General features: G+C 41.3%; 98 protein-coding genes and 2 other annotated features (2 of these 100 only partly in view). Of the genes, 53 read left to right on the top strand and 45 right to left on the bottom strand.

Going from position 1 to position 115343, the window contains the following annotated elements; translation table 11 throughout:
* Positions 1 to 1159, bottom strand: partial view of a multifunctional CCA addition/repair protein gene (locus EGC86_RS01490; protein ID WP_123776410.1) — the 5' portion only. It extends 77 nt beyond the left edge of the window; 1159 of the gene's 1236 nt are visible here — the first part of the coding sequence; its start codon is at positions 1157 to 1159; the stop codon falls past the left edge of the window.
* Between the two features lie 130 nt (positions 1160 to 1289).
* Between EGC86_RS01490 and EGC86_RS01485 the strand changes: the two genes are divergently transcribed.
* Positions 1290 to 2963, top strand: coding sequence for an ExeA family protein (locus tag EGC86_RS01485; RefSeq protein ID WP_123776409.1), 1674 nt, complete (start codon positions 1290 to 1292; stop codon positions 2961 to 2963).
* Positions 2963 to 4117, top strand: coding sequence for a general secretion pathway protein GspB (locus EGC86_RS01480; protein WP_245423083.1), 1155 nt, complete (start codon positions 2963 to 2965; stop codon positions 4115 to 4117). Before EGC86_RS01485 ends, EGC86_RS01480 begins: the two co-directional genes overlap by 1 nt.
* Before the next feature lie 88 nt (positions 4118 to 4205).
* Here EGC86_RS01480 and nhaD read toward each other — a convergent pair whose 3' ends face one another.
* From nhaD to EGC86_RS01460, 4 genes are all read right to left on the bottom strand, one after another.
* Positions 4206 to 5453, bottom strand: coding sequence for a sodium:proton antiporter NhaD (gene nhaD / locus EGC86_RS01475; protein ID WP_123776408.1), 1248 nt, complete (start codon positions 5451 to 5453; stop codon positions 4206 to 4208).
* 324 nt (positions 5454 to 5777) lie between these two features.
* Positions 5778 to 7064, bottom strand: a complete 1287-nt coding sequence (hemL, locus tag EGC86_RS01470; RefSeq protein WP_011638428.1) for a glutamate-1-semialdehyde 2,1-aminomutase — start codon at positions 7062 to 7064, stop codon at positions 5778 to 5780.
* 26 nt (positions 7065 to 7090) lie between these two features.
* Positions 7091 to 8110: an aspartate carbamoyltransferase gene (locus EGC86_RS01465; protein WP_011638427.1), complete on the bottom strand. Its 1020-nt coding sequence runs from the start codon at positions 8108 to 8110 to the stop codon at positions 7091 to 7093.
* A 507-nt stretch (positions 8111 to 8617) separates the two neighbouring features.
* On the bottom strand, positions 8618 to 10342 hold the full coding sequence (locus EGC86_RS01460) for a chloride channel protein (RefSeq protein ID WP_123776407.1): 1725 nt from the start codon (positions 10340 to 10342) through the stop codon (positions 8618 to 8620).
* A 322-nt stretch (positions 10343 to 10664) separates the two neighbouring features.
* On the opposite strand from EGC86_RS01460, the gene EGC86_RS01455 reads away from it, so the two are divergent.
* Complete coding sequence (locus tag EGC86_RS01455; RefSeq protein ID WP_123776406.1) at positions 10665 to 11438, top strand: DUF6776 family protein; 774 nt, start codon at positions 10665 to 10667, stop codon at positions 11436 to 11438.
* 21 nt (positions 11439 to 11459) lie between these two features.
* Entirely contained in the window at positions 11460 to 11810 is a 351-nt protein-coding gene (erpA, locus tag EGC86_RS01450) for an iron-sulfur cluster insertion protein ErpA (RefSeq protein ID WP_011638424.1), read from the top strand.
* A gap of 391 nt (positions 11811 to 12201) precedes the next feature.
* On the opposite strand, the gene EGC86_RS01445 is transcribed toward erpA, so the two are convergent.
* The 4 genes from EGC86_RS01445 to EGC86_RS01430 form a co-directional block, all read right to left on the bottom strand.
* On the bottom strand, positions 12202 to 12666 hold the full coding sequence (locus tag EGC86_RS01445) for a hypothetical protein (protein WP_011638423.1): 465 nt from the start codon (positions 12664 to 12666) through the stop codon (positions 12202 to 12204).
* Between the two features lie 6 nt (positions 12667 to 12672).
* Positions 12673 to 13059, bottom strand: coding sequence for a DUF2750 domain-containing protein (locus EGC86_RS01440; protein ID WP_041413166.1), 387 nt, complete (start codon positions 13057 to 13059; stop codon positions 12673 to 12675).
* A 114-nt stretch (positions 13060 to 13173) separates the two neighbouring features.
* Entirely contained in the window at positions 13174 to 14286 is a 1113-nt protein-coding gene (locus tag EGC86_RS01435) for an anhydro-N-acetylmuramic acid kinase (RefSeq protein WP_011638421.1), read from the bottom strand.
* Positions 14287 to 14321: 35 nt separating this feature from the next.
* Entirely contained in the window at positions 14322 to 15860 is a 1539-nt protein-coding gene (locus EGC86_RS01430; protein WP_123776405.1) for a peptidoglycan DD-metalloendopeptidase family protein, read from the bottom strand.
* Between the two features lie 125 nt (positions 15861 to 15985).
* Between EGC86_RS01430 and tyrS the strand changes: the two genes are divergently transcribed.
* A complete protein-coding gene (gene tyrS / locus EGC86_RS01425) occupies positions 15986 to 17182 on the top strand; it encodes a tyrosine--tRNA ligase (protein WP_102035989.1) in 1197 nt (398 codons plus the stop codon).
* A gap of 95 nt (positions 17183 to 17277) precedes the next feature.
* Here tyrS and EGC86_RS01420 read toward each other — a convergent pair whose 3' ends face one another.
* The 15 genes from EGC86_RS01420 to EGC86_RS01350 form a co-directional block, all read right to left on the bottom strand.
* Entirely contained in the window at positions 17278 to 17688 is a 411-nt protein-coding gene (locus EGC86_RS01420; RefSeq protein WP_081430168.1) for a nuclear transport factor 2 family protein, read from the bottom strand.
* Positions 17689 to 17755: 67 nt separating this feature from the next.
* A complete protein-coding gene (locus EGC86_RS01415) occupies positions 17756 to 18382 on the bottom strand; it encodes a trimeric intracellular cation channel family protein (protein WP_011638417.1) in 627 nt (208 codons plus the stop codon).
* Positions 18379 to 18768 carry a DUF2721 domain-containing protein gene (locus EGC86_RS01410; RefSeq protein ID WP_011638416.1) on the bottom strand — a complete coding sequence of 130 codons (390 nt, stop codon included), beginning with the start codon at positions 18766 to 18768 and terminating at the stop codon, positions 18379 to 18381. Before EGC86_RS01410 ends, EGC86_RS01415 begins: the two co-directional genes overlap by 4 nt.
* 198 nt (positions 18769 to 18966) lie before the next feature.
* Positions 18967 to 19974: a cobalamin biosynthesis protein CobD/CbiB gene (locus EGC86_RS01405; RefSeq protein ID WP_123776404.1), complete on the bottom strand. Its 1008-nt coding sequence runs from the start codon at positions 19972 to 19974 to the stop codon at positions 18967 to 18969.
* An 83-nt stretch (positions 19975 to 20057) separates the two neighbouring features.
* A complete protein-coding gene (locus tag EGC86_RS01400; RefSeq protein ID WP_123776403.1) occupies positions 20058 to 20750 on the bottom strand; it encodes a 5'-methylthioadenosine/adenosylhomocysteine nucleosidase in 693 nt (230 codons plus the stop codon).
* A 144-nt stretch (positions 20751 to 20894) separates the two neighbouring features.
* Entirely contained in the window at positions 20895 to 23159 is a 2265-nt protein-coding gene (locus tag EGC86_RS20960) for a putative bifunctional diguanylate cyclase/phosphodiesterase (RefSeq protein ID WP_207893026.1), read from the bottom strand.
* A 187-nt stretch (positions 23160 to 23346) separates the two neighbouring features.
* Positions 23347 to 24432, bottom strand: a complete 1086-nt coding sequence (locus EGC86_RS01390) for a methyl-accepting chemotaxis protein (protein ID WP_123776402.1) — start codon at positions 24430 to 24432, stop codon at positions 23347 to 23349.
* A gap of 219 nt (positions 24433 to 24651) precedes the next feature.
* The gene (locus EGC86_RS01385) at positions 24652 to 25464 is read right to left on the bottom strand and encodes a sterol desaturase family protein (protein WP_123776401.1); all 813 of its coding nucleotides are present in this window, start codon (positions 25462 to 25464) and stop codon (positions 24652 to 24654) included.
* Positions 25461 to 26126 (bottom strand): CDP-alcohol phosphatidyltransferase family protein, encoded by a 666-nt coding sequence (locus EGC86_RS01380; protein WP_123776400.1) that lies wholly within the window; start codon positions 26124 to 26126, stop codon positions 25461 to 25463. Before EGC86_RS01380 ends, EGC86_RS01385 begins: the two co-directional genes overlap by 4 nt.
* Before the next feature lie 33 nt (positions 26127 to 26159).
* Complete coding sequence (locus tag EGC86_RS01375; protein WP_245423082.1) at positions 26160 to 26840, bottom strand: ATP-binding cassette domain-containing protein; 681 nt, start codon at positions 26838 to 26840, stop codon at positions 26160 to 26162.
* A gap of 52 nt (positions 26841 to 26892) precedes the next feature.
* Complete coding sequence (locus EGC86_RS01370; RefSeq protein ID WP_123776399.1) at positions 26893 to 28605, bottom strand: ABC transporter permease; 1713 nt, start codon at positions 28603 to 28605, stop codon at positions 26893 to 26895.
* Positions 28602 to 29825, bottom strand: a complete 1224-nt coding sequence (locus EGC86_RS01365) for an ABC transporter substrate-binding protein (protein WP_123776823.1) — start codon at positions 29823 to 29825, stop codon at positions 28602 to 28604. The genes EGC86_RS01370 and EGC86_RS01365 overlap by 4 nt, the downstream gene beginning before the upstream one ends.
* A gap of 115 nt (positions 29826 to 29940) precedes the next feature.
* Positions 29941 to 30834 (bottom strand): DUF547 domain-containing protein, encoded by an 894-nt coding sequence (locus EGC86_RS01360; protein ID WP_123776398.1) that lies wholly within the window; start codon positions 30832 to 30834, stop codon positions 29941 to 29943.
* 147 nt (positions 30835 to 30981) lie between these two features.
* Positions 30982 to 33135 carry an FAD-dependent oxidoreductase gene (locus EGC86_RS01355; RefSeq protein WP_123776397.1) on the bottom strand — a complete coding sequence of 718 codons (2154 nt, stop codon included), beginning with the start codon at positions 33133 to 33135 and terminating at the stop codon, positions 30982 to 30984.
* Between the two features lie 11 nt (positions 33136 to 33146).
* Positions 33147 to 35519 (bottom strand): TonB-dependent receptor, encoded by a 2373-nt coding sequence (locus EGC86_RS01350; protein WP_123776396.1) that lies wholly within the window; start codon positions 35517 to 35519, stop codon positions 33147 to 33149.
* 240 nt (positions 35520 to 35759) lie between these two features.
* On the opposite strand from EGC86_RS01350, the gene EGC86_RS01345 reads away from it, so the two are divergent.
* Positions 35760 to 36173, top strand: a complete 414-nt coding sequence (locus EGC86_RS01345) for a hypothetical protein (RefSeq protein WP_011638403.1) — start codon at positions 35760 to 35762, stop codon at positions 36171 to 36173.
* Between the two features lie 121 nt (positions 36174 to 36294).
* Here EGC86_RS01345 and EGC86_RS01340 read toward each other — a convergent pair whose 3' ends face one another.
* On the bottom strand, positions 36295 to 38295 hold the full coding sequence (locus EGC86_RS01340) for a cytochrome c/FTR1 family iron permease (protein WP_425376017.1): 2001 nt from the start codon (positions 38293 to 38295) through the stop codon (positions 36295 to 36297).
* Positions 38296 to 38928: 633 nt separating this feature from the next.
* Between EGC86_RS01340 and EGC86_RS01335 the strand changes: the two genes are divergently transcribed.
* Entirely contained in the window at positions 38929 to 39597 is a 669-nt protein-coding gene (locus EGC86_RS01335) for a flagellar brake domain-containing protein (protein WP_123776395.1), read from the top strand.
* Between the two features lie 189 nt (positions 39598 to 39786).
* Here the strand turns inward: EGC86_RS01335 and EGC86_RS01330 are convergent, their stop codons facing one another.
* Positions 39787 to 41193: an FAD-dependent oxidoreductase gene (locus EGC86_RS01330; protein ID WP_123776394.1), complete on the bottom strand. Its 1407-nt coding sequence runs from the start codon at positions 41191 to 41193 to the stop codon at positions 39787 to 39789.
* 5 nt (positions 41194 to 41198) lie between these two features.
* A complete protein-coding gene (gene gltB / locus EGC86_RS01325; RefSeq protein WP_123776393.1) occupies positions 41199 to 45647 on the bottom strand; it encodes a glutamate synthase large subunit in 4449 nt (1482 codons plus the stop codon).
* Positions 45648 to 46170: 523 nt separating this feature from the next.
* Here gltB and mnmL point away from each other — a divergent pair.
* The 3 genes from mnmL to oxyR all read left to right on the top strand — a co-directional run bounded on the left by mnmL (position 46171) and on the right by oxyR (position 48915).
* Positions 46171 to 47139, top strand: a complete 969-nt coding sequence (mnmL, locus tag EGC86_RS01320) for a tRNA modification radical SAM protein MnmL/YtqA (protein ID WP_123776392.1) — start codon at positions 46171 to 46173, stop codon at positions 47137 to 47139.
* Positions 47140 to 47424: 285 nt separating this feature from the next.
* Positions 47425 to 47790 carry an Hpt domain-containing protein gene (locus tag EGC86_RS01315; protein ID WP_011638397.1) on the top strand — a complete coding sequence of 122 codons (366 nt, stop codon included), beginning with the start codon at positions 47425 to 47427 and terminating at the stop codon, positions 47788 to 47790.
* Positions 47791 to 47997: 207 nt separating this feature from the next.
* On the top strand, positions 47998 to 48915 hold the full coding sequence (gene oxyR, locus EGC86_RS01310; RefSeq protein ID WP_011638396.1) for a hydrogen peroxide-inducible genes transcriptional activator OxyR: 918 nt from the start codon (positions 47998 to 48000) through the stop codon (positions 48913 to 48915).
* 199 nt (positions 48916 to 49114) lie between these two features.
* Here oxyR and EGC86_RS01305 read toward each other — a convergent pair whose 3' ends face one another.
* A complete protein-coding gene (locus EGC86_RS01305; RefSeq protein ID WP_220491689.1) occupies positions 49115 to 50137 on the bottom strand; it encodes an adenylate/guanylate cyclase domain-containing protein in 1023 nt (340 codons plus the stop codon).
* Between the two features lie 520 nt (positions 50138 to 50657).
* Entirely contained in the window at positions 50658 to 51326 is a 669-nt protein-coding gene (gene mutH / locus EGC86_RS01300; protein ID WP_123776390.1) for a DNA mismatch repair endonuclease MutH, read from the bottom strand.
* Positions 51327 to 52089: 763 nt separating this feature from the next.
* Between mutH and rppH the strand changes: the two genes are divergently transcribed.
* From rppH to EGC86_RS01285, 3 genes are all read left to right on the top strand, one after another.
* The gene (gene rppH / locus EGC86_RS01295) at positions 52090 to 52608 is read left to right on the top strand and encodes an RNA pyrophosphohydrolase (RefSeq protein WP_011638393.1); all 519 of its coding nucleotides are present in this window, start codon (positions 52090 to 52092) and stop codon (positions 52606 to 52608) included.
* A gap of 24 nt (positions 52609 to 52632) precedes the next feature.
* A complete protein-coding gene (gene ptsP, locus EGC86_RS01290) occupies positions 52633 to 54873 on the top strand; it encodes a phosphoenolpyruvate--protein phosphotransferase (RefSeq protein ID WP_011638392.1) in 2241 nt (746 codons plus the stop codon).
* 88 nt (positions 54874 to 54961) lie between these two features.
* Positions 54962 to 55762, top strand: coding sequence for a sulfite exporter TauE/SafE family protein (locus EGC86_RS01285; protein WP_011638391.1), 801 nt, complete (start codon positions 54962 to 54964; stop codon positions 55760 to 55762).
* A 76-nt stretch (positions 55763 to 55838) separates the two neighbouring features.
* On the opposite strand, the gene EGC86_RS01280 is transcribed toward EGC86_RS01285, so the two are convergent.
* Entirely contained in the window at positions 55839 to 56690 is an 852-nt protein-coding gene (locus tag EGC86_RS01280) for a thymidylate synthase (RefSeq protein WP_123776389.1), read from the bottom strand.
* Between the two features lie 215 nt (positions 56691 to 56905).
* On the opposite strand from EGC86_RS01280, the gene nhaA reads away from it, so the two are divergent.
* The 5 genes from nhaA to EGC86_RS01255 all read left to right on the top strand — a co-directional run bounded on the left by nhaA (position 56906) and on the right by EGC86_RS01255 (position 60289).
* Positions 56906 to 58090, top strand: a complete 1185-nt coding sequence (gene nhaA / locus EGC86_RS01275; protein WP_011638389.1) for a Na+/H+ antiporter NhaA — start codon at positions 56906 to 56908, stop codon at positions 58088 to 58090.
* A complete protein-coding gene (locus tag EGC86_RS01270; protein WP_011638388.1) occupies positions 58077 to 58463 on the top strand; it encodes a hypothetical protein in 387 nt (128 codons plus the stop codon). Before nhaA ends, EGC86_RS01270 begins: the two co-directional genes overlap by 14 nt.
* Before the next feature lie 170 nt (positions 58464 to 58633).
* Positions 58634 to 59557: a transcriptional activator NhaR gene (gene nhaR / locus EGC86_RS01265; RefSeq protein ID WP_123776388.1), complete on the top strand. Its 924-nt coding sequence runs from the start codon at positions 58634 to 58636 to the stop codon at positions 59555 to 59557.
* 29 nt (positions 59558 to 59586) lie between these two features.
* Complete coding sequence (locus tag EGC86_RS01260) at positions 59587 to 59835, top strand: FAD assembly factor SdhE (protein ID WP_086019766.1); 249 nt, start codon at positions 59587 to 59589, stop codon at positions 59833 to 59835.
* Complete coding sequence (locus EGC86_RS01255; RefSeq protein WP_123776387.1) at positions 59816 to 60289, top strand: protein YgfX; 474 nt, start codon at positions 59816 to 59818, stop codon at positions 60287 to 60289. The genes EGC86_RS01260 and EGC86_RS01255 overlap by 20 nt, the downstream gene beginning before the upstream one ends.
* Positions 60290 to 60319: 30 nt before the next feature.
* Here the strand turns inward: EGC86_RS01255 and nadB are convergent, their stop codons facing one another.
* Entirely contained in the window at positions 60320 to 61936 is a 1617-nt protein-coding gene (nadB, locus tag EGC86_RS01250) for an L-aspartate oxidase (RefSeq protein WP_011638384.1), read from the bottom strand.
* A 234-nt stretch (positions 61937 to 62170) separates the two neighbouring features.
* Between nadB and rpoE the strand changes: the two genes are divergently transcribed.
* The 12 genes from rpoE (at position 62171) to EGC86_RS01185 (ending at position 72966) form a co-directional block, all read left to right on the top strand.
* Positions 62171 to 62749, top strand: a complete 579-nt coding sequence (gene rpoE, locus EGC86_RS01245) for an RNA polymerase sigma factor RpoE (protein WP_011638383.1) — start codon at positions 62171 to 62173, stop codon at positions 62747 to 62749.
* 26 nt (positions 62750 to 62775) lie between these two features.
* Complete coding sequence (locus EGC86_RS01240) at positions 62776 to 63393, top strand: sigma-E factor negative regulatory protein (RefSeq protein ID WP_011638382.1); 618 nt, start codon at positions 62776 to 62778, stop codon at positions 63391 to 63393.
* Between the two features lie 40 nt (positions 63394 to 63433).
* Complete coding sequence (locus EGC86_RS01235; protein WP_123776386.1) at positions 63434 to 64366, top strand: MucB/RseB C-terminal domain-containing protein; 933 nt, start codon at positions 63434 to 63436, stop codon at positions 64364 to 64366.
* A 199-nt stretch (positions 64367 to 64565) separates the two neighbouring features.
* Complete coding sequence (locus EGC86_RS01230; protein WP_041413158.1) at positions 64566 to 65036, top strand: SoxR reducing system RseC family protein; 471 nt, start codon at positions 64566 to 64568, stop codon at positions 65034 to 65036.
* A gap of 225 nt (positions 65037 to 65261) precedes the next feature.
* On the top strand, positions 65262 to 67052 hold the full coding sequence (lepA, locus tag EGC86_RS01225) for a translation elongation factor 4 (RefSeq protein ID WP_011638379.1): 1791 nt from the start codon (positions 65262 to 65264) through the stop codon (positions 67050 to 67052).
* Between the two features lie 450 nt (positions 67053 to 67502).
* The gene (lepB, locus tag EGC86_RS01215) at positions 67503 to 68417 is read left to right on the top strand and encodes a signal peptidase I (RefSeq protein ID WP_123776385.1); all 915 of its coding nucleotides are present in this window, start codon (positions 67503 to 67505) and stop codon (positions 68415 to 68417) included.
* Complete coding sequence (rnc, locus tag EGC86_RS01210) at positions 68417 to 69097, top strand: ribonuclease III (RefSeq protein WP_011638377.1); 681 nt, start codon at positions 68417 to 68419, stop codon at positions 69095 to 69097. Before lepB ends, rnc begins: the two co-directional genes overlap by 1 nt.
* Complete coding sequence (era, locus tag EGC86_RS01205) at positions 69094 to 70098, top strand: GTPase Era (RefSeq protein ID WP_011638376.1); 1005 nt, start codon at positions 69094 to 69096, stop codon at positions 70096 to 70098. Before rnc ends, era begins: the two co-directional genes overlap by 4 nt.
* A 45-nt stretch (positions 70099 to 70143) precedes the next feature.
* Positions 70144 to 70857, top strand: coding sequence for a DNA repair protein RecO (gene recO, locus EGC86_RS01200; RefSeq protein WP_165872319.1), 714 nt, complete (start codon positions 70144 to 70146; stop codon positions 70855 to 70857).
* A gap of 109 nt (positions 70858 to 70966) precedes the next feature.
* Positions 70967 to 71704, top strand: coding sequence for a pyridoxine 5'-phosphate synthase (gene pdxJ, locus EGC86_RS01195; protein WP_102037721.1), 738 nt, complete (start codon positions 70967 to 70969; stop codon positions 71702 to 71704).
* Positions 71704 to 72084 (top strand): holo-ACP synthase, encoded by a 381-nt coding sequence (acpS, locus tag EGC86_RS01190; RefSeq protein WP_123776383.1) that lies wholly within the window; start codon positions 71704 to 71706, stop codon positions 72082 to 72084. The genes pdxJ and acpS overlap by 1 nt, the downstream gene beginning before the upstream one ends.
* A 357-nt stretch (positions 72085 to 72441) precedes the next feature.
* The gene (locus tag EGC86_RS01185) at positions 72442 to 72966 is read left to right on the top strand and encodes an Mpo1 family 2-hydroxy fatty acid dioxygenase (protein WP_123776382.1); all 525 of its coding nucleotides are present in this window, start codon (positions 72442 to 72444) and stop codon (positions 72964 to 72966) included.
* 61 nt (positions 72967 to 73027) lie between these two features.
* Here the strand turns inward: EGC86_RS01185 and EGC86_RS01180 are convergent, their stop codons facing one another.
* Complete coding sequence (locus tag EGC86_RS01180) at positions 73028 to 74308, bottom strand: HlyC/CorC family transporter (protein WP_011638371.1); 1281 nt, start codon at positions 74306 to 74308, stop codon at positions 73028 to 73030.
* A 152-nt stretch (positions 74309 to 74460) separates the two neighbouring features.
* Positions 74461 to 75249: a cytochrome C assembly family protein gene (locus tag EGC86_RS01175; RefSeq protein WP_011638370.1), complete on the bottom strand. Its 789-nt coding sequence runs from the start codon at positions 75247 to 75249 to the stop codon at positions 74461 to 74463.
* A gap of 282 nt (positions 75250 to 75531) precedes the next feature.
* Here EGC86_RS01175 and ffh point away from each other — a divergent pair, with 282 nt between their 5' ends.
* From ffh to EGC86_RS01135, 8 genes are all read left to right on the top strand, one after another.
* On the top strand, positions 75532 to 76905 hold the full coding sequence (gene ffh, locus EGC86_RS01170) for a signal recognition particle protein (protein ID WP_123776381.1): 1374 nt from the start codon (positions 75532 to 75534) through the stop codon (positions 76903 to 76905).
* A 229-nt stretch (positions 76906 to 77134) separates the two neighbouring features.
* Complete coding sequence (gene rpsP, locus EGC86_RS01165; RefSeq protein WP_011638368.1) at positions 77135 to 77386, top strand: 30S ribosomal protein S16; 252 nt, start codon at positions 77135 to 77137, stop codon at positions 77384 to 77386.
* Positions 77387 to 77407: 21 nt separating this feature from the next.
* Positions 77408 to 77938, top strand: a complete 531-nt coding sequence (gene rimM, locus EGC86_RS01160) for a ribosome maturation factor RimM (RefSeq protein WP_011638367.1) — start codon at positions 77408 to 77410, stop codon at positions 77936 to 77938.
* Positions 77939 to 77953: 15 nt separating this feature from the next.
* A complete protein-coding gene (gene trmD, locus EGC86_RS01155; RefSeq protein ID WP_123776380.1) occupies positions 77954 to 78700 on the top strand; it encodes a tRNA (guanosine(37)-N1)-methyltransferase TrmD in 747 nt (248 codons plus the stop codon).
* Between the two features lie 33 nt (positions 78701 to 78733).
* On the top strand, positions 78734 to 79087 hold the full coding sequence (gene rplS, locus EGC86_RS01150) for a 50S ribosomal protein L19 (RefSeq protein WP_011638365.1): 354 nt from the start codon (positions 78734 to 78736) through the stop codon (positions 79085 to 79087).
* A 454-nt stretch (positions 79088 to 79541) separates the two neighbouring features.
* Entirely contained in the window at positions 79542 to 80633 is a 1092-nt protein-coding gene (locus EGC86_RS01145) for a 3-deoxy-7-phosphoheptulonate synthase (protein WP_011638364.1), read from the top strand.
* A gap of 11 nt (positions 80634 to 80644) precedes the next feature.
* On the top strand, positions 80645 to 81784 hold the full coding sequence (gene tyrA / locus EGC86_RS01140; RefSeq protein ID WP_041413153.1) for a bifunctional chorismate mutase/prephenate dehydrogenase: 1140 nt from the start codon (positions 80645 to 80647) through the stop codon (positions 81782 to 81784).
* Positions 81785 to 81914: 130 nt separating this feature from the next.
* Positions 81915 to 82259: a hypothetical protein gene (locus EGC86_RS01135; RefSeq protein WP_011638362.1), complete on the top strand. Its 345-nt coding sequence runs from the start codon at positions 81915 to 81917 to the stop codon at positions 82257 to 82259.
* Positions 82260 to 82366: 107 nt separating this feature from the next.
* Here EGC86_RS01135 and pheA read toward each other — a convergent pair whose 3' ends face one another.
* Both pheA and hpf read right to left on the bottom strand, forming a co-directional pair.
* The gene (gene pheA / locus EGC86_RS01130) at positions 82367 to 84313 is read right to left on the bottom strand and encodes a prephenate dehydratase (protein WP_123776379.1); all 1947 of its coding nucleotides are present in this window, start codon (positions 84311 to 84313) and stop codon (positions 82367 to 82369) included.
* A gap of 58 nt (positions 84314 to 84371) precedes the next feature.
* Positions 84372 to 84493: a sequence feature (Phe leader region), on the bottom strand.
* Between the two features lie 123 nt (positions 84494 to 84616).
* A complete protein-coding gene (gene hpf, locus EGC86_RS01125; protein ID WP_101086362.1) occupies positions 84617 to 84970 on the bottom strand; it encodes a ribosome hibernation-promoting factor, HPF/YfiA family in 354 nt (117 codons plus the stop codon).
* A 495-nt stretch (positions 84971 to 85465) separates the two neighbouring features.
* On the opposite strand from hpf, the gene EGC86_RS01120 reads away from it, so the two are divergent.
* The gene (locus tag EGC86_RS01120; protein WP_123776378.1) at positions 85466 to 86131 is read left to right on the top strand and encodes a cytochrome b/b6 domain-containing protein; all 666 of its coding nucleotides are present in this window, start codon (positions 85466 to 85468) and stop codon (positions 86129 to 86131) included.
* Between the two features lie 134 nt (positions 86132 to 86265).
* Here EGC86_RS01120 and EGC86_RS01115 read toward each other — a convergent pair whose 3' ends face one another.
* A complete protein-coding gene (locus EGC86_RS01115) occupies positions 86266 to 86715 on the bottom strand; it encodes a c-type cytochrome (protein ID WP_123776377.1) in 450 nt (149 codons plus the stop codon).
* Between the two features lie 314 nt (positions 86716 to 87029).
* Here EGC86_RS01115 and trpR point away from each other — a divergent pair, with 314 nt between their 5' ends.
* The gene (gene trpR, locus EGC86_RS01110; RefSeq protein ID WP_011638357.1) at positions 87030 to 87308 is read left to right on the top strand and encodes a trp operon repressor; all 279 of its coding nucleotides are present in this window, start codon (positions 87030 to 87032) and stop codon (positions 87306 to 87308) included.
* Between the two features lie 253 nt (positions 87309 to 87561).
* Here trpR and EGC86_RS01105 read toward each other — a convergent pair whose 3' ends face one another.
* Positions 87562 to 87939: a hypothetical protein gene (locus EGC86_RS01105; protein ID WP_011638356.1), complete on the bottom strand. Its 378-nt coding sequence runs from the start codon at positions 87937 to 87939 to the stop codon at positions 87562 to 87564.
* 246 nt (positions 87940 to 88185) lie between these two features.
* Complete coding sequence (gene slyD / locus EGC86_RS01100) at positions 88186 to 88752, bottom strand: peptidylprolyl isomerase (protein WP_011638355.1); 567 nt, start codon at positions 88750 to 88752, stop codon at positions 88186 to 88188.
* 556 nt (positions 88753 to 89308) lie between these two features.
* Positions 89309 to 89431 (top strand) — a sequence feature (Thr leader region).
* Positions 89432 to 89492: 61 nt separating this feature from the next.
* Between slyD and thrA the strand changes: the two genes are divergently transcribed.
* From thrA to EGC86_RS01080, 4 genes are all read left to right on the top strand, one after another.
* Entirely contained in the window at positions 89493 to 91958 is a 2466-nt protein-coding gene (thrA, locus tag EGC86_RS01095; RefSeq protein WP_123776376.1) for a bifunctional aspartate kinase/homoserine dehydrogenase I, read from the top strand.
* Complete coding sequence (gene thrB, locus EGC86_RS01090) at positions 91955 to 92914, top strand: homoserine kinase (RefSeq protein ID WP_123776375.1); 960 nt, start codon at positions 91955 to 91957, stop codon at positions 92912 to 92914. Before thrA ends, thrB begins: the two co-directional genes overlap by 4 nt.
* A 46-nt stretch (positions 92915 to 92960) precedes the next feature.
* Entirely contained in the window at positions 92961 to 94244 is a 1284-nt protein-coding gene (gene thrC, locus EGC86_RS01085) for a threonine synthase (RefSeq protein WP_123776374.1), read from the top strand.
* Between the two features lie 184 nt (positions 94245 to 94428).
* Positions 94429 to 94971, top strand: coding sequence for a hemerythrin domain-containing protein (locus tag EGC86_RS01080; RefSeq protein ID WP_102037198.1), 543 nt, complete (start codon positions 94429 to 94431; stop codon positions 94969 to 94971).
* Positions 94972 to 95098: 127 nt separating this feature from the next.
* On the opposite strand, the gene EGC86_RS01075 is transcribed toward EGC86_RS01080, so the two are convergent.
* From EGC86_RS01075 to EGC86_RS01055, 5 genes are all read right to left on the bottom strand, one after another.
* On the bottom strand, positions 95099 to 95284 hold the full coding sequence (locus EGC86_RS01075) for a DUF3545 family protein (RefSeq protein WP_011638350.1): 186 nt from the start codon (positions 95282 to 95284) through the stop codon (positions 95099 to 95101).
* Between the two features lie 179 nt (positions 95285 to 95463).
* Positions 95464 to 97101, bottom strand: coding sequence for a glucose-6-phosphate isomerase (gene pgi, locus EGC86_RS01070; protein WP_011638349.1), 1638 nt, complete (start codon positions 97099 to 97101; stop codon positions 95464 to 95466).
* Positions 97102 to 97116: 15 nt separating this feature from the next.
* On the bottom strand, positions 97117 to 98070 hold the full coding sequence (tal, locus tag EGC86_RS01065; RefSeq protein WP_059744070.1) for a transaldolase: 954 nt from the start codon (positions 98068 to 98070) through the stop codon (positions 97117 to 97119).
* Positions 98071 to 98366: 296 nt separating this feature from the next.
* Positions 98367 to 99485, bottom strand: a complete 1119-nt coding sequence (locus EGC86_RS01060; RefSeq protein WP_165872318.1) for an OmpA family protein — start codon at positions 99483 to 99485, stop codon at positions 98367 to 98369.
* 395 nt (positions 99486 to 99880) lie between these two features.
* Positions 99881 to 102247 (bottom strand): phosphoketolase family protein, encoded by a 2367-nt coding sequence (locus tag EGC86_RS01055; protein ID WP_123776372.1) that lies wholly within the window; start codon positions 102245 to 102247, stop codon positions 99881 to 99883.
* 522 nt (positions 102248 to 102769) lie between these two features.
* Here EGC86_RS01055 and EGC86_RS01050 point away from each other — a divergent pair.
* Both EGC86_RS01050 and yaaA read left to right on the top strand, forming a co-directional pair.
* Complete coding sequence (locus EGC86_RS01050; RefSeq protein ID WP_123776821.1) at positions 102770 to 104206, top strand: alanine/glycine:cation symporter family protein; 1437 nt, start codon at positions 102770 to 102772, stop codon at positions 104204 to 104206.
* 101 nt (positions 104207 to 104307) lie between these two features.
* Positions 104308 to 105084, top strand: coding sequence for a peroxide stress protein YaaA (gene yaaA / locus EGC86_RS01045; protein ID WP_123776371.1), 777 nt, complete (start codon positions 104308 to 104310; stop codon positions 105082 to 105084).
* Between the two features lie 91 nt (positions 105085 to 105175).
* On the opposite strand, the gene EGC86_RS01040 is transcribed toward yaaA, so the two are convergent.
* Positions 105176 to 106621 (bottom strand): M20/M25/M40 family metallo-hydrolase, encoded by a 1446-nt coding sequence (locus EGC86_RS01040; protein WP_011638343.1) that lies wholly within the window; start codon positions 106619 to 106621, stop codon positions 105176 to 105178.
* A gap of 132 nt (positions 106622 to 106753) precedes the next feature.
* Here EGC86_RS01040 and EGC86_RS01035 point away from each other — a divergent pair, with 132 nt between their 5' ends.
* Complete coding sequence (locus EGC86_RS01035; protein ID WP_011638342.1) at positions 106754 to 107050, top strand: ArsR/SmtB family transcription factor; 297 nt, start codon at positions 106754 to 106756, stop codon at positions 107048 to 107050.
* Between the two features lie 662 nt (positions 107051 to 107712).
* Here EGC86_RS01035 and rpsT read toward each other — a convergent pair.
* Complete coding sequence (gene rpsT, locus EGC86_RS01030) at positions 107713 to 107979, bottom strand: 30S ribosomal protein S20 (RefSeq protein WP_011638341.1); 267 nt, start codon at positions 107977 to 107979, stop codon at positions 107713 to 107715.
* A gap of 258 nt (positions 107980 to 108237) precedes the next feature.
* On the opposite strand from rpsT, the gene murJ reads away from it, so the two are divergent.
* The 6 genes from murJ to ispH all read left to right on the top strand — a co-directional run.
* Complete coding sequence (murJ, locus tag EGC86_RS01020; RefSeq protein WP_041413149.1) at positions 108238 to 109797, top strand: murein biosynthesis integral membrane protein MurJ; 1560 nt, start codon at positions 108238 to 108240, stop codon at positions 109795 to 109797.
* A 136-nt stretch (positions 109798 to 109933) separates the two neighbouring features.
* Entirely contained in the window at positions 109934 to 110869 is a 936-nt protein-coding gene (gene ribF, locus EGC86_RS01015; protein WP_123776369.1) for a bifunctional riboflavin kinase/FAD synthetase, read from the top strand.
* 33 nt (positions 110870 to 110902) lie between these two features.
* Positions 110903 to 113725: an isoleucine--tRNA ligase gene (gene ileS, locus EGC86_RS01010; RefSeq protein WP_123776368.1), complete on the top strand. Its 2823-nt coding sequence runs from the start codon at positions 110903 to 110905 to the stop codon at positions 113723 to 113725.
* Positions 113726 to 113747: 22 nt separating this feature from the next.
* Positions 113748 to 114251 (top strand): signal peptidase II, encoded by a 504-nt coding sequence (gene lspA, locus EGC86_RS01005; RefSeq protein ID WP_123776820.1) that lies wholly within the window; start codon positions 113748 to 113750, stop codon positions 114249 to 114251.
* A gap of 2 nt (positions 114252 to 114253) precedes the next feature.
* On the top strand, positions 114254 to 114697 hold the full coding sequence (fkpB, locus tag EGC86_RS01000; protein WP_123776367.1) for an FKBP-type peptidyl-prolyl cis-trans isomerase: 444 nt from the start codon (positions 114254 to 114256) through the stop codon (positions 114695 to 114697).
* A gap of 42 nt (positions 114698 to 114739) precedes the next feature.
* On the top strand, positions 114740 to 115343 hold the 5' portion of the coding sequence (gene ispH / locus EGC86_RS00995) for a 4-hydroxy-3-methylbut-2-enyl diphosphate reductase (protein WP_182744784.1). The gene runs 326 nt beyond the window's last position; 604 of the gene's 930 nt are visible here — the first part of the coding sequence; its start codon is at positions 114740 to 114742; its stop codon lies off the right edge, out of view.

Raw genomic sequence — 115343 nt, 5'->3', positions numbered from 1 at the left:
GTGCTCCTTGATAACCCCCTGCAATAATCGATTGCACATCGACGTTACTGGCTAACGCATAGCAATGTTGTAAATATTCGACTTGTGGATAGGGTGCTTGTTCAAATCCAGTTCGCCCTCTTAAGTCACCATGACAACATAATAATAACTCTGTTAAGCGTTGTGGTTTTCGCCAAAAATCACCTTTATCAAATAGTTTGACGATGGTCTCTGCTCTTAGCTCAAACGCATTATGAATATTTTGGTGTTGGTCACTGACTAATAAAGCTAAATCACGGTATTCGTTTGGCACTCTAATTCGTGCGCAAAGCTTTTTAATAACCGGCAAGCCTTTTTGGCCGTGACCATGATGCTTAGGCCACTCTTGTTCTGGGGTTAACGCTTTCCCTAAGTCGTGAACCAGCGCGGCAAAACGTACCGCTTTATTGTCACTTAACAGACTCGTTTGCTCGAGAACCATGAGGGTGTGAATGCCAGTGTCTATTTCAGGATGCCATTTTTCAGGTTGCGGCACCCCAAACAACGCATCAACCTCAGGAAATAATACGATTAATGCTTGGCATTGCTTTAATACATCGAAGAAAACCTGCGGACTTTGGCTACTTAATGCTTTATCACATTCTTGCCATACGCGTTCTGGGGTGAGGTGATCCAATTCACCACTATTAGCTATGTCGGTCATTAACTGTAAGGTTTCAGGTGCAATAGTAAACCCTAAGTGATGAAATCGAGCTGCAAAACGAGCCACACGTAACACGCGTAAAGGATCTTCAGTAAAGGCATCTGACACATGCCGAAGTATTTTAGCGTTAATGTCTGCGATACCGTGGAACGGGTCTGTCAATGTGCCGTGCTCATCTTGTGCGATGGCATTAATGGTTAAATCACGGCGTAATAAGTCTTCGGTGAGGGTGACATCTTTGTTGGCATCACAACTAAAACCTTGATAGCCATAACCGGTTTTCCGTTCTGTTCTGGCTAGTGCGTATTCTTGCTGAGTTTTAGGGTGTAAAAAAACAGGGAAGTCTTTACCGACTTGCTGATAACCCAATGCGAGCATTTCTTCTACGCTGCTGCCAACAACCACATAATCTTTATCAACGACAGTTTGTTTAAGAAGGGTATCGCGTACGGCCCCACCTACTAAATAAATCTTCATGGCGTATCACAACGTGTAATAATAAGTAGCTTAAATCTTATCAGAGTTAGATTTTTACGGCTAACTTTTGACAAGCTGTCATACAAGCATTAACGTGAGCCGTCAGTTTCAAATAAGGATTTTTGGTCGAATGTATAAAGCCTTCTATGGATTAAACGATAACCCATTTTCTATCGCGCCTAACCCTCATTATATGTTCTTAAGTGACCGTCATCGTGAGGCGTTGGCTCATTTAACCTACGGCCTTGGTGAAACCGGTGGTTTTGTATTATTAACCGGTGAAGTTGGCACTGGAAAAACCACTGTTTCTCGCTGCTTATTACAACAAATTCCCGATAATACTGATACCGCGTTTATTCTTAACCCATCATTGACTGAGCTTGAACTCTTGGCCACGCTATGTGATGAGCTGGAAATTAAGTACGGTGATAATCCGACGTTAAAACAGCTGACAGATTTAATCAGCATGTACTTACTGAATAATCACAAAAATGGTCGAAATACGGTGCTGATTATTGATGAAGCACAGCATCTGCGTTCTGAAGTATTAGAACAGCTGCGTTTATTGACCAATTTAGAAACTAATACCAAAAAACTGCTGCAAGTGATTTTGATTGGCCAGCCCGAATTACAACAACTGCTAAAGCGCCAAGACTTACGTCAGTTAGCGCAGCGGATCACTGCTCGCTATCATTTACTGCCGCTAAATAAAGATGAAATTGCTTTATATGTGCTGCATCGTTTGCAGGTGGCTGGTAGGCATGAGCCTTTATTTACGCGTAAAGCGATAACCGCGTTGCATAAACATTCTGGCGGTATTCCGCGTTTAACCAACTTATTATGTGAACGTGCATTAATGGCTGGCTATGGGCAAGCTAAGGTTCCGATCGATCATAAAATGGTTAATCAAGCGGCTGTCGAAGTATTGGGTGATATTGATGTACCTGGCGATAAACGCTGGCCATTTATTGCCGCTACAGCGTTAGTGCTCGCTTTTGGTTTATCATTCTATCTGTTTAATCGCTCAGCCATTGAAAACAATATGAGTGCCAATGCGGCGATAGCAGATGTTCAAGCGCAATCTAGCCTAGTCAATCAAACGCCTGCATCTATGCCAAGTCAGATAAACCAAGCTGCACAAACTCAGCCTCAGCAAGTTCAAGTAGCAACTCCAGTTGCCAATGCACAACAACAAATTATGCGTCAAGCCATGCTACAAAGTAGTAGCATTGATAATGCCTTTGCCGGATTATTCGGCTTGTGGAATAAACAACCTATTATCGGCTTGTCTGCTTGTCAGGCGGCACAACAACAAGATTTAGCCTGTTACCAGCAACAAGGTAATTGGCACAGTATTATGCGCCTTAATTACCCTGCGGTTGCTTACTTGCAAGACGCACAAGCGAACGTATTTTATGGTGTAATTGTTGAGCGTCAAGCCGAGCAGATCCTACTGCAATTAGGCGAGCAACAGTTTTGGGTGAATAAAGATTGGTTTGATCGCCACTTTAGCGGCACCTTCGAAATTTTGTGGCAACCAGACAGTATCTTACCGCGAGAAATTGGCCAGTCTTCTAGTTTGGCGCAAGTACAATGGCTTGAAAATAGCTTAGCGTTAGTTAACAAACGACGTGCACGACTACTGACACAGTTTGATAGTGAATTAGAGCAACAATTAATGACTTTTCAACGTCAACATGGTTTAAAACCAGACGGTATAGCAGGCAATCAGACTTTGGTGCAACTTAACTTATATTTGAGCCAGCAAGGCCCACGTTTAATTGCCTCTGAGGTGCGCAGTTAATGTCAATTTTATTAGATGCGGTTAACCGTAAAAAGCAGCAACAAGGTGATGTTGTCGATATTATGTCGACGCAGCCGCCTCAATATACATCGCAATCTAACAGCTCAAATAAGTTGAATAAGTATAGTCTTTTGGCCGTAGCCATTGCCTTGGGTATTGGCGCTGCATGGGGTATGAGTGTGCTATTACAGTCACCATCAGGATCAGCATCGTTAACGACTGTCCAACCCAGTGGCGCTAATGCACTGCAAGCTGTCACGGCCCCTGTCACTGTTACGTCAAATAAAGCAGCTGAAGCATCGACCGTTAAAAAACATGAACCCGCAGTGCAAAGTAATGATGATATTCGTTTAGCGGGTAAGGTGGCATTGCCTATTGCCAAACCGTTCAATACGAATGTAATGAACACGCAAGCAGCAAGTTATAATAATGGTTACGCTGAGTCTTCTGGTGTGAATGAATTATACCTGCAAGAAAATGATGGGCAGCGCAGTTTTCAACAAGCTAACTCTCAACAATTCAACTCTCAGCAAACCAACACTCAACAGGCCAATTTTCAACAACCAAGCTATCAGCAACAAGCCGGTTCTGAACAGGTTAATTATCAAAGTGAGCAAGATAGCAGAGTTGATGAATATCAAACACAAGAGAACAATCGTCAACAGGCACAGCTGCGAGAAGCTATTGTATTGGGTGCTAAAGCTAATCGCCGAGGTTTAGCTGAGCTTGAAGCATTGCGCTTGCAAGTGAATGTTGCCGCAGAAGAAGTCGATTTCGCCTCTGTTAAAGCACCATCAATTAATGAACATAATAATTTGATTGCTGCATTTGAAACGGCGCTTAAAGACGTTGAATATGAACAGTCGGCTAATCAACAAGTGACGTCAGCAAAATTGGATCCTATTCCTCGACCTTCCAATCAGCAAATCCCTGAGTATGGTGACTTACCCGCGAGCGTGCAGTTACAAGTACCCGAGTTTAATATTAATGCCCATGTATATTCGACAGAACCAAGTAACCGTTGGTTAAGTGTCGATGGGGTTGAATTACAGCAGGGCGATATGATTAAGAATAAGCTGACGATTGTAGAAATTCGACCACGAGATATAGTACTAGAAATTGACGGCGAGCAATTTAGAGTGCCAGCAATTTAGAGCGGTTTAACGTTAAGTCTATGTTGGCATGTAACAGATAAAACAAAGGCGCTATTAGCGCCTTTGTTTTATTTGAAAAATCGTAATATTAGCCGTGAATGTTATTGGCTAAAAACAGCGTTAATCCATAACCTATGCAGTAGCATAATAGTAATGCTGGAACATATTTTAAGTAGCTTACAAATGTTAGTTCTTCAACTTTACTCATCGCGATGATGCCTGACGCCGAGCCGATGATTAATAACGATCCACCGACGCCAACCGAATAGGTTAAGCCTAACCATTGCGCTGTTGTCAGTACAGGATCCGCTTTTAATAACGCTGCGGTTAATGGCACGTTGTCTAATAGTGCAGAGCCTACACCGGTAAAGAAGTTAGAAATGCTTGGGTTATACATGCCATAGACTTCAGTTAATAGGTTAAGCGTACCAATCTCTTTAAGCATACCAACCAGTAACAAGATACCTAAGAAGAACAGTAGGGTGTCGAACTCAACTTGGCGAATGTATTCTAATACTTGAACTTCTTCGGTTTTACTCTTGTTAGTGCGACCCACCAAGAACATTACCGATAAGCCAAATAAGAAAGTTAATACAGGAGGAACGCCAAATAGCACGTTAAGTACCATGGTTAATACGATGGTGGTGAAGAAAATTACTCCGATGACAATATCAACGGTATTGTAATTTTGCTCAATTGGAGTCGTACTCACATGACCTTCAGCTTTGAGAGAAAACAATATTGCTAGGAGCATGACGCTAATGCCTGCAGGAATAAACAGGATTAACAACTCAGAAATATGCACTTTACCTGCAAGGAAAATCATCAAAGTCGTGACATCGCCTGTGATTAAAGCAACCCCGCCAGAGTTCACCGCAAAGATAATTAACACTGCCATACGGCGACGCATTTGTTTGTCTAAATTAAAGGTTGTTAGTAAACCTAATGACACGAGGGTGGCAGTCACGTTGTCACAAAAAGTCGACAGCACTAACGAAAACATCCCCACTTGGATCATCAACATGCGAACAGACACTTGCTGTGGAAATATTTTTTGCACCAATACTTGGATCATGCCTTTAGCATTTAGGTAAGCAACAAAGGTCATAGTTGACATTAAAAACAGCCATAACGTGGCAATTTCTAATAAGTTTTCATTAAGATTTTCACCCACGAGTTTACTTTTTTCTGGGCTACCAGAAGCAATAAACAAGGTGATCCAAGCTATACAGCCAAGGAACAAGGTAGTTTTGGCTTTATTAATATGGGTAACTTCTTCGAGCACGATACTTAACAGCGCAAGCACTGCAAGTGAGATGAGAAAGGTATGTAGCATGACTGCAATTCCAACTTTGTGTTGTAGGTAATCAACATCATTACCCTGAATTTTTGCTAACCTAATTCAGTCTTTATTTTAAGGTTGAATTAAGCTTTCCGTTTGGCGGGGCGATCAAATCACACCACGGGCATTTTCGCAATATAGATCACAGTTTTTTTCGTTAATTATCGACCAAAGTCGTGGATAAAATAATGAACTCGGAGAAAGGGGATAGAAATTTATTAACACAAATAAAAATAGGATAAACAACTTAGTTATTTATCCTATTTTTGTTACCAACAGTTTGCTTAACCTAAAATGAGGTTAAGCGATGAAGTTGATTTATTTCATTGCCGCAAAAATGCGATCAACAGCAGCTAAAGTATATTCAATTTCAGCATCACCATGAGCCATAGACATGAAGCCTGCTTCATAAGCACTTGGCGCTAAATAAATACCTTCATCTAACATGGCATGGTAGAAATGACGGAAATGCTCCATGTTGCATTTTGTGACTTGGGCAAACGAGGTCATTGGCGTGTTATCTTCAGTAAAGAAGAAACCAAACATGCCACCCACATAAGTAATATTTAATGGAATACCATGTTTGTCTGCTGCGGCTTTAAAGCCTTCTGCAACCCGCTTTGTTTTGTCAGCTAGTGCTTCATATAAACCGGGTTCACACAATGCATCCATTTGCGCTAAGCCTGCCGACATCGCAATAGGATTACCAGATAACGTACCCGCTTGATAGACAGGGCCTGTCGGTGCGATAAATTGCATAACATCTTTACGGCCACCAAATGCGCCCACAGGCATGCCGCCGCCAATCACTTTACCTAGTGTGGTTAAGTCTGGCGTTACACCGTAGTGACCTTGTGCGCCGCTCATAGATACACGGAAGCCGGTCATCACTTCATCAATAATCAGTAACGCACCGAATTCGTCACAAATTGTACGTAAACCTTGTAAAAATCCTTCCACTGGTGGAATACAGTTCATGTTGCCGGCAACAGGCTCAAGGATGATACAAGCGATACTTTCAGGATTCTGTTCAAATATAGCGCGGACAGAATCAAGGTCGTTATAGGTTGCAGTTAAGGTGTGTTTAGCAAAATCTTCAGGAATGCCAGGAGAGCTTGGTTGTCCTAACGTTAATGCACCAGAACCTGCTTTTACTAATAAGCAGTCAGCATGACCATGGTAGCAGCCTTCAAATTTTAAAATGTTGTCACGGTTAGTAAAACCACGGGCTAAACGAATTGCACTCATGGTGGCTTCAGTGCCTGAACTGACCATACGAACTTGTTCTATTGATGGCACCATAGAAATGACTTTTTCAGCCATTTTCACTTCAAGTTCAGTCGGCGCACCAAATGACAAGCCATTATCAACCGCGTCTAATACCGCTTGGCGAATTTTAGGGTGGTTATGGCCTAAAATCATCGGTCCCCATGAACCTACATAATCGATGTACTTTTTACCATCGGCATCAAAAATATAAGCGCCATCAGCTTTTTCAATGAACAAAGGTGAACCACCGACACCATTAAAGGCGCGTACAGGTGAATTAACGCCACCAGGAATGGTTTTTTTAGCCTGTTCAAATAAAACTTCGGAACGGGTCATGTCTAATCCTTAATATTATGTGCCAATTATCTATCGGCTTTACGTGAATACCAGTTTACTGGGCACTCATACTTTTCGAGTTGGTTTGCAACTCCAAGTGTTAATGCAAAAAGTGCCATACGTATAAGTAAGCCGTTGTCGGCTTGTCTAAAAATAGCCAAACTTGGATGGCTGTTTAAATCATTGTCGAGTTCATTTGCTTGCGCGCGTGAATCACGAGGTAATGGATGCATAATCACCGTATTTGATTTGCAATGCTGCGTATAAATATTGTGATTTAAGCGAAACTTACCACGGTATTTATTGGCTTCTTCCTGTGATGGAAAGCGCTCTTCTTGAATACGGGTAAGATATAAAATATCCGCATTATGTAAATTACCTTCAAGTTGTTCGGTTATTGTGATCTTATGGCCAGCATTTTCAATGTCGGCGATCACATAGTCAGGCATTGCTAGCTCACTTGGCGATATCAATGTGAACTTAATGTCCTTATGCATACAAAGTAAGCGCGAAAGTGAATGCACAGTGCGACCATATTTTAAGTCACCCACCATGGCAATATGCATACCATCGATACCCATACCTGAATGGCTTAATTCTTTTTTGATGGTAAACAAGTCCAGCAAGGCTTGAGTTGGATGTTCATTTGGCCCATCACCGCCATTGATCACTGGCACTCGACTGCCTTCAGCAAACTCTTTGACGGAGTAGGCATCTGGATGACGCATAGCAATCACATCAGAATAGGTCGAGAGCACTCGGGCGGTATCGTAAAGCGACTCGCCTTTAGATAATGACGATGATGCCATTCCTGTGGTTTCTCTTACATGTCCGCCAAGTAAATTGAAGGCACAGCCAAAGCTGACACGAGTTCGGGTGCTGGGTTCAAAAAACAGATTGCCTAAAATGGCACCTTCCAACACTTTGGTGCGTTTTTCACGCAAAGCATAAGGGGTCATTTTGTTAGCGACGTTGAAAATAGTGTTAATCGAATCCAGATCTAACTGGTTTACTGAAAGGATATGTGAACCTTCGAACTGTGTCATCAGCCTGATTTCCAAAGTTTGGGGGCAAAATATTCACCAGAACAGCATGCTATTTTACCGTATTATTATATAGAGTGTTATAGAGATTATGTGTAGGGTGGCTGAGGCAAAATTGTAGCAGAAAATAACCACCAGATAAATATAATAACCGTGCTGAACTTTGAGATTCACTTGCTGCTATGAAGAACATTCAGAGGGTTTTAGTGTCTATTTTAACTGAATTGAGTTGCTCGACTTTATGATTAATTTAGCAGCTGAATGAGCAGCATACTTACAGACCCTCTCAAACTTCATAGCGCTAATGTAGCCTCTTTTTGGGTAACTTAACGTTTGTTGAAACGCTTATTATCCCAATATTTAAGCATTCTAGTTTTCTTGTAAAATAACCTGCTATCAAGGTGTTAATGTGTCTTGCTAGCCAATAGGCCTATTCTATAAATAGATAGATTGAATTGGTTTATTCCATTCGGTATCTCAGTGAGAGGTTATACCGAGGATCGGTTGGGACTATACCTGACCTGAGCGAATTTCTTGAAGTAAATTAGTCCAACTTATTACCCCAACCACTTTTTGATTCGTGCCTCGATAGATATACACTTCGCCGGAGCGTTTCGCGACCAGTGCCTCATAGGCTTCATTTAAGGTGGCAGTGTCAGGTAACCCCGGCATAGGAAGACGTGATAGCGTGGTCGAATCTTCAAAGGACTGCATTTCAAGGCGCAGCATTTCAATTTCTCCCTCAGCATTACGCACTAGTACTGGGCGACCGGCTGCCCGTTTTAGTACTTCAAGTAGCAGTTCATCATCATCATTCACAATGACAAATCGCTTATCCATTAACACTCTAACACCTTTCTTTTGCAACCCTTGATTAAGCGGAGCGACTTTGTAACCAAGCCCCATAATATCTAGTTGTTTTAGCAAGATAGAGTTAGTGTTAAATCCTTGATACGCGACCAAAAATGCTGGAATGGTGACAAACATGGCCGGTAAAATAATCGAAGCATCGTTGGTTAATTCAAGAAGTGCAACTAATGCTGCTAGGGGGGCACTCAGGCAAACCCCCATCATCGCCGTCATCCCAATCACGGTATATAGCCCAACATAAGGCGCAATTGACGGAAATATTATGCTACTGACTAGAGCTAGAATTGCTCCGATTAATGCGCCAATACCATAGAGAGGGCCGATGAGTCCGCCTGGTACGCCAAAGCCAATAGCCGCAATGGTCGCCAACATTTTTGCTAATAACAGCGCGATTAAAAACAGTAAACTAGGATGCTCACTAATGGCTTCATTAATGGCGAAATCGCCCGAGCCTAATGCCTGTGGCATGACTAAACCAACTAGCGTTGTGACTACTGCAGCAATGAGCAGTCGATAAATTAATGGCCAGTGCTGGCCTGTCGCAGTAACTTTCATCAGTGAAAAGTTAAATAAGGCAGCGACACATCCCAGCGCAAGCCCGCCAATGAGTAAAATAGGATAATGATCGAGCGGAATATGGATCACATTGATCAAATCGTATTCGTGAATATTACCAAACACAAGTTGGCTTGATACCGCGCCGCAAATGGCAGATAGCATGATAGGGAAGAAGTAATGAATTTTGTACTCTCGTACAATGACTTCAAACACAAACAAAACCGCAGCAAGTGGTGCGTTAAAGGTGGCGGCAATACCGGCGGCAATACCGCTAGCACACATAATGCGTACGCTATTGTCTGGTAATGAAAACTTCTCAGCCATAACACTGGCGCTCACTGCGCCTAAGTGAATCGCAGGGCCTTCTTTTCCGACAGAGAAATTGGTCATCAGCGCGATTAATGCTTGGAAAAACTGTCCAGCAGCTGATTGAAGCGGTACCTTACCGTAGTGCAATTTAAATCGATGCAATACATAAGCAATGCCCATGCGCCGGTATCGCTTTGATCCCAACAATGACAGCAACCAAATAAGCAATGCGCCAATTAAAGGTAAGTAGGATCGCCAATCGCTTAAGGTTGAGCTAAAGCTCATGGAATCTGCATGTAGGTATTGTTCTGCCCACACCAAGCTTAACCGGAATAAGATGATCACTAGTGAGGCAATGATGGCAAACAACAGTGCGAGTGCACAAAGTTGCACACTAATTTTAGCCTGAGATAACTTATCTCTAAATTCGTTACGTAGATATTTGCGCGTAGCTCTTTTGGCGTGAATAATAGCGGCTTTATTTATCTTAAATTGCACGGTTTGACTCTAAGGTCTGTGGATATTTTAGGGTTGTCTTTGGCTGTTGTTTATTGATTGGCCGATAACGCGTATGTGTCATGTTATTACTCTCCATCAATTTGCACTAACGCCTTTTAACAGGCCAAAGTACTGCCTGCGCATGTTTTTTTAGCTCTTTACGTTGGCTGGCAAAGTTTTATTTGGCAAGCTAATTATTATCATTAGCACCTTATTTACAATGCATAGGATTTGAACAAGATGTTAAGCTCTACAGAAAAATAAGCACTACGCAAATAAGCTTCATCAAGCATACTGTATTTTATTAAAAGGTTGTAACGTAATGTTAAACTATCACCGCTGGTTAGACAGACTGCAAGTTTTAGAACGTAAAAACCGGACTTCAAGCATATACTTAATCGGATTAATGATCGTATGTTTTTTGTTAGGAGCTATAAGTTTTAACCTATGGCTTTCATTTGCACCAGAGGCTACACCTAATAGCGCCAGTGGTAAGCGTAAATTATTGCAAGAACTCGAGACGCAAGCGCAAGCGCTTGCAAGTCGAAATTTAGCGTTAAGTATTGCTGATAATGCCAATAAAGAAATGCAAGAAATGTTTAGTCAGCAATTATCTGAACAGAAAGCGTTAGAAAAAGAATTAGCATTTTATCGCAGTGTTATGGTTACCGATGCTGATGTTGAAGGGGTGGCAATTCATGGGGTGGAATTATCTCAAGGTGTAGCTTCCGAGCAATATCAGTTACGATTAATCTTAACCCAGTTGCAAAAACGCAAAGTGAAAGTGAAAACCAACGCCACTGTATTGTTGCTCGGCACACTAAATGGCGGGCCAGCTGAACTGTCTTTGAGCGAGTTAATTAATAAAAAGCTGGAATTTGAGTTCAATTACTTTCAAATTATGGACAGCGATTTTGTGCTGCCAAGTGGTTTTAATTTACAACGAATTATGGTCAAAGTGAAGGTCGCAGCGAGTCGTGGGGTAAAAGGCGGTGAGATTGAACAAGTGTTTAATGTGCCAGAGCTATTGATGGGTGAAAAAGAACTGCGGGTAATACTTGAACAAAATAGTCAGGTAAAGGATAATTCTCAGTAGAAACCGAAGTAAGAGGTAGTAATGACTGAACAAGTTGATGCAACAATGCCGATCCAATTTACCGATGCGGCGGCGATAAAAGTAAAAGGTCTGTTAGAAGAAGAACAGAATCCTGAATTAAAGCTTCGTGTATATGTAACCGGTGGCGGTTGCTCTGGTTTTCAGTATGGCTTTACATTCGATGAAAAAGTCAACGAAGGTGATTTCACCATTGAAAAGCAAGGTGTGCAGTTGGTTGTTGATCCAATGAGTCTTCAGTACCTTGTTGGTGGTGAAGTGGATTATACATCGGGTCTTGAAGGTTCACGCTTTTTTGTTAAAAACCCTAATGCGACCACGACATGTGGCTGCGGGGCTAGTTTCTCAGTGTAATGAGTTTCACTGCAGCAATAAACCACGCTATAGACGAGATTACTCTCTCACTTTAGAATGGATTTATATAATAAAAAGCCGTCTTTCGACGGCTTTTTTGATTTCTGGACAACATCTTTGAATAATACCAATTCCACTAATTATCTGGTCATTCAGCGGGAATTCTGTGCCTTCTAGGCAAATAATAGGATTGTAGGCATAGTTGCTCTACGTCAAAATGCTATTAAGCAGCATAGAAGGCACAGAAACCCGCCTTGCAGGAGACGCTCAGACAGTCCATTTCTTTGTTGCATTGAATAACCATTGTTTCAACAATGCGCCTCAAACTGAACAGTCTGAGCGACTCTGATTGGTCACATAATTAATGGAAATGGTATAATACAACCGCTTATCAGCTACTCATAATATTGAGGTTCATTCGCGGTTTAAACCACGCTTTCACTTTAGTATTAAAGCTAATCCACACTTGCACAATACCTAACGTAATCAGCACCGAGTATATAAGCCAATCGGGCACTACGGCTTGAAATAAACCAAAATCAAATGTCGTCGGTCCGGCAACCAAATTATCAGGGTCATACATTATAATCGGTAGCAGACTATACAACAGCAGTTGCAAGAGACAGTAAACCCGCAGTAGATATAAGCCCGCTTTTTGGCGACCGATAATTGCTAATACCATCATCAAGGTCAAAATGCATAACATTGCACTTAACTCTGATAGTGAACTGGCGGCCATTAATCCACTGATGGACGATAATGTATAGATAACCATTAAGCCAATAAGTCGTTTAGGTAAACGTGGTTTGACGGTTACCTTATCTACTTCGTTTGATTCAGAGCTGATTATTGTCATAACGCATTAATGCTTTTGTTGTTTCTTTGGTGAAATGCGTTCGTTCATTTCAAACGGCGGCACAACGACACCTAAGTCTTCTTGTACTGGGAACACTGCAATAAATAAATCATCATCTTCCATGCCGCTCACCCAACGTTCTTGAAACTCGTCTAGTGGAATAGCTAATGGTTCACAGTCTTTCCATTCATCAACAGCCCAAAGTGCAGCCGTTTCTTCAGATGGCCACATTGGAATACAATCTTCATCTTCAGTGGTTAACATTACGCAACCATCTTGATCTTGAAGTGTCCAAATGATTTTTTCTGACTTAATTTGTTCAACCATATAATCGTAACGGCCTTCTGGCGTTAGATTCATCAGTTCAGACACACTTTTGGTTTTGTTGCTCATATTGACTCTCATCTTAAGTTACGGCTTTGCCCAATTTCAAACGATTGGGCAAATTTGTGGGCATCATAACATTGAGGCCACAATTGCAAAAGTAAACCGCACATATTGGTGTATTTATCTTGCTTTAAAGCGACCACCTAATATAGCAGTGCGTGAGGCACCCGTGACGGCCGGTAAGTTTGCGGGTAAATCATGGTGATAACGCATTGCTAACCATGCAAAAGCAATCCCTTCAACCCATTTAGCATCAACACCTAAAGCGCTGGTAGTATCGACTTTATAGCCGGGAACCAAAGTGGCTAGTCGCTGCATTAAGGCTTTATTTAACGCGCCACCGCCGCAAACAAACAACTCCCCATTGGGTGACAATTTATTAATGTCATTGGCAATACTATGACAAGTAAGGTCAAGTAATGTGGATTGAATATCTTGTTGATCCAAATGACTATAGTCAGCGAGTTGTTGCTCAAGCCAAGCTCGATTAAATAGCTCTCGGCCAGTGCTTTTGGGGTAGGCTAGTGAAAAATAAGAGTGTGATAATAGCTGCTTGAGTAAGTCTGGATGAGTAGTACCAGAATCTGCCCAAGCACCATCTTCATCAAAAGGTTGGTTTAAGTTTTGTTGAATAAAGGCATCAATTAAGTTGTTACCTGGGCCTGTATCAAAACCTAACACTTGTTCACTATTGCCGGGTAAATAAGTGATATTGGCAATACCGCCAATGTTTAAAATAACTCTTGAGTGGCCAGGTTGAGCAAACACTTGTTGATGAAACGCCGGAACTAACGGTGCGCCTTGGCCACCAAGGGCGATATCTTTACGTCTAAAATCAGCAATAACATCGATATTGGTTTCAATGGCAATGGTGTTTGGGTCGCCAATTTGCAAGGTAAAGCCCATTTCTAAATTGGGCATGTGACGCACGGTTTGTCCATGAGAACCAATCGCGATAACCTCCGCAGCAGTCACTGTTGTTTTCGCTAATAAGTGATTAACGGCTTGAGCAAACAATTTGCCGACACTGCGGTCGAGCCTACCTAAGCGGTTTATTTCATCTGTCTCGGGTTGACATAAACGCTGTAAACCTTTTAATAAATGCGCAGGAATAGCTTCTGTATGGCTGGCGATTAGCACGGGGTGTTCGGCCGAAAAATCAACCAACACCGCATCCACACCATCCATGCTTGTGCCTGACATTAGACCGATAAAATATTCTGGCTTAGACATGAAGTGACTCTCTGTAAGCAGCAATTAACCGTTTATTAATTACTTGCCAATTGCTGTTGTTGATTTGATTTTAGTTTTGTCATCAATTGCTTGCTGAGTGCAGCGAATTTGTTCTTCTCTCTGCGATCAATTGGCATTGATTTAGGTAAATCGATAGTTCGTGGATTGCGATGAACCCCATTTACAATAAATTCATAATGTAAATGAGCGCCAGTGACTCGGCCTGTTTTACCCAGAGTACCGATTATTTGGCCTTGCTTAACCGTTTCACCACGATTTACTTTGCGCTTAGTTAAATGTAAATACTTAGTGGTGTAGGTTTCGTTGTGCTTAATGAAGACATAGTTGCCATTAAACTGGTTATAACCAGCCTCAACCACTTTACCTTTACCAGCCGCTTTAATCGGCGTGCCAATGGCGGCGACATAATCAACACCGCGGTGGGCTTTAATTTGCCCTGTTACTGGGTGCAAGCGACGCGGGTTAAAGTTAGAACTGACATATTTAAAGTCTACTGGCGATCGTAAAAAGGCTTTACGCATGCTACTGCCATTCTCTGAATAGTATTCACCGTCGGTATAACGTACTGCGGTGTAACGTTCCCCTTGATTAATAAACTCTGCCGCAAGAATATTGCCATTACGTAAAAATTGACCGTCGGCGTATTCTTGTTCAAATAACAACGAAAAGTGATCGCCTTTGCGAATATCGAGGGCAAAGTCGACATCCCAACCAAAAATATTGGCCAACTCCATAATGTGGTTACCAGACAAGCCTGCATCGGCAGCGGCATTCCAAAAGTTGCTTTTAATATTGGCGCTAATAAACGAGGTGCGATTAACGACTTCTTTAGTGTTCACCGTTTCTTTGTATTGTTCATTGTGTTGACTGATAATTAAGGTCGACACTTTATCCATGCGGTAGGTTAATTCTTGTAATTCACCTTGTGCATTTTTGCTGATGGCGATTTCTTCGCCCGGCATAATTTTTAGCAGATTCTTTTTCGCTAAGGGTAATTGGGTAATGTCATAGACATCTTTAGCGCTGAGTCCTGCACGGCTAAATAAGCCGCCTAAGGTATCGCCTTTAGCGACTTCATAGTATTCAACACTATAATCATCGTTAGCCGTTTGTTGTTTTATTTTGGCTTTTTGAGTGGCAACTTGCTGATCGAGATCATTAATCATGCCATCGATATCAGAAGTACTGGTTTGCAACATGGCAAGATGTTGGGAAAATGCTTCATCGTCAGGAGTTTCGCCACTGCTTACTTCTTCACTATTATCACTTGATGCAAGGGCATCATTTGATATGAAATCAGTCGATTCATCATCAACGATACGGTCATTATGACTCGGTGCAGTTGGGGTGCGAAAGGCTAAGGGAATAGCATAACGTTCATTGGTTTCTATATCTGATTTGTCAGCAGATTGACTTACCAATCGGGTTTGTTTAGATGCTTGAGCGTCTTCCGATGGAAACATCAGAATAAATGTCGTTAGAATCACCAGTAAAGATAATGTGATTTGATGTGCTTTTGGCAGCAATGTGAATAAAGTAAGAAGCTTTGCCATTGACTCTGTTACCAATTTCTCTCTTTCGTTATTATCCGCTAAGTGTACACTCTTTCATTTGCTGTGGCTAACAAGTAACATAGACCTCTTTATTTTTTGTGCAAGCCCTGGGAGTTGCAGTAGAGATGGCGAATTTAGATCAAGTATTGGCAGAGATTAAGCGCGGTACCGATGAGATATTACTTGAAGCGGATTTGCTTGAGAAACTGAAAGAAGGGCGTCCATTACGCATCAAGTTAGGTGCAGATCCTACCGCTCCAGATATTCATTTAGGTCACACGGTCATCTTGAATAAAATGCGTACTTTTCAAGAGCTTGGTCACGAAGTGATTTTCTTGATTGGTGATTTTACCGGTATGGTCGGTGATCCTAGTGGTAAAAACAGCACCCGTCCGCCACTGACTCGTGAACAAGTGCTTGCTAACGCAGAAACCTATAAAGAGCAGGTCTATAAAATTTTAGACCCAGCAAAAACCCGCATCGAATTTAATTCTAGCTGGTTAGAGCCATTAGGCGCTGCTGGCATGATCCGCTTAGCATCACAGCAAACCGTTGCCCGAATGATGGAGCGCGACGACTTTAAAAAGCGTTATGCATCAGGTCAATCTATTGCGATCCATGAATTTATGTACCCTTTATTACAAGGTTACGATTCAGTTGCATTGAAAGCCGATGTTGAATTAGGCGGAACAGATCAAAAGTTTAACCTGCTTATGGGCCGTGAACTGCAAAAATCTGAAGGCCAAAAGCCGCAGACTGTCATCATGATGCCATTGCTTGAAGGGTTAGATGGCGTTAAGAAAATGTCTAAATCGGCGCATAATTATATTGGTGTGAGCGAGCCTGCCAACGAAATGTTTGGCAAACTGATGTCGATTTCTGATGACTTAATGTGGCGTTATCTTGAACTGTTGTCATTCCGTCCGTTAACTGAATTAGCCCAATTCAAGTTAGACGTTGAAAATGGCACAAACCCACGCGACATCAAGATTTTGTTAGCCAAAGAAATCATTGCTCGTTTTCATGATGAAGAGCAAGCACAAGCGGCACATCAAGCTTTTATCGACCGTTTCCAAAAAGGTGCCATTCCTGATGACATCGAAGAAGTGGTATTAGAAGCGGGCGAAGGCATAGCCATTGCTAACTTACTTAAAGATGCAGGCCTTGTGGGTTCAACCTCTGACGGTATGCGTATGATTAAGCAAGGCGCAGTTAAAATGGATGGCGAGAAGATTGAAGACAGTCGCCAAATTTTTAATGCAGGTCTTGAAGCGGTATTCCAAGTGGGTAAACGCAAATTTGCTAAAGTGATTTTAAAGTAATCACGAATGTTAACGAATAAAAAAACGGCTTATCACTAAGCCGTTTTTTTATGTCTGATACATGGTCAATCGATGATTAATTGATGCGGGCAACATTACTGAGATTCTAGTTGGTCAGACATGGTCTGATAATCCATTAAGTCCATTTGTTCAATTAAGCGCTCAGTATTGTTATCAAACTTTAGTGTGGTGACGCCTGGTACTGCAAGGTCGATAATTTTACCGGGTTTACCATATTGATCGCCGGGACCTCGTAATCGGTAACTGCCGATAATCACCACGAGAGAGCCGGTATTAAACATGTGTTCTACGTTTAAACGGTATTCTAATACGCCTTCGTGAGCCCGTTGTAAAAACGCAATAATATGCCGACCACCAGTGTAAGTCGTATTGGCTGTTTTATCGTAAAATACTGTGTCGCGAGAGTAGAAACGACGCAGGACGGTATAGTCATGATCCGTGAGCGCTTCCATGTATTGCATCGCAAGTTGTTGTTCTCGTGGCATATCGCCAATATTGGCTTTGCTCGGAAAGCTCAATAGCAAACAGCATAATATGAAGATTATTCGCACATTAAATTCTCTTTGTTTTCAAATCAAAAGCCGGTAAAGATAAGTGCCAGCGGATAGCACTCAGACGGATGATTAGCGTGCTGAACATAGCGATCAACATCGATGTCATGCTATCCATGCCGACAAATATGCTTAAGGTATAACAGATCCCTCCAACGATGGAAGCGGTTGCGTAAATTTCCGTTCGCAACACCATTGGAATTTGCCTACATAACAAATCTCGGATAATACCACCACCGACACCGGTTATTAATCCCATGACTACCGCGACCATACCAGATAATTCAAGCAATAAGGCTTTTTCTGCACCAATTACGGTAAATAGTGCTAAACCGAGTGCATCGGCAATAGATAATGAGCGTGGGGGTAATTTATGCGGTTTACGCACTAACACTAAGCAGGTTATTACGGTCGCAAGAATGACGAGCATATAATTAGGATCGCGGATCCAAAAAACTGGCGTGGCACCTATTAACGCATCGCGAATACTGCCGCCACCAATTGCAGTAACAGAAGCCAACACGATAACGCCAAAGGGGTCCATACGATGCTTACCCGCAGCTAACGCTCCCGAAAGGGCAAATACCGCGGTACCACATAAATCAAAAAAATAGATCCACTGACTCATTTACTTAACTCTTCAAGGTGAATCGTGAGAGCATCGACTGAAATACGGATCTCGATTACAGATAAAATTAACGAATACAATAACAGTAATAAACTTAACCCAAAGACTACCGAACCAATTTGGTTAAAACCAACATAAATCAAAATCATGCAAAACACACATAGGGCAAAGCTGCTGACACCAGCTTCTTGCATTTTTCGGATGATAATAATGCGTTGGCGTAAGTTTTTAATTTGCTCGCCTTGCACCGGTTTTTTGTCGTTACTTAATTGTCGGATTAATGCCGCTAACGAAAAAAAACGATTAGTGTAGGCCAATAGCAATAAAGAAATTGCTGGGAATAATAATGCCGGAGTCGTTAACGATACATGTAAGTTGTTGAACAAAGCTATATTCCTAAACAGGTTTTTAAGCAGACAATAATCAATTTTTTGTTATTTAAAAGGTTAATATGTTGTAAAAATGCAATTACCTTGTGATGTAATATTCTTATATTAACAAGCGAATAAGTCGCACAGACAAAATAGACAAATATTGATTCATAATTGCTAAATAATAGCCTGTTTAAAACAATATTTATACGTTTAAAGTAATCTTAATCCTGTCCATATTAATGGCAATAATAACGTTAAGCTTATCCAGAATAGGTTAGCGGTTTGTGTCACTGTGATTGCTTGGCTTATGTAATGATGATCTGGCAAGGGACCCGCTTTTACTTTCGGTAAATCGACCCGAATTGTCTTACCATTTTCGATAAATTGCTGGGGGCCACCAAGCTCTATTTTCAATAACTTAGCCGCTAATGCATAACTGCTGTAATGATTATTTAACTGATTTTTATTGGCTTGAGCTGATATTGGCTGCGAAAAAATAGACCTCATACCCAGTTGTCCAAACTGAATAGCTAACGAGCAATGCCATAACAAGGTTGGAATGAAAAAAATCACCCGATTGAATTGGCCAACAAAACTTGAAAAAATATGAAAGTTTGGATGATACGGTGGCCAGCAATGTTCTAATTGCCTTAACATCCGCACCACTAATGCCATGGTGGCGCCGCCTAAACTAAAAAACAATATGGTTGCTAAGGTGCCGTAAATGGGAGTTGTGAATAACTTCTCAATGGTGGTTTTACTTAAACCGACTTCAGACAACACTTGAGTATTTTGGCTTACCCATGGGGTGAGTAGTTGTTTTGCGTCCTGCTTATTACCCTTTTTTATTGCTGTAACGACCTTTTCTGCTACTGGTTTAAAAGCTGAATCACATAAACAAAAATACAAGATAATGAGTTCGAAAAACCATGGGTAGGCGGCAAGGCTGAGTAAGAAACTGACGATAATCCCGCTAGGTACTATCAAAATAAGTGTGGCTAAAATCCCAGCGATAAGTTGCTGGCTCACCGCTCGCTCTGGGTGGTTAACTTTACTGGAAATTAATACCGCTAAACGATTGAACCATAATAGGGGCTGTAAATCTCGGGGAATTGGCGCGAAGCGAGCTAATATTAATGCACAAAATAAAATACAACAGCTCTGAAGCAATCCGCCGTCTTGGCTCAGTAATTGAGGATTGAATAATTGATTGACCATAGATACTCAATAATGTGCTGTTGTATTGTTTATGAAGCGAGCTTAGCTCGGCCCATAGCGAGTCCGAGCTAAGTGTAGACCGATTACAGCTGTTGTAATAGAGCAATAACCATCATTGCTGAATGCATACCTGCTTTGATTATGTACGAGTCAAAATCAACTGGTGAGTCATTATTTGCATTGTCTGATAGCGAGCGAATAACTACAAATGGCACGTTAAACTGGTGACATACTTGTGCAATCGCTGCGCCTTCCATCTCACAAGCTGCCATTGTTGGAAAGTTTTCACGCATGACTTTTGTGCGAACAGGATCGCAAATAAAGCTGTCGCCAGTACAAATTAACCCTTCAATTGCCTTAACTTCACCTAATTCAGCGACAGCGCTTTTGGCCGCATTAACTAAGGTGCTATCAGGCATAAATGCAGCAGGTTGCTGAGCCATTTGGCCAATTTCATAACCAAACGCTGTCACGTCTACATCGTGATGACGCACTTCTGATGAAATAACAATATCGCCAATCGCCAATGAATCAACAAAACCGCCAGCAGAACCGGTGTTAATTACATGGGTAGCGGCAAACTTTTCGATTAACAATGTGGTCGCAATACTGGCTGCCACTTTACCGATACCTGAACGGGTTACTACCACGTCTTTACCGGCAATGCTGCCGCTAATAAATTCGATGCCAGCAATTGTTGTATGTACTGGTTGTACAATAGCTTGAACTAAATGAACAACTTCTGGCTCCATTGCGCCAATAATACCGATTTTCATGAGTGAACCTTAACAGAATGAGCAAATACGAATGGGCGCTAATATACCATGGTCGCTTTAAGTTAGTAAAAAAGCCGACTCATTTTATTATTATGTATGTCACGTTTCATATGATTAGTTTCCTCATTATTTTTGTACTTATTGCTAAGCTTTTATTAAAGTGTCTTGATGCTCAAATACCAGTCCCTTTTGACTGACGTGAGCAAAAAATTGCTTTGGCGTAATGGGTTTTGAAAAATAAAACCCTTGAAATTCCTTACAGCCCATATCAGCCATAATCTTTACCTGCTCAGCTGTTTCTACGCCTTCTGAAACACATTTTATACTGAGTTCTTCACACATGTTATGAATGGCTCGGACAAGGCTTTGCTGACGAGCTGAAGTGGTAACTTGGCTTATTAGTGAACGGTCTAACTTAAGTTTATTGATAGGGTAGTCAGCTAAGCGCGCGATGTTGGAATAACCCACGCCAAAATCATCCACCGAGATAGTGAATCCCCATGATTGTAAGGTTTTCATTAATATTAACGAGTGAGCTTGATTGGCTTCTAATGAGGTTTCGGTTAACTCCAGCTCAATTTGTTTCGGGCTGACAGTAAAGTCTGCCAAATGCTTGACTAACTTAGACATAAAGTCAGTTTGGCTGAAGTCAATTAATGAGATATTAATCGCTACCGGTACACAGTTAAGCCCTTGCTGGGTCCATTGGTTGATTTGCGAGCAAACTTTTTGTACTACCAAATCAGTTAAACGGCTGATCATTCGGTACTCTTCTGCAATAGGGATAAATACCGCTGGTGATACAGTACCTAAAATGGGACTGTGCCATCGAGCCAACGCTTCAAGGCCGATACATTGTCCTGATGCAGTGACTTTAGGTTGATAATGAACGGTAAGCTCACCTTGTTGTAGTGCTTCATCGAGCAACATCGATATTTCATATTTCTCTAAAAAGCTTTGTGAATTGGTTTGGTCATATAAGCTAAATACATCGTGGGTATTGGCTAATTTAAGCGCCTCGATAGCATGAGCGACAACTTTACCGCTTGCATCTCCGTGTTCTGGGCAATGGGCAATACCAAATAGAAATGATTGCGAAGACTTAACTCCTAGTAAATTGTAATCTTCATCTAAAATATGTTTGATTTTAGGCAAGGCACTATAAAGATCCGTTTCGTTAAGGCTACCAAGAATAAAGGCAATTTTCCCTGGTCCAATATGAGCACATAATAAAGGTCCTTCAATATCGTTACGCAGCCGTTTAAAGGCTGTTTTAGTGATGGTTTGGGAATTATGGTTACCAAATTTTATATTTAAATAGTCGTTATTGGCGCTTTGAGCCACAACCACATAAAAGCCTTTTCGATATTTTGCTATTAGGCGGTCACATTGCAGTTCAAACCAATCTCGGTTCGGCAACTGTGTTTGTGCATCGCGATAACGTAGACGTCTGTTCTCTTGTTCCATGGCGGCCAAATTAGCTTTAATGCTCTGTTCTGCGCTGCAATCATGAAATTCATAAACACAAAAGTTAGCATCGGTTAGTTGCTGATGGACAACTCGCTGATAGGTATTATTGAAGTGCAATATTTGTTCTTGCTTAGCTGCGTCACAAGTTTTTAAGTTTGGCATGACAGACGAAAGCAATAACGTTTCGCTATTTAATGTTTTAGGTAATTTGAGTAAATCAATAGCTTGTTGGTTAGCATCAGTGATTTTCCCCATATCATCGACAATGATCTTCGGGGTAGTCGATTCTGCAAAAAAAGTGTGGTAAAGCTCATTTTTACTTTTTAGATAAGCGTTTGAATTTAATGTTGCTTCATTGAGACGTTTAGCCGCGACAATGGTTCTTGCTACTGCTAAAGGCACACAGATATTAAAAAATAGAAAAACCACTCCAGTAATATACCAACTTGCATCAGGGAGTTGCTTATCTATATTGGTGTATTGAGACAGGTCGATATCATGCAAAATGATATAAAATGGCGCGATGTTTAATAAGGCATAACAGATTGCCACTCTACGACCTAACAATATAAGTGCAATCGCTGGACAAACAAATATCAGCATACTGCCAATTTTCGCTAAGGTTAAGTCAGTTAGAGTTAAGTTCATTACAAAACTTGCCAACACTATGGCTACAAGGAGTAGATGTGCACAAGCATGATAAAATCGCTTACTGGCTAGTAGCAGTAAAAATAGTATCGAAGTGAAACCTAAGGTATTCGCGATAACCCATAAATAATTGAGCTGAAAGGCTGAGCTAAAGGTGTCAAACGCGATCGCAAGGCACAGTAATAAACCCGAGGATAAAATTATCCTTAGTGCACTTATTCGCCAGTTGTCTATTAACTCATTTGCATTGTTATCATCGTTTAGCAGGAAAAAATCATTCAGAAAACTCATACAATACTATGTGCTAATTACCATGATGTTATTAGACCGTAATACTTTTTTTAAATCAATATATTGGATGTTTATTAACCTTGAAAAAGTGCAAATTATTGTAAATACAACTAATCGTCACATAACCGTTGATTAAGTAATGATTTTTAATGGTTTATATTTAAGGACTGTAATGGTTTAAGTTATTTTACTGCTGGCTTTGCATGAGCAAGTGATCGATTGCTCGAACTACATCGATACTTGCCTGTTCCATGGTTTCAAGATGAGTCAAAATAGTCGATTCATCACCCGATTGCATGGCTATAACAGCTGCTTTGCCTGCACTGTGTACGGTTGTATGTGGTTGTTCAATAGTTTTAAAACTGGATAAACTGGCAAAGTTTTGACCTTCGCCTTGGTAATACCATTTACCAAGTCTGCATTCAGTGTGGCTATTAACACAGGCATTTAGATCTTTATTTGCCAACACGCTGTATACATTACTTTTCCATACGCTGTGATCTAGTTTTACTGTTGTTAAGAAAGCGGTCATAGAGGCTTCACCAATAACTCGTTTCATCACGCCTGAGCTTTGTAATACATCAGTCACCACTTGATCAATTTGTTCTGACGATACTGCAATATCCCTAGAGCAAGTTTGGTTGGTAATGACTACACTCTTAATTTGTTCTGTTTGTTCAATGACCGTGGTGACTAATTTTTCAATATTAGCGCTGGCATCATGAGCATTACTGGCCAGTTGGCGCACTTCGCTTGCCACCACCGCAAAGCCACGACCTGCATCGCCTGCTCTTGCTGCTTCAATGGCTGCATTAAGAGCAAGTAGATTGGTTTGTTCAGAAATTTGCTGTATAGATGAAACTAAACTACTTATTCCATTGGCCGAAAGATTTAAGTCTGCGGCAGTAGCCATGCTTTTTTCAGCATGCTCATTTAGATGCCCAGCTCGTTTTTTTAAGTTACCAATCGCTACATGTGTCTGATTAAATAACTTATCTAATTCAGATAGCATTTGTTTTTCTTCATCTAACTTAATTGAGTTTGCCAAGGTGGTGTCGCGAATATCGTTGAGCATCGTTGCGCCCAGTAATTGTAAATTGGCGCGTGCGGAATCATATTCCGATTGGCTATTAGAGTAATTTAATTGCTGACTTAACTGCGAAATTGTCAGTTGTAATTGATTTAAGTCATTTGAATGTTGCTGTTTATGAGTGACTAATTGGTGTTCTAAATCGGCTATTTTAGTTTTCAAACTTTGGGTGAAACCGATCATAGTATCTCTATCCTTTAGCAATATATTAACAATATAGTGGTAAAGTATCATCGATTAATCAAGTGCTTCGGCAGTCACATATCACAAAAATGTATAATAAATACTTCTGTAAATTCACACCTTACGGTACAGCGTTCTATTTGTGGAGTAAATACAGTGAGTTGGGCTTAATTGCACGTATGGTGTAAAACCAGTGTTAATTAAAACCAAATCAAACCGTTATTTTTTATGGGTAAACGGCATCCATAATAACCCTGTTAGCCAAGCGTTTTGTTTCGCGTTTGGGTATTCGATTAACCCTATATCGAGGTCCTCGTCTGCTTTACTCGCCTTAGCAGAATAGGTACCAAATAACCGATCCCACCACACAATACTAAAACCAAAGTTGCTGTTGCTCTCGCGCATTATTTGGCTGTGATGAATTCGGTGCAATATTTGAGTCACTAATACGGTTCTGACGATGCGTTCTAGCTTTGGTGATAACCGGATATTGGCATGGTTAAATATGGCTAAACCATTTAATAAAATCTCAAATAAGATCACTGCACTGGATGGTACCCCTAGTAGGATGATCGCTAATGCTTTAACCCCAATGCTGGCGATAATTTCTAGTGGGTGAAATCGCAACGCAGTCGTACTGTCGACATGAACGTCAGCATGATGAACTTTATGTAATCGCCACAATAATGGGACACGATGAAACAGCCTGTGTTGCCAATAAATAAGCAGGTCTAATAACAATAAGCTTATGGTGATGCTAACCCAATCAGGTAATGCAATATAATTGAACAGTCCCCATTGTTGTTGCTGACAGTACAGTGCAATACCTGCTAATCCTATTGGTAATACCATTCGGGCTGCTATTGCTGAAATAACCAATATACCGATATTGCCAAACCAGCGCGTAGCTGGTTTCGGTGCGTTGGCTCTATTGGGCAAATGCCTAGCAGGCAACCAAAACTCCAGTAAAAGCATGATTATCAATATCGTTAAAAATGCCCCGAGTCGAATGGATGAAATATCGTCCATCATGTTGATTTACCTCGTTGAGATTGATTAACTGAAGTGTTTTTTTTCAACGTATGATTTTTCAGAGTGTGATAGCCACCATGTATACGGGTGAAGATAGTAATCGCGCCTAAAAAAGCAAAGCTATAGGCAAGCTCAGGAAAATAAGCCGGCCACAAACAAAATGCGACAAAGAAGGCGATGGTTTCTGTGCCTTCGGTTAGGCCGTTTAAAAAATAAAAGCTCTTATTGGCAAATTGTGGTCGAGGCAAATGTAGCTTTTCCGCCGGTATGGCAAAGGCCAAAAAGCTTGAGCCAGTGCCGATAAACACGGTTAACAACACTGCCGCGGCTAAGGCATTTTCAGTAGGGTTGGCTAAGGCGAACCCGAGCGGAATGGCCGCATAAAACAGAAAGTCGACACAAATATCTAAATAGCCACCCGCAGCACTGGTGTGTTTCTGATGGCGAGCAAGGGCGCCATCGAGTCCGTCGATAATCCGATTCAGTGCAATAAAAAATAACGCGCCATACCAAAGTTGTAATGCCAGTAACGGTACTGCCAACATACCTAAACCGAAACCCACTAAAGTGAGCTGATCAGGATGGACATTCTTTTTGTCTAATAGCTGCACTACTGGTGCTAACAGTGGTTTTATTATTGGTGCGATAAATCTATCTAGCATAAGGTTATTCCAATTAATCGATTGGTTATTTATTCAATTTATTTTATCAAGTGAGATGATCTTACCTTCGGCTGCATCGGCATCAGTTTGATCGTGAGTGACCATAATGGCGGGTAGCTGGTGTTGGCGTATTTGATCAAAAACGAGCTGTCTGGTCTCTTGACGTAATTGACTGTCGAGCTTACTAAAGGGTTCATCTAATAATATGGCTTTAGGTTGACTTAGTAATACTCGCAGCAATGCCACTCTGGCTTGCTGACCGCCAGATAAACTCTGTGGGTCACGTTGCTCTAATCCGCCAAGACCCACTTGGGTTAATGCTTCACTAATTGCCGCTTGTCGCTGTACTTTGGAGCTTGGCGGCATGGCAAAGCCGATGTTGCCAGCCACAGATAAATGCGGAAACAATAATGGGTCTTGATAGAGCAAACCTATGTGGCGCAAATGACTGGCCGTTGTGGTGATATTTTGGCCGTTTAAATGCAATTGACCTTCAGCACTAAATCCCGCTGGCAACATGCCCGTTAACCAATTTAATAACGTTGACTTTCCGCTGCCAGACGGCCCCATAATGGTTAAGATTTCACCGCCACGAATAGTCGCACTTAATGATAGTAAGTGTTGTTGCTGGCGACTCAAAATCAACCCATCAATGGTGAGTTCTGATGTTGAGGTTGTATTTGAACGGTTGGCAGTACTCGCGAATGTTTGCATTATTTTCCTTGTTGCTGACGCTTAACTAACATTTCGGTAATCATTTTGGTCATCATTTTTGGCGATGATTTTTGACAATGATCTTTGGCAATAGCCAAGCCAGTAAAAAACCTAAAGCAGGGAGGATCATTTGCATTAACGCATATACGGCACTGATCCTGCGACTTCCACCATTGGCGAGCGAAACTGCTTCGGTGGTTATGGTGTTAATACGCCCACCACCGGTAAGCAAAGTGGGTAAGTATTGACTAAAGCTAATGGCTAAACCGAGTGCGCAAGCAATGAATATCGGCCCAATTAACATGGGCAGTTTAATCCTGAAAAATATTTTAGCTTTAGTGGCACCAAGACTGGCCGCAACAATACTAAAGCGTGGGTCTAAACGACGATAGCTACTGGCCAGCGATAAAAACACATAAGGCAATACAAACAACACATGGGCCAGTACCACATTGATAAAAGTATGTTGGCTGTTGACTTGCTCAAGTAACCACACCAAACCAAATAAAAATGCGATGCTTGGAATAAGCAAAGGCAGATAAATTAATACACTGCCCAACAGCGATAGCGATTTCCCACTGTGCTGCTCCGCTTCTAAGGTGAGTAAGGTTAAGGTTATCGCCACAGCGGTGGCGCAGAGGGCAATCAGTACCGTGTCGATAAGTGGCGTGTGCATTTGTTGCGATGCCGCTTGCCAATGCAGTATCACAAATTGTTGTGGCAAGGCATCAGGAAAATGCCAAAAGCCAGCAAAAGACCACAACAGCATTCCCACTAATGCCAAACCGATGATAGTTAACATTAAGGCGGTGATGACATGGGTAATTTTTTGGATGATAGCGCCGCCGTATTCGCGCTCGCCATTGGTTAACATCGGCTTAGCAAATTGACTCACTAAGCGTTCGAGTAACCACCAACAGGCTAATACGAATAACGTCAGTTGAATTTGTAATATTGCCCCAGCAGACGCTTTAATGCGTAGGCTTAAGTCCACGTCATGAAACCACTGCATAATTGCCACTGCCAATGTCGGTGGATTGTTAGGGCCTAAAATTAAGGGGATTTCTACACTGGCACTGGCATAAGCCAATACAGCTAATATTGGTAAGCGTAAATGGGGATATAAACTGGGTAAAACCACTTTGAAAAATGCCGTCATTGGGCAATAGCCTAAGCTTAATGCCACTTTATGCTGCGCCCGTAATGTTTGCCCAAGGTCGGGTTGTGCTAATACGCCCAACGCCATCAGCAATAAAAAAGGCAGTTCTTTTAAGGTCACGCCTAGAATAATACTCAGCCCCATCGCATCGTGTGGATATAGCCAATCTGGTGGTGCATCCCAACCACTTAACCAAGGTGAAACTAAGCGAGACAACATGCCAGACGGGGTGATAAGAAATCCAATCGCAATGGCTGCAGCAGCATGAGGGATAACCAGAATAGGTCCTAAAAGGCGTTGAATATAACCCAGCCACGGACTCGTAAAGTAACTCGCTAAGATCAATATAGTGATTAAAAAGGCCAACAAGGTACTAACCAAGCTGGTGGTGATACTCAATAACGCCATGTGGCCAATGCCCGGCGTTTGCCATAATTGCTGAAAACCATTCAGGCTAAAATGGGTTTGATCGAGTGCTGGGATCCAACCAAACGCAGGCAGAATAACGCCAATTAACCCACCCAATACTGGGATCAGTAACAAAGCCATCATCATAAATGGACTGAAGCGCACAATTGGATTGAACAGCTTGGCTACCGTGTTCATTGCATCACTCCATAGCGTTGTAACCAAAGCGCTGTAATAACCTTACTCCAACTTGGATCGGGTTCGCTCAACGCTGGGCTGATTGCTTGGTTAGCAATAGTGGCACTGGGATGTGACTGTTTGGACGGGGCAAACCAAGCTTGCTGCTCGGCAGTTAGCTTTGATAGTGCCAGCACGCTGGTGTCGCCCCATACATTAGCTTGCTGTTTGTGTGCTTGCGCTTGTGGGCTGAGTAAAAAGTTGACCACTAACTTAGCGCTGTCCCGATGAGCGGCATTATAGGGAATAGTGATAAAATGAATATTGCTCAAACTGCCATCTTGCATACGATAACTGCGGCTACTGTCGGGTAATTCAAAACGGGCAACGGCCGCGGGAATTTCAGCGGCTGAAAAGGTAAACGCTAGAGCAAGTTCTCCATCGCCGATTAAGCGGCGAAGCTCCATGCCGCTAGACATAAAGTGTCTACCTTTGCGCCATAAATGCGGATGTAGTTCATCTAAATATTGCCACAATACCGGCAATAACAGAGCCTGGCTTTGCGTTGTTGCGGGTTGATAAAGCAAATTTTTAATCGCTTCAGGCTGTGAGTTGTTCAGTACAATTAAGGCGTACTTTAAAAAGCTGGTGGCTAAAAAGTCAGGCGGTTTAGGGTAGGTAAATCGGCCTGGATGTTGTTTGGCCCATAGACTTAATTGTTGCAAGGTTTGTGGTGGTGATGTGGTCACTATGCTGTCGTAGTAAAAGGTCAGCGCAGCTTTACCCCATGGTGCTTCCATCCCTTGTGTTGGCACACCAAAGTCGCGGGTCATCGCAGGATTATTGTCTGGGTCAGTTAAACTAAAGTTGGGTAATTGATCAACCCAATTTGGCGCGAGTAGCTGATGCTTGGCCATGGCGGCAAAGTTCTCGCCATTAATCCACACGAGATCCACTTGACCTTGATGATCATTGTTTGCTGATTTTTCGGCCAATACTCGGCTGACCGCTTCGCTGGTGTCGGTGAGTTTTACATGGTGTAAATTGATTTGATACAGCTGCTTAACTTGCTTCGCGGCCCATTGAATATAACGATTTATTTGCGGATCGCCGCCCCAAGCATGAAAGTATACATCTTGATTAGCGCCTCGAGATTGAATCTCTGGCCATGATGACGTTGATGTTTGAGTTACCGGCTTGTCTACAACATCTACAACATCGTTTACAGAAGCATGAGCTATACCAGCCCAAAGGCCAGCAGCAAGCAACAAAGCACTAAGCCCCAAGCTAATCACAACCTTAGATTTTATAAGGTTGCTGTAAAAGGCTGTGCCAACGATATGCTGCCAGCGAAAATTAGCCAGCAACATTAAGTGACCAGTCATAATCTAAAAATTCAATATCGAGTTGTTGTTTTTTTGCCGCTTGACGCTGTGCAGGAGTTAGTGTCAGAACACCTTTATTACTATTGGAATAAAGCAGTAAAAATGCTTCAATAGAATGAGTGTTACGAAATCCTTTGGCAAAATCATCGCCATACCATTTAAAGATAGAAGACAAATACAGGCTGTCTCCCTTGGCATAATTTCTACTGCTATCGGCAAGAAAACGTTCAGTTTGCTCGGTTAATTGCAGCTCGAGTTTAGCGCCTGTGTAGGCTTCTTCACGTAATGCAGGGCAACCAATGCTGGCACAGTTTACCGCGAAGTGGATTCTGGGGTCGTTGTAACGATCACTACCACGAATTAGTTTGTGCTCAATATCATTGAGGCTGCGAGTTTTACCTAATAACGGAATAAAGCTTTTATCCCATGGAGAACTAAAAAATCCGCCTAGATCTTTGATTGAGTCGAGGTCAGGGTATTTAGTTAAGATAAGCTCAACTGTCCACGCGTTGTAAGCATTGATTAAAAATGCTAATTGCGATGCTTTGTCCCAAGCATCAAACTCTGCTTGAGTTATCAGACTTAATTGGTTGAGATAGTCGGTCAATATGGTTCGATCTTGTTGTATCGCGGCGTAATCTACCGCGCTACTGTGACCTGAATTAATCGGTTTTACATGACGGCTGAGCAAGGTATTCCACTCATCATGTAGTGCCATTTTTGTCTGGCTCTCCACAAGATGATTAGCATCAGAAAGAGCCTCAGACTCTTCAACCGCCGCAATAGCCGTATTAATGCCAAACAAGCTCAGCAATAGACCTAAAGTCAGCACAAACGATTGAGCACATCGCGTTAATTTTTTCATTATCTGAGACCTACTTTAAGTTTCTAAGAACCGTTATCTCGAGTTATTTTCTAATACTCGCTATCCAGAACTACTTCCTAAGCGACATTATTTAGAATCTATAAGCTAAGGCCCATTTTTACGAGCCTTAGCGATTACTCTGTATGGTTAGCCACGGCGCCAAGTGTGGTATTTTTCTAACCAGCGCAACACTGTTTCTGGTGCATGGTTACGCTTCCATTCACCCGCTGCGTATTTGTTACCTTCGGCCCATGTTGGGTAACTGTGTATGGTGCCTAAAATCTTGTTAAGGCCTAAGCCGTGTTTCATTGCCAACACAAATTCAGCAATTAAATCACCAGCGTGTTCAGACACCACGGTCACACCTAAGATTTTATCTTTACCTTTAGGGGTAATCACTTTAATAAACCCTTCGGTAGCACTGTCGGTAATGGCACGATCAAGCTCGGCAAAATCAAAGCGAGTCACCTCGTAATCAATACCTTGCTGTTTGGCTTCGTATTCATTAATACCTACACGAGCCACTTCTGGATCGATAAACGTAGTCCATGGAATAACGCGGTAATCCACTTTGAACTTTTTCAAGTGGCCAAACAGTCCATTGACTGCCGCGTACCAGCCTTGATGCGCAGCCACGTGAGTAAATTGATAAGGCCCAACAATGTCACCCGCCGCATAGATATTTGGGTATAAGGTTTCTAAATATTCATTGGTGACGATAGTACGGTTAGTTTCAATACCTAACTCTTCTAAGCCGTAACCGCTTAAGCGGGCACTACGACCGACTGCACATAAAAGCTGGTCGTATTCTAACGCTAACTCTTGCTCTTGATGTTTAACGATAAGGTATTTTTTACCGTCACGCAGTTCGCAGCGCAGCGCTTGGTGTGAGGTTAAAATATTCACGCCACTTTTTTGCAAGGCTTGGGTGGCAAACTCAGACACTTCAAGATCTTCTTTGATCATGATGCGCTCAGCCATTTCAACTTGAGTCACTTTGGATCCTAAACGGGCAAAGCTTTGTGCCAGTTCTGAGCCAATTGGGCCGCCGCCTAGTACCACTAATTTTTGTGGTGCTGTATCGAGTTTTGCAAACTCATCCCACAAGGTATCACTGGTAACATAACCGACGTCTTCTATGCCTGGTAACGGTGGCACAAACGGGCGAGCACCTGTGGCAATAACAATACTACGCGCGGTTAAGCGGCTGGTATTACCGTCTGGGTGGCTAATTTCAACTGTCCATGGGTCAACTAATTTTGCATAGCCTTTGACTACGTCGACACCTAAATTAGTGTAACGCTCAACACTGTCGTGTGGAGCTATATCGGCCACCACTTGATGCACCCGCGCCATGACTTTTTTAAATGAGAATTCAGGAGTGCTGTCTTCTAAGCCGTAATGATGGGCGTTTCGTATTTGCTGAGCAATTTTAGCGCTTTTAATAATCGCTTTACTCGGCACACAGCCATAGTTTAAGCAGTCGCCGCCCATTTCGCCGGCTTCAATTAAGGTCACTTTAGCTTTTACTGCGGCAGCAATATAACTGGTTACTATGCCACCAGCACCTGCGCCAATCACAATCATGTTGCGATCAAATTTAGCTGGCTTGGTCCATTTGCTGTATACACGACGTTTTTTGATCATATTGACTATTGCCTTAGCGATAAGCGGGAATAAACCTAATAGTGCAAACGACAGGATAAGGTTAACCGATAAAATGTTCGATAAGCTGTCAATTTGTGCCAACTGAGTCCCCGCATTAACGTAAACAAAGGTGCCCAAAAACATACCGACTTGGCTTACCCAGTAAAAAGTCCACGATTTAAATGCAGTAACGCCCATTAGCATGTTGATTAAAAAGAACGGAAATATTGGTACCAAACGTAAGGTAAATAAGTAAAAGCCACCTTCTTTTTCAATTCCGGCATCAATGGCCGCTAAGCGCTCTGGAAAACGTTGTTTAATTGAATCACGCAACAGATAACGCGACACTAAAAATGCCATTGTTGCGCCAATACTCGAGGCAAACGACGCAATAATTAATCCTTCGACGATGCCGAATAAGGCTCCCGAGGCGATGGTAAGAATGGCAGCGCCGGGTAAAGACAATGCGGTCACGGCCACATACAATAAAAAGAACCCGCCAATAACTAACAATGGTGACTCTTCACGTAATTGACTGAAGTCATTCATTGAGCCTTTTAGGCCCTCTAAGGTCAGTAATTGATGCAAATCAAAGTGGAAAAATAATCCCACTAATGATGCAGCAATCAGTAATAACACAATTTTTTTAAACATAATTTATAGCCTTAAAATGAATGCTGTAAGGTAAGGGTAGCGTTAACAGGTAGTTCAGGAAAAACCAATGTTGATCCGAAATAACCGCCTTCAAACACCGGACGCCAGTTCTTTTGGTTAGTCACGTTATTCACATCCAGCCTTAAACTTGTTTGCTCGGTAAAATCATAGCGAGTGTTAACGTTAAGCGTGTATTGATCGCGAATATACACAGTCGCTAAATAGTCTAATGGGTAACTCTTGGTATATAGACCGGAGAAACCTGCTTTCCATTTCTCAGTAATCGACATTCCGCCATTAATTGTGAACGTTTGTTCAGGAAGGCCTTGTACACGGCGGTCAGACGCTGCAAATGAAGCGAAGTTTGGTGCGCCAATACCTGTGCCAGCAATAATGTCTGGGCGTGAATTATCAAATGTATCGGCAACTTGTACCGTATCTTGGCTACTGGCTGAGTCATCATAACGGGCGTCTAAATAACTGTAGCCCGCGCTTAACCAAAACGGGTCAGCATCATAAAAGGCTTGGGCTTCAAAGCCTTTAGTGCGAATGCCGGTATTGCTGCCATCACGATTTCGTAGACTGCGTTTTTGATCAAACACGGCAGCATCAACATACCAAGCACTGTCCGTGGGTGAGTACTTAATGCCCACTTCAGTCAGGGTATTTTCGGTGGCAAAGTTTTGGCTACTAATTTGGTTGTTGGCGCCTAATGTGGTGCCGCCAGCCATACTGTTTGAGGTTGACTCGTTATAACTGGCACTGGCATAGGTAGTGATGTCGTCACTAAGGCGGTAACTCAAACTGATTTGGCCAGATTCAAGCATTTCACTTATTGAATCGCTGGCGGCAACTTGCCCTTGCGGGGCAATGGCATCGCGCGCATCTACATTATAAAAATCGGCACGATAACCTACGCTGGTCGAAAACTTATCTGTCCATTGGCTGTTATGTTGAATGGCTAAACCCGTTTGCCAACTGGTTGAGTCAGTGGTGTCTGACAATGAAAAATCACCGCTGCCATCGGCATTGGTATCGTACTGAGCACCGGGGGATACAAACACACCTGGGCGCAGTTCAACTAATCGACCTTGTTGCTCAGCAGTAAGCGGAATACGGCGGTTTTCAATGGGGCCCGTTAAGTCGATAGGTAAGTCCGCTTCGGTGGTAAATTGGCTGTAACCTAATACTTTGTTATAACGAATATCGACAGCAGTAATGGTGCTTTGAGCATCGTTCCACTGATAGGCCAATTCAACTCTATTTTGTGCGGTATCTGCGCCATCAATAATTTCAACAAAACTGTTTTGAGCAATTTCTTCACGTTCTAGATGCTGATAATAGGTAATATTTTTAAAGGTCGCTTTATCGCTTAGTTCACGCACATAGGTGCTGTGAAGTAAAAAGGTTTGGGCGTTATTGATATTGTCGGGGTCGGTTAATACTTGGCTACGGTCTATCTCAACTAACCCGGTTGGCGATACGATGGCATTGGCGCCAGCTATAGTGCTGCCATTAGGCTGCACACCTTGACCTGTAACGTACAAACCGTGGTCGATTAATGCTTGAGTCGGACGGTTGATCCCCGCGTTGTCGGTAAACTCAACATCATAGTATTCGACATTAATGTCCCAGGTGCTGACATCGTCTGGCAGTAAACTAAATGCCACAAAAACACTGTCGCTTTTAAAGCCTGAATAATCATAAAAGCTGCCATTATCGATATGTTCAGCACTTAAGCGAACACCGCTTTGATTGGCGACAATGTCGGTGCCAACATCTATTTGTGCACGGTAATGATCCCAGCTTCCACCCGATAACGTGAGATGAGTAAACTGGTCGTCAGTAGGCGCGACTTTAGAATGTATGTTAACAAACCCACCATTACGCTGGCTGGTGCCTAATAGCACTGGCGGTGCGCCTTTTACCACATCAATTTGTTCGACAGCGTTAAACGACATGGGGACACCAAAACCATTGTTGCCCGCTTGGCGACGCACACCGTCTTGATATAGCTCGCCTAGTTGGCCACGAATAGTGGGTAGGCTTGATGCACCAAAGCCGCTAGCGGAGTAACTGTTAGGGCTGACTTTTTGAATGTCAGATAAATCAATGATATTAAGCTGTTCAATCATTTCACTGGTAATAGGCGTCACTGAACGGGCAATATCTTTTAATGCTATTCCGTCACCAAATGGGCCATCAACAGTGCTGTTTTTAGGTGACATGCCTTTATCGTTAATCGCTTTACCTGATACCTGAATGACTTCGATAGACGAGGTGTCTTCGGCTGCAGCAGCCATTGATGAAGCTATTGATGAATACAAGGCTACGCTAATAGCTAGTGCGGTAAGTGAACGGCTAGGATAACGATAAATAGGCATAATTTTTTCTGCTGTAATGAACTTGGTGAAAGGGACCTTGTTGTTAACAAGTTTATTTCAATCATGTTATGCCAATTTTCATTGCGTTAGATCTAAATGGCATAACTACTAGTGCAACATAGTTGCGCTTTACTCGGTCAATTAGCGGCTGATGAATTTCAGTAATGGTCAGTTTAGCTTATTTAGACGGTCAACAGACCCTAGATGATGTTATTTTTATATATTTTTTAAGGAATTAAGATGCAAACATCAATTAGCAATGATACTCAGAAAAAACTGCAGTGGTCGTTACTTTCTTTACGCTTAGGCGTGTTTGTGGTGATGCTGGTATGGACATTAGATAAGTTCGTCAATCCTGGCCACAGTATGAAAATTTTCGAGAAGTTCTATGGCATAGGCGGAATGAGTGAGGTTGCTGCATATGTTATGGGTGCACTGCAATTAGCTTTAGTATTTGCGTTTGTATTGGGTATTAAAAAGCGTATCACTTACGGGGTTATCTTTCTAATGCACGGTGCTTCAACGTTATCGGCATTTAATCAATATTTTGATGCATTTAATAACCTATTGTTTTTTGCTGCATGGCCAATGTGGGCCGCGTGTTTTGCGTTGTACATGTTAAGAAATGAAGATACCAAGTTTACTGTGAAATAAATTACTAAGCGATTTTCCGATACAAAAAGGCCGACTAAAAATATTTAGTCGGCCTTTTTTATTGAACGCCTAATGTTAAGTAATAAAACCAAACGCTAATCGAATTCTAACGATGATTCCATTAGTAAGTAGTAAGGCTTTGAGTACGATTACGGATAACCAGTAAACTAAACAATACTACGATCACCATTTGTGTGCCCAAACCTTGCCATGTAGACGCTATTCCTAACCAGCTAATCGACACATCTATAGGGAAGGGCGTAAGGCTAATTACTGCAGCTTCTTGTAACGCTGAAATCCCTTTTCCTGCCAAGATAAACGCTAAAATAAGCATGAAGTAAGAACTCACCGCAAAAAAGCGGGCTAATGGCAATTTAACTGAATAGCGCATCATTAACCAAGCAATTACCACTAAAATAGCCATACCTGCTAGCAAGCCGTAAACTAAGTAACTCACTTGTTCATTGCTGCTGGCAGAGCCTATGGCTTGTGTCAGTAATGACTGATAGAACAAAATCGTTTCAAAGACTTCACGATAGACCGAAATAAACGCCAGCCCAGTGAGACCCCATAACGTGCCAGTGTTTAAATGGCGGTCGACATTATTTTTAATGTAACTTTGCCATTTAGAACCTTGGGTTTTACTGTGCATCCAATAACCAACATAGAACAATACCAATGCGGCCAGCAATGCAGCACCACCTTCCATTAACTCCCTTGAGGCTCCGCTAATGCTAATCAGGTTATCTGCAGCCCACCAGGTTAATACACCAGCAGCAAGTGCTGATATCCAACCAAAGTGAACAAATTTAATCGCATCCTGACGTTCGGTTTTAATTAACACTGTCATTAAGGCAATGATAACGAGCAGTGCTTCTAATCCTTCGCGTAGCAAGATGATTAATGCAGCCGAAAACATGGCATTATTGGATAGTGATTGCTCCGTTAGTAGTGTGTCCGCTTGGTCCAGCTGAGCCAGAATACTGGTTAACTGTTGATTTACCTGGTTATCCTGTCCTGTTGTTTTTAGGATATTTCTAAAATTAAGTAGCTGGCTTTCAATCGATTTACGCAAACTACTGTCGTGAGCATCTAAATTGTTCTCAATTAATTCAAAACCGTCGAGATAGGCGCTAACGGCTAAGGTTTGCGCTTGCGCTAACTCATTGGCTTGATATGCTTTTACAGCAGCCTGTAAGTTAGTGCGGGCTACCGAAATAGGCGAGTCAGCATGTTGAAACAGTAACTCAGGTTGTGATCGGAGTAATGCTAATTGGGCTTTATCAATTTCGACATTTTGCTCAATTAACTGGGTTGGATTGCTATTGACCCACTGTTGTAATTCGATATTCGCATCATTCTCGATGTGCTTCGTTGTCGTTGCTGTTGGCTCAAAAGCTAAACTACCAACATAGAAAGCCAGTGACCAACGCTGTTGATCATTTAACTCACTAAAAGCACGCATCGCACTGCCATCTAAACCATCTGAAATCGCATCGTAAAGCCCCAATAATGAACGGTTTAATGCACGTTCTTGATCAGTAAAGTTGGTTGGCTCTGGTGACAATGATTTGGCCAGTGGTCCATCGCCTTGGCCTAAATCACCATGACATGTTGAACAATTTTCGATAAACAGCTGTTTAACATTCTCTTTAGCCAAAAGCTGTGTTGGTAACACTAATGCTGGAGACTGGCTTAATAACTGGTTACGTATTTTTTGGCTAAGCCCTTGAATAACATCCAGTGATGATTTGTCAGCAATGGCTTGCTGTAATTGTAATGCATCGGCCGTTAATGAATTTGGCACATCATTGGCGAGCAGGTTTGTTTTTTCGATAATGATGCTAGCGAATTGCTGCATTTCAGCAAATTCATCTGGATTAGAGATACTACCTTCGGTTACGGCTTCTGAATAATCAACACCAATGTATTCAGCTAATTGAAGAATTTGTCGTGTTTGTTTTAAAAAATCTGGTGATGTCTCTTGTGACGTGACTGCCGGGCTTTGTGCCCATAAAGACGTTGAAAACACCGAGGCAATGACAACCAACAGACATCTGTTGAACACCGAAGATGTGAGCTGTTGTCGCCATAACGTGAAGCTGCTTAAGAAAGTATTCAAGGTATTGCCTTAATAGGAATGAAGGAATTATTCTTTAAACTAAATAAAAATAAATGATAATCGTTATCATTCTACTTTCTTGCATGAGGCTAATCAATCACTCTGAAGGCTTGTTAGATAATGCTATCAGTATAAAAAGTGATTTAAGGTGAAACTTTTGGCCATGAAAAATATTTAGAGGCAGTATCAAAATAGGTTATTCAGTTTTATAACAGTAGGTTAGCATTATACTTTAATGCTAAAGATATGAGCCTGATGCCTTGTTGATATACAATAGTCAGTATTAAATATCACTGTTTGGTATAAGTAACCGATACTCGGAATGACAAACGCCTCTCAAATAACCCTTCGTGTTGTTACCTGCGTTGTATGGACTTACCGTAGATTAACGATTGATGTGCCAATATGTGATGTTAATAAAACACATGCCAAATTTGCAATTGCAGTCTCGAAATAAGCTGGCTGCTAATGATTTTTGCATCGATTACTCAGGATTGAGGTTAGGTAGGATTAGCACTACGCTAGTGACTACTAAACTAAACCTGATATGTTAATGTTATTAAGTGTTATTGGAGTCGATAGATTAATAGAAATGAGGTCCATTATGATGAGTAACACGATGGTAAATAACGAATGACAACGCCAGTAAGTGCTTCGTTGTATGCTGATCTTCGCCTAATTGACATTGGTATGGAATTGTTCGTTGAAATTCATTTTGCCAATGGTAAAACAGTGCAGTCACGTTCGAGCTTAATTGGTTATCAGGTTGGGCGGTTTATCTTGATTGAGTATCCCAATAAAGGTTTTTCTGAGGCTTATCAGCATATGCTAGTGAACGCTGAAATTGTGGTAAGGGCGATGACGAATAGCGGTTTTAAAGACATTGTTGCTTTTAAATCGACCATATTCTCTGTGGTTAATCAACCTATTAGAATGCTGTGCATTAGCGTGCCTAAAACTATCATCAAGAAAAAAGTCAGAGATCAGTTGCGAGTTAATATCGAGCAAGATGTGTTTATTATGCACAATGACAATAAAATCAGTGCAAAAATGCTCGACTTTTCTTCTACTGGCTGTTTGCTTACGGTAGACGCCAAAACGGTGAGTATTGAACAAGGCGAAGAGATACATGTGGCTATCTCGATTAACACTGATCTTTCAGGGATTTTAACGGGTAGCATGGTTAAAGGTCAAAACATTGAAGGTGTATTGAATATTGGGGTGAAGTTTTCAGATGAGCATCCACAATTAAAAGATAATATTTTTAGTTACTTTTTAGTGAGTTCAACTAAAAAGCCGTGACCAAAAGAGAATCCTAGTAGTTGTTTTTGATTGTGACTCATTGTGCGAAAAAAAGATAAAAAAATGCGCATCAAAAGATACGCGAAAATTCACAAGCAAACTCGGTATTCCAGCTTTTATTATTAGACTATAGGCTGGCTAAAGGTCTGCTTACCTTTAGCCAGCTTTTAGCGTTATTATGGCTAGCTGTTAGTCTAAATAGTTTAAAATGCCTAATGCTGCATCTCGACCTTCTGCTATAGCCGTTACCACTAAGTCAGAACCTCGCACCATATCACCACCAGCAAACACTTTCGGGTTAGTGGTTTGGAATGGATTGTCGTCGGTTTTCTTGGCTTTAACTAATCCCCATTCGTTGGTTTCAATACCAAAATCACTAAACCAAGCAGCAGGACTAGCTTGGAAACCAAAGGCTATAATCAGCGCATCGGTTGCTAACACTTGCTCACTACCAGCAATGATTTCAGCGCGTTGACGTCCACTGGCATCAGCTTCTCCCATTTTGGTTTCAACGCATTCAATCCCAACGATTTGACCGTTTTCAGCTTTAATTGCCACGGGTTGACGATTAAATAAGAAGTTAACGCCTTCTTCGCGCGCATTTTGCACTTCACGGCGAGAGCCCGGCATGTTGGCTTCGTCACGACGATAAGCACATGTCACACTCTTAGCACCTTGACGAATGGCTGTGCGCACACAATCCATTGCCGTATCACCGCCGCCTAATACCACCACATCTTTACCCTCAAGGCTTAGATAAGGGGTAGCGTCGTCTTGAGTACCCATAATGTGATGAGTATTGCCAATAAGATACGGCAGCGCTTGAATAACGCCTTCAGCGTCTTCATTAGGCAGTTTAGCTTTCATGGCCGTGTAAGTACCCATACCCAGAAAGACAGAATCGTACTCGTCTAACAGGCTTTGAAAACTCACATCCTTGCCGACAGTGACACCCATTTTGAATTGAATGCCCATGCCTTCAAGCACAGAACGGCGGGTTGCCATAACATCTTTATCAAGTTTGAATGATGGGATGCCATAAGTGAGCAAACCACCAATTTGTGGGTATTTATCATACACCACGGCTTGCACACCATTACGAGCCAACACATCAGCACAGCCAAGACCCGCAGGACCCGCTCCAATAATGGCAACACGCTCTTTACGTGGCGTCACATCCTTCATGTCTGGGCGCCAGCCTTGGGCAATTGCAGTATCGGTAATGTATTTTTCAACACTGCCAATGGTGACCGCACCAAAGTCGTCGTTTAAGGTACAAGCACCTTCGCATAAACGGTCTTGTGGGCACACCCGGCCACATATTTCTGGCAGAGTATTGGTTTCATGCACCAAGTCTGCCGCTTCCATAATGCGACCTTCTTCTGCCAGTTTTAACCAGTTTGGAATGTAGTTATGCAGTGGGCACTTCCATTCGCAATACGGGTTACCGCAGTCAAGACAGCGATCGGCTTGTTGTTTTACTTCCGGTTGCGTAAACGGCTGATAAATTTCAATAAATTGTGTAGCACGTTTTTTCGCTTCATGTTTAATGGGGTCAGCTCGACCCACTTCTATAAATTGAAAGTCATTGCTCATAATGATTACCCCGCCTTTACCACTAATTCCGGACTCTTCTGCTCAATTTTTAGCAGGTCAGCAACGGCAATATTCTTTGGTTTAACTAATACGAAACAATCCAACCAGTTTTCAAAGTCACTTAAAATCATATGAGCATGTTCACTGCCGGTTTCAGCATAGTGAGTTTCAATCAGGCCTTTTAAGTGTTGCTGGTGGATGGTAGATTCTAATTTTTGAGTGTCGACCATTTCGGTGTTCACTCTGCGATTAAAGCGACCAAATTGGTCAAATACATAGGCAAATCCGCCCGTCATGCCTGCACCGAAGTTGACTCCAGTTTTCCCTAGGATAACCACGATACCGCTTGTCATGTATTCGCAACAATTATCGCCACTGCCTTCAACGACCGCGATAGCGCCAGAGTTACGCACAGCGAATCGCTCGCCCGCTTGGCCTGCAGCAAACAACTTACCGCCAGTAGCACCGTATAAACAGGTATTACCCATAATGGCACTACGTTCACTCTGGAACGGGCTACCAATAGGTGGGTGAATAACGATCTTACCGCCAGACATGCCTTTGCCGACATAATCATTAGCATCACCGCACAGCTTAAGTTCAAGGCCTGGGCTGTTCCATACGCCAAAGCTTTGGCCCGCACTGCCATTAAAACCAAGTGTTAACGGCTGTTTTGCACCCGTTACACCAACAGTCGTAGCGATAAAACCTGACAATGTCGCGCCTACCGAGCGATCGGTATTATTGATTTGATATTGATAAGAAAACGGTTCGCCAGTTTCAACTGCTTTACGACAATCCGCTAACAAGGTTTGATTTAATTGGCCAACATCTGAAGGCGGATTGATTTCTTTCCAAGTCAGAGATGAGTTTGCCTGTACTTTTGGTTTATATAAAATTGGTGCTAAATCTAAGCCACGCTGCTTGTCTGTTTGACCTTCAAGCGCATGTAACCAGTCGCTCCGTCCGACTAAATCTTCGAATTGAGCTACCCCTAATGCAGCCATCCATTCACGCACTTCTTGAGCCACAAATTCAAAGTAGGTCATGACACGTTCAGGTAAACCGTGATAATGGTTTTCGCGTAAGTTTTTATCTTGAGTTGCCACACCGGTAGCGCAGTTATTAAGATGACAAATACGTAAGTATTTACACCCAAGCGCAATCATCGGCACTGTACCAAAGCCAAAGCTTTCGGCGCCCAGTAACGCTGCTTTAATCACGTCGGTACCGGTTTTTAAGCCGCCATCCACTTGCAGGCGGATTTTATGACGTAAACCATTTTCTACTAGCGACTGATGCACTTCCGCTAAACCAAGCTCCCAAGGTGAACCTGCGTATTTCACCGAGGTGATAGGGCTTGCGCCAGTGCCGCCGTCGTAACCTGATATAGTGATCATATCGGCATAGGCTTTTGCAACACCGGTTGCAATGGTGCCAACACCGGGTTCTGATACTAGCTTGACCGACACTAAGGCTTTTGGATTGATTTGTTTTAAATCGAAAATCAGCTGAGCTAAATCTTCAATCGAGTAAATATCGTGGTGCGGCGGCGGTGAAATCAAGGTAACACCTGGACGAGCATGACGAAGTCCTGCGATTTCAACACTGACTTTATGGCCAGGTAATTGCCCACCTTCACCCGGTTTTGCACCTTGAGCTACCTTAATTTGCAGCACATCAGCGTTAACTAAGTAATGCGCGGTAACGCCAAAGCGGCCCGATGCAATTTGTTTGATGGCCGAGTTACGTTCGCTATTGAAACGACGTGCATCTTCGCCACCTTCACCTGAGTTTGATCGTCCACCAAGACGGTTCATCGCAACCGCTAATGCTTCATGAGCTTCAGGGCTTAAAGCACCAATGCTCATGGCTGCGCTATCAAAGCGAGGGTAAAGCTTTTCAGCGCCTTCGACCGTGTCTATTTCAATGGCATTTAGTTGACCTTTAATGCCGATTAAATCACGTAACGTGGCCACTGGGCGATCATCAACTAAGTGAGTAAATTTTTTGTATTCAGCGTAGTTTTTGTCTTTTAATGATGCTTGTAAGGTATTCACCACGTCTGGATTAAAGCAGTGATATTCACCACCTTCAACGTACTTTAATAAACCACCTTGTGGTAATGGCACATGGGCGCGATATGCAGCGGTATGGAGTATTTTCTGGTCATCGGCAATATGATTAAAACTGACACCTTCAATACGGCTTATCACGCCTTTAAAACATAACTCAATCACATCACTGGCTAAACCCACAGCTTCAAATTGTTGGCTACAACGATATGAACCTACGGTACTGATGCCCATTTTAGACATGATTTTACGTAAGCCTTTTTCAATGCCATAACGGAAGTTAAGCATTAAATGGGTTACATCATCGACTTGATGCAGTTTTGCCATTGCTGAAATAGATTCATAGGCGAGGTAAGGGTAGATAGCCGTGGCACCAAAACCAATTAACACCGCAAAATGATGCGGATCGCGTGCTGAAGCTGTTTCAACAATAATGTTAGTGTCACAACGTAGGCTTTTATCCACTAAACGAGTTTGCACAGAACCCACAGCCATAGCGGCTGGGATAACTTGAGCACTTTTCGCTACAGCACGGTCAGACAATACTAACAATGTCGTGCCGCTGCGAGCTAAGCGTTCAGCTTCGTCGGTAATACGGCGAATAGCCTGCTCTAACGTTTCATTGGCATCATAGTTTAAATCAACTGTGTTGGCGCGATAGTTAGTGCTGTCTAATCCCAGTAACTGATTAAAATCACTGAATAACAAAATCGGTGAATTGAACATGACTCGGTAAGCGTTACCGGTGGTTTCGCTAAATAGATTTTGTTCGCGACCGACACAAGTGGCTAACGACATCACGTGTTTTTCACGTAACGGATCAATAGGCGGGTTGGTTACCTGAGCAAATTTTTGGCGGAAATAGTCGTACAGTGAACGCGACTTTTTCGACAATACTGCCATAGGCGTATCATCACCCATTGAGCCAATGGCTTCTTCACCTTTGCTCGCAAGTACCCAAATAACTTGTTCTAATTCTTCACGGGTAAAACCAAACTGTTTTTGATATTGCAGCAGTGTTTTGTTATCAAAACCACTTGAACCTTGTTTGGTTGGAGCCATTTCCTCAGCAGGGATCAATGTCTGACTGTTTTTAGCCATCCACTCTTTGTAAGGATGGCGACGCTTTAAGTCATTATCAATTTCAAATGAATGATACAAACGACCATTCAAGGTATCTAATACTAATAACTCACCGGGCCCAACGCGGCCTTTTTCAATCACTTCATCGGCGGAATAATCCCAAATACCGACTTCAGACGCTAAGGTGAGGATACGATCCTTGGTTATAACGTAACGTGAAGGGCGTAGACCGTTACGATCTACCGCACAGGCAGCATGGCGGCCATTGGTCATTACAATGCCTGCAGGGCCGTCCCACGGCTCCATGTGCATTGAGTTAAAATCGTAAAAGGCCTTTAACTCGTCATCCATTTCAGGATTTGATTGCCATGCTGGTGGAATAAGCAATCGCATGGCTCGATATAAATCCATCCCGCCTGATAACAACATTTCGAGCATATTGTCTAAAGAAGACGAGTCTGAACCTGTTTCGTTAACAAAAGGGGCCGCTTGTTGTAAATCTGGTAGCAAAGGCGAATTAAACTTATAGGCGCGCGCTCTTGCCCATTGGCGGTTACCGGTAATGGTATTGATTTCGCCGTTATGAGCGAGGTATCGAAACGGTTGAGCTAATGGCCACTTTGGTGATGTGTTAGTTGAAAAGCGCTGGTGGAATAAGCAAATCGCACTTTTCAAGCGAATATCTGCAAGGTCAGTGTAAAATGATGGCAGATCTGCTGGCATCATTAAGCCTTTATACACAATGACTTGTCCAGAAAGACTGGCGACATAAAAGTCTTTGTCATCGGTGATTTGTTGTTCAAGGCGGCGGCGAGCCATATATAGACGACGCTCGAGATCTTTTTCTCGCCAGCCTACTGGCGCGTTGATCAATACTTGATAAATTTGTGGCAAGCTTTCCCGGCCAATCTCCCCCAAGACATCCGGATTAATCGGTACTTTACGCCAGCCAGCGACACTAAGTGTTTCTCGTTGTAGTTCTTTTTCTAAGATAAACTTCGCTTCATCAGCGCGTTGTTCATCTTGGCTGAGAAATAGCATACCTACGGCAAATTTTCGGCTTAAATGCCAATCGTTTTCTGCCGCAATAGCTTCAAAAAAATCTGTAGGCATTTGCATTAATAGACCACAGCCATCACCTGTGCGTCCGTCAGCTGCAATACCACCACGATGCTTCATTCGATCGAGACCATGAATCGCGGTACGCACAATGCGGTGACTTGCGTCGCCGTCCATTTGTGCAATCAAACCAAATCCGCAATTGTCACGCTCAAAACTGGGATGATACAAGCTCATACAAAAAACCCCCTAAACCTCTACTAGATACGACTCGGGGTAAATTTGAAGAATATCCATAGATATGCACCCGAACCATTCAAATTAAACTGAGATTGAATAAAGGTCAAACCAAAAAAATGCAACAAACTGAAATATTATTACTAAAAAAACGTTATAAGCTACCAACTTGACGTTAACGTCAACTGTTATATTTCACCTATAACGTTCTGAATAAAAAGAATTTTAGAAAATATTCAAACAATTGTTTACCTTTTTGCAACAACAGCAAGGAATTATTTTTGAAATAAAAATAGTGAATTTTATTTCAAATACAGTCTTTGGGTAAAAAATTATTCTAAATGATTAAATATTCATTTTAAGTAATGTATAAATTACTTAAATTGTTTTAAACGTTTTTTGAGTTTGTGCACAACTTTAGCGTTAGCTTGAATTGATAGCCCGTTTTATTGATTTAGCACCAAGACAGGTGCTTATCTCCTGACTACACTGCCGGACTTTGGGGTGATGATGAGAGCAACTTGTGGGTTTAGATGATTACGTTAATACGTTTGGGGTGCATTGCAAACGTTTATATGGCCAAAGAATAAAAAAATTAACTATAGATGCCCAATTTACCTGCCCTAATCGAGATGGCACGTTAGGTGTGGGCGGTTGTACTTTTTGTAATGTCGCTTCATTTAGTGGCGAACAAGGCAGAGAACAACCTATTGCGCTGCAATTGACTGAAGGGAAAGTACGCGCCCTATCTGCAAAAAAATGCACAACATCTGTGAATGTTAACTCTACTCCTACTGCAAAATATATTGCTTATTTTCAAGCTTACACCAGTACCTACGATGAGTATAAAGTGCTAAAGCAAAAGTATGATCAAGCACTTGAAGATGCCGATATTGTTGGGCTTCATATAGGCACTCGTCCTGACTGTGTGCCTGATGAAGTACTTGATTTACTCGTTGAGTATCAACAGCGAGGCATTGAGGTGTGGCTAGAACTAGGCCTACAAACTGCCAATAATCACACGTTAAAGCGGATTAATCGTGGTCACCAATTGTGTGAATATCGCCAGACTGTTAAAAAAGCTCGCGCTAAAGGCATTAAGGTGTGTACCCATTTGATATTAGGTTTGCCAGGTGAAACATCTGCTGACTATTTTAATAGCTTACAAACCGTATTAGGAATTGGTGTTGATGGACTAAAACTGCACCCTTTGCATATTGTAGAAGGCAGTATTATGGCGAAACAGTGGCGCTATCATCCTATGCCGTTAATGAGCCTTGAAGAGTATGCCTCCGAGGCCGCAAAACTTATTCGTCACACCCCAAAAGGTATTATCTTTCATCGCGTGACTGCCTATGCCAAAAAACCAATGTTACTCGCCCCTAATTGGTGTGCGTTTAGATGGGATGGTTTAGTGGCCATTGTGGATGAACTTAAAGAATACGGTGGGCAAGGCAGTGCGTTAATGTTTAGCCAAAGTAAAACAGCCTAGTGCAGTGTATTTGGGTAGGCATATTATAATTTGACTAAATATGGTCAAGGACGATTTTGCGAAGAAGCATAAGGCTGATAACGACTATTCGTTATTTATTGGGCGAAACATTGCCAATGTGAGTGTTTTTTAAACATTGGTAATACCAGCTGAGTAGTTATGTTGTAAAAATGTGACTTTTTACCATTAAATAGCGTCTAAATATTGGCAAGCCTTGCATAGGGTATTTTACTCGGTATCATATTTATAATTTTTATAGAGTTAGATTTTGATAGAGGTGCCTTTATGGCCACAACGCAGTTAGACTCAATATTGGATCTCAATACGCTTGAGCAATATATCAGTGCCATTGGTGCTGGAACGTTATTGAAAAGCGTAGTGTTATTCGAGCAGTTAATGCCTGAGTATGTCAGTAGCTTAGTGAAAGCTGGCGATGCAAATGATAAAGAAACGTTATGTGCAGAAGCTCATAAATTTAAAGGTGCAGCAGGATCTGTTGGCCTTAAACGCATTCAGCAATTTTCCCAGTTATTACAACATGGTGAAGAAGCTAAATGGGAAACAGAACATAAGGTATGGCTTGCTGAAATCGTTGAGCATGCTGCACAAGATTTACAACAACTGAAAGTTTACTTAGAAGCGAAAGCTTAATTACCAGTAGAGTGTAGAGTGTAGCGTTAGTTGCATGATCAGTTAGATTAGCAACTAGATTAATGCCTACAATCGGTTTGTTGAAATGCCTCTTTACTAAAGAGGCATTTTTTATGGTCGTTTGTTCAATATTGGTTATCGATGTCTTGTTATTTTGACTAATTTAATTCACTATTTGAATTAAATTAGATAAGGGCAATCGTTTATATGAAAAATCTTCCCAGCCTTAAGAACCTTTATTATTTGGTTCATTTACATCAAGAGCAAAATTTTAATCGTGCCGCTAAGATGTGCTTTGTGAGTCAATCGACTTTATCTAGTGGTATCCAAAATCTCGAAGAACAACTAGGCTATCAGTTGATTGAACGTGATCATAAATCGTTTATGTTTACTGCTATCGGTGAAGAAGTGGTTGAGCGAGCTCGAAATATTTTAACCAATGTCGATGACTTAGTTGAATTGGTTAAAAATCAAGGCGAACCGATGACCGGAGAAATTCGTTTAGGTTGCATTCCCACTATCGCGCCTTTCTTACTCAGTAGAGTGGTTAAGTTATGCCAGCAAGACTACCCCAAGCTCAGTTTGTTATTAAAAGAAGACACGACTGAGCGTCTATTGGATGCTTTAGCAAAAGGTGAGTTGGATTTATTGATATTAGCGTTACCTGTCGACACAAGTGGTTTTCATAGCATGAAAGTTGGCATTGATCCGTTTAAAATGGTGATGCATAAAGAGGTATCGCAACAATTCTTACAGCCCATTGACTACCAAAAAATGCCAGACGAAAGTATCTTTTTACTGCAAGCTGAACATTGCATTACCGGTCACGCGATAACCGCATGTCAACTGGGTGATAGCGCCAAAATTAATCCTTTTGCGGCAACCAGTTTGCATACCTTGGTGCAGATGGTTAACAGTAAGTTAGGCACCACATTTTTACCCCAAATGGCCATCGATACTGGTATTTTAACTGATACCGATCTTGTCGCAATGGATCCTCCTGGTGAAGCTCCTTATCGTGATATTGGTTTAGTTTGGCGCCAAACTACCAGCCGTATTTCAACGTTTAGAACCTTAGGCTTAGCGATTCAACAAAAGCTGCTAGCACAATCGTTACCAAGTTAGCCTCAGCTCGGGATATAAGAGGTGGGATGGATCGATAGAATGGTTTATTTCAGGTCAACAATATCAAACGTGCGATTTTTGTCGTTAATAAGGCTATTGAAGTATCAATAGCCTTATTGTTATCTGTAGAGTAACACTGGCAGTTTCATACATGTTTATGTTTGAAATTGAGCTTAACTAACCTCAATTAAACTCAGTTTTAACTGTTATTCAATTTTCTTGGGGCAACACCATACACTTCAGTTGGGTGTTTCTTACCTTTAAGCATGATAGGGCCTAAGTCAGTCAGGTCATACTGACTATTTTGTTGCTCAAGTCGATGCACAACATCTCCAGATAGCAACATTCGTTGACCGAGCGGATTACATTGGTCTTGTAGCCGTGCCAAGGTATTTAATACATCACTGAAGAAACTAATCTCTTGCTTATGTACGCCGACTACCGCAGCTACAACTTGGCCACAATGCGCCGCAGCTTTAAATTTAGGCACAAAACCATATTGTTGTTCAAAATATTGCCTTTGCCACTGTAATTGCTGGCAAAATTCGAAATAGATATTCATACAACGGTCTTGTTTAATACCTTGCTCTAATGGCCAGTGGATAAGTACGGCATCACCCATGTAACGATAAATTTCTGCTTCATTATCGGTCACAGTGTCGGCTAACATGCTAAAGCTGTCTTGTATTAGGCGGCTAAAGCGATAATCGCCTAAGGTTTCGGCATGAGCTGTAGATGAAACCATATCGATAAATAAGAACAATTGTTGCTCATAACGTGGTTTGTGATATTTGCCAAGGCCAATATTGAGCAAGACTTTAGGACCAACCAACAACGACATTTGTTCAATAAAAGCTAAGCTTACCCGGACCACCACAAGATAAACCACTAGCGCTTGAAACGATGGGCTATAAATAATCTGCACTGTGAGCATTTGTCGTAATGTCACCATGTGGTTCTCAATAGCCCACATGTTTAAAAATTGTGTCACGTACGCTAGGGTTGTTGCCCCAAGTAGCAAAAACAATCCTTTAAACACCACAGAAAATAAATAAGGTAAACGGCTGATGGCGCTAAAATCGGCAATGAGATTGGACATCCAATGCAAGCCGCCAAATACAACCCCCATCATTATGGCAAGCGTGGCGAGATCGGCATTGCCAACAGCCCATTCAGGTAGTTGCGATGATTGTGAGTAGCGGAAAAAAACGAAAGAAGCCATTGCTACACACCAGGCAAAAATAGCGAACAATAATTTTTGAGTTTGACGGCGTGCTTTCACGGAGGATGTGGTTGCCCAAATGACTTATTATATAGGGTGGCTAGTCTATAGAAAATTTGCTTACTTGTGATAGTTTATTTGTGATTTAGATCAATAGAAGTGAAGAAATATGTGCACTAACGCAAAGTTTTTTCAACATTAGTAGGGCTTGTTGAACTTTTGTGGCTGAAGTTTGTTCGAGATAAACGGTTCTTTATTTATATAACAAGGTGGCATAAATGTTAGAGACGAAGTTCCAGTTAGGCTAATGGCTTGTAACCAATTTATTCAATAAAGATTCAAAACTACGGTTAACAGAATCCTTCAGCAATATCTGTGGCTTCTTTCTCCTGCTTTATTGCTTACTCATGTTGTATCTCGAGATGTCGTAAACTCTGTCTTGTAAAACATTGCCACGCACTACTTAAAAATGGCTGTTAATGATCTACAGATCCAAGATACCAAGTAATGTAACAACAGATTATGAAAATGCATTGGTTAATATCTGCTGAGTAAAATCAATTTTAAGGTAAAAACCTCTGGGATTTGATAGTTGAATGCTACCGTCTTCGGCGATGCTTTCAGTAAGCGTTTTGCTATTAGCTGCTTTTGGACGTAATTGCAGTACCTCACCATGACGTGCAGTAATTTTATCAACTTTACCTAGTGCAATTAACTCCATTATCTCTTCCCAATCTTGTTGTAACTGTCTGGCTTGTGTTGTGTTTGGTTGCCATAATATGGGCGTGCCTATACGACGCTCACCGACAGGGATGCTCCGTTCGCCTTCAACAGGTACCCATAACACTCTCTGTAATTTATGGTAAACCAAACTGTTTTCCCAAGTCATACCCTGAATGTTTGTCAGCGGCGCTACTGTGACATAAGTGGTCTCAAGCGGTTTGCCATTGTGATCGATCGGGATCGTTTTGAGCTCAACCCCTAAATGTAAAAAGTCCTGTTCTGGTCTTGATCCTGCCAGAGCCCCTAATTCAGATTCAATAAGTTGGCCTACCCAGCCTTTGTCTCGGCGTAAATCCGCAGGCACCATGATGTGATTATCTGCCGCAATATCAGCTAAACGAATACCAGCCATATTGTGCGCTCTTTGCATTAATTCGTTTAGATCTAAGGGCGATGATTTAGCCATGAATGAGTATTAACCTCTGGGGAAATGAATTAAGTAGACGATCAAAATCAACAGTCTATGCTATCAAGTAATATTCATTGAGAACAAGTTTAGTTAGTTATTTAAGATGTGATTGAAAAACAACCATTTTTTGGTTGGTTAAAGTTATTTGATTGAATTCCTTTGTAATTGGTTGTTTTAAAGATACTTTTTTGTTGATGGTTGTTTTTATATTATACTTGTCCCGAGTTACACTCGTTTTTCCCCTACATTTCACACATACTTATCCACAGATTTAATGGATAAGTGTAATAAAACCTGTCTTTAACTGATTAAAAACACCAAGTCAACGCAATAAAACGGCTTTTTAACGGGTTTAATTTAAAATAAGCCTTGTTATTTGTGTATAACTTAAATTGCTAAATGAGTGATTGGCTATCTTAATTAAGCCTGTTTGTTTTTTGTACAATATTGGCGTTCTGCTATAATATTAGTTTGTAATTATTTTTAAGTTATTAATTTTGTTTAAATATATTGTAGTGAAAAGTGGTTTTCCTTAGACGGAGGGCAGCTGGTTTTTAGCCTGTTATCAAGCTTTACCAAAGTTTCGAACAGAGATATCCACAGATTTTGTGGATAATCCACAGGGTCGCTTGGTTTAATTGTTGATAATTTTGATTTATTAACATTGTTATTCAATTATCCACAGTAAATAGAGGTTTGCCGATAGGCATGCTTTGTGAAACAATCAGACGATATAAAATTTGTTATTTTTGGAGTCCATGTGATTGATAGCGACGGCTTTCGCGCAAATGTGGGCATCATTATCTGTAATAAATTTGGACAAGTTATGTGGGCTAGACGTTTTGGCCAACATTCATGGCAGTTTCCACAAGGTGGGTTAGATGATGGCGAATCAGTAGAAGAAGCCATGTATCGCGAACTTTACGAAGAAGTGGGACTAAGACCTGAGCATGTTCAAATTTTAACATCCACTCGATCTTGGTTACGTTATCGGTTACCCAAGCGTTTGGTACGCCAAGAAAGCAAACCTGTTTGCATTGGCCAAAAACAGAAATGGTTTTTACTACAATTGAAAGGTCACGATAATACTATTAACTTGAATTCTTCTGGTCATCCTGAGTTTGATGATTGGCGTTGGGTGAGTTATTGGTATCCTGTTCGTCAGGTTGTGTCTTTTAAACGCGACGTATATAGAAAGGTAATGAAAGAGTTCGCATCGACGACATTAGCGCTGCAAACGCGCGAGTTTAGTAAAAAACGAAGCAAACAACGGAGTTAACTGATTTCAAAGAGGATTGAAACAGTGTTAAATATGCTCAGGGATATCACTCAAGCTGTTGCCAGAGCCAGCAGCCTTGAAAGTGCATTAAACATCTTAGTGTCACAAACTCGATTAGCGATGGCTACCCATTGCTGTTCTATTTATATCCTTGAACAACAGCATCTAGTGTTATCCGCCACTGAAGGTTTACAACAATCTGCCGTTGGCCGAGTGAGCATGCCATTATCGCAAGGTTTAGTAGGCTTAGTTGCTGAACGTGAAGAAGCCGTTAACCTTGCCGATGCTCGTATTCACCCTCGTTTTAAATTATTTCCCGAAGCCGCAGAAGAAGAATATCGTGCGTTTTTAGCTGTGCCGATCATTTTTCAAAAGCAGGTGGTGGGCGTTATCGTGGTGCAACAGCCAGAAGCCCGTCAGTTCAGTGAAAGTGAAGAAGCATTTTTAATGACCTTAGCCGCTCAGCTTGCGGTGGTTGTGCGCAGCTTGAAACACAAAGCGGCCATTACTAATGTGCAACAGCAAGTGGTTTTCAGTGGTGTTAATGCATCAAGTGGTATTGCGATTGCTCACGGTTTGGTATTAGGCGGTGTAATTTCATTAGAACAACCCGAGGTTAGTTGCTTTGACATAGATGCTGAAATTCAGCGTTTAAAGTTGGCCATGCAGCGTTGTAAAGACATGCTGTCGTCAATATCGCAACGTTTTGAGCGTGAAAAGTCTGCTGATGTGGCCTCTATCTTTACCGCATTTCAATTATTGTTAGACGATTCTAGCCTTGGTGGCGAATATGCCCGCGAAGTCGCTTTAGGCTGGCAGGCTGAATCTGCGGTAAGTCGAGTGTCATTGCGCTATATCAAACAGTTTTTGGAAATGGAAGATCCATACTTAAAAGAGCGCGCCAGTGATATTCGTGAGCTTGGGCAAAAACTACTTCGACAGCTTATTGAGCCCGGTCGATTAGAGTTAGAGCCGGATAAACCGGTTATTTTAGTCGCTAAAGAAGTGGATGCCACTTTATTGGCTGAGTTTCCACGACAAAAACTCGCTGGTATTGTCACTGAACGTGGTGGCGTTAATGCCCATGCGGCTATTTTAGCGCGTGCTTTGGGTGTACCTGCCATTGTTGGCGTTGATGATGTGTTATCAATCGACATCGATCAAAAACTATTAGTTCTGAATGCGAATCGTGGCCAGCTATTGGTATCGCCATCGCCAGCTGTGATTGAAGAATATCAATTACTGATTGATGCAGATGTTGAAAAACAAAAACAATTTTCTGCCGAATTAAACCTACCATCAGTGACTACAGATGGTCAGCGGATCCATTTATATTTAAACGCAGGTTTATTGAGTGGTATCGCGTCTGAAATTGCTGAATGTGCAGATGGTATCGGGCTATATCGAACTGAAATTCCCTTTATGTTGCATCAACGCTTTCCGAGCGAGAGCGAACAAATAAACGTATATCGTCAAGTACTGAGTGCCGCAGGTGATAGGCCTGTTGTGATGCGTACATTGGATGTTGGCGGCGACAAACCGTTACCGTATTTTCCAATTAAAGAAGATAACCCATTTTTAGGGTGGCGCGGCATTCGTTTATCGCTTGATCATCCTGAGCTATTTTTAGTGCAATTGCGCGCGATGCTACAAGCTGCTGGTAACGGCAATCAATTGCAAATATTACTACCAATGGTGAGTAATCTGGATGAAATTGATCAAACATTAAAATATTTAGAGCAAGCGTTTACTGAACTAAACCAAGAATTAAAGACTATTTTAGTGAGGCCGAAAGTCGGCGTTATGCTTGAAGTACCTGCATTGTTGTATCAGTTACAAGATGTGGCAAAACGGGTCGACTTTGTGTCGGTGGGCAGTAACGATTTGACTCAATATTTGCTGGCTGTCGATCGTAATAATCCGAGTGTCAGTTCATTATTTGATAGTTACCATCCAGGTATTCTTCGAGCACTTAAAAGGGCTGTCGATGAATGTAAACAGTATGATTTAGATGTGAGTGTTTGCGGCGAACTTGCGGGTGAACCTTATGGTGCATTGCTTCTAGTAGCGATGGGCTATAACAAACTCAGTATGAACCAAGGCAGCTTAGCCAGAATCAATTTTTTACTCAGACGTGTATCAAAGCAAGAGTTAACGGATTTATTAGAATCTATTTTACAACAGTCAAATGGTAACCAGGTTCGAGGCTTATTAGCCAGTTTCTTGCGAAAACATAACCTATTAGATTTAATCAACATAGATTAGCAATACGATTGAATCTGCTAAGGAAAGTTTTAAATTATTTTCCCTAGTGGTTCGTAACATAATCAAGTGCAACATTAAGGATGTCATCGTGGATAGTTTGCTGCAGGTATTTTTAATTTGCCTTGTTTTAGGTTCTGTCGTGGGTTTTTTGGCTGGGCTGTTAGGTATTGGTGGTGGGTTAATTATTGTGCCTGCGCTATTGTATATTTTACCTTCAGTGGGTATCAGTTCAACTCAAATCACTCATGTTGCTATCGCGACGTCACTGGCATCGATTATTTTAACTTCTATGTCATCAGCAACGGCCCATCACAAGCGCGGCAATATACCCTGGGAGCTGTTTAAGCCTATATTTCCGGGTATTGTAATCGGGTCATTAGCTTCAGCATTTGTGTCTGAGCAAATTGCATCAGATGATTTACAACAGGCTTTTGCTATTTTTGTCGTGTTAATGGCAGTACAAATGGCCTTTCCGTTTAAAGTCAAAACGGGTGGCAGTATGCCAAGTTTTGCTGTGTTACTGGTGATATCGACTGCGATAGCGTTAATTGCTGGATTAATGGGCATTGGTGGCGGGGTTTTGCTGGTGCCATTTTTAAGTTATTGCGGCTTACAAATGCGTCAAGCTGTTGGATTTTCATCGGCAACAGGGATGCTTATTGCGGTATCCGGTACGATAGGTTATATCATCGCTGGTTTCGATGTACCGAATTTACCCGAGGGCTCAGTTGGGTTTATTTACCTGCCGGCATTAATCGGCATTATCATTAGTTCCATGTTGTGCGCGCCGTTTGGTGTAAAAGCTGCTAGCACTTGGCCTACGCCAGTATTGAAAAAAATATTTGCTTGTTTGCTTGTTGTAGTTGGACTAAAACTACTATTTTTTTAGCACTAAACTGTTACAAAAACGTCTTTGTTCAAGTAGTTGAACAAAGACGTTTTTTTGTTAGTTAACCTATCTGATATTACACTGCGAAAGGGTATTTAATCGCATCGTGATGTTGATAATCTTCAACGCTAAAGTCATCCAAGGTTACCCAAGTTTCGATGTCTTTTAGGGTTTTAATTTTTGGATTGATGATTAGCTTAGGCGATGCAAACGGTTCGCGCGCGAGCTGGACATCCCGCATGGGTTCAAGTTGGTCTTCGTAAATATGAGCGTTGACTATCTTATGGTATGCCTTACCAGGTTTATGGCCAGTAATCTGGGCCATTAACGCAAGTAATACATATACTTGTACCATGTTGAAGTTTAACCCTAATGGAACATCACAACTGCGCTGTGTGCTGTTGAGGTACAAAGTATCACCGAGTAATGAAAAATGGTGTTCGTACATACATGGTCGCAAGCAACCTAAGTCAAATGCTCCAGGATGAAAGAAGGTTAAAATCTCACCGCGGTTATCTATACCATTACTGAGGTCGTCGACGATTTGTTGCAGTAAATCGACATGACCACCATCAGGCTTTGGAAATGCACGCCCTAACGCCCCGTATATCAGCCCCATATCATCAGGACCTTTACGATTTGGGTTATCTAGCCATGCTTGGTTTTCATTGGCATTGGCGTCCCATGTTTTAGTGCCTAAAGCTCTAAAATCGGCCGCATTTTGGTAGCCACGTAAATATCCTAAGATCTCGGCTATGGCAGACTTCCAGAAGCTTTTACGTGTGGTCACTAAAGGAAATTGATTGTTACCAACATCATAAACTAAGTCGGCATTAATGACAGTTAGGCACTTTTTGTTTGTTCGTGCGTTATTAACCCACTCGCCTTCATCGACAATGCGTTTACACAGGTCTAAATACTGTTTCATTGGTCCCAATTCCTTTTTTGCTTTTATCGATTATACCTAATCAGGGCAGGCAAATCATTGCCAAAGTGAAATGCAGATTCAATTAATTAATTTATTTTCAGCGTTAACTTTACGCTCGATACCTCGGTTAAACCGAGTTAATATCAAGAAACAATCGATTATTATTGTTTGAACATTTAAGATAGACTGATCCGATTGTTTTTTAGGAGTGTTATATGGAACGAGCAATTAAGAACTTCTTAAGCCAAGAATCTGCAGGTGGCATTTTATTAATGGTCGCAGTAGCTTTGGCGATGATTTTAGCCAATTCCCCGTTAGCTGGAGTATATCAAGGTTTTTTAGCCACAGAAGTACAGTTACGGGTGGGCGATTTAGATATCGATAAGCCGTTATTACTGTGGATTAATGATGGGCTAATGGCGTTATTCTTTTTATTAATTGGTTTGGAAGTGAAGCGCGAATTACTTGAAGGGGCCTTATCAAGTGTGGCCAAAGCTTCATTACCCAGTATTGCTGCTATTGGCGGCATGGTGTTTCCGGCGTTGTTTTACTTAGCATTTAACTACGCAACCCCCGAAACTCAAGTCGGATGGGCTATTCCTGCCGCTACAGACATCGCTTTTGCTTTAGGTATTATGGCATTGCTCGGTAATCGTGTACCTGTGGCATTGAAGGTGTTTTTATTAGCCTTAGCGATTATTGATGATTTGGGCGTTATTGTCATTATTGCCTTGTTTTATAGTACTGATTTATCCATGACAAGCTTGGTCATTGCAGCGGTATCGATTGTGCTTATGGTTGCATTGAACAAAAAAGGGGTCAGTTCAATTTTACCTTACGGTTTACTTGGTTTTATTTTATGGGTCGCCGTATTGAAGTCTGGTGTACACGCGACATTGGCAGGTGTAATTATTGCATTTTGTATTCCTTTACGTGCAAAGGATGGTACTTCACCATCGGAACATTTAGAGCATAAGTTGCATCCTTGGAGCACCTTTATGATCCTGCCCGTGTTCGCTTTTGCTAATGCTGGTTTGTCATTAACGAATATGACTTTAGATTCATTTGCTGAACCCATTACCTTAGGCATCATTATGGGTCTGTTGCTCGGTAAGCCGATTGGGGTGCTGTTATTCAGTTATTTAGCCGTGAAGCTTAAGTTAGCAGAACTACCACCAGGGATTGGTTGGAGACACATTATTCCTGTTGCAGTGATGTGTGGTATCGGATTTACTATGTCAGTGTTTATTGCTTCGTTAGCGTTTGAACATTCACCTGCGGCATATGGTGATTATGCAAGACTTGGTATTTTAACAGGATCGTTATTAGCAGCACTAATTGGTTATTTTTGGTTAGCCAAAGTACTGCCTGAAACAGGAGAAAAACATGAAACTCACTAAATTATCTTTGGGAATGTTGTTAACGTTGTTTGTTATTCCCGCATCGGCTGAATCGTTCAATGTTTGTCTAAAATCATCTGAGTCACCCACTTGCCAAAGTTATCTAGAAGGTGTGGTAGATGGCGCCTTGATGTACCGAGATGGTCTGGCTAAGAAAAGAATCGAGCCAAATGATTATGAGTCAAGAGCACTAAAGTACCGAGCCGGAAAGCGTTATCAAACGGCAAACGTAAATTATTGTGCTAGTCATATACCGGTAAAATCTGAAATAGTATCAGCACTCACTGAGCAAGTGTCACTAAGCAATGTCAGTAATAGCGCTGAGCTAGAGTCTGTTATTACTAGTTTGATGGATTGCCGCCAGAGTAAGTAAACCGCAACATTAATTAACGCAGCCGTTTGGCTGCGTTTTTTTATGCTTAATCTTGGCTAATAAATCGGTTAATTAATATTGTGGTTGAGTACCGATGATTAATGAACAGCGGAATTTTGGGTTTATTTGCTATAGTAGTATGAGTGGCTTTTCTTGGGTTAGTGATTGATATGCAGCATTTAAATTATAACCATTTATATTATTTTTGGATGGTACAAAAAAAGGGTTCAGTAACTAAAGCGGCTGAAGCATTGTGTTTGGCCCCGCAAACCATAACTGGGCAAATTCGTGCATTAGAAGAGCGATTAAAAGGCACGTTATTTAAGCGTGTCGGCCGTAACTTAGTCGCAACCGAGTTGGGCGAATTAGTATTTCGTTATGCCGATAAAATGTTTAGCTTGAGTTACGAAATGCTTGATTTACTCAATTATCAGAAAGATAAGTCACTATTATTTGAAGTGGGGATTGCCGATGCCTTATCTAAAGCCTTGGTTAGTAGAGTATTGTTAACCGTTATCCCTGATGATAGTTCAGTTCACTTGGCGTGTTATGAATCAACACATGAAAGTTTAATTGAGCGTTTACGTGAACATAAGCTCGATATGATCTTATCTGATTGCGCCGGTGGTTCATTGAAGTTTCCCGAAATTTTATCCAAAAAACTGGGTGAATGTGGGGTGAGTTTCTTTTCGGCTGAAACGATTCCGGTCCCTTTCCCCGCGTGTCTTGAGCAGCGTAAATTACTCATACCGGGTAAACGGACGTCATTAGGACAACAATTACATGGTTGGTTTGCCGAAAAAAATCTTAATGTCAGTATTTTGGGGGAGTTTGACGATGCAGAAATGATGAAGGCGTTCGGTTATTTTAATCGAGGCATTTTTGTCGCACCGTCTATTTATCGTCATGATATACTGTCTCAAGGTATGGTATTACTTGGTGAAACCACCGATATTAAAGAAGAATATCATGTGATGTTCGCTGAGCGAATGATCCAGCATCCGGCGGTAAAATCATTACTGGCTACGGATTTTAGTGATTTATTTGCAGGACGAGATCTACAAGTACAAGATTTTGAAAATCGTATAAGCTAGCTTGTTATATAGACATCAGGAGATTTGTGTTGGAATTAATGAATATAGCTCGTGTACGCTGGGCATGCCGTCGTGGAATGTTAGAATTAGATGTGTTGTTTCAACCCTTTGTCGAAACCCAATACGAAGCCATGACTGATAATGATAAAAACACTTTTATTCGGTTATTGGAGTGTGAAGATCCGGAGTTATTTGCTTGGTTCATGGGCCATGAACAATGCCCAGATCCATTGTTCGCCAATATGATAGTCAAAGTCCGTGGCAGAGCCGCACCTTAACCTTTCTGTTGATTTATTGGTCAACAATAGTACTCATATGCAACAATTTGCATTGAGTGCTTCATTTTTGCAGCGTGCTGCCCTAATGGTAGCATTTGCTGTTGTATTAACGAGTTTTTTGGCTTGGCCTCATTTTCCTTCCTTGATATACCGCATCACGCAAATGTCATTATTCCTTAGCATTATCTTCATTTTTGTTTACAGCTGGCGCAGTTTATCGAATTGGCGTTGTTTGCTTACTTTGGGTGACAAGGGAACCGGTACGCTATTGCAAGGTGAAAATGGAAGTCTCAATAAAATAATACTCACTAAAAGAGCGTTTATTAGTCCATTACTGTGCGTTATTTTTTTACAACATCTTCAAACGGGTGAGAACAGGGTATTGTTGGTGTGGAGTGATATGTTAGACGACACAGCATATCGAAATCTGTGTCGTCTGTTATTAAGCAATTGATGGTATGAAGCTGAGTCACATTAGTAGGGGTTAACGGTTGGGTTGTAAAATGGTTGGTTTAGGATTGTCAATTTGTTCAGGATAATCAATATTATAATGAAGCCCTCGACTTTCTTTACGTTCCATTGCACACCGAATAATCAATTCTGCAACTTGTACCAAGTTACGTAGCTCCAATAAATTATTGCTGACACGGAAGTTTGAATAATATTCTTCAATCTCTTGTTGAAGCATTAAGCATCTTCGAAGTGCTCGCTCTAATCGTTTATCTGTTCTGACAATGCCCACATAATCCCACATAAAGAGTCGTAGTTCGTGCCAATTATGGGCGATGACGACTTCTTCATCAGAGTTAGTGACTTTACTCTCATCCCATACTGGTATCGGGCAAGGCATCGGAATTTTATGCAACAGACCTTCGATATCTTGTGAAGCTGCACGGGCAAATACTAAACACTCGAGTAGTGAATTGCTCGCGAGTCTATTAGCGCCATGTAAGCCTGTGTAAGCCACTTCACCAATAGCATATAAGCCATTAATATCGGTTTGACCATGAAGGTCCGTCATCACACCACCACATGTGTAGTGCGCTGCTGGAACCGCTGGAATAGGGTCTTTGGTGATATCAATGCCCAACTCAAGACAACGCTGATAAATGGTTGGAAAGTGTTTAATGATAAAATCAGCAGGTTTATGGCTGATGTCTAAATAGACACAATCGGCACCCAAACGTTTCATTTCATAATCAATGGCGCGAGCAACAATATCGCGAGGAGCGAGTTCTGCTCTTTCGTCGAAGTCGGGCATAAAACGGCTGCCATCTGGACGACGTAAATAAGCACCTTCACCGCGTAATGCTTCAGTTAATAGGAAGTTTCTGGCATTAGGGTGAAATAAACACGTTGGATGGAATTGATTAAATTCCATATTGGCAATACGACAACCTGCACGCCATGCCATTGCAATACCATCGCCACTGGCTATATCAGGATTAGAGGTGTATTGGTAAACTTTTGAGCTACCACCTGTTGCTAGTGCAACAAACTTGGCTCTTACGGTTTCTACATGTTCCTCATCGCGATTCCACACATAAGCACCAAGTACACGGTTACCCGGTCGATGCAATTTACGAGTGGTGATTAAATCAATCGCATTGTAACGTTCAAGTACTTGTATGTTTGGGTGAGCGATTGCACGTTCTTGCAAAGTGGTTTGCACCGCTTTACCAGTTGCATCGGCAGAATGCAGAATACGACGATGGCTATGCCCACCTTCACGAGTTAAGTGATAGGGGGCTGTACTATTATCGACTCCAGCTAAGGTTTCTTCTTTATCAAATGCCACACCACAATTAATTAACCATTGCATTGCGCTTTTTGCATTTTCTGCGGTGTATGTCACAACTGATTTATCGCATAATCCGGCGCCAGCGATTAAGGTATCGTTGACGTGGGACTCAATTGTGTCGCCTTCATCAAAAACAGAGGCGATTCCACCTTGAGCATATAATGTTGACCCTTCTGATAATGGGCCTTTAGAAAGAAGAATTACTTTTGATTTTTCAGCAAGATGTAGTGCTAAAGTTAGTCCTGCAGCACCGCTGCCGATGACCAAAATGTCAGATTGGTGTTCAACTGCTTGTTTCATCAGGTATCATGGTGTGGCTTTGTGGTTTGATCATAGTAAATCAAATAACCGAGACAGGGTACTTTTACAGCGTATTTTATTGTGATTTTGCTTAGATATTTTGTTTATATGTAAAATAAATTAATTTTTTTTAATTCAATATCGAACTTTCTTCATATCAGTAGGTCTACTTATATGAACAGGATTCGAGCGACTGAGAAATCAGCATTACAGATTTAGGAGTAGTCGGCTCGGATGAGTGGACAATATAGTGATCAACAATTAGTTGAACGAGTACAGCAAGGCGATAAAAATGCATTTAACCTGTTAGTGCTGAAGTATCAAAATAAAGTGATGAGTTTGATTTCCAGATATGTTCGCAATCAAGCGGATGTTGCGGATGTGACACAAGAAGCCTTTATTAAAGCGTATAGAGCATTAGCAAATTTTCGTGGTGAAAGTGCATTTTATACTTGGTTGTATCGTATTGCGGTAAACACCGCAAAAAACCATCTTACATCGCAAGGGCGCAGAGCACCTGCAAACGATGTCGATATAGAAGATGCAGAATATTATGAAGGCAGTGATGCGTTAAAAGAGTTTGCATCACCAGAGCGGTTATTAATGAAAGATCAAATGAGTAAAGTGATCTTCGATACGCTCGATACTCTGCCTGAAGAATTAAAAATGGCAATATCACTCAGAGAGCTAGAAGGTATGAGTTATGAAGATATTGCTAATATAATGGATTGCCCTGTTGGCACAGTAAGATCGCGTATCTTTCGTGCTCGAGAAGCAATCGACAAACAGCTCCAGCCTTTGCTGGAAAAGTAACAGTCTTAACCTTAGATAGGTGAATAATGCTTAAATCAAGTCAAGAGTGGGTATCTGCAGCAGTTGATGGTGAAGCCGATGATAAAACATTGGCGCAGCTTTCTGCCGACGTTGATTCACATGATGAGTGGCAACGCTATCACATGATAGGCGATGCAATGCGCGGCGAGCTGCCGGCAGCCATTGACTTAGACCTTTTCGCTAGCATCACTGCAGCAATTGAGCTTGAACCGACAATTATTATGCCTCAAGCCAAACAAAGTGAATTAGCTGAGAAAGTTAGCACCCCACAGCAAGTTGCAGTGGGTTCAAACGTGGTGCCATTTTTCAAACAGTTTGGCCAATATGCTATTGCAGCAACAGTTGCTATGGTGGCTATTGTTGGGGTACAAAACTACAATCAAACCAATGATGCTGAGTCACCGTTACCGGTATTAATGACTCGTCCATTAGTGGGCAGTGTGTCTCCGGTAAGCTATCAGACTGGTGCAGTACAAAACCAACAAAGCTATTCTAATGAGCAAGTTATAGAACAGCGTCGCCGTATTAATGCTTATATCCAAGATCACATGTTACAACAACGCTTAAACCCAGGTGTTGCTGTTGATGATAATAGCGTGCAAGATGCAGCGGTAAACCCATAATCCGTCGGCAGAATCTTGTCTTACCATGTTAGGAGTTAGCTTGCGCCTTATCCTGCTAGCACTGTTAGTGTTAACCTTTCCAACACACGCTGAAGATGATTTATCTGCTAAAGCTTGGCTTAAGAATATGAGCCAAGCAATGCACGATAAGCAATACAAAACCTCTATTATTCAGCTACAAGCCGACCATATCCGTCCGCTTGTTTACATTCATGGCATTGTCGATAATAAAGAAGTCGCATTACTTGAATACCTTAATGGCCCTCCTAAAAATGCAGTGCGAGTGGGTAATACAGTTACGTTCATAGAACATGACCAACCGGCTTACAGTGTTATCGCTCCTCGTATTCAGGGAATTTGGCCAGCAGCTTTAGCGGGAGATTTAAGTCAGCTCGAAAAAGGCTATCAGTTTGTTATTGGTGGTCGAGGGCGTATTGCTGGACGTCCAGGTCAAATGATCCGTTTACTCGCCAATGATGACAATCGTTATGACGCTCAAGTGTGGATTGATATGGACACTTATTTGCCATTACGTTTTGACTCCCTCAATAAAGAAAAACAATTACTTGAACAAACCATGGTAATTGAGCTGATTGAATTAACCGAACCTGCGAACATTTTAATTGAAGCTGCAAAGCAAGAATGGCCTGCAGTGATGAACCAAGCGGAACGCACCGATGGTAAAAACTGGCAATTTACTTGGTTACCAGAAGGATTTGATGTGGTTGTTCGCGATCATCACCGTTTAATCGGTATTCACGAGCCCGTTGAATATGTGGCGTTAACGGATGGATTAGCCAATATTTCTGTTTATGTCGCGCGAGCTGGAGAAAATCCAATGCCCAATGAACTGCTTATTCGTAATGGTTTATCCATGGTAGTCGTTAAGGTAGGTACGCTTGAAGTTGTTGCTATTGGTAAGGTTCCTTCTGAAACATTAGACAAGATAGCCAATAGTTTAGTGTTAAAATAAACAGTGTTCATTAACACGAAAGTCGTGACAACAATATTTTGTGTCACGGCTTTCGTGTTTCTAGTGGCAAATTAGAAATGATATAGCTTAGCGGTAAACTTGCTTAGCCAATGAGTTGCATTGTGCTAAAATTGCCTTCTAATTTATGGTTTGAGCTGATTAAATGAAAAGCCACATGTCCGAGTCATCTACATCCACTATGATGGAAGAAATTGCCCGCGTGGTTGATTATCAACAGGGCTGGGTAACCGTTGAGGTAGAATTAAAAAGTGCATGTAACCATTGTGCCAGCAGTGAGAATTGTGGCACGTCGACGATAGCTAAAGCTTTTTCGGTTCATACACAACGGTTTTCATTACCGAGTGAAAAACCTTGCCATAGCGGTGATTTGCTTAAAATCGGCTTACCTGAAAGCGTTATTATTAAAGCGGCGGCATTAGTGTATTTATTGCCGTTAATAGGGTTATTTTTATCTGCAATGATAGGGCATATGCTGGCCGCTGGCATAGGATTAAGTACGAATGGTTTTGCTATGGCTTTTGGTGCATTAGGCGCATTGGTTGCTTGGTTTATTGGTAAACACTTTGCCACTGAACTTGAGGCTCACGCCACACCAGTGATCATTGCCTATTTAGGCCAAGAAGTGGGCATTATCAGTGCGAGTCATTAGTGAGTATTTTCCACATTTATACTGATGGATTATGATGCCGTGTAACATGTTGAACCATCTCTTTAAACCTAAAAATGTGTGTTCATGCACTCGAAAATCTCCTGTAATGGTCAATAATCGCCCCAAAATGGATACTATTGTTTAATCTGATTGGTATTACCCCCCCAATCAGGTACAATTTGCCACCTTAATTTTCATCATTTTAGTAGTAGTCATTGCAGCATAATGAAACACATTAGAAACTTCTCGATTATTGCCCATATCGACCATGGTAAATCAACTTTATCCGATCGCCTGATTCAGGTATGTGGCGGCTTAACTGACCGTGAAATGGCTGCACAGGTTTTAGATTCAATGGATCTAGAACGTGAGCGTGGCATTACGATTAAAGCCCAAAGTGTCACCTTAGATTACCATGCCAAAGATGGTAACACTTATCTACTCAACTTCATTGATACACCCGGCCACGTTGACTTCTCTTATGAAGTATCACGTTCTTTGGCTGCATGTGAAGGTGCACTATTAGTAGTTGATGCTGGTCAAGGCGTAGAAGCTCAGACATTAGCAAACTGCTATACCGCACTAGAAATGAATTTAGACGTAGTTCCTGTATTAAATAAAATCGACCTACCTCAGGCTGAACCAGACCGTGTTGCAGCAGAGATTGAAGACATTGTTGGCATTGATGCCATGGATGCTGTGCGTTGTTCAGCAAAGACAGGTGTTGGTGTTGATTTAGTACTAGAGGAAATTATTGCGAAAATTCCTCCTCCAGTGGGTGATGAATCTGCGCCTTTACAAGCGTTGATTATTGACTCGTGGTTTGATGCATACCTTGGTGTTGTGTCTTTAGTACGTATTAAGAATGGTATTCTTAAAAAAGGTGAAAAATTTAAAGTGATGTCCACTGGACAGAACTATAACGCGGATCGCGTTGGTATTTTTACACCAAAAGAAAAAGATAAAACAGAGCTTCGTGCTGGTGAAGTGGGTTATGTTATTTCTGGTATTAAAGAAATTCACGGTGCGCCAGTAGGCGATACCTTAACTCATGCAAAACATGGCGCAGACAAACCGCTACCAGGTTTTAAACGTGTTAAGCCTCAGGTTTATGCTGGTGTATTCCCGATTTCTACCGATGAATATGAAAGCTTCCGTGATGCGTTAAATAAATTAAGTTTGAATGATGCATCACTGTTCTTCGAACCAGAAACGTCATCAGCGTTAGGTTTTGGTTTCCGTATTGGTTATCTCGGCCTTCTCCACATGGAGATTGTTCAGGAGCGTTTAGAGCGCGAATATAATTTGGATTTGATTACGACGGCACCCACAGTGGTGTACGAAGTTATCATGAACAATGGTGAAACGATTTACGTTGATAACCCATCGGGCTTACCAGCGCTAAATAATATCGAAGAAATTCGTGAACCGATTGTTGAAGCCAATATATTAGTGCCAAAAGAATACTTAGGTAACGTGATTACCTTGTGTATTGAAAAGCGTGGCTCGCAAACCAATATGGTTTATCACGGTAACCAAGTGGCCGTGACTTATCATTTGCCGATGGCTGAAGTGGTAATGGATTTCTTTGACCGTCTTAAGTCAACGAGTCGGGGTTATGCATCATTAGAGTATAACTTTATCCGTTTTGATCCTGCAGATATGGTGCGATTGGACATTCTAATCAATGGCGACAGAGTTGATGCATTAGCGATGATTATTCACCGCAGTAATATTCGTCATCGTGGTTTGGCATTGGTTGAAAAGATGAAAGAACTGATCCCTCGCCAAATGTTTGATATTGCTATTCAGGCTGCTGTTGGTAGTCAGATTATTGCTCGTTCAAGTATTAAAGCATTACGTAAAGATGTAACCGCTAAGTGTTATGGTGGTGACGTTTCACGTAAGAAGAAACTACTTAACAAGCAGAAAGAAGGTAAAAAACGCATGAAGCAAGTCGGTAACGTTGAAGTGCCACAAGAGGCATTCTTAGCGGTATTGAAACTTAACGATTAATTATCATTAATTGTTTTAGTGTGCTAGTGCCTGTTGATCTTTGCTGGTTAAATTTTGTTCGAGATAAAAACGTTTTAATCGAGGCGAGTGGATTGCTGCCTAGTAATCTAAGCTAAATTCACTCAACAAAGAGTAAAACGTTTTGAGCCGAACCCTTCGGGCAGCGTTTGTTGGCCATTTTTACTGCGTTATCGGCTTTTTATGTAGAATAACTACACTACAAAGCCTCTGCCTTGTATAAATGACCAACAATTCGCAGCAAAAACAACCTTGAAAGATCAACAGACACTAAACGCCGCGTATTGCGGCGTTATCGTTACTTTTACTATATATTTTGTAACACTCAACTGGGTGAATGTTTATTCGTTAATCACCATACTGGATTGAGTTATTCTGAGCCTTTGCTCAAGCTATATGGATCCAACACACCCAGCAGGAGATAAATCAGTAATGGCAGCCTATTTTTCGCTCATTTTAGTGCTCGTAACCTTAGTCAGTGGTCTTATTTGGTTAATTGATGTGGTATTTTTTGCGCCTAAACGCCGCGAAAGCTTATTAGCAGCACAAGCTAACTCAGCCCAGTTAAGTGCAGATGCGATAGATAAAATCATTCGTGAGCCTGTGTTAGTTGAAACTGCACATTCGATTTTTCCGGTTATCGCCTTTGTGATGATTTTACGCTCGTTTATTTATGAACCATTTCAAATCCCATCAGGTTCGATGATGCCGACACTCTTGGTTGGTGATTTCATATTAGTTGAAAAATTCAGTTACGGGTTACGCGATCCTGTATGGCGCAGCAAGCTGGTTGAAACCGGTGAACCTGAGCGCGGAGATGTATTTGTATTTAAATATCCTGAAAATCCAAAAATTGACTACATAAAGCGAGTAGTTGGTTTACCAGGTGACAAGATATTTTATCGTAATAAACAACTGATGATCCAAGAAGCGTGTACTAATGAAACTGACTGTCCTGCTGCTCATACTATTGAACATGTAGAGATTAATCGCGGTGAGTTTAGCCAAAATGACGTGCCATTAATTCGTTTGAGTGAGCAATTAGGCGATGTTGAGCACGATATTTTAATTAATCCAACGCGCCCTGATTTTAGACAGCATTTTTATCCTCAAGCAGGTCTTCCTGCTGGTGAGTTTGTCGTGCCAAAAGGTATGTACTTTGCCATGGGTGATAATCGCGATAACAGCACAGACAGTCGTTTTTGGGGTTTTGTACCGGAAGAGAATCTTGTCGGTAAAGCCGTTGCAATTTGGATTAGTTTTGAATTTGATCGTAAGCCGAGTGATGTGTTACCAACATGGGTACCGACCGGTGTACGTTTTGATAGAGTAGGTGGAATACATTGATGGAACCCATTAAAAATTTGCCGCGTTTGTGCCGTACTTTAGGTTATGAGTTCAATAATATTGAATTACTTATTCAGGCCTTAACACATCGTAGCGCAGCAAATAAACATAATGAGCGTTTAGAGTTTTTAGGTGATTCGATTTTATCGATAGCCATTTCAGATGCCTTATATCATCAGTTCCCAAAGGCGACTGAAGGTGATTTAAGCCGAATGCGCGCCACTTTAGTCAAAGGTGACACGCTGACAATCATCGCTAAAGAGTTCAAGCTAGGTGATTATTTGTATTTAGGCCCTGGTGAACTCAAAAGTGGTGGCTTTAGACGCGAATCTATTTTAGCTGATGCTGTAGAGGCTATTATTGGTGCTGTCTATCTTGATGCTGATATTGAAGTGTGCCGCAAGCTATTATTATCATGGTATCAAGAGCGTTTAGCTGAGATTAAACCGGGTATTAATCAAAAAGATCCGAAGACAATATTGCAAGAATACCTGCAAGGTTTTAAAAAGCCATTGCCTGATTACCAAGTTGTTGCAGTAGAAGGTGAAGCCCATGATCAAACCTTCACCGTAGAATGTAAAATTAGTGAATTAGATAAAGTTGTCACCGGTGTGGCAAGTTCAAGAAGAAAAGCTGAACAGCTTGCCGCTGCTCAGGTATTGGAGCTACTGAATAAATGACCAAAAAAACAGACTTGCCAGCAGGTGATAACCAAGAGCCTAGCTTAGATGAACTGCTGGCAAGGATGAACCAAGCAGCACCAACCGCCACAGCCAAATACGATGTAACTTATTGTGGCATGGTGGCTATTGTCGGTCGTCCCAATGTGGGTAAATCAACACTTTTGAACAAGTTACTTGGTCAAAAGGTGAGTATTACCTCAAAAAAACCGCAAACAACTCGTCACCGTATCATGGGTATTCATACAGATGGCCCAAGTCAGATTATATTTATTGATACCCCAGGTCTGCACATTGAAGAAAAGCGTGCGATAAACCGTTTGATGAACCGTGCAGCTGCCAGTTCATTAGCTGATGTTGCTATGGTTATTTTTGTTGTTGATGGTATGACGTGGACTGCCGATGATGAGATGGTGCTCCAAAAAATTCAACATCGTAATGATGATCGAAAAATCATTTTAGCCATTAACAAAGTTGATAACATTAAAGATAAGGAATCATTGTTCCCTTATTTAACGGAATTGGCTAAAAAGTTTGATTTTGATGAGATTTTGCCAATATCAGCCAGTAAAGGCACCAATGTGCAGCGCATTTTGGATATGGCGCGTGAATCATTACCTGAAGCCCCATTTTATTTCCCTGAAGATTACGTGACCGATCGCTCACAACGCTTTATGGCATCTGAAATTGTCCGTGAAAAACTGATGCGCTTCCTTGGGGATGAACTTCCTTACGACGCAACGGTTGAGATTGAACAGTTTAAAATGATGGAAAATGGCGTTTATCAAATTAATGCGTTAATTCTGGTTGAACGTGAAGGCCAAAAACGTATGGTAATTGGCAATAAAGGTGAGCGAATTCGAACTATTGCAACGCAATCTCGTCTAGACATGGAAACCTTATTTGAGAATAAAGTATTTCTTGAAGTGTGGGTGAAAGTGAAATCCGGTTGGGCTGATGATGAACGTGCATTGAGAAGTTTAGGCTATGGCGAAAGCTAAATTGACTTTAGCGTTACTGATTATGTATTTATAGGCATGGCCACTATGAAACGTGGCTATGTGCTTCATCATCGACAATTTCGTGAATCGAGCGTGATCGTTAATTTGCTGGTAGAGGGTGTTGGACGTGTTGATGCAATTACTCGAGTCGGTTCTGGTAAACGGTCAATTAAAAGTATCTTACAACCTTTTCAACCGCTAATTATCCAATTTAGTGCCCAGTCCGAAGCCAGAAATTTAGGGTTGAAAAATATTACCCAAATTGAATCCGCTGCACCTGCTATGCCGCTGAGCGGTAATAGTCTTTATTCTGGTTTTTACCTAAACGAAATATTGGTTCGCCTATTATCAGTAGATCACCAAGCGGAAGGTCTCTTTCTCGATTATCATCGTGCGCTACTGGCGTTAGCTAAACAGTTTTGTTCAAGCCACCTGCGTTATTTTGAAATGGCATTGTTACTCGAGTTAGGTGCATTGCCGTCTCTTGCTTATGACACCCAAGGTGACTCGTTAGATGACAGTTGCCACTATCGGTTTATTGCCGAGAGTGGTTTTATCCCTGTAGCCACTACTCAAGAAAGCCCTTTTTCTCATGGCAAAGGCTGCTTATCTGGAGCAATGTTGCTAGCATTGGCATCACAAAACCTGCAACCTGAACAGTTTAATCAAGCCAAAGGGTTAATGCGTTATTTACTCACACCATTGTTAGGTAATAAGCCGTTATTAAGTAGGCAGTTATTCAGTAACAAAGCGGATTAGCATATAATATTTTTTTAACCCAACACATGGGCCAAACACTTGTAAATTAGTGCATAACTTTGGTTATCGTGTGCCTCATTGTGTTATTTATTATCTTAAGGAGCTCGATGTGAGCGGAATACTATTAGGCATTAACATCGATCATATCGCGACATTGCGTCAGGCTCGCGGTACTCATTATCCTGATCCCGTGCACGCCGCCGCTGTAGCAGAGCATGCTGGTGCCGATGGTATCACGATACATTTACGTGAAGACCGTCGCCATATTCAAGATCGTGATGTGTATTTATTGGCAAAAACATTGAAGACCAGAATGAACTTCGAGTTTGCTGTAACAGAAGAAATGATCGCTATCGCCTGTGATATAAAACCAGCGTATGCGTGTTTAGTCCCAGAGAAGCGTGAAGAGCTAACTACGGAAGGCGGTCTTGATGTCGCAGGTCAATTAGACAAAATCCGCTCAGCCGTCACTCGTTTGGCTGCAGAAGGTATTAAAGTGTCATTGTTTATTGATGCTGATAAAACTCAAATTGATGCCGCAGTGTTATCTGGCGCACCATATATTGAGATCCACACGGGTTGTTATGCTGATGCCATCACCGATGCTGAACAGGCAGATGAATTAGCTCGTATTACTGAAATGGCACAATATGCACACAGTAAAGGTTTAGTGGTTAATGCTGGCCACGGATTGCATTATCACAATGTTAAGGCTATCGCGGCTATTCCTGAGCTTTATGAGCTTAATATTGGTCATGCTGTAATTGCTCGAGCCGCTATTGATGGTTTAGACACTGCAGTACGAGACATGAAGAAACTGATGCTTGAAGGCCGCAGAGGCGAATAATGGCGATTGTAGGGATCGGAACAGACATTGTTGAGATTGCCCGCATCAGTGAGCAGCGAGAGCGCCTAGGAGACAGATTAGCTAGGCGAGTACTGACTGAACATGAGCTTGCTACTTACTTGCAATCAAAACATCCTGAGCGATTTTTAGCTAAACGTTTTGCCGCCAAAGAAGCTGCAGCAAAAGCCTTAGGCACAGGAATTGGCCGAGGTGTGTCGTTTCAACATATCCATATCGACAATGATGCTAATGGTGCACCCCAGGTACGTTTTACCGATGGCGCGCTAGCACGGCTGGAACAATTAGCCGGCAAGCAAGGTTTTATCAGTATTGCAGATGAAAAACATTATGCTGTAGCCACTGTGGTGTTAGAAAGTTGATGTGAATCATATTAAGCTATGTATTAAAGGCGCATTAGCGCCTTTTTTTGTGAGCTTTCAAAATTGCCGCAAGTGGGGTAGATTAACAAGATAACAACAACTCATCTCAGAACGAGATAACAACAACTCATCTCAGAACGAGATAACAACAACTCATCTCAGAACGAGATGATAACTGACATCAAACAGTCTTTTTCTATACTAATACGATGACATCACACTAGATTATTATTGGTAAATCAATACGGATAGTAAGCAAAAATGATCCGTTAAATATGAATAAGATCGAATGTCATCATGCCAGTTTAGCTACCTCATTCCTTCTTTTGAGCTGAGGTTAACTAGAGAGAATCAAAAATGAAATCGGCAGTAGAACAACTTTCAACTTATAAAAGTGTGCATTTAAACCCACAAAACATAAAGACGCATTTTGTCGGTGTTCCAATGATTATCTGGTCGGCTTTTTTGATGCTGGGGACACTTCGCTTTGCATGGCAGGATTATCAAGTGAGTGCTGCGATGATATTAGCTGTTGTGGTATTGGGCTACTATATGGCACTTCATATGCGCCTGGCACTTGGATTAGTATTGTTCATTCTGCCGGTGTTATATACCACTGAGCTGGTTGTTCATACTTCACATCCCTTTATCGTTGCCATTAGTATTTTTGTTATTGGCTGGGTTATTCAGTTTATTGGCCATAAATATGAAAAGGCTAAACCTGCTTTTATGGATGATCTCAATCAGCTTCTGATTGGGCCATTTTTTTTGATGGCAGAGTTGTATTTTATATTGGGTTTGGAGAAAGACTTAGCCGCAGAAATTACCCCAATCGCACGTGATAAACGCCGTGCTTTAGAGGCTAAACGTCGTGCGTTGTAATGAATGACGAATTCATGGCAATAAAAAAGGCGCTTGCAGCGCCTTTTTTAAGTGTGAAAATCTATTCGTTATCATCAATTAACGTTAAATTACTGGGTAAAACTCTGACTGTTTTAATCATATTATCCGCAACATCGATAACTTCTATTTGATAATCAACGATGCGTAAGCTGGTGTTTGCAGCTGGAATATCTTCGAGAAATTCAATGATAAGGCCATTTAAGGTTTTAGGGCCATCAATCGGAAGATTCCATTTCATTTCTTTATTAAGGTCACGAATGTTAATCGTGGCATCAATTAAGAAACTACCATCTTGTTGGATATTAATGTCTTCACTTGCTGTGGTCAGCATCGAGGTAGTGAAGTCACCGACAATCTCTTCTAGAATATCTTCGAGTGTGACTAACCCCTGAATATCACCATACTCATCAACAACCAAGCCTATACGTTCTTTATTTTGCTGGAAATTAGTCAATTGAACGTTTAGTGGTGTGCCTTCAGGAATAAAGTATAACTCCTTAACAGCCCGTAATAATGACGACTTGCTGAATTGCTCTTTAGATTGTAAGCGTAATGCATCGCGCAAGTGAATAAACCCGACTGCATCATCGATGTTATCGCGATAGACTAATACTCGAGTATGCGGACTTTGAATTACTTGCTTATTTATCAATTTAAAGTCGTCATTGACGTTAATCGCATAAATATCTGAACGCGAAATCATAATGTCTTCGACGGTGACTTTTTCTAAATCTAAAATCGACAATAACATTTCTTGGTGACGCTGTGGGATCAGTGCTCCAGCTTCATGCACAACGGTACGCAGTTCTTCTTGGCTTAACGCATCACTTGTTTTAACTGTTTTAATACCCATCAAACGTAAAAACATGGAGGTAATTAAGTTGATTGCTTTCACTAATGGCGACAGCAATATTAATAACCAACCTAATAAAATACTCGACGGGAATGCAATACGTTCAGGGTGCAAAGCCGCAAACGTTTTTGGTGTGACTTCTGCAAACACTAACACCACAATAGTCAGAACACCTGTAGCAATAGCAACACCCATATCACCAAATAAGCGCATACCGATAATAGTCGCAATTGCTGATGCAAGAATGTTAACCAGGTTATTGCCGATGAGAATCAAGCCAATGAGTCGATCTGGGCGATCTAATAACTTTAAGGCACGCTGGGCACCTTTGTGGTCATTGGACGCAAGATGTCGTAAGCGGTATCGGTTGAGGCTCATCATTGCGGTTTCTGAACCAGAAAAATAAGCAGAAATCACGATTAAAACCAAAAGGAAAATAAGGAGTGCGCTGGTAGATATAGCGTCCAAAAAAGGGGCCCCATGAAGTGGTGTGAAATTGGCCTATTGGCCAAATTGTCATAAATTTAACGGCCATTATTTATTATTGGCCGTTAGTGTCAAGTAATCTAGGTTATTTTTCAACAGAATAGAAAAGCTTATTCAGTGTAAAAATATTAAAATCAGTTTAATATCAATTCTTTAACAACTCTAGCGCCAAAATAAGCTAGCGATAGTAAGCCTGCACCCGATAAGCTATAAATCACTGCGGTACGGATTCTACAGCCAACTGTATATTGCTGCCACAACATCACGGCGTAAACCACCCAAGCGATTATGGACAATATTGCTTTATGGCCTTTACCGTCGCCAAACATATCATCTAAAAATACAAATCCTGTTACCAGCGATAAACTAAGTAAGATAAAACCAATTATGATGAGGTGATAAAGTTGCTTTTCAACCGTCATTAATGGTGGCATAGCAGGGCTCATCATCATCTGTTTTTTCTTCAGTTTATTCTGGATAAACAACAGCTGAATGGCATACATAGCCGCTATCATCAAGGCGCTATACGCCATAAGTGATAATACTACATGCGCTAGGAGCTCAGGGTGTATTTCAAAGTGAGTAATAAACTGCGGTGGCACTAACCATAGAAGTGCTACTGATAAAATTGAGCAGGCATACACAACGGGAACAACAATGATGACTTTAAGTCGAGGCATTGTGATAGTGAACGTTAATGCAATAATCCAGTTAACCAATGAAATCACGTTGGTTAAACTAAAGTTTTGTCCATCTACGGTAAACACTGCATTCGAAAGCGCAAAACCGTGCATGATGACGGCAATACCAGAAGCCACCATAACGGCCTTACGGTTAGGCCCTTCAACATGAAAAAGTCGGCTTGTTACTAAAACCAAAGCTAAACAATAAAACAGCATGGCTGCCGCTGAAAAAATAACCATTGAGACTCAACCTATCATAGTAATTAATGCTGAAAAACTGCGCTGTGAGTGTTGAACAATACTATCAAAGCATCACATTTTCATTATTTTATTAGATTAACATGATCAGGGCCTAATATGGCAGTGACCTAAGACCCAAAATTTAACAGTTTCCTGCCTTTAGCTACAGTTTATTTACTCAAAATGAGCCAGTGTTTAAGTTCTTCGTGTTGCAAGTATCGTAATTTAGAGTGGCTTGGGTATAATGGGCACAATTATCGATATGCTTAAAAGAGCCGCTCAATGTTTGAAAATTTATCTGACAGACTTTCACGCACACTAAAAAACATTAGTGGCCGTGGTCGCTTAACAGAAGACAACATTAAAGAAACCCTGCGTGAAGTGCGTATGGCGCTGCTTGAGGCGGATGTAGCTTTACCTGTTGTTAGAGACTTCGTTAACAGCGTTAAAGAACGCGCTGTAGGTCAAGAGGTGTCAAAAAGCTTAAGCCCAGGGCAAGCGTTTATTAAAATTGTCCAAAATGAGCTTGAAAAAGCCATGGGTGAGGCGAATGAAGCCCTCGACCTAGCGGCAATACCTCCAGCCGTGATCATGATGGCGGGTCTTCAAGGCGCGGGTAAAACAACCTCGGTAGCCAAATTAGGTAAGTTTTTACGCACTCGTCATAAAAAATCAGTCCTTGTTGTTAGTGCTGACGTATACCGTCCAGCAGCGATTAAGCAACTTGAGACATTGGCAACAGAAGTCGAGGTTGAATTCTTTCCGTCTGACGTGAGCCAAAAGCCTGTTGATATTGCTAAAGCAGCAATAAGCTATGCAAAATTAAAATTCATTGATGTGGTGATTGTCGATACAGCAGGTCGCCTGCACGTTGATGAAGCCATGATGGATGAAATCAAACAGCTGCATGCAACTGTCAATCCGGTAGAAACGTTATTTGTTGTTGATGCGATGACGGGGCAAGACGCCGCCAACACGGCTAAAGCATTCAATGAAGCTTTACCTTTGACGGGTGTTATCTTAACCAAAGTTGATGGTGATGCTCGCGGTGGTGCTGCGTTATCGATTCGCAGTATCACAGGTAAACCGATTAAATTTTTAGGTGTTGGTGAGAAAACCGATGCTCTAGAACCTTTCCATCCAGACCGTATTGCTTCGCGTATTCTCGGAATGGGTGATGTGTTGTCTTTAATTGAAGAAGTTGAACGTGGCGTCGATAAAGACAAAGCGATGAAGCTGGCTTCAAAAGTTAAATCTGGCGGCAGTTTCGACCTAGAAGATTTTCGTGAGCAATTACAGCAAATGAAAAACATGGGCGGAATGATGAACATGCTTGAGAAGCTTCCTGGTGTGGGACAATTACCACCTGAAGCATTGGCTCAGGTTCAAGACGGTAAAATGACCGGACAAATGGAAGCCATTATTAATTCAATGACTTCTAAAGAACGTAAGAATCCAGATTTGATTAAAGGATCTCGTAAACGTAGAATCGCTGGCGGTTCTGGTACCCAAATTCAAGATGTAAACCGCTTATTGAAGCAATTTACCCAAATGCAGAAAATGATGAAAAAGATGTCTGGCAAGGGTGGAATGAAGAAGATGATGCGCGGAATGGGCGGAATGTTACCACCAGGAATGAAGTTTCCTGGTAGATAATAACAGCATCTTTCAAGAGCAAAACTAGTAATTTTTAAATTCAATCAGTTGGTTAGGTTATATTTTTGACTTTATTGCAACAAAATGGGTGAGCTAAAAATCATCAGATTTGGTTGCAATAGTTCAAAAGTCAGGTAAAATCTTCCGGCTTTCTTTCTGGGACTCTTCGCGAACACGGAGTTCCAGTTTTTATTTTTGCTTCTAGCAAATCATTAGAGGAATAAAACGCATGGTTACCATTCGTTTAGCTCGTGGCGGCGCAAAAAAGCGTCCATTTTACAATATCGTTGTTGCTGATAGCCGCAATGCTCGTGACGGTCGTTTCATCGAACGTGTAGGTTTTTTCAATCCATTGGCTCGTGGCCAAGAAGAAACTTTACGTTTAGATCTTGATCGTGTTGAGCACTGGGTTGCTACTGGCGCTGCAACATCTGAGCGTGTTGCAAAACTGATTAAAGACGCGCGTAAAGCTGTTGCTTAATTGCGTATAAGGTATAGATAGATGAGTAGTAACCAAGAGCTAGTTGTACTGGGTAAGTTAGGTTCCAGTCATGGTATTAAAGGTTGGCTAAAAATCACTTCCTATACCGATTCTGTTGAAGGTATTTTCGATTATTCGCCTTGGCTTATAAAAGAACAAGGCGTTTGGCGTGAAGTTAAGGTCGCTCAGTGGCGTTTTCAAGGTAAAGCTGTAGTGGCTGAACTAGAAGGTGTCGCTACCAGAGAACATGCGCAAATGCTCACAAATTGTGAAATTGCGATCATGCCTGAGCAAATGAAAGATTTGGATGATAGTGAATTCTATCATCGTGATCTTATCGGCTGCGAAGTGACCAATATAAACGGCTATAACATGGGTATTGTTGATCAGATCGTGGAAACAGGATCAAACGACGTGCTGCTGATTAAAGCTAATGCCAAAGATGCCTTCGGCAAAGCGGAACGTATGATCCCCTTTGTCCCTGAGCAGTTCATCAAACAGGTGGACTTGCAAGGGAAACAGATTTTAGTGGATTGGGATCCTGACTTCTAAGTCGAGGTACAACATATGTGGTTAGGGGTAATCACCCTGTTTCCAGAGATGTTTCGTGCTGTTACAGACTTTGGGGTTACGGGTCGAGCCGTGAAAAACGGCCTGCTAGAGGTGCAAACGTGGAATCCTCGAGATTTCACCCATGATAGACATAATACTGTGGACGACCGACCTTATGGTGGTGGGCCCGGTATGTTAATGATGGTGCAACCTCTACGTGATGCTATCCATGCAGCTAAAGCCGCTGCAGGTGATAGGGCAAAAGTGATTTATCTATCTCCTCAGGGACGCAAGCTGGATCAGCATGGCGTTACTGAGTTAGCTAAATCAGAGTGTTTGATTTTAGTGTGTGGTCGATACGAAGGTGTTGATGAGCGCATTATTCAAACAGAAGTTGATGAAGAATGGTCTATTGGTGATTACGTACTTTCGGGTGGTGAGTTACCGGCAATGACTTTAATCGATTCAGTGGCTCGTTTAGTACCTGGTGTACTGGGCAAGCAAGCGTCAGCAGAGCAAGATTCTTTCTCTGATGGTTTACTGGATTGTCCTCATTATACACGCCCTGAACAATTGGATTGTCTTGACGTACCCGCAGTGCTGCTAAGCGGTGACCACGAAAAAATTAGACTCTGGCGTTTACAACAAAGTATCGGAAGAACTTTTTTGAGACGACCAGAATTATTTGAAAATCTAGCTCTGACTGACGAACAAACGACTTTATTAGCGCAGTTCGTGAATGAAACGGACAAGTCCGCATAGTCAACGCTCAGTTATTACTAGGATGGAGTAATTATGAACAACATCATTAAAATGCTCAACGATGAGCAAATGAAAACAGATGTGCCTGATTTTGGTGCTGGTGATACAGTAGTAGTTCAAGTACGTGTTAAAGAAGGCGAAAAAGAGCGTCTTCAGGCTTTTGAAGGTTTGGTAATTGCTAAGCGTAACCGTGGTCTGCATTCAGCATTCACAGTACGTAAAATCTCTAATGGCGAAGGTGTTGAGCGTGCTTTCCAGACGCACAGCCCGCTAATTGCTAGCATCGAAGTTAAGCGTCGCGGTCGTGTACGTCGTGCTAAACTGTACTATTTACGTGAGCGTTCAGGTAAGTCTGCACGTATCCGTGAAAAATTGGCAACTAAGTAATAGTTACCGATACAGAATAAAGATGCAGTGTTCGCACAACAACCCGCCGAAAGGCGGGTTTTTGTTTGTGGGACTTTTAAAAATAATAAAGCGATAACAACGAATAAAGCGATAACAACGAATAGAGCGATAACAACGAATAGAGCGATAACAACGAATAGAGCGATAACAACGAATAGAGCGATAACAACGAATAGAGCGATAACAACGAATAGAGCGATAACAGCGAAAAAGTACAAGAAGCGTATTTGAGTGTTTTTTGTTCAATACCTCTTAGGTTAAGTAATTTTTTACCTTTTGTGTAAATAAGCCTTGCTCTAGAACCTTTGCACAGGCATAGTTGCTTTTAAGGTGTAATGGTGTAGCGTTACAAAAATACAGATTGTATTGTCTAATACCTAAAAATCAAATCTATTAGTGACCTTTGGTCTGTCGTCAAAAGAGAGTGATAAGTATGCAACAAGATACCATTAATAATGTGCACATCAGTTCAGAACAAGTGCTAGTGACTCCAGCAGAGTTAAAGCAAGAACTTCCATTATCAACTCATGCTTATCAATATATTCTAAATGCTCGCAAGCAAGTCTCAGATATTGTCCACAAACGTGATAATCGCGTGCTTGTGGTGACGGGGCCATGTTCTATTCATGATATTGCAGCGGCAAAAGAGTATGCATTAAAACTGAAAAAGTTACATGATGAACTCAGTGATGACTTCTACATCTTAATGCGCGTGTATTTCGAAAAGCCTCGCACAACGGTCGGCTGGAAAGGGTTGATTAATGACCCTGATATGGATGAGTCATTTGATGTCGAGAAAGGACTCAGAATGGCTCGAGAACTCATGATTTGGCTTGCTGAACTTGAATTGCCTATCGCGACAGAAGCGCTGGATCCGATCAGTCCACAATATTTATCCGAATTAGTTACTTGGTCTGCAATTGGCGCAAGAACCACAGAGTCGCAAACTCATCGAGAAATGGCTTCAGGTTTGTCGATGCCTGTTGGTTTTAAAAATGGCACAGATGGTAAGTTGGAAGTGGCTATTAATGCATTAAAATCAGCTGCCAGCAGCCACCGCTTTATGGGCATTAACCAAGAAGGTCAAGTTTCATTATTGCAAACAGCTGGTAACCCAGATGGGCACATTATTTTGCGTGGCGGGTTAGCGCCTAACTATGATGCTGACAGTGTTGCTCAGAGTGAAGCACAAATTCATAAAGCCAAACTCAGTGCTCGTTTAGTCGTTGACTGCAGTCATGGTAATTCATCAAAAGATCATCAACGTCAAAAAAACGTTTGCGAAGATGTATTTAACCAAATTGAAGCAGGTAATAAATCTATCATCGGTGTTATGCTTGAAAGTAACCTCAATGAAGGTAATCAGAGTTCAGATAAACCGTTAGCAGAGCTAAAGTATGGTGTTTCTGTCACTGACGCATGCATTGATTGGGAAACTACTGAAACCATTTTAAGACAAGGCGCTAACCAGTTGTCTGCAGTATTACCAACGCGTTTTGAGACGCTGCAGGTTGTTAACGGTTAATGGATAAACAGATGAATGAAAAAACCACAGCAGGCTTAGAGCATCTTCGTGATTTAATTGATGGAGTTGATCAACAATTACTGCATTTATTACGTAAACGTCTCGATTTAGTGGCGCAAGTTGGTGCCGTAAAACATGCGGCTGGTGTACCTATTTATGCCCCACAGCGTGAAGCATCGATGTTAGCTAAACGTCGAGACGAAGCACAAAAAATGAATGTCTCACCACAGTTAATTGAAGATATTTTACGTCGACTTATGCGCGAATCTTACCTAAATGAAAAAGATGTTGGGTTTAAGCAGATTAAGCAAGATCTGGGTCATGTGGTCGTTGTGGGTGGTCAGGGCAAACTGGGACAGTTATTTAGCCAAATGTTGGTTCTTTCTGGTTATGAAGTTAAAAGTATAGATAAAAATGATTGGCAAGATGCCGCCGCCATTTTTGATGGTGCAGGATTAGTGATTGTTACCGTACCCATAAATGTGACGTGCGAAGTGATCCGCGACAAGTTAACGCAGCTACCTGAAAATTGTATTTTAGCTGATCTCACCTCGATTAAAGAAGCACCTTTAACTGCAATGTTAGCGGCACACAAAGGCCCGGTAGTAGGTCTGCATCCTATGTTTGGCCCTGATGTTGGCAGTCTTGCTAAACAGGTGGTGGTAGTGTGTCATGGTCGTCATCAAGAAGCGTATCAATGGTTACTACAACAGATTGAAATTTGGGGGGCTCGTATAGTTGAAGCTGAAGCAGAGCGTCATGATAAAGCGATGCAGCTAGTGCAGGCTATGCGTCACTTTTCAACATTCGTGTATGGCGTCAACTTGTGCAAAGAAGAAGCTGATATTGGTAATTTATTACAGTTTAGCTCACCGATTTATCGTTTAGAGTTAGCCATGGTAGGTCGTTTATTTGCTCAAGATCCGGAGCTTTATGCCGATATAATTTTTGCTCAACCAGGTAGTCAACACGCTATTAGTGATTATCTTGATAATTATCGTGATGCATTAACAATGTTGCAAACGGGTAATAGGCAAGCCTTTGTGGAGCAGTTCCAGCGTGTCGCTAAATGGTTTGGTGATTTTGCGCCGCAGTTCCAACATGAAAGCCGCGCCATGTTGCAATCTGTTAATGATATGAAAGCTGGATAGCGTTAAGTGAAGCATTATTAATTGAACTAAATATTGCCAAATAGTGACACAAAGCTTATGTTTAATTAACACCGTCGCCAAATAACGCAGTGTTAGCTCAATAAACTTAGTTACCTTTGGAGGTTACCCCATGTCGATGATGCCATCGAATATGCTACCTGTTCAACAGGTTGAAGATAATTCCTTAGGGCATTTTCTTTACGGTTTAATGAGTGCTTTTCCATTATTTTTTGTGCCAGTATTATTGAGTTTTTGGCTTAATTTAATCCAAAAGAACGTCAATCCAGATTCTGTATTGGGTAGCCATCTACGTTGGCAACGCATGAGTATTATTGGCCTCTGCCCATTTTTTATTGCAGGATATTGGCTCAGCCCATTATGGCTGAGTTTACCTATGTACTTACTGGGTGTTAGCTGGTTCAGTTATCGTATTTTTAAAGGCTGGATAAGTTTAAATGATGGCCTAGCAGTATAATTATTGAGTAAACTTGAGTAACTAATTACCTTTTACAATTGCGAATTATAAAAATGCCGAGAATGTTCTCGGCATTTTTATGTGTGTCATTCTTGGTTATTTAATCGTTACTTTGCTTGGTATAAACCATGAATAATTTCAGCTTGCGATGCTCCATCCTGATGTAACAATATAATTCCATCAGCATTAAGTTGCTTAACAGCATTTGCGTGAGTATTTAGCAGTGCAGCATTAATGCTGAAGCTGGTGTTAACGATGACGGGTAAATGGCTGCGGGATTTCACTTCAACCAATCCAGCTAAATCGAGGCTTAACTGCTCTGGGTGCGTGAAACTGCGTACACCTGATTCGCTTAGCCCGAGCTGTTGATTTCCGTGGCTAAGGACTGTATCGGCAGCTTGTAGCCAATCATCAATACTAGCCATGGTATTTCTTTCTAATATTACCGGTAAATTGACGGAACCAATTAAGGTTAACATGTCTGGGTTATACATTTGTTTACCACTTAATATCAGCATATCTGCTAATTGGCTCGCAATGATAAATTCTTGTTCTTGGTCTATTTGCATTACACATAATAAACCGGCTTGTTCAATGACCTGTGCATGCTGCTTTAATTGTTGTTCATTGAGTTGTTGTTTTAAATCATTGAGCACAATAGCTTGAAAGCCTGATTCTTTGATGTGCTTTGCTTGCGTAGCCAGTTCGGTATTATCTATCGGTAAGTTAATTTGTTGTAATGCGCTAAATTGTCCTGCACCTATTTGTAAGTGCTGGCAAAACAATTGAGTATCTTGTGATTTATAGTCGCGTGAATGCTTAGCTTGGCTATGGGGTACCGTCTTGACTGGCTCTTGTTTAGAGCTACCGGGTTCAATCAATAACTGAGCTTGCGATAATTGTGTCGGTTTAACGGTTTCACAAGGATAACAACCTAATACTTTGATAAAACGTGTAAGGCGCTCTAACTCTTTAATTGCTTGTTGTACTTCGGTAGTCGCTAAGTTGCCATCAATATCGAGGTAAAACATCTCCTCCCATGGTGTCCCTGGTATCGGACGAGATTCTAACTTACTCATATTCAAATTATGAGCTTTAAGTACCAGTAGTGCTTCCACTAATGCTCCAGGTTTCTGTCCTGTTGCCATGATCAAGGTGGTTTTTGCTGGCAGCTGAGAAGGCACCGCAGAAGCTTTTCGAGCGACAACGATAAAACGACTCTGATTGATTTTTTGGTTTGCCAAACCTTGTTCCATTGCAATTAATTGGTATAACGCTCCGCCTTCAGCACTGCCTATTGCTGCGACAGTGTTGTTGTCTGCCTCGACAACTTTTGTCATAGCTTCAGCACTACTAGAACAATATTCAAGTTTGATATGTGGGTGCTGACTTAAATAGCGGCTGCACTGACTGATTGGTTGTGGATGAGCATAAATAGTTTTGATATCAGATAGTTTACTGTTGGGTTTAGTGAGTAAGCAATGGCTCACTTCAATAGTCGTTTCGCCCACAATCGATAGTGTTGTATGTTGAAGTACGTCATACACTTCATTGATAGATCCAGAAGAAGTATTTTCAATCGGTAAAAAGCCATAATCGGCATGACCTGATTCGACGGCATTAACGATTTCATCAAAACTTTTACACCCAAAATCTAGCATTTCCACTTGACGGCGTGAGCAGTAACGGCTCGCCGCTAAGTAAGAGTAAGAACCCCTTGCACCTAAATAAGCCACAGTATATTGCTGCTTTTGAGTGTCTGGGTTTGCTCTACCATGAAGATACGTTTGCTGAAATAACACTGAGTCTTCAATAATGCTTTGATAAAGCGATATCACAAAGTGCGCATCAAGTCCTTGGTCACGCCCTTGCTGCACAAGTCTTTCAAGTAGCTCTTTCTCTCGTTGTGTATCTCGAATAGGTCTAACATCAACTTCTTTGCTGCGTGCAACATTTAGGCTCAATTGGCGGCGCTGAGATAGTAACGCTAATAAGGATTTATCCAGTGCAGTTATCTGTTCGCGAGTTTGACTTAACTCAGGTGGTTTTTGCATATTGACCTCTATGTGACGCTACATACTGGCGCATGACTAGATACGGCAGAGTTTATAAGACAAAAAAGCCTCCCAGTTGGGAGGCTTTAGAATTTTCATTTTCGTTTTTACACAGAAAATCCGCCTCCAGGGGTGGGCTGAATAAAAAAGAAAATAAAAAGGCTGAATATTTTTTTGTTCATGAAGTAAAACTAAAGCTCTGACAGGCGACTGTCAATGTAAATTTACTCATCAAGGCTTGAGTGCTGGATTATAGACAAAAGAAAGCGCACCCGAAGGTGCGCTGGTGAGAGAGAAATAATATCAAGCGGCGTTTTCCTCCTTATAGACATACTCAAATTCGCTTTCAGTATCATTTGGTAATGATACATGGCGTTGAGCCTGGGGTTTATGGGTCAGGCGATTTAGCTGTTTTTCCAGCTTTTGTCCCATTGCAGTAATTGCTGCGTATAGGTTTTCACTTTTTGCCTGGGCGAATAAATCTCCACTAGGTAATCCAACTGATGCCTCTATTTTAAACAACTGCTTTTCTTGAGTAATAATGACGTGCGGGTTAATTAATTGAATATCATGTCGACTTAATTTTTCTAATCGTCCTTCAATACGTTCACGGATAAGGGCAGTGACTTCAAGTTGTTTGCTAGTGATTTTCAGCATATTTAGAACCTTCTTGTTGTTTGCTTAACTCCAGATTACCAAGGTTAACCATAAAATTCGTGATCTACGTCACACTTTTACCGACTTTATATGTCGAGTGCTGCATATTTGATCTCTTAGACGTTTTGAACAAAAAAGCCATTAAATATGCTTGTAATGCTGTCAATATAGGCTCATATTTGTATGGATAAGTTAATACTTAATTAGCTTTGCTGAGGTTTTTTCATACAATTTCAAGCACGATTTTGTATGGGGTTGTCTTATTCATAAACGCTCTACAAGCATGCTCCTTTATCCTATGTTACTGGTTACTTAGCTGACATTGATTTATTACTTCTCGTTAGGTTCATCCTCTTTATAAAGCAAAGCTTCTTTGGTTGTCTTTTTTAGCTGCGTAAGCATGTTTATTTGTATTAGTTTGTAAACCTTCTTGTTTTATTTATTACTGATGAGTTTATAATTTGTCAGTAAAGAATAGTAATAAGCAGGTTATTAATGAGTATAGAACAACAAAAAATAAAGGTATGGGATTTTCCAACACGTTTTTTCCATTGGGCTATGGTGTGTTTAATTGGCGGATTATGGTGGACAGCCGAAATAGGTGAAATGCAGTGGCATCAGATATTGGCGTATCTATTGATGACTCTGATTACATTTAGATTAATTTGGGGCTTTATAGGAAGTGACACCGCTAAGTTTACACATTTTTTTGTTGCACCTAAAAAAGTTATAGCTTACGCGAAAGCCCAGCCTAAACCTTCGTCACTTGGGCATAATCCACTAGGTGGTTATATGGTGATTGTGTTGCTGGGATCACTTGTGTTGCAGTTAAGTACCGGTTTATTTGCAACAGATGATATTTTTACTGAAGGTCCGCTGATATATCTAGTTTCGTCAGATACAGCTGGGTGGCTAACCTGGTTGCATAAAACCAATTTCAATCTTATTCTGGCTTTGGCTGCGGTGCATATCATTGCCGTATTAGTGCATGTGTTTAAGGGCGACAATATACTTAAAGCCATGTTCAGTGGTTATAAACAAGTTACCGAACAGGTCGCTTCACCTACATTGCGTTCGCCTTGGATGGCGTTAGTTATCGTGCTAGCCATATTTGCGGCTATTTGGTGGTTACTTCTCGAGCCTGTGGTCAGTTTTTTATAATTTCAGGCAAACTAAAGCCAATAAAAAAGCCCATAAAGATGGGCTTTTTTCATTTTTCTACTGAGCAGAGCTACTTTTACTTGCCATGGCTAACCAATCAAATTAGAGACTGATTCACGCAGTAGCAAAATAGATTAGTCTTTTTTGTAAACGTCGTGGCAACCTTTACAGCTTTTACCTGTGTTAGCAAAAGCTTGTTTAATGTTATTTTGATCGCTTGATTTAGCTGCAACAGCTAATGCCGCAGCATTATCTTGAAATGCAGTCATTTTGCTATCAAAATCGGCTTTATCCTGCCAAATTTTTGCTAGTGCTTCGGTATCGCCATTATCTGAACCGGCAATAAAACCTTCATGTGGTATCTTTGATAGCGCTGCAACATTGTCTGCACGAGTACTAAATACTGCTGCATCAAAAGGTTTTTTACCTTTTAGCATCGCGCCCATATCACCAAAGTTATAAGCAATTAAGCCGAAAGCAGCTTGGCGGTATTCAATGGCATCTGCAGGTTCTTCAAAATTATTCGCAAACACAGCAGGGATTATCATTGCGGTTGCCGCAACCGTTAGTAATATTTTTTTCATCGTCATCCTTCACTTTTTTGTGGGTGGTACTGGTTCCATAAGCACAGATATCCACATAATTAAGCTAAATTTTAACTAAAGTGCTAACCATTAAATGTTCAGCCTAATAATTAGTCGATTTTTTAGCGCTTAGTTATGAGGGTATTACACATCATTCTACACAATTTTATAAACACTTTGCGATATCTTTCATCAATAGCATACCGCAGTTATTTTTCATTTTTCATTACAAGTTTATCGCTAGCAATTTTGCTAATCGGCGTCGTTCCTTGGTACACTTGTAATGTCTGGGCATTACTAAAAAGAGAAAAACAATGCGTGCCAATTGGAATTTAGTAGTAGAAAAAATATTAACCCATGCAAATGAAGATGATTTGTCGGTGTTGTTTCATTTGTTATTAACTGAAGAAGAACGTAGTGCGGTTTCTGGACGTTTACAGGTGTTTCAAACGTTATTAGCAGGGGAGTTGAGCCAGAGACAAATTGCTGCAGAACATCAAGTGAGTATTGCAACGATTACGCGGTGTTCAAATTATTTAAAAAATATGCCAATACATCAAAGAGATTTAGTTAAAAAATTGATTTTAGGCTAAGCAATTAGCCATCGATGTGCATCGACACAATATTCCAGTCCTCAGTGCTGATAATTCAATGCTAATAAATTGCCAATATAACTGACTCGATAGGTGTTTTTATTACCTATCGAGCCTGAAGTGTTACTCATAAAATCAAATAGGCATTCATCAATGTTAATTACATTAGGTTCAGCATAAATTCCTGCTAATCAAATGTTCATGTTTTTTGTTCAGTTAATCTTTTTGATCCTCACCGCAATAGTTAATCTGACTATTGGTTAATTCCTCGCGGTAATCTGTGGTGACGATAACTTAAACGTCTTAAAAATAGGTATCCACCATAGGTGGTTAAACACAGTGCAAAAAGTGTGCTGGAATCTCTAGGGTAAAACCGATAAAGGCTCACAGCACCCAACACGTAAATAAAGGGTAATAAACCATAAATTGTTTCGGGAATGAATCCTGATTTGCGTTTACGTTTGGGGTCGGTTCTACGGTTCTTGGAGCGTAAGTTGTAAATATGTGCACCATATAAATACACTACAATTGAAGCAATAAGTGCATAATTTGGTTCGAGTAAAAAAATACTGACACTACCTACAAGCATGTAAGTGAACGGCAGTAATTCATACAGCGGTTTAATTAACATAAGCACTCCGTCGCTAGGTATTAATTATTATATTGGGAGTCAATTAGTAAGGATTGTACCCCCAAGTTATCCTTAACGGTCGATACAATAAATCTGACTAATTGATGTGATTAACGAGCTAACTATAACCTAAACAAAAAGGCACTGCCTAGTAACTAGACAATGCCTTACGATGTTTCAACCTTTTTACTGACAAATAGACATTAAAGATAGAATGAGTAACTTATCTATTTAATCAATAATGAATTAACGACAGCCACAGCCGCCATTTCCATCACAGCCAGGTTTTTCTGTGCCACATGATTCATGGTCGTGTCCGTGATCATGTCCATGGCTACCACAGCCGCCTTCTGCATGGATATGTCCATGAGATAGTTCTTCTGCTGTAGCTTCTCTTACAGCGATAACTTCGACACTAAAATGCAGTGACTGACCCGCTAGAGGGTGATTACCATCAACAACGATGACATCATCTTTCACTTCAATGACTTGAACAGGGCGTTGACCCATTTCAGTTTCAGCGATAAAACGCATACCTGGAACGATATCTTCGACATCACCAAATGCACTGACAGGAACTTCTTGCTTTAAACCTGGGTGATATTCGCCATAGGCTTGTTCCGCAGGGATCTTTGCCTCGATATTCTCACCAACAGTTTTACCTTCTAAAACTGATTCAAGTCCAGGAATTAAATTTTCAGTGCCATGTAAGTAAACCATTGGTTCACTTTCAAATGAACTTTCTACTAATAGACCTTGCTCATCAGATAAGCGGTAATGAATAGTGACCGCCGCATGTTTTGTAATTTTCATATCGCCTCCAATTGTGATGTGAGTATCATACCGTATTTTGATATCAGGCTGCGATGGCTAACATCAGTTTTTGGTTATTGAATCACAGCTTTTTTTATTTTGTCTTATGCTGCATGTTTTACTGAGTTCATGTTGAAAATAAATCATCTAATTAGTGATGAAAATGGATAAGGCGGATAAATCATCTTGGTAGTACATCTATTGGTAATCTTTTTATGAGTACGTATTAAACTACTTCTTGTATAATCCTGTATTTGTTGAACTTACTTGGCTTTACTTATTTTTTCACCGTTTACGTCAACGTTAGATTGGGCAGTCAATAATGGTTATGGCGACCGATTTTAGATTTTTAACAACTTGATTGTTAAAAAAATCAACTCTACTTAAAAAATAACTAGTAAATAAACTGTAATGAGGGGTTGACAACATTAGGTTAAAAAAGCAATTCTGTTAGCCAACGTGGATCAGCTATTTAATCTAATTAAATATTATCGATTAAATATTATCGGCAGTTAACATTTATCCTAACGAAGAGAATCATCAAATGTTTACCCTCATGCTCGTTGTAATTACAACCATTACAACCACCACTATTACCATAGTGGGGGCGGGCTGATTACACCCTAAAAGATTTTGCATAAAAAGCCCGCTTCTAACACCTGAAGCGGGCTTTTTTGTTTTTAATTCTGATATTTGATTTTAATTTAATGTTGTCACTTTAAAGTGGCAAGGAGAGCGACATGAAAGTAATGAAATTTGGTGGAACATCGTTGGCGAACTGGTCTCGTTTTTCGATGGCGGCAGACATTATTGCTGATACGGCTTCGACAGAATCTGTTGCTACGGTACTTTCTGCTCCTGCAACAGTAACCAATGCACTGTTAGAAATGGTTGATATAGCTGTTAATCAACAAGACTATCAGCCAGTGTTAGACCATATCAATGGTGTATTTAGTGGTTTATTTTCTGATGCCACTTCACTTATTACAGCCGTTCAACATAAATTATTGGTCGAGAAATTAGCTGCGCAAATGCAGGTTTGGAAAGATAAGTTGTATGGCATCAGGTTATTGGGAGAATGCCCTGATAGTGTTCGTGCTGAATTAGTGGTGACCGGAGAGCGCTTATCTGCAGCATTAATGGAACAAGTAATGTTGGCGAAAGACATTACTTCAGCACAATTAGATCCAGTCGCGTTATTTTTAGCTCATGGTCAGCCGTTGGAGTCTGTAGTCGATATTGCGGTGAGCAAGCCTCGCTTTACCTTATTGCCGCTTGATCAATACCGAGTCTGGGTGATGCCTGGATTTACTGCCGCAGATGCTCAAGGCAAAGTCGTAACTTTAGGTCGTAATGGTTCTGATTATTCTGCTGCAGTGTTGGCCGCTTGTTTAGACGCTTCTAGTTGTGAAATTTGGACTGATGTGGATGGAGTTTATAACACTGATCCACGTGTTGTGGCCGACGCTAAATTATTGTCACAATTAAGCTATCAAGAAGCGATGGAACTCTCATATTTTGGCGCCAAAGTATTGCACCCTAAAACGATTGCGCCAATTGCTCAATATCAAATCCCTTGTTATATCAAAAACAGTTTTAATCCGTCAGCTCCCGGTACATTGGTGTCTAATGATGATGACAAAACAGGGCTACAAGTTAAAGCGATTTCAAATTTAGACAATCAAACCATGTTTAACGTCTCAGGCCCAGGAATGAAAGGCATGGTCGGCATGGCAAGCAGGACTTTAGCGGTTATCTCTCGCAGTGGTATCTCGGTTTCTCTTATTACCCAAAGCTCATCTGAATACAGTATCAGTTTTTGTGTCTCTACCTCTCAAGCAAACAAAGCTAAATGGGCACTAGAACAAGAATTTGAGCTTGAATTAAAAAGTGAATTACTTGAGCCGATTGAATTACGTCAAGATTTGGCGATAGTGTCTTTGATTGGTGATGGTATGAAAACCCATAAGGGCGTAGCAGCTAAATTTTTTACAGCACTAGCTAAAGCCAGTGTCAATATCATTGCTATTGCTCAGGGTTCATCAGAGCGATCAATTTCTACCGTTATTCAACAGAAAAAAACCAAGCATGCCATTGGTGCATGTCATCAAGCATTTTTCGATGTGCAGCAGTATCTAGATGTGTTTTTAGTCGGTAGCGGTAATGTGGGTGCTGGATTACTCGATCAAATCAAGCAGCAAAGTGCGATGTTAAAAGAGCAGCACATTAGTATTCGTGTATGTGGGATCGCTAATTCGAGCCAAATGTTGTTGAATAGTGAAGGTATTGAACTTGGCGAGTGGCAGTCATTACTGGCCGAGCAGGGCCAAGCATATGATTTAGCTAAGCTACTTGAGTGGGGACAAGAGCAGCAATTACTTAATCCTGTACTGGTTGATTGTACATCAAGCGAGTTAGTGTCAGACCGTTACCTTGATGTGATGAATGCCGGTTTCCATGTTGTTACCCCAAACAAAAAATCGAATACTCGTGATTATGCTTACTATCAAGCATTGCGTAAAACGGCTTTAACTCAGCGTCGACAATTTTTGTATGAAACGACGGTAGGTGCTGGTTTACCTGTTATCGATAACTTGAAAAAACTCATGTATGCCGGAGATAAACTACATAAGTTTAATGGTATTTTGTCTGGGTCATTATCCTACATTTTTGGTATGTTAGATGACGGTATGAGCTTATCGCAAGCGACTGCGATTGCGCGTGACAAGTGTTTTACTGAACCCGATCCTCGTGATGATTTAAGTGGTATGGATGTCGCTCGTAAAGTACTCATTCTTGCTCGTGAAGTTGGCCTGCCATTAGAGCTTGAAGACATTAATATTGAATCTGTATTGCCAGCTGATTTTGATGACTCAGGCGATGTTAATCAATTTATGGCGAATCTTGCTTCATTAGATGACCTTATCTCTGCTCGAGTCGCTGCGGCTAAAACCGAAGGTAAAGTGCTGCGTTATGTTGGCCAAATTGAAGACGGGCAGTGCCATGTCAGAATTGTTGAAGTAGATGCAACTGATCCATTATACAGTGTTAAAGGTGGCGAGAATGCGCTGGCATTTTATAGCCGTTATTATCAACCAATTCCCTTTGTATTAAGAGGCTATGGTGCTGGTACTGATGTTACTGCTGCAGGGGCTTTTGCTGACGTATTAAGAACCTTAAACTGGACTCGTGAGGTTGGGTTATGAATCAAACGTTAAAAGTAAGCCAAGACACGCTTACTGTGTATGCTCCAGCGTCTATGGGCAATGTTGGTGTTGGCTTTGATTTGCTAGGCGCTGCATTGGCGCCGATTGACGGCTCATTATTGGGCGATAGAGTGATGATTAGCGTAGCTGCCAGCGGGGTTGAATATAGCCAAACAGGTGAATGGGCACATAAATTACCAAGCGATGGTAAGGACAATATTGTTTACCAATGTGCTGAGTTTTTTTTAGATAAATTACAGCGGCAAGATGGTGTCACTGTTTGTTTAGAGAAAAACCTTCCAGTAGGCAGTGGGTTAGGCTCTAGTGCCAGCTCTGTAGTCGCTGCGTTATATGCCTTAAATGAACATTTTGGACAGCCTTTTAACCAGCAAGCCTTATTAGCATTGATGGGCGAGTTTGAAGGGAAGATATCTGGCAGCGTGCATTATGACAATGTAGCGCCATGCTATTTAGGCGGCATGCAGCTAATGCTTAATGCCAGTAACAAAGCATGCGCTGCTATTCCAAGTTTTGATAACTGGTATTGGGTTATCGCTTATCCGGGAATTTCATTATCTACTGCCAAAATGCGCGAACTGCTGCCGCAGCAATATGATAAGTCTGTAGCCATCGATTTTGGTCGTTATTTAAGTGCATTTGTTCACGCGAGTTATCAGCAAGACGCTGCTTTGGCAATTGAAATGCTGAAAGATGTTTTGGCCGAACCTTATCGTGCATCCGCAATACCTGGTTATACCGAAGCACGAGCGGCATTAGCTGAATTAGGCATGCTGACTAGCGGTATTTCTGGCAGCGGCCCCACATTGTTTAGTGTAACCGACGATTTAGCCACCGCAGAAAAAGCCAAAAAATGGTTGATGCAACATTACAAACGTGAGCAAGGTGGTTTTGCTCACGTTTGTAAATTAGATAAACTAGGCACGCGCTGCGTGTAACGCTCTCTTTCACATTATTGATATTGAAATTTAAAAGGCAGTCGCAATGGAATTATATAACTTAAAACACCCATCGCAGGTAGTTAACTTCAGTCAAGCGGTTCAACTGGGTTTAGGTAAAGATAGAGGATTGTTTTTCCCAAAGTCCATTCCAGTACTATCCAATATTGATGCATTACTGGCATTACCCTTTGCTGAGCGAAGCAAAAAAGTCTTGGGTGCTTGGTTAGCGGATGAACTCGGGCAGGAGAATGTTGATAAGCTTGTTGATAAAGCATTTACCTTCGATGTACCACTCGTTAAGGTTGATGATAAACGTGCTTGTTTAGAACTTTTTCATGGTCCGACATTAGCGTTTAAAGATTTTGGCGCACGGTTTATGGCTCAATGCGTTGATTTACTTGCCGGCAATAAAAAACTGACTATTTTAACCGCAACATCGGGTGATACTGGCGCTGCAGTAGCGGATGCATTTTACGGCCTAGATAACGTCAATGTAATGGTGTTATACCCAAAAGGTAAAATTAGTGAACTGCAAGAAAAGATGTTTACTACCTTAGGTAAAAATATTCATACTGTGGCAGTAACGTCTGACTTCGATGCTTGTCAGCATCTGGTTAAACAAGCTTTTGATGACAGTGATGTTCGTGACGGCTTAGCGTTAAATTCTGCTAATTCGATTAATATTAGTCGTTTATTAGCTCAGATATGCTATTACTTTGAAGCGGTAGCGCAAGCTAAACAAGCTGGACATAATGAGCTTGTGATGTCTGTACCCAGTGGTAATTTTGGTAACTTAACCGCGGGGTTATTTGCTAAAGCCATGGGGTTACCAATTAAGCGTTTTATTGCTGCAACCAATAGTAATGACACGGTACCGCGTTATCTCACTGGTGGTGAATGGCAACCACATAAAACCGTGGCGACCATGTCTAATGCTATGGATGTGTCAGAGCCAAGCAATTGGCCTCGTGTAGAAGCGATTTGTGAGCAAATGGGCTGGCCGTTATCATTGGTAACTGGCGTGGCTCTTTCTGAAGATGCCACCGCTGGCGCCTTAGCAGAACTTTATCAATTGGGTTATCAATCAGAGCCCCATGCGGCGATTGCAGCTCATGCATTAACGCTTGGGTTAACTAGTAACGAAACTGGGGTGTTTCTTGGTACAGCGCATCCTGCTAAGTTTAAAGATGTGGTTGACCGTGAGTTGAACATTAATTTACCGTTACCTCCTGAATTAGCTGCAGTGGCACAAAAAACGATTTTATCTGCAGAATTAGATGCTGACTTTGACCAGCTTAAAGCGCATATGTTTGCTGTGCTAAAGTAACCTCTTAGTTTCAGGTATCTAACATCTAATATCAATTGGATTGGTATTAGGTGTTTTTTTATATTCCAATATTATGATCTTGGTCATACCTCATTATGCTTATCCCAGTGTAGATTAGTAAAAGACTCATTATTGGCTATTATTTATACATTGGTGTTTTGTAGATAGATGACGGGAGAAGGTTATGTTGCAACGTTTAATGCGCGATCATAAGCATATTGCCATTTTGTTGAATATCCTTTCGAATAAATTGACTCGATTGGCTGAAGGTAACGGAGTTAATTTTAATCTGGTTAGGGATATCGTTGAGTATATGCAAGGCTATGCTGAGCATAGTCATCACCCGTTGGAAGATATTATTTTCGATTATTACAGTAATAAAACAGGTTTAGCGAATTGTGGCCAACTTTATAATGAACATCATCGTTTGGCTGAGGCATCGGGTGCTTTAGTTTATAGCTTGAATATGATTCTTTCGGATGTGGTTATCTCGCGCGACAAGCTGATTAATGATCTTAAAGAGTATATTGAACTACAACAATTGCATATGCAGTATGAAGAACGAGAAGTCTTTCCGAATTTTGTTAAGGCATTAGATAGTAACGATTGGCAAAAAATAACCGTATTATGTCAAAATCGGTTAATTGAAGATCCGTTATTTAATGATAATGATAAAACGATCTTTGAAGATTTACGGACCTATATTGAACATGCAGATAATAAATGATGTTATTGCCCTTGGGCTAGAGGGCTATGATGTGCATTGCATAGGCAATCTATAAATCTTGGCAAACAAAAAGAGCGCATTATGCGCTCTTCTAATCGATTTTACGGTTAAGTGTGATGGGATCTAATTAAAGCACTAGTGTATTAACGTCGAAATCGAATGAATCATCAATATCTTGCAATTCCTTGAGTAAACGCTGCTTATCCTTAATGGCTTCAATTTCACGCCATTTGCGTTTTTTTGACGAGCTTTTTGAACGGGTTGGTCTTTCAACAACTTCGTCTAGCGCACCACCATAGTCTAATCGATCCATGGTAACCTCCCTTGTTATTATGATGTCTCTGCACAAATAAGTACCATATTTCAGCTATAGGGTGCAATAGTTGTGTTGCATTTACGTTACTAATAAATCACAATTTAGTGAATTCGATATCAAAAACGCATAAAAAAACCTCAGCAAGCTGAGGTTTTTATTCAAGGCTAGTTTTTGTTTTATAGCTTACCTTTACGGTATAGGTTCACTAATGCATTGCTCGATCCATCTAAATCGGTAGCATCGTGGTCTGCACCAATTCGTTCAAGCACATCATTGCCTAATTGCTTACCTAGCTCTACACCCCATTGATCAAATGAGTTTATCTGCCATATAGCACCCTGAACAAAGGTTCTGTGCTCATATAGCGCGATTAACGCACCTAATGTTGTTGGCGTTAGCTTATCCATCAATAAGGTATTACTTGGCTTATTACCAACCATTACTTTATGTTTGGCTATAAGCGGCTTTTGTTGCTCATCAAGCTTGCTATTACTTAGCTCAGCAAGTGCTTCATCGTAGGTACGACCTTGCATTAAGGCTTGGGTTTGTCCAAAGCAGTTTGATGCAAGTTGGTCATGATGTTCACCCAACGGATTATGACTTTGCAGCGGCATAATAAAGTCAGCAGGAATAAGTGCAGTGCCTTGATGTAGTAACTGGTGGTATGCATGTTGACCGTTAGTGCCTTCACCGCCCCAAATAACGGGACCGGTGCTGTAATCGACGTCAGTACCATCGAGAGTCACTGATTTACCATTACTTTCCATGTCGAGTTGTTGGAAATAAGCTGGAAGACCACGTAAGTAATGATCGTAGGTTAAAATGACATGTGATTGAGCACCATGAAAATTACCATACAATACTGACAACATAGCCATGATGACTGGCATGTTTTGTTCGATAGGCGTATCAGCAAAATGTTGATCCATTTGATGCGCGCCATCTAACAAGGCCGTAAAGTTATCCATACCAACAAGTAGCGCAATAGGTAAACCAATGGCTGACCATAATGAGTAGCGTCCGCCAACCCAATCCCACATTGGGAATATGTTGTTTGCGTCCATACCAAACTCAGTGGCTTTTGTTACATTCGATGTTACTGCAACAAAGTGTTTAGCCACATCTTGTTGGCTTGCACCCTGGCCTAAAAACCAATCTTTAGCGCTAAGGGTGTTGGTTAGAGTCTCTTGAGTACTGAATGATTTTGACGACATCACAAACAATGTGGTCTCAGCATTGAGGTTTTTTAATTTTTCACAAATAGATGTCGCATCTACGTTGGCAACAAAATGGCAATTAAGTCCTTCTTGCCAATATGGTCTAAGCGCTTGTGAAACAATTTTAGGTCCAAGAAATGAACCTCCAATGCCGATACTGACGATATCTGTAATCGCTTTACCGGTATAACCTTTCCACTCGCCTGATTGCACAGAGCCAACAAACTTAGCCATTTTAGCTAATGTTTGTTGCACTTCAGGAACGATATTCGCTCCTTCAGCAATAATCGTTTGAGTTGCTTTACTGCGTAATGCAGTGTGCAATACTGAGCGCTGTTCGGTGTTGTTAATCACATCACCATTAAACATTGCAGTAATTTTTTCACTCAGTTTTGCTTCTTTAGCGAGAGAGAATAGCAGCTTAAGTGTTTCATCGTTCACACGGTTTTTAGAGTAATCTAAAAACAGACCACAAGCCGCAACGCTCATTTGCTCAAAACGTTGTGGGTTTTGGGCAAATAATTCGCGCATGTGAGGTAGTTGACTTGAATGGGTTTGTAGCGCCTTCCAAGTCGTGCTTTGTGTCAGTGTAGTCACGAGTAAAGCCTCCAACTAGCTTAATTTTGTTTTTAGCATAACTTCTAGTTTGCCTTGATCGATGGCAAAATTACGAATGCCTTCTGCTAACTTATCAACTGCCATTGGGTCTTCGTTAAATGCCCAACGGAATTGTTCTTCAGTTAACGCAGCTGGAGCAGACTGTGTTGCTGGCGTTGCAACCAATTTCTGGATAATTTCTACATCAGTATTGGCTAATTCTTCTAACAATGCTGGTCCAATCGTTAGACGATCACAACCGGCTAATTCGATAATCTCACCGATATTTCTGAAACTTGCACCCATAACAACTGTGTTATAACCGTTCTGCTTGTAGTAGTTGTAAATCTCAGTAACAGAGACAACACCAGGATCGGTTTCTGCAGTGTAATCTTGACCGGTGTCTTTTTTATACCAATCTAAGATGCGACCCACAAAAGGCGAAATAAGGTATACGCCAGCTTCTGCACAAGCTCTTGCTTGAGCAAAGCTGAATAGCAATGTTAGATTACAGTTGATGCCTTCTTGTTCAAGTTCTTTTGCTGCGCAAATACCTTCCCAAGTAGAAGCTAATTTGATCAAAATACGTGATTTATCAATTCCGGCATCTTTATATAATTTGATTAGCTTGTGCGCTTTGTCGATTGAGCGTTGCTTGTCAAATGATAAGCGAGCATCGACTTCTGTTGAGATACGACCTGGCACTAGCTTTAAAATTTCTACGCCAATATTCACAGCAAGCTTGTCACCTGCATCTTCAATCTGTTGTTCAATACTGTGGCTTTGAGTTTTAGCCCATTCGATAGCATTCTCGATAAGAAAAGCATATTCAGGGATCTGCGAGGCTTTTAAAATGAGTGATGGGTTGGTTGTTGCATCTTCAGGCTGGTAACGTTTAATAGCTTCTATGTCGCCGGTATCAGCAACGATGGTCGTGAATGATTTGAGTTGCGCGAGTGCATTGGCCATGGAAATTTCCTCTCGTTAAGCAATGAATATAGATCAATGCCTTTATTAGAAGCGATTTTAGGGATTATTCCAACTTTATTTGTAAAAAAATTACGAAATTATCCGTTATTTTCGCTTATTTAAAGCCATTATTGTTGCCAAATGGACAGAATCGGTCAGATTATACGGAACATACTTCCAATTCTAATACCGCAACGTCAGTGTTAGTCACTGGCGTACTGGTTTTTACGTTGTTCTTAAAATAAAAAAGTCGCTGCAAGCAGCGACTTCTAAAGTATAGCGTATCTATATTACAATTAACGTAATACTACGCGCTTTTCTGTACCCGTCACGATAGCTTCGATACGACGGTTAACACGGTTAGCTTCAGCTGAGCTACCTTGCATAACTGGTTTAGTTACACCGTAACCAACAGAACTGATACGGCTGATGCTAATGCCATATTTTTTGTTTAGTGCACTTGCAACTGCTACCGCACGACGCTCAGAAAGCTTCATGTTGTATTCTGCTTTACCTACGTTAGACGCATGGCCTTGAACAGATACAGTGTGTTGTGGGTATTTAGTTAAGTGGTCAGCAAGTTTTTCTAAATCAGCAAACGAACCAGCACGGATTTCAGCTGAATCATTAGCAAATAAAATACCACCTAAGTCATACTTAGTTGTAACGTTTTCATAAACGCTACAACCAGTAGCATCAACTTTGTGAGTTGATGGTGTGTCTGGACATTTGTCGATGTTGTTTGTTACGCCATCTTTATCATCATCACCAAGTGGAACAACAACTGGTGCAACAACAACTGGAGCAGCAACTGGAGCTGGAGTACTAGTACCAAAACGGTAGCTTAGCTCAAGACCCCAATAGTTACTTTCCATTGAAAGTGTATTCCACTTTTCTTCGTCAAGATTTTCATAACGACGGTATTTAGCTTGTAACTTTAAATTGTCAGTAAAGTTATAACCAATACCAGCACCTAAGTATGGTGCAATACCGCTATCACTGTAATATTCAGTGTTGTATTCTTTTTTGTTCGAGATTAGGTAGTTAAACGCACCAGCTTCAGCTGATAAGCTCCACTTGTCTGCAAGTGGGTAAAAACCAACAAAACCTAATGACATTCCACGAGCACCAACATCATTGCGCTTGTTAGAATAATCAGTCCACTCAGCACGACCGAGGTCACGGTAGCCTAGTTCAATACCAACATATTCGTTAAATAAATAACCACCAAAAACATCCCAAGCATATGGGTCATCTTCACCACATACTTTCATGGTTTTTTGGTCACAGCTAGGTTCATAGTTGTTTACGCCTAAACCACCACCAACGTACCAAGGTGTTAATTCTTGTGCAGCTGATGCAGCGAAAGGCAACATAGAGGTGAGTAATACTACTTTTAATGTGTTCTTCATCATATTTACGTCCATTGTTATTTTACTCCACCAAATATGCATGTAACGGAGTTGTTATTGTCATGCATTACTGACGCTTAATGTGGTGTTTCTTTGTATTTTAGTCAGCGGCGCAATTATGGTTGGTAATTAGATGTTTTTCCATAGTAAAAAGGATTAATTTTTGGTAATGGAAGAGTCGATAGCACTTAGGTTGAAATTCTATTTCTTTGAAATAATGAATCAAAACATGAGTTAAGTATGTTTGTTCTATTTTATAAATGATTGAAAACGAATTGTGAATATCATCATTATTTTTAATAAGTTAGTTTAATCTGCCCTAAATGGATACTTTGGGTAACGATAAAAACAAAAATACGCCCTGAAGGCGTATTTTTTATTGTGTAAAGTCGCTTTACTTAACGAGTCCACACCCAGTTTTCGATCTCTTCAGGATCGACGCCGTTCGCTTTGATATAGTTTTTATGGTCTACCAAGCGTTGTAACATGTCGGTAGTGATGGTCACATGTTGTGATTCATCAATTACGCCTTGTTGGAATAACTTGTATGCCATATCAATCACTAGGTGGTAACGAGAAGTACCGTTACGCACGCCCATATCAAATGGAGTTGTAGTTGAACCTTCTTCTTCATAACCTTTGATGCGGAAGCGACGGTTACCTTTATAATCAAACACTAGCTTTTTGATGGTGTTTGGGTAGCCATGGTAGTTAAATATCACGCCTTTATCTTCAGTGAAGACTTCATCCATCATCCAAGGCTTGCTTTGGAACTTAAGGCTACCTAGGCCGCTGCTGTGAAGTTCTGACACACTCACAAAACGGATACGAACTCTTGGTAAAATTTCACGAATTAATACCAATGAAGCCATACATTCTTGCGTTGCATAGTCACCACAACCTGCAAGTACTACATCTGGGTTTTCATCAGAGGCGAAATCCCACACCATGATGCCATCTTTTGCTTGCTTACGGGCTTCATCCAGTGATAACCACTGTGGAAGAGACTTCTTACCAGCAACGATAATGTTCAGTTTATCGCGATCAGCATAAGCACGTTCAGTGTAAACCAAGGTGCTGTTAGCATCTGCTGGTAAATAAGCAGAGATAATGTTTGGGTGCTTCTCTAGCATAGCGCCAAGGAAAGACGGATTCTGGTGAGAATAACCGTTGTGATCTTGACGTTCTAATAATGAAGACAATACGACGTTACATGCAGGGATAGGCTTACGGAAATGGATGCCTTGGCTTGCATGAACATATTTACAGTATTGATCCGCCATTGATGACACTACTTGTGAGAAAGCCTCGTAGGTAGGGAACATACCGTGACGACCTGTTACTGTGTAACCATGTAGCATACCGAAAAGTAAATTTTCAGATAGCAGTTCAATCACGCGGCCATCGCGAGACATATCTTGATCCCAGCTTTCGATTGGCCACTGCCATGCGCGGTCGGTTTCTTCAAACACAGCTTGTAGTTGGTTTGAGTATGTTTCATCAGGGCTGAAGATTCGTAAGTTACGTTGATCGCGATTTAGTTTGAATGCATCACGCATCCACTCACCCATTTTCAACATTGAGAAACCACGTTGACCACGAGCTGTTTCTGAACCGTAACCCAATTTGTTTAAATCTGGATTTGCTAAAGCACGTACCACTTCACCGCCGTAACTTAGACGTTGACGACCACAACATAACTCTTTTGGTGGCATCAAAGACATAATGTCTTTATCAAATATCAATTCACCGCTTTCAGTGGTTTGCACTAATTCGTCAAACTTGTAGCTAGCCAACCACTTATCAAGTGCTTCAAGATGGCCTTTATCTTTGGCGCAGTTGCTCACAATAACTTGATGAGATTCGCAGTTACCTGCTAGTTTTTTGCCATCATATTCAGTGGTACCAGTCCAACCTTTTGCTGTTCTCATTAAAATAACTGGCCAGCGTGGTTTAACGACATCTTCGCCTGAACGTGCGCGACGTTGAATGTCATTGATCATGTCATATGACAAGTCCATTGCTGCAGTCATCTGTTCAAAAATATCGGTTTCCATTTCATCGTCAACGATGATTGGGTGATAACCAAGACCACGGAATTCTAGATCTAGCTCTTCATGGCTCATACGACCCATACGAGTAGGGCCAGAAATTTTGTAACCGTTAATATGTACGATTGGTAGAACTGCACCGTTGTTATCTGGTGAGACTAAACGGTTGGCATACCAAGATGCAGCTAATGGACCTGTTTCTGCTTCACCGTCACCAATTAAACAGGCGGCAATAAGATTTGGGTTATCTAATACAGAGCCCCAAGCAACTGAAAGTGAATAACCAAGCTCACCACCTTCTAGTATTTGACCTGGTGCTTCAGGGTTTGCGTGTGATGGATAACCATAAGCAGCTGAGAATTTTTTACAGATATCTTCGATACCCGTTTCTGTATAAGGTATGGTCTCTGGGTAGAAATGGCTTAATGAACCTTCTACAAATAAGTTAGCCTGTACTGCTGGGAAACCGTGGCCAGGACCAACAAGGTAAATGAATTCACGCTTATGCTTAACAATAAGACGGTTGACGTTAGCGTAAACAAAGTTGATACCAGGACATGTTCCCCAGTGACCAAGTAAACGAGGCTTGATGTCAGTATGTTGTAAAGGACGCTTAAAAAGTACGTTTTGCTTCAGGTAAATTTGCGATGTCGCCAAGAAGTTAGTCGCTCGTACGTATTTTTTTAGTGCAGTTATTTCATTTGAGTTAGTCATTGTGACCTCGATTAAAAGTGAAAATAATTATTTAACTTTCTTTGAGAACACTGTATCTGTAATTTAATTACAATAATGTGGCCTTTATCTAATTTTTGACGAGTAACTTTTAGTTTAGATCGCAATTTTGGCCAGTATGTCGATAATTACTTGAAATTTAATAACGATTTGCCAATCCTTTAAGCATAGAGCATTAATAATAGAAGTGATAAAATGTGATGGATATCACTTGTTGTTTTTTGTTTTATTTGTGTTGCTTCAAAGTGTTATTTACTTAGGCAATGTATCTGGTAGGTAACGTTGTTTTAGCATTCACTGTCCTTGATGATCTATACCTATTAATCCACCATCATTAGCTTTTATAATGGCGCCTTTATTTGGCACTTTTATTGGTTTTACCGTTTGACACATAGCAGCTTGCATATGAAGTGCCTGGTCTGTCCATTATGTGATTTAACATTCAGCGCAATAGCCTGATACAGAAAAATAACCTTATAACGGGGAAGATTAGACAATATGGCAATGTTAGAAACGATTATTAATTTCATGAATAGCCTGCTTTGGGGCAAGCTATTAGTTTATGGGCTGGTAGGTGCGGGATTATTTTTCACCATTCGTCTCGGTTTTATTCAAGTCACTCACTTTGTTCATGGCATTAAAGTATTGGCTATTAGCCGTCGCCCAGGTAAGCATGGCTTATCATCATTTCAAGTTTTTTGTACTAGCATGGCTGCGCGTGTAGGCGCCGGTAACATGGCCGGTGTGGCCGTTGCCATTGGTACAGCAGGACCCGGTGCTGTGTTCTGGATGTGGGCTATTGCGGTTCTCGGTATGGCAACCGCAATGATTGAGTCGACACTTGCGCAAGTCTATAAAGTGAAAGATGGTGATGGTCAGTACCGAGGTGGGCCTGCTTATTATATGGAGAAAGGTCTCGGTCAACGTTGGATGGGCGTGCTTTTCTCAATCTTTTTAATTCTAGCTTTTGGTTTAGTATTTAATGCTGTTCAAGCTAACACTATAACTGGTGCGATGACGCAAGTGTTTGGCTTTGAGCCCGTCTATGTTGGAATCGGCATTGTTATTTGCAGTGCCTTTGTCATCGTAGGAGGCCTTAAGAAGGTTGCTAAAGCGTCTGAGTTAATTGTGCCTGTGATGGCTATTGCTTATATTGCTATTGCTTTTGTCGTTGTGGGTATGAATATTGAAAAGTTACCCGACATATTCATGTTAGTTATTAACAGTGCATTTGGTTGGCAAGAAGCCGCTGCTGGTGGTGTTGCATTTAGTGTTTCACAAGCAATGCAAGCTGGTATTGCCCGAGGATTGTTTTCAAACGAAGCAGGTATGGGAAGTGCCGCTAACGTTGCGGCAAGTGCATCACCAAACCCTAACCACCCAGCATCGCAAGGTTTTGTGCAAATGATGGGCGTGTTTGTTGATACAATTGTTATTTGTACCGCAACAGCAGCGATTATTTTATTATCCGGTGATGCAGCCTCTAGCTCTGATGGTATTGCTAAAACTATTAGTGCATTAACCAGTCATGTAGGTGATTGGGGCGGGGCATTTATTGCTTTTGCTATTTTACTCTTTTGCTTTACGTCTATTATTGCCAACTATTCATATGCCGAAACTAATGTCATGTTCTTGTCAGGCAATAGTAAAAAAGCCTTACCTATATTCCGTTTAGTGGTTTTGGGTATGGTGATGTTTGGTTCTCTTGCTAAAATTAGTTTGGTTTGGGATTTAGCTGATGTGTCGATGGGGCTAATGGCCATTGTTAACTTAGTGGCATTAGTCTTGTTGTCTGGTCTAGCGGTTAGAGTGATTAATGATTACCGTGAACAGATAGACGCCGGTATTGATCCGGTATTTGACACCAGTAAGTTTCCGGAATTAGCCGATCAATTAGAAGAAAAAATTTGGCCTAACTCAGCAGAGGCGGTCAAAAAATAATATTTACCTATTAAGGTAATCGAAAAAACCATGCTACTACAGCATGGTTTTTTTATATCAGTTCAGTATGATGACATTATGATTTTATCCGGAGCGTACTTATGCTGGTTTTAGTTTCACCTGCGAAAACATTAGATTTCGAAAATCCACCTATCACTAATACCCATACTCAACCGTGTTTACTTAAACAAAGCCAAACATTGATTGATGTATGCCGTGAATTAACACCAATGGATATTGCCAGTTTAATGAAAGTAAGCGATAAAATTGCCGGACTGAATGCTGCGCGTTTTGCTGACTGGCAACCACCGTTTACCCTTGATAATGCCAAACAGGCTATTTTCGCGTTTCGAGGCGATGTCTACACAGGATTTGATGCCGATCATTTATCTGAATCACAAATGGCTTCTAGCCAAAAGTATCTGCGTATTTTGTCTGGTTTGTATGGTTTGCTTAAACCATTAGATTTAATTCAACCGTACCGGTTAGAAATGGGTACTAAACTGACAAACCCACAGGGCCGTAACTTATATGCTTTTTGGGGCGAGACTATCACTGCTGAAGTGAATAAGGCGTTGAAAGAGCAAGGTGACGATATCATTGTCAATTTAGCCTCGAATGAATACTTCAAATCGGTCAACGTTAAGCAACTTGAAGGACAGTTGATTACGCCAGTCTTTAAAGACTGCAAAAAAGGTCAGTTTAAAGTGATTAGCTTTTACGCCAAAAAAGCGCGTGGATTGATGGCTCGTTATATAGTTGATACTAAACCTACCAGCGTTGAACAATTAACAGCATTCGATCTTGAAGGTTATTATTATAACGAAGTGCAATCGACACCCACAGCGCCAGTATTTTTACGAGACGAACAAAAGTAACGTTCTCTAAAATAATAAATTTGCTCACTGAAAAGCCCTTAAATAAGGGCTTTTTAGTGTCTGATTTTTAAACTCGATTGGAAGAAACCAACTAGTGTTGTTCTTTTTGCTGAGTAACAGGCCTTAAGTCAATTTCTGATTGCGCCATCATATACGCAAATTGTGCATAAGCTGCAGCACTCTGGGCTAGTTTCTTGGGATCAATTTTATCCAAGGTGTCGTTAGGTGTATGGTGATAATCAAAATAGTCTGTACCATCTTGGTTTAACGACGCTACTGGAACACCTAAGGCTGGAAGAATTGAAACATCTGGGCCACCAGACGCTTCATTATTTCCTAGCTCGACGCCGTTTAACGTCATCGCAGAATGTTCTTGTTTGACTTGCTCAAATGTAGCGGCATTAACGTTAAAATCAATCTTGTATACTGGTCCTGCGCCAAAATCAGATTCTGCGGCAATATAATGCTTATCTAATTCATCAGCATGTTGTGCTGCATAGGCTTTACCGCCGACTAAACCGACTTCTTCTGCAGCGTATAATACCACTCTAATAGTACGTGCTGGCTTTTGTGGTAAGTCTTGGATAAGTTTAGCTGCGGTGGTGACAATCGCCACACCAGCGCCATCATCAATTGCACCTGTACCTTCATCCCATGAATCTAGATGAGCACCGATAAGGACTATTTCGTCAGGCTTACTACTGCCAGTGACTTCTGCAATGACATTATAAGATGTGGCTATGCCTAGATTTTCGGAGGTCATATTTAATGATAACGTGATGTTAGGATCGCGCTTTAACATTGCATTAATTAAATCGGCGTCTGGATTCGACATTGCTGCCGCAGGAATTTTAGGTGTCCCTTCTTCATATCGCATCATACCAGTATGGGCCATTCTGTCATGATCCGTACCAATAGAGCGGATAACGATGGCTACCGCTCCTTTTTGTGCAGCGACTATGGCTCCTCGAGAACGGCCGCCTACGGATTCGCCATAACCTTTACCTGTAATATGGCGTTCAGTTTTGTGGTCGATGAATACAACTTTGCCTTCGATGCGTCCTGGTGATGCATTAGATAGCTCTTCTAAGCTGTCAAAGCGTACAATTAATGCTTGAATACCGTTAACAGGCGTTGCTACGCTACCACCTAAGGCAGTAACGACTAATGGCTGCTCATAAGGCGCTACGATACTTGCGTGTGCACTGCCTCTTGACCATGCAGGAACTTGAACCGACTCCTTGTACACTTTATCAAATCCGAGCAACCACAATTTTTCCATAGCCCAATCTACCGCGACTATATCTTTATCCGTGCCAGCTAATCTTGGCCCAACTTCAACAGTGAGTGATTCGACTATGTCATAACTTAAACGAGACGATAAAGCCTGTTTGGCTAATTGTTGGCTAATTTTTGCATCATCAGAATCATTAATCACTAATTGAGGTGCTGTTGATTTGGTTGGTGACGTTGTTTGGCAGCCAATAAGTGCGGCAAAAATGGCACCGACGAGAGAGGCTCTTTGATAGTTTTTCATGAGTTTCCTTTGATTATTTTAGCTAAGTCTCATTTTTTACAACAATCTACCAAAAAGTGTGCTTTATGTCCCGACTCTATTTGTAAGGGAACGCTATATTAGAGCGGGGTTAGATGAGGAGAAGAGCGCGTGATGAATATAGAAAAAATGCAGCAGCAAGCAGATCATGCGGTCGTATTGCTAAAAGCATTAGCAAATGAACGTAGATTGTTTATTTTGTGTCATCTTCTTAATGAAGGTGAAATGTGTGTTGGTGAAATGAATAAAAAGTTGGGGTTGAGTCAATCGGCTTTATCTCAACATTTGGCATGGCTTCGTAAAGACAATTTAGTCTGTACCAGGAAAGAAGCACAAACCGTTTTTTATTCATTAAAAAGTAATGAGGTAAAAGAGTTAATTCAAGTATTAAATAATATGTATTGTTATTAAATTAACTCCGCAAACGTCTTAACTGATGCATCTCATTGATGATGTCTTAAGTTAAGACGTTTAGTTCTGTAAGTTTAATAAATGCAGTATGTCGCAGACTGATCGCAATCAAACAGACACTTCACACCACAAACCTGCAATGTATCGATATGGTCAATACCATCCCCTATCATCCAAATTGATTATTTTCTGCTGAAATTATTGAAAGCTTCCATCCTGCTTTTTACTCTTTCTTAATTTGTCGTCATTCTTATTAACCCGAACATGGGATAAGAGATAAAAGGACAATGATAAAGAACTTAATATTAGCCACTACCGCTATCAAACTTGTCATTTGTGTTATTAACAAGAGGAACTCCTTATATGTTAATAACTGGGTCGGCATGTTTATTAAACGCCGTTAGGAAGACAAATGGCTTTGCTATTCCGAGTTCAGGTTTATTCGTATTAATAAAACGTTATAAACGTTCTCAAGAGTAGTTTGCTTTAATCAGGATATATCTCAGGGTCATATCATTAACAATTTTAACATTATTATGTTGATACTAAGCTGTTGAGGTTGGTTCTAGGGGCTAAAGCCGTTAAGAGAAGGCTAGGTAGGTAAAATTGAGTGATAAAAAAACCGGCCTAAGCCGGTTTTTTGAATCTTAATCTACAAAAACTTAAGCTGCGATAGCTTTGATCTTTGCATTTAAGCGAGCCTTCTGACGACCGGCTTTATTCTTATGAATAAGACCTTTAGTCGCCATACGGTCAACAATTGGTTGTGCAATAGCGAACGCTTCTGTAGCCGCTTTATGGTCACCGCTTTTGATAGCCGCGATAACTCTTTTAACGTATGTACGTAACATAGAGCGACGACTAGCGTTATGCTGGCGACGCTTTTCAGACTGAAGCGCGCGCTTCTTTGCAGACTTGCTATTAGCCAAGGTGCAACTCCTAAAAACTGGATTTGATACTTTTAAGGCCGAGGAATATGCCTGCTTTTTATCGTCTTGTCAACGACTGCAACTGAATATTTATCATAAAGATAAATTAATCCAATCTAGCGTGCCTTTCTTCAACCCAACTCGTGTAATATGTGGCGCATTCTACCAGCTCTTGAGTCTGTGTGACAGAGTTATAATCGAATATTTGTTATAAAACCCATTAATTGTCTTACAAGTGATTGAGTGTCCGGGGGCTGTTTGAGCAAAAAATTATTTAAATCAGGCTTAATTGTTAGTGTTATGACACTGATGTCTCGAGTGTTAGGTTTAGTGCGTGATGTGGTGATAGCAAATCTAATGGGAGCAGGCAGCAGTGCTGATGTGTTCTTTTTTGCAAATAAAATACCTAACTTTTTAAGGCGTTTATTTGCTGAAGGTGCTTTCGCGCAGGCATTTGTGCCGGTACTGACTGAGTACCAAGAAAAAATGACCCCAGAAGATACTCGCGAGTTATTAAGTAAAGTCGCTGGTACTTTAGGTGTTCTGGTGACAATTGTTACTTTGGTTGGTGTTATTGGTTCTCCGGTATTAGCAGCCCTTTTTGGTGGCGGCTGGTTTGTTGATTGGTTAAATGATGGGCCGAATGCTGAAAAGTTTGAACTGGCTTCAGTGATGTTAAAAATTACCTTCCCATATTTATGGTTTATCACTTTCACAGCCCTAGCAGGATCGATACTTAATACTCGCGGGCGCTTTGCGGTTTCAGCCTTTACGCCGGTATTTTTGAATGTTGCGATTATTGCTGTGGCTTTATGGTATGCACATACACTTGAAAACCCGGAAATTGGTTTGGCTTGGGGTGTGTTTTTTGGTGGACTGATTCAGTTTCTATTCCAAATACCTTTCTTAATTCGTGAGAAAGCACTCGTTAGACCTACGTGGGGATGGAATCACCCTGGGGTGGTAAAAATTAGGACCTTAATGATCCCTGCGTTATTTGGTGTGTCTGTTTCACAAATTAATTTATTGTTCGACACTTTTATAGCCAGTTTCCTGATGACGGGATCGATAAGTTGGCTGTATTACGCTGACCGCCTATTGGAGTTCCCTTTAGGATTATTTGGCATTGCCATTGCGACGGTAATTTTGCCTGCATTATCGCAAAAGCATGTTAATGCCCAAGGCAGTGGCTTTAATCAAACTATGGACTGGGGAGTTAAAGCCATTTTACTGTTAGGCACTCCAGCTATGTTAGGACTGATTATTCTCGCTAAACCAATGCTGATGGTGTTGTTTATGCGTGGCGCATTTAGCTTAAATGACGTTGAAATGGCTTCGTATAGTTTGGTTGCTTATGGCTGCGGTTTATTAAGTTTCATGATGATTAAAGTATTAGCTCCTGGATACTATTCGCGCCAAGACACTAAAACTCCGGTTAAATATGGCATTATTGCCATGGTCAGCAATATGGTGTTCAACCTTATCTTTGCCATTCCATTTGGCTACGTGGGTTTAGCCATCGCGACATCAATGTCTGCGCTATTGAATGCGGGTTTATTATATCGAGGTTTGCATAAAGCGGGCGTCTATCAAATGAGCCGACAGACGTTATTTTTCTCGTTTAAAGTCATCATTTCTACCACCTTAATGGCCATTGGCATTGTTTATTTTATGCCGCAACAAAGTATATGGCTCGAATGGCAGACCTTTGAACGTATGTTTATGTTGATTGAGCTAATTGTTGGTGGCGCGGTTATTTATTTATTAAGTTTACTTGCATTGGGTGTACGGCCTTGGAAAATTAAACGTCAGGGATAATTTATCCTATGTGAATGACTAAGGGTATATCAGCAAGTTATCCAAAATCCGGTGTAATAATCTGAGGTTGAAACTCGCATCTAACATTGGTTTGGGTATATAATCTGCCGATTTGCAATAGGCAGTATTGAGCGTAATGGAATTAATCCGCGGTATACACAATATTTTACCTTCTCATCATGGTTGCGTTTTGACCATTGGGAATTTTGATGGTGTCCATCGTGGCCATGCACAGGTGATCAGCAGCTTAGTGAGTAAAGCGCATCATTTTCAACTGCCTGCAATGTTAATGACCTTTGAACCGCAACCGCAAGAACGTTTTCGTGGTACTGATGCGCCAGCGCGGCTTAGTCTTCTACGCGATAAAATTAGATTGTTAGATGAGCTTAAAATTGATCAGCTACTTTGCATCAACTTTAATGAAGCCTTTGCTAATCAACCTGCTGAAGCGTTTATTGAAGAGTTACTGGTTAAAAAACTCGGCGTTAAATATCTCGTAGTTGGAGATGATTTTTGTTTTGGTAAAGGTCGCTTAGGCAACTTCGATATGCTCGTTGCTGCCGGTAAAGAATTTGGCTTTACTGTAGTCAGTACACAAAGCTTTGTTGTTGGTTCGTTGCGAGTAAGCTCTACAGCAGTGAGAGAACAGCTGGCGTTAGGACACTTAGAACAAGCAAGACGTTTATTGGGTCATCCTTTCATTTTAAGTGGTAAGGTTGCTCACGGACAAAAATTAGGCCGTACAATCGGTTTTCCAACAGCAAATATTGCCTTAAAACGACACGTTGTACCTGTGAGAGGGGTATTCGCGGTTCGCTTGTACTGGGATGGCAGCGATATTTATGATGGTGTGGCTAATGTGGGTTTTAGACCCACTGTAAATGGTCAAACTTGCAGATTAGAAGTCCATTTGTTTGATTTTAGTGGTGATTTATACGGCAAACGAGTGGAAGTAGAATTAGTAGCAAAGATCCGTGATGAACAACCTTTTGAGTCATTGGACGCGCTAAAAAAACAGATTTTAAATGATGCAAATGAAGCTCGCGCTTTATTTAGCAACGATGCTAGCTGAAATGAATCAGCTTTAAATAATGGTATGGGATCAATGAGCGACTATAAATTTACTTTGAATTTGCCGGAAACAGAGTTTCCGATGCGCGGTAATTTGGCAAATCGCGAGCCAGAAATGTTAAATAGCTGGACGCAAGACGGGCTGTATCAGCAGATCCGTGAAAGCCGTACTGGCCGTAAACCTTTCATTCTTCATGATGGCCCTCCATACGCCAATGGCAGCATTCATATAGGTCATTCGGTAAACAAAATTCTTAAAGACATCATTATTAAGTCTAAAACCATGTCAGGTTTTGACGCGCCTTATATTCCAGGCTGGGATTGTCATGGATTACCGATTGAGCTTAAAGTGGAGCAAAAAGTAGGTAAACCAGGAGTCAAGATATCTGCGGCAGAGTTTCGTGAAGAATGCCGTAAATATGCGGCTATTCAAGTTGATGGTCAACGAGAAGACTTTATCCGTTTAGGTGTATTAGGTGATTGGCAAAACCCTTACCTAACAATGGATTTTTCAACCGAAGCCAATATTGTCCGTTCATTGGCAAAAGTGATTGAAAGCGGTCATTTGCACAAAGGTGTTAAACCAGTACATTGGTGTACCGACTGTGGTTCAGCACTTGCTGAGGCAGAAGTAGAATACGAAGATAAAACATCTCCAGCCATCGATGTGGCTTTTTTTGCAGTTGATAGCTCAGCTGTTGCCGCTAAATTTGGCGTTGAGAATTATACTAAACCGGTAGCGATGGCAATTTGGACTACCACGCCGTGGACCATGCCTGCTAACCGCGCATTATCACTAAGCCCTGAGCTAGATTATAGCTTGGTTGAATTTGTGAAAGAAGGTAAAACCACCACCTTGATATTAGCTCAAGTGCTGGTTGAGTCGTGTCTTGAGCGTTATAGCGCGGAGTCGCACACTATTTTAGGCGAAGTGAAAGGCGCCGAGCTTGAGTTAATGCGCTTTAATCATCCATTCTATGCTTTTGATGTGCCAGCTATTTTAGGCGACCATGTTACGACTGATGCAGGTACCGGTATTGTTCATACTGCACCAGGCCATGGTCAGGACGACTTTGTGGTTGGTCAAAAGTACGGTTTAGAAGTGGCTAACCCTGTTGGCGACAATGGTGTTTATAAGCCAGACACTGAATTTTTTGCTGGCCAACACGTTTTTAAAGCTAACGCCAACGTGGTTGCGCTGTTAGAAGAAAAGGGCGCACTACTACTGCATGTTGCTATCCGCCATAGCTATCCGCATTGCTGGCGCCACAAAACGCCAATTATTTTCCGTGCAACGCCACAATGGTTTATCTCTATGGATAACCATGGCTTGCGTTCACAAGCGTTAAAAGAAATCGAACAAACCAAGTGGATCCCAGATTGGGGCCAAAGCCGAATTGAAAAAATGGTTGAAAACCGTCCAGACTGGTGTATTTCACGTCAGCGTACTTGGGGCGTACCGATTACGTTATTTGTTCATCGTGAAACGGATGAGTTACATCCAGACAGTGTTTCATTGATGGAACGCGTAGCGCATCGCATTGAACAACAAGGCATCCAAGCTTGGTGGGATTTAGATGCAAGTGAATTGTTAGGTGATGAGGCAGATCAGTACCGTAAAGTGACAGATACTTTAGACGTATGGTATGACTCCGGTTCATCATTTTCATCAGTGGTTGCAGCGCGTCCAGAGTTTCATGGACATGACATTGATTTGTACCTAGAAGGAAGCGATCAGCATCGTGGTTGGTTTATGTCATCATTGATGATTTCAACCGCTATGAATGGTAAAGCACCTTATAAGCAAGTATTGACGCATGGTTTTACCGTTGATGGTAAAGGCCGCAAGATGTCAAAATCTGTTGGTAACGTGATTGCTCCATTACAAGTAATCAATAAGCTTGGTGCTGACATTTTACGTCTATGGGTTGCCGCAACCGATTATAGTGGCGAAATGACCGTATCTGACGAGATTTTAAATCGCAGTGCTGATGCATATCGTCGTATTCGAAATACTGCGCGTTTCTTACTTGCTAACTTGAATGGCTTTAACCCAGAAACAGACATGATCGCATCTGAAGAGATGGTCGCGTTAGATCGTTGGGTTGTTCGTCGTGCAGCAGTACTGCAACAAGAAATTATCGAAGCGTATGATCAATACAACTTCCATTTAGTGACTCAAAAACTGATGCAGTTCTGTTCTGTAGAGTTAGGCAGTTTCTATCTTGATATTATTAAAGATCGCCAGTACACCGCTAAGCAAGAAGGGCATGCACGTCGTAGCTGTCAATCTGCGCTTTATCATATTGCCGAGGCAATGGTTCGGTGGATGACGCCAATTTTAAGCTTTACCGCTGATGAAGTGTGGCAATTGTTACCCGGTAAACGTGAAAAGTATGTGTTTACCCAAGAATGGTATCAAGGCTTAGAAGCCGTTACTCTTGAAAGTGATTTAAGCGATGATTATTGGGAAAAATTATTAACTGTCCGTAATGAAGTTAATAAAGTACTCGAACAAGCGCGTCGTGATAAACGTATTGGTGGTTCATTAGAAGCTGAAGTGACATTGTTCGCAGATGCCGATTTAGCGGCTGAGTTAGCTAAAGTGGGTGATGAGTTACGATTTATCCTTATTACCTCTAAAGCAGCAGTTGCGGATATGTCACAAGCGGGTAGCGATGCCATCGAAACTGAACTAAGTTCGCTTAAACTAGTGGTTGCCAAAAGTAGCGCCGAGAAGTGTGAGCGTTGCTGGCACTATCGTGAAGAGGTTAGCACCATTGAAGCTCACCCAACATTGTGTCAACGCTGTGTGACCAATATTGAAGGTGAAGGCGAGCAACGCGAATTCGCTTAAGGAAATATTGATAATGAGTACTGTGCCATTAACATGGAAAGACAGTGGCTTGCGTTGGTATTGGGTAGCTGCATTGGTGTTTTTAGCCGATCAGCTATCTAAACAATGGGTCCTGAGCAATTTTGAATTGTATGAGTCTATACAGCTTTTGCCGTTTTTTAATTTCACTTACGTGCGAAACTACGGTGCAGCATTCAGTTTTTTAAGTGAAGCTGGTGGGTGGCAACGTTGGTTGTTTACCATTATTGCGGTCGGTTTTAGTACCTTGTTAACAATATGGTTGCGCAAGCAATCTTATTCGTTATGGCGCAGTAATTTAGCCTTTACCTTAGTCATAGGCGGCGCATTAGGTAATTTGGTTGATCGTTTAATACATGGTTTTGTAATCGACTTTGTCGATTTTTACTGGAATACCAGCCATTATCCTGCATTTAATATTGCCGATGCAGGCATCTTTATTGGTGCGGTATTGATCATTTGGGAATCATTTAGACCCGACGCAAAGCCATCGAAGGAGCAAGATTAACTGTGACAGATTTAACTAAGCAAGACAGCCATTCATTAATATGTCATATGAATATAGTACTGGAAGACGGCTCCACAGCCGACAGTACAAAATCGTCTGGTAAACCTTCACGTTTAAATATTGGTGACGGTAGCCTAAGTCCGGCTTTTGAAGACGAACTGAAAGACTTGAAAGAAGGTGATAAGCACACATTTACCTTAGCGGCAAAAGACGCTTTTGGTGAGTCAAATCCTGATGCGATTCATTATATGGACAGAAGCCGCTTTCCTGCAGATATGAAGCTTGAAGACGGCGTGATTGTCAGTTTTGCAGGGCCTGGTGGGAGTGAAATACCGGGTATCGTTCGCGATACTGCTGGTGATTCAATTACCGTCGATTTAAACCATCCCCTCGCAGGACGCACACTTACATTTGAACTTGAAGTTGTCAGTGTCATAACTGAGTAAAAAAGGTATCACATGCTAAAAGTTGATCCGACGTCTCCAGAACTGAGTATTTTACTGGCCAATCCTCGGGGTTTCTGTGCCGGGGTAGATCGCGCTATCAGTATTGTTGAGCGTGCTTTAGAGTTATTTGAACCACCAATTTATGTACGCCATGAAGTGGTACATAACCGATATGTGGTTGAAAATCTAAAACAGCGTGGTGCTCTTTTTATTGATGAACTTGACCAAGTACCAGACAACAGCATTGTTATTTTTAGTGCGCACGGTGTATCACAAGCTGTGCGCAAAGAAGCTAAAAACCGTGGTTTAAAAGTCTTCGATGCGACATGTCCGTTAGTGACAAAAGTACATTTACAAGTGACTCGTGCAAGTCGCAAAGGTATCGAGTGCATTTTGATTGGTCATGAAGGCCATCCAGAAGTTGAAGGCACCATGGGACAATATGATAATCCTAAAGGTGGTGTTTATCTTATTGAGTCTCCAGAGGATGTTAATAATCTTCAGGTTAATAACCCAGACAACTTATGTTTTGTCACTCAAACAACGCTTTCTGTTGATGACACCTTAGATATTATTACTGCATTGCAAAAGCGCTTTCCTTCAATTGAGGGGCCGCGTAAAGATGATATTTGCTACGCGACGCAAA

Source organism: Shewanella frigidimarina (assembly GCF_003797125.1).
Taxonomy (GTDB): domain Bacteria; phylum Pseudomonadota; class Gammaproteobacteria; order Enterobacterales; family Shewanellaceae; genus Shewanella; species Shewanella frigidimarina.
The sequence above is the reverse complement of the archived record's forward strand: the minus strand, read 5'-3'. Positions and strand labels throughout refer to the sequence as shown.

What these genes read in the sequence shown, in the direction of transcription:
- EGC86_RS01485 (WP_123776409.1), top strand. Translation starts at nt 1,290, where the DNA reads ATGTATAAAGCCTTCTATGGATTAAACGATAACCCATTTTCTATCGCG.
- EGC86_RS01480 (WP_245423083.1), top strand. Translation starts at nt 2,963, where the DNA reads ATGTCAATTTTATTAGATGCGGTTAACCGTAAAAAGCAGCAACAAGGT.
- nhaD (WP_123776408.1), bottom strand. Translation starts at nt 5,453, where the DNA reads ATGCTACATACCTTTCTCATCTCACTTGCAGTGCTTGCGCTGTTAAGT.
- hemL (WP_011638428.1), bottom strand. Translation starts at nt 7,064, where the DNA reads ATGACCCGTTCCGAAGTTTTATTTGAACAGGCTAAAAAAACCATTCCT.
- EGC86_RS01465 (WP_011638427.1), bottom strand. Translation starts at nt 8,110, where the DNA reads ATGACACAGTTCGAAGGTTCACATATCCTTTCAGTAAACCAGTTAGAT.
- EGC86_RS01455 (WP_123776406.1), top strand. Translation starts at nt 10,665, where the DNA reads ATGTTAAACTATCACCGCTGGTTAGACAGACTGCAAGTTTTAGAACGT.
- erpA (WP_011638424.1), top strand. Translation starts at nt 11,460, where the DNA reads ATGACTGAACAAGTTGATGCAACAATGCCGATCCAATTTACCGATGCG.
- EGC86_RS01445 (WP_011638423.1), bottom strand. Translation starts at nt 12,666, where the DNA reads ATGACAATAATCAGCTCTGAATCAAACGAAGTAGATAAGGTAACCGTC.
- EGC86_RS01440 (WP_041413166.1), bottom strand. Translation starts at nt 13,059, where the DNA reads ATGAGCAACAAAACCAAAAGTGTGTCTGAACTGATGAATCTAACGCCA.
- EGC86_RS01435 (WP_011638421.1), bottom strand. Translation starts at nt 14,286, where the DNA reads ATGTCTAAGCCAGAATATTTTATCGGTCTAATGTCAGGCACAAGCATG.
- EGC86_RS01430 (WP_123776405.1), bottom strand. Translation starts at nt 15,860, where the DNA reads ATGGCAAAGCTTCTTACTTTATTCACATTGCTGCCAAAAGCACATCAA.
- tyrS (WP_102035989.1), top strand. Translation starts at nt 15,986, where the DNA reads ATGGCGAATTTAGATCAAGTATTGGCAGAGATTAAGCGCGGTACCGAT.
- EGC86_RS01420 (WP_081430168.1), bottom strand. Translation starts at nt 17,688, where the DNA reads ATGCCACGAGAACAACAACTTGCGATGCAATACATGGAAGCGCTCACG.
- EGC86_RS01415 (WP_011638417.1), bottom strand. Translation starts at nt 18,382, where the DNA reads ATGAGTCAGTGGATCTATTTTTTTGATTTATGTGGTACCGCGGTATTT.
- EGC86_RS01405 (WP_123776404.1), bottom strand. Translation starts at nt 19,974, where the DNA reads ATGGTCAATCAATTATTCAATCCTCAATTACTGAGCCAAGACGGCGGA.
- EGC86_RS01400 (WP_123776403.1), bottom strand. Translation starts at nt 20,750, where the DNA reads ATGAAAATCGGTATTATTGGCGCAATGGAGCCAGAAGTTGTTCATTTA.
- EGC86_RS20960 (WP_207893026.1), bottom strand. Translation starts at nt 23,159, where the DNA reads ATGAGTTTTCTGAATGATTTTTTCCTGCTAAACGATGATAACAATGCA.
- EGC86_RS01390 (WP_123776402.1), bottom strand. Translation starts at nt 24,432, where the DNA reads ATGATCGGTTTCACCCAAAGTTTGAAAACTAAAATAGCCGATTTAGAA.
- EGC86_RS01385 (WP_123776401.1), bottom strand. Translation starts at nt 25,464, where the DNA reads ATGATGGACGATATTTCATCCATTCGACTCGGGGCATTTTTAACGATA.
- EGC86_RS01380 (WP_123776400.1), bottom strand. Translation starts at nt 26,126, where the DNA reads ATGCTAGATAGATTTATCGCACCAATAATAAAACCACTGTTAGCACCA.
- EGC86_RS01375 (WP_245423082.1), bottom strand. Translation starts at nt 26,840, where the DNA reads ATGCAAACATTCGCGAGTACTGCCAACCGTTCAAATACAACCTCAACA.
- EGC86_RS01370 (WP_123776399.1), bottom strand. Translation starts at nt 28,605, where the DNA reads ATGAACACGGTAGCCAAGCTGTTCAATCCAATTGTGCGCTTCAGTCCA.
- EGC86_RS01360 (WP_123776398.1), bottom strand. Translation starts at nt 30,834, where the DNA reads ATGAAAAAATTAACGCGATGTGCTCAATCGTTTGTGCTGACTTTAGGT.
- EGC86_RS01355 (WP_123776397.1), bottom strand. Translation starts at nt 33,135, where the DNA reads ATGTTTAAAAAAATTGTGTTATTACTGATTGCTGCATCATTAGTGGGA.
- EGC86_RS01350 (WP_123776396.1), bottom strand. Translation starts at nt 35,519, where the DNA reads ATGCCTATTTATCGTTATCCTAGCCGTTCACTTACCGCACTAGCTATT.
- EGC86_RS01345 (WP_011638403.1), top strand. Translation starts at nt 35,760, where the DNA reads ATGCAAACATCAATTAGCAATGATACTCAGAAAAAACTGCAGTGGTCG.
- EGC86_RS01335 (WP_123776395.1), top strand. Translation starts at nt 38,929, where the DNA reads ATGACAACGCCAGTAAGTGCTTCGTTGTATGCTGATCTTCGCCTAATT.
- EGC86_RS01330 (WP_123776394.1), bottom strand. Translation starts at nt 41,193, where the DNA reads ATGAGCAATGACTTTCAATTTATAGAAGTGGGTCGAGCTGACCCCATT.
- gltB (WP_123776393.1), bottom strand. Translation starts at nt 45,647, where the DNA reads ATGAGCTTGTATCATCCCAGTTTTGAGCGTGACAATTGCGGATTTGGT.
- EGC86_RS01315 (WP_011638397.1), top strand. Translation starts at nt 47,425, where the DNA reads ATGGCCACAACGCAGTTAGACTCAATATTGGATCTCAATACGCTTGAG.
- oxyR (WP_011638396.1), top strand. Translation starts at nt 47,998, where the DNA reads ATGAAAAATCTTCCCAGCCTTAAGAACCTTTATTATTTGGTTCATTTA.
- EGC86_RS01305 (WP_220491689.1), bottom strand. Translation starts at nt 50,137, where the DNA reads ATGGCTTCTTTCGTTTTTTTCCGCTACTCACAATCATCGCAACTACCT.
- mutH (WP_123776390.1), bottom strand. Translation starts at nt 51,326, where the DNA reads ATGGCTAAATCATCGCCCTTAGATCTAAACGAATTAATGCAAAGAGCG.
- EGC86_RS01280 (WP_123776389.1), bottom strand. Translation starts at nt 56,690, where the DNA reads ATGAAACAGTATTTAGACCTGTGTAAACGCATTGTCGATGAAGGCGAG.
- nhaA (WP_011638389.1), top strand. Translation starts at nt 56,906, where the DNA reads ATGGAACGAGCAATTAAGAACTTCTTAAGCCAAGAATCTGCAGGTGGC.
- EGC86_RS01270 (WP_011638388.1), top strand. Translation starts at nt 58,077, where the DNA reads ATGAAACTCACTAAATTATCTTTGGGAATGTTGTTAACGTTGTTTGTT.
- nhaR (WP_123776388.1), top strand. Translation starts at nt 58,634, where the DNA reads ATGCAGCATTTAAATTATAACCATTTATATTATTTTTGGATGGTACAA.
- nadB (WP_011638384.1), bottom strand. Translation starts at nt 61,936, where the DNA reads ATGAAACAAGCAGTTGAACACCAATCTGACATTTTGGTCATCGGCAGC.
- rpoE (WP_011638383.1), top strand. Translation starts at nt 62,171, where the DNA reads ATGAGTGGACAATATAGTGATCAACAATTAGTTGAACGAGTACAGCAA.
- EGC86_RS01240 (WP_011638382.1), top strand. Translation starts at nt 62,776, where the DNA reads ATGCTTAAATCAAGTCAAGAGTGGGTATCTGCAGCAGTTGATGGTGAA.
- EGC86_RS01230 (WP_041413158.1), top strand. Translation starts at nt 64,566, where the DNA reads ATGATGGAAGAAATTGCCCGCGTGGTTGATTATCAACAGGGCTGGGTA.
- lepA (WP_011638379.1), top strand. Translation starts at nt 65,262, where the DNA reads ATGAAACACATTAGAAACTTCTCGATTATTGCCCATATCGACCATGGT.
- lepB (WP_123776385.1), top strand. Translation starts at nt 67,503, where the DNA reads ATGGCAGCCTATTTTTCGCTCATTTTAGTGCTCGTAACCTTAGTCAGT.
- rnc (WP_011638377.1), top strand. Translation starts at nt 68,417, where the DNA reads ATGGAACCCATTAAAAATTTGCCGCGTTTGTGCCGTACTTTAGGTTAT.
- era (WP_011638376.1), top strand. Translation starts at nt 69,094, where the DNA reads ATGACCAAAAAAACAGACTTGCCAGCAGGTGATAACCAAGAGCCTAGC.
- recO (WP_165872319.1), top strand. Translation starts at nt 70,144, where the DNA reads ATGAAACGTGGCTATGTGCTTCATCATCGACAATTTCGTGAATCGAGC.
- acpS (WP_123776383.1), top strand. Translation starts at nt 71,704, where the DNA reads ATGGCGATTGTAGGGATCGGAACAGACATTGTTGAGATTGCCCGCATC.
- EGC86_RS01185 (WP_123776382.1), top strand. Translation starts at nt 72,442, where the DNA reads ATGAAATCGGCAGTAGAACAACTTTCAACTTATAAAAGTGTGCATTTA.
- EGC86_RS01175 (WP_011638370.1), bottom strand. Translation starts at nt 75,249, where the DNA reads ATGGTTATTTTTTCAGCGGCAGCCATGCTGTTTTATTGTTTAGCTTTG.
- ffh (WP_123776381.1), top strand. Translation starts at nt 75,532, where the DNA reads ATGTTTGAAAATTTATCTGACAGACTTTCACGCACACTAAAAAACATT.
- rpsP (WP_011638368.1), top strand. Translation starts at nt 77,135, where the DNA reads ATGGTTACCATTCGTTTAGCTCGTGGCGGCGCAAAAAAGCGTCCATTT.
- rimM (WP_011638367.1), top strand. Translation starts at nt 77,408, where the DNA reads ATGAGTAGTAACCAAGAGCTAGTTGTACTGGGTAAGTTAGGTTCCAGT.
- trmD (WP_123776380.1), top strand. Translation starts at nt 77,954, where the DNA reads ATGTGGTTAGGGGTAATCACCCTGTTTCCAGAGATGTTTCGTGCTGTT.
- rplS (WP_011638365.1), top strand. Translation starts at nt 78,734, where the DNA reads ATGAACAACATCATTAAAATGCTCAACGATGAGCAAATGAAAACAGAT.
- EGC86_RS01145 (WP_011638364.1), top strand. Translation starts at nt 79,542, where the DNA reads ATGCAACAAGATACCATTAATAATGTGCACATCAGTTCAGAACAAGTG.
- tyrA (WP_041413153.1), top strand. Translation starts at nt 80,645, where the DNA reads ATGAATGAAAAAACCACAGCAGGCTTAGAGCATCTTCGTGATTTAATT.
- EGC86_RS01135 (WP_011638362.1), top strand. Translation starts at nt 81,915, where the DNA reads ATGTCGATGATGCCATCGAATATGCTACCTGTTCAACAGGTTGAAGAT.
- pheA (WP_123776379.1), bottom strand. Translation starts at nt 84,313, where the DNA reads ATGCAAAAACCACCTGAGTTAAGTCAAACTCGCGAACAGATAACTGCA.
- hpf (WP_101086362.1), bottom strand. Translation starts at nt 84,970, where the DNA reads ATGCTGAAAATCACTAGCAAACAACTTGAAGTCACTGCCCTTATCCGT.
- EGC86_RS01120 (WP_123776378.1), top strand. Translation starts at nt 85,466, where the DNA reads ATGAGTATAGAACAACAAAAAATAAAGGTATGGGATTTTCCAACACGT.
- EGC86_RS01115 (WP_123776377.1), bottom strand. Translation starts at nt 86,715, where the DNA reads ATGAAAAAAATATTACTAACGGTTGCGGCAACCGCAATGATAATCCCT.
- trpR (WP_011638357.1), top strand. Translation starts at nt 87,030, where the DNA reads ATGCGTGCCAATTGGAATTTAGTAGTAGAAAAAATATTAACCCATGCA.
- EGC86_RS01105 (WP_011638356.1), bottom strand. Translation starts at nt 87,939, where the DNA reads ATGTTAATTAAACCGCTGTATGAATTACTGCCGTTCACTTACATGCTT.
- slyD (WP_011638355.1), bottom strand. Translation starts at nt 88,752, where the DNA reads ATGAAAATTACAAAACATGCGGCGGTCACTATTCATTACCGCTTATCT.
- thrA (WP_123776376.1), top strand. Translation starts at nt 89,493, where the DNA reads ATGAAAGTAATGAAATTTGGTGGAACATCGTTGGCGAACTGGTCTCGT.
- thrB (WP_123776375.1), top strand. Translation starts at nt 91,955, where the DNA reads ATGAATCAAACGTTAAAAGTAAGCCAAGACACGCTTACTGTGTATGCT.
- thrC (WP_123776374.1), top strand. Translation starts at nt 92,961, where the DNA reads ATGGAATTATATAACTTAAAACACCCATCGCAGGTAGTTAACTTCAGT.
- EGC86_RS01080 (WP_102037198.1), top strand. Translation starts at nt 94,429, where the DNA reads ATGTTGCAACGTTTAATGCGCGATCATAAGCATATTGCCATTTTGTTG.
- EGC86_RS01075 (WP_011638350.1), bottom strand. Translation starts at nt 95,284, where the DNA reads ATGGATCGATTAGACTATGGTGGTGCGCTAGACGAAGTTGTTGAAAGA.
- tal (WP_059744070.1), bottom strand. Translation starts at nt 98,070, where the DNA reads ATGGCCAATGCACTCGCGCAACTCAAATCATTCACGACCATCGTTGCT.
- EGC86_RS01060 (WP_165872318.1), bottom strand. Translation starts at nt 99,485, where the DNA reads ATGATGAAGAACACATTAAAAGTAGTATTACTCACCTCTATGTTGCCT.
- EGC86_RS01055 (WP_123776372.1), bottom strand. Translation starts at nt 102,247, where the DNA reads ATGACTAACTCAAATGAAATAACTGCACTAAAAAAATACGTACGAGCG.
- EGC86_RS01050 (WP_123776821.1), top strand. Translation starts at nt 102,770, where the DNA reads ATGTTAGAAACGATTATTAATTTCATGAATAGCCTGCTTTGGGGCAAG.
- yaaA (WP_123776371.1), top strand. Translation starts at nt 104,308, where the DNA reads ATGCTGGTTTTAGTTTCACCTGCGAAAACATTAGATTTCGAAAATCCA.
- EGC86_RS01040 (WP_011638343.1), bottom strand. Translation starts at nt 106,621, where the DNA reads ATGAAAAACTATCAAAGAGCCTCTCTCGTCGGTGCCATTTTTGCCGCA.
- EGC86_RS01035 (WP_011638342.1), top strand. Translation starts at nt 106,754, where the DNA reads ATGAATATAGAAAAAATGCAGCAGCAAGCAGATCATGCGGTCGTATTG.
- ribF (WP_123776369.1), top strand. Translation starts at nt 109,934, where the DNA reads ATGGAATTAATCCGCGGTATACACAATATTTTACCTTCTCATCATGGT.
- ileS (WP_123776368.1), top strand. Translation starts at nt 110,903, where the DNA reads ATGAGCGACTATAAATTTACTTTGAATTTGCCGGAAACAGAGTTTCCG.